This is a genomic window from Micromonospora sp. NPDC005220, from assembly GCF_040607895.1.
GTDB lineage: Bacteria > Actinomycetota > Actinomycetes > Mycobacteriales > Micromonosporaceae > Micromonospora.
Genome location: NZ_JBEXHP010000016.1, coordinates 1 through 87,226, shown reverse-complemented (window position 1 = coordinate 87,226; position 87,226 = coordinate 1). Strand labels below are relative to the sequence as shown.

Genomic DNA, 87,226 nt, shown 5'->3' with positions numbered 1-87,226 from the left:
CGCACGCATCCGCAGCGAACGCCAACACCGCTGGGGACAGCCGACCACGAAAGCCGCCTAACCAACCCCGCGAACGTTTGTGGTCACGGCACTAGTCAAGATCACCCGCTGGGGAACTGACTCCCCCGATCCGACTGCGACGGGCGATGGTAGAGCAGTTCATCGTCGAGACGGCCAACACCCCGCCCCGAGAAGCTAGGGCGAGCGCTCACCCGCTGAAGTATCCGCAAGCTCGCCGACCACCTGCGCGCCTTCACTCCACCCGACGGAAACGAGTCCACCGATCCTGATCGGGAGACAGAACTCGCCCGGATCCAGTACGTGAGCAGCTGCCTCCCGCAGCGGTTGTTCGCGTTCGACGAGTTCGGCCCCCTGGTGATCCACCCGCACGCCGGTACCGGTGAGCGCCCGCCGGGCACCCGCCCCGGCTACCCGCGAACTACCACAAGCTGCATGGAGTCCGGCAACCCCACGGCTGCTACTGCGTGGGCCACGACCATCTCTGAGGGGCCGAGCGGCGCTTTCCATTGCCTCCTCGGTCCGCGCTACTTGTACTGGCCCGGCACCCGACCAGCAATGGATCGGGCATTTCATCCACGCCCTCGATCCCGACAGACGGCCGTAGCGCGATCGCATCAGCTTCGATAGCCCCACCCAGGGCCCGCTGCTGTTTGGCAGGATGCCTCCGTTACCGGTACGTCAGTCCGATACACCTCATGACGTGAGGGGACGCTGTCATGCCTGAAGGGCTACACGGACCGAACGTCATCACGGCCGGGACGTCGCAGCTTCTCCTCGCCGTGGTCAGTGAAGGCGAGGCCGTTCACCTCGTACGCCGCAACAACCCGCCTAAGGCAGGCCGCGGCGCCCTGTCCGACGCACACTTCTACCAGGCGGACAGCGACCGGGAACTGATCAAGCGACGATACGACCTCGCCGCGCTTGAGGAACCGGTCTGGGCGCAGACGACGATGTGCGGTCGGGCCTGGTTGGTGATGGCCGGCGGTGATGGCGGACCCGTCAGCCGGTACCGGGAGCCGGCGTTTGCGCCAAGGTGTCGACGGTGTCTGGCGTTGATGGACCGTCTGTTCCCGGCTCCTGCGGTCGATGAGCGGGTGCCGGTCGTGGCGCAACTGGTCGTCGACCTGGTGCTGCGGCACGGGTACGCAGAGGTGCGGCGGGTGCCCGGCGATCAACTTTTCGCACTGCGCAAAGCCATTCGATTGCTGATCAAGCAGCAGATAGGCCAGCCGTGTCGGACCTTTGTACACAACGACCTGCTGATGGTGGTGTGCGAGTCGCTCGGTGACCGCGAGGCTGAAGAGCAGGCTGCCGCCGAAGCAGTCGAAGCGGCGCTGCTGGGGCGAGAACAACTGCCCGCAGCCCGGCCGGTACGGAACTGGGTTGTCTCGTGGAGCGCCTGGAAGCAAGGGTGACGCACTCGCTACGCACCTCCCCTCCCCCCTTGTGCCTGTGCCCGACTTGCCCGTGCTCCTCATCATGGGCACCGCAGGCGAAGGGATGTGACCGATATCGACGTTGAGGTCCTCAGCTCTTATGAGTCAGGCGAGCCGCCGTCTAGATGGGTACCGTCTCCGCAGGCGACGCACCGTCGATTTTGCTTGGTCGGCAGAGCAATTGGCTACTAGCGTCGCGGCCATGGTGGGCCTGGTGTTCGAAGAGCCGCGTATCGCTCGAGAGGGTGGAATCAGCCCGGCGGAACCGACGGTGAATTGGTTCTTGGAGTGCACCCGGCCGCAGGCCGCGCAGGGACGGCGCATCATCAACGAGATGTACTCGCGGTTCCCGGACCGGGATGGACGACTGCACGCCGAGCTGCGGGCGCCGGACGACACGCGGCTGTACAGCGCGCTCGACGAGCTGCTCGTGCACGATCTGCTGTCTCGCCGGTACCGGGTGAGCTACGAGGAGGGCTCTGGTACCCGTCCCGACTTTCGCCTCTACGCCGCCGACGGCTCGTACGTGGGGGCGGTGGAGGTTCTGACGCTGACGCTGCGCGAGGACTGGACCACGGAACAGCGCCGCCATGCCGTGCTGGTCGATGACCTAAACGCCCGGCTGACACTGACCACCCACTCAATCACTGTGGAGATCCGCCGGTGGGACCGCGCCCCCCGGATGCGCCCGCTCGTCGCCTGGATCGACAAGACGATCGCCCAGCTGCGCGATAATCCGGGCGCGTTGCCAGTCGAGGATGGTGTGCCCGGGACGATGTACCGCAGCGCAGCCGTCGACATCGACGTCCGTTTCCTTGCGTTGCCCGCCGGCTACCGCATCTGCGCCGACGACGACATCGTGGTCAATAGCGCGGCAATCGGTGGTCTTGTCGATTCCGCAGCGAGGCTGCGGCAGCGGCTCGAGGACAAGGCCGTGAAGTACGAGCTACGCGACAAGCCGTTCGCGGTCGTGGCTGGCATCCGTGACAGCATGTGCGACATCCGGGACGTTCACGAGGCCTTGACCGGCACGTCAGCAATCCAGATCTCGAGCGGAGCCATGATCCGTAAGGGTGACGGGTTCTTCGGCACCGGCCGTGACCGCACCGCCGGCAAGCACCAGCGGGTCTCGGCTGTCTTCTCGGTGCACGAGTGGTTCCCCGGTGGTCCCTACCGGCCGCGAATCACCCGGTTCGACAACCCCCTGGCGTCGTACGCCTTCCCCGCAGACGCGATGCCCTGCGGCGGCCACTGGGGCGTCACCGAGCAGACCCAGCAATGCGTACGGGCCGACTGGCTGACGCCGGCACAGGCCATGCTGCCCGCCTGAGTCCTCCACGGTCCTTGACGATCTCGCCATGGCGCGTCTGTCGCGACAGTGCGTCGATCTGCTTAGGGTGTGGCGCTGTCGACACCTGGTCCCTATCCGACGGAGGCATTTGGGATGACCGCCCCTGATCCCACTCACATGGTCAAATACTGCCGCGACGTGCTGCCCAGCATGCTGATCGAAGCATGCGACGTGGACGAGGATCTGGCCCACCGTATCGGCGACGACGTGTTGCAGCGGGCTGAGGCGCTGGCGGCTCTGCCGCAGCGTGAGCAGGACGTGTTGATCGCGCCGTTCGTCGAGGAGGTATTCGACCACGAGCCGCTGGCGTCACCGCTGGATCTGAGGGCCAAGGTCACCCTCGTGGTGCGAAACAGCCTGCTTGAGCAGGCACACCATGACGGCCCGCTTGGCAGCGGGATCATCCCGGCGACGGAGTACGCGGCCGGCCCGCTGTCGCATCTGCTGGCCGCGCGCCGCGGCCAGCCCGTCGCCGCTCAGGATCCGAACCCTTTCGCCGGGCTGGCGGGGCGCTATCCGCGTGCGTGGGCGTGTCTGGACGCGCTGACCGACACCTTCGCCGCAGGTGGCCGCGGTCCACTGCGCTCACCTTCGGCACCTACGCCCAGCCTGCCTTCGGGCCATGAGGTAGTCACGGCGCCACGGTCCGACGACGGCACGATGACCGTGTTCAGCGCGATCGACCCGCGCTTCGACCAGGGCCTGGTGGACCTGCTCGGGAAGGCCGCCGAAGGCGATTCCGTACTGTGCACGTCGGCGCTCAGCCGGTACTCGCGCAACAGCGAGAAACTGCACCGCATCCTCGAATTCCTTCTCGCGCACAGGGCCACAATCCTGACCACCAACTATTTGATCCGCCACACCGACGTCTGGGTCCGCCGCGGCGCGCTGGTCAAACCAGACAGCCGCAAGCCCTTCGCCGGCGTGCTCGACACCCAGGGACTGGCCGGTACTCACCGGAAGATAGCCGAGAGCGTCGCCGCGCAGCGGGGCCTGCGCTGACTCCATCAGGCGATTGCGCGTCGGCTTCAACACGTCATGATCAGCTTCGGATGCCGACGTTTCGGAGTTAGTCGAAGGGGTTGCAGCTAACCGCTAAGGCATGCAAGAGCGGTGGCAACGACCCGGCCCGGGAGCATCGTCGTCATGCCTCACTGACCTCGGCTTCGGCGGTGGCGGTCGACTTGGCGACGATAAGATCCGGATGTAACCCAGCCATGGCAAGCAGTTCGTGAGCGACCGATGCCGCGGCCAGGAGCCGTTGCGTCGATTGCTGCATCGCCGGGGACCACACGGGCTGCTGCTCACGGAGGGCCTTGCGCCTCTTGACTGCCGGGCAAGCCGCACCAGGAAGATGTAGGTCTCCGACGTGGCAGATCAAGGACACTTTTTATCGTCGGAGCTTCCGCAAGTTTGCATCCATCAGCCATGATGGACGTCGTGCCCAAACGACAGTTGACCGCCTGCGCGCTCCTTCTGATGATCGTTGTCTTACTAGTAATGATCTTTAGCGGGAGCCTCGACGGCGCGGCAGCGTGGGCAAACATCATCGCGTTACCGGTAGCGATCGCCGGTGTGATCTTAACGATTCGAAGCGCCAGCGGCTCGGCATCCTCGTCTAGCACTCAGGATCGCGACAGCTTGAGCGGCCCGGCGAAGTCGGGCAGAGCTAGCCCTGTGGTCAACCAGGTCGGGTTCAGTGGCGGGCGTCAGGCCAACGTCGCGGGCGACTACTTCGAGCGAGGCCATGATGACCGCGAGGGCAGGTGAGCGTGGTAGATCGGCAAACTGGCTTTGGTGGCGAACGTCAGGCCAACGTCAAGGGGTCCTACTACGAAGGGAACGTCGATAAGAGCACCCACACGCATCACCATCGCCACTACGCACCCAGGGCTAATGTCGACCTGAGGGAAGATGAGGCAACGGAGTCTGGCTCGGGAAGTGGCGCGGCAGCAGCCGCGGGTGGGGGTGGACTGGGCGTCGTCGTCGTCCTTGCTGTCTTGGGCTACTTCATCTTCGGCGGAAATGAGCCGTTCCCGGCGACGTCAGATCCCTGGCCGGCCGAGGTGAAGCAGGAGGCCGTCGTCGCGGCTGCAGGTGGCTGGCTCGACAAATGCGCGAAGTCACCGTATGCGACCCCGGCCAATTGCCCGCAATCCATCGTCGAGACCTCGGACGTCTCCAAGGTCCGTTGGGCCTTCTACGGCAACCCTCTGGAAGCTGCGGTCATTCACTACACCGAAGCGGAGAGCCTGTTCGACATGCTCGGGACTGTCATGGTGACGGCGGACTACACCGCTTCAAAGGATCTACGCCGGGTCGTGACGCCAGCGAAGTACTGGGCCAAGGTGAAGTGGGTCGATGGGAGGCTTGACGTCCAGGAAATCAAGGAGCACTCGGCCATAGGCGACCCCGATGTAGTGAAGCAGGATCCCAAGGTGCCTTGGGATCTGGTCGCCGCAAAACTGAGCGACGCGTTCACACGATGCGTGCGAGACGCCAAGTCGGCTATGCCGGCTGGATGCCCCGAATGGAGTCCGCCGTCGGGCGCCGAGAAGATCAAATGGTCTTCTGCGGGTGATCCACTCCTGACCGCTCGCGCTACCTTCGATCCGAAGTTCGCGATCTACCGCGTCAAGGGCACGTACGAGTTGGCCGTGCGCTACACCTGGCTTGGTACCACGAAGACCGACACTCGCAATCCCACCTACGAGGCTTGGATCGCTCCAACAGCGGCAGGGCCCGTGGTACTCCAGATCAAGGACACGACCACGGTCTAGGTCTCATCGTCATCTTTGCGCTTGAACGACGGCCCGGTCGATGCCCGGCCGAGTCGATGCTGTACAGGCGGGCTTGTCCGATCCCGCAGCACGATGCGACGCAGGTAGTCCTGCTCGACCAACCGACAGCCTCGGCCGTGCCGGCGCCGCAACTCAGAAGCGAAGCTGCTCTCACCCCAGCAAGAGTTACGCCAAACGCAGACGAGGATCGTGCGCGCGGCCGCTCGGGACGGAGTCGCGGCCCCGGCGCTCCCTCTCAGTCGGCGGGGCGTGCAGGGTCATGGGCGAAGTACCGCAGCCTGCGGGCGGACACCTTGGCATGAACCCATGCCCGCACTACGGACACCGCAACGCCACCCGCGGCCGCGTGCTGTGCACCGCTGGCCAGGTCAGGTCGCAGTCGATGTCGGGCAAGTTGGCATCGATGCGGTGAGCCTCGGGATGGATCGCCGCGAAGGCCCTCTCATCGCTGCCGTCGAACCTTGCCGCTTACAACCGGGCCGCTGTTGGTGGCCATGCGGATCTCGCCCACGCGGACCTCTCACCGATGATCATGGAAACGCGTGTACGTCGAGCATGGCGGAGCGGTGCGACAACACCACTGCTCGTACCTGTCCTCCAGCGGTCAGTTGAAGACCTGGTTGACCGTGATTCGGATGCGGTCAGGGTTGCTGTCGACGATAAGCCACCAGTGGTCGTCGTAGGGCACTTCTAGGACCACGGGAGTGAGGTCGTAGAAGCCGCCGAAGAACTCGTACTCGTCGCCGTCGACGTACACCTGGTACTCGTCGTCGTCCATGAGGCAGACCCTGGCGGTCGAGCCGCGCAGCCCGATCTCGAACAACGCGCCGGTGGCGCACTCACCAAGGTCCCAGTAAAGGTGATTCACACACCATGTGTAACGGATAGGGACGCCCCGTAGAAAGTCCTCCCAAGCGTGGCCTTGTCCACTCCGCAAACCACGGCCGCTCGGGCCCCGCTGACCGACGGAACCCGACGCACGGTGAGGCGGGCGATGACTGGGCGGTGTCAGTCGGGAGGAGAGACAAACCTTCTGAGCAGACCGTCCATCGACTAACCGCTCGGTGCCTCGACCAGGCTGGCCGCGAGTAGCAGCGGAGGGAACAGGGCTTGCTCGAAGCCGAACACCGACATCAGTGCCCCGGCGCCGCCGAGTCGCCGCGGTAATTCTCCTGTGGATGCAACCGGTCACGGTGATCCCTCGCGATCAACGGGGCTGTCCCAGCACCGCCGTCCGATACGGTCGATTCATTGATCAAAGAATTCGGTGACGTCAGACCCTTAAGCCTCCCGACCCAGGACGAGCAGCCTCTCAATCCCTGCAACAGCGGAGCTAAAGGCTGCCTGTCGCATCCCAGTCCGCATCCAACCGCTCGTTGGCCAACCGGCGCTCCTCCTCAATGACCTCTTGCCGCCGCTTCCAGTCCTCCACGACGTCATCGCTCGGCAGGAGCCGGACCGGCTCCCTATCACCGTTGCGGCGCCAGCGAGCCCTGCGGTTATCGGTAAACACGAACTCAAGGTCGAGGTGCCAGGGGTGACCAGGACAACCAGGGCCGATGTGCATCACGTGCCAAAGCTCTGGGGCATCAAGCCAGCCGTTGCGCTTCGACTTGCCGGGTCCGATCGTCCCGAAATGCAGGGGCAATCCCCGTTCTGGAAGAAAGACCATCACGGATGAGATTGGCTCGCCGCTGTGGTTGTCCACCTGAACGATCACCTGGTCATACTCGCGAGGCGGGGCGTTGGCAGGGCGTGGCAGATGGTCGTTGTCCCAGTGCACATTTGGCTCAGAGACGATGTCTGCGGTCACAAGCCGGGCAACCTGCCGCTGTGTCTCCTCCGCCTCCGCCCGAGCCCGATCACGGGCACGCAGAGCCGCCACCCCCGATACGACCACTGCGGCGACACCCGCCGCACCGGCAAGTATCGACCCGAATGAATCCTTGATGTCCCAAAATCCCATGCACCGAGGATGCGACCATCATGTTGATCTCCAGCAGTGCCCGGTGAAGAGCCAGCTCAGATGAGATTGGTGACGGGCGGAGCCGTCGGGTCATGTTCGGAAAATCTATCTCGGAACGCGGCGAGGTCGCCGTTGTCGACAACAGACTGCTGTCGCACGACAGGCCCTGACCGCCCGCGGCGAGCAAGCCGTCTCCGTCCGCGGGCACCATCCCGGGTAGATCATCCCTGGAACTCGAAGGTAGGCGGCGCGCCCCGGCGCGAGTTCGCGCAGACCGTCGGCCCATTCCCTCCATCACGAAGCGTCGGTCGGGTCCTCACCGTCTAGCGCTCCCACGTATACCCCCGTAAGTCACCTTGCCAAGGAAGCACCGATCGTCGCCTTGCACAGGTACGGCGGACAAGCCGAATGCGCGCCCTCGACGCGCCTATTAGTGATCGCCTTCGCCGGCCACGCGGGGGATCTGGGGTTGGTCGCTGTTGGCGGTGGGGAGAGTGGGTGCGTGGCGGGCCCGGTGTCGTCGGAGGGCGTTGCGCATGCTCGAGATGCAGGTCCCGCGGGCGGCATCGACCTGGTTTCGGGGGTAGCGGACCTGCAGGTTCATGTCGGCGTCGGTGGTGAGGACGGGCTGCTGCCATGCTTGCCGCATCTGCCCGCCGGCTTGGATCTTGGTGGCGCGGACGAGTGCGGCGTAGCTGGCGGCGACCTCGGGTGCCTCGATCTGCAGGAGGGCCTGGTGGTAGGCAAGCCGGGACTGGATCTTGCTGACCTCGTCGGTGAGGTCGTAGCGGGCTTCGGGAGTGTCACGGCGGCGGCGGATCCGGTACGGCATCTCGGCGTAGTCCTCGACCGCGTTGAGGGCCTCGGCGAACACCTTGGCCTGCCGCTCCCGGCGGGTCGCGCGCTGGTTCAGCGTGTAGGTGACCGAGGCGGAGACGACGCCGCCGAGGATCGCGATCACGGCGACGACGACGACCGCCGTCTGCGCGGCCGTCCAGCCGCTCTGCGCGGCTTGGGCGTCGACCATGTGCTGTCACCTCCCTGGGTTCGGGAAAGTCCGTGGGGTGCGTCTTCGAGCAGCCACACCCCGTCGTTCTGTCGCCAGTAGTTCTCGAGGAACAGGTGCTGGCGGGTCAGCTCGATGAGTTCGAGCAGCCCCTTGTCGTGGGTCCACCGCCGCTGCGGCGGGTCCAACGGCATCCACATGCACATTCATGTCAGCCGGCACCTGGCGTTCGGGGCGGGCGCGCACCAGTCCGGACGGAGCAGCGCACCCGGCCGCACATGCTCCCTCGCCGCACTCCGTGAGGTCATAGGCGTGTTCGCGCAGCAGGATCAGATCGCAGCAACGGTCGGGCTAGATCGGTTCCAGGCGGCAGGGCGGATGCCGAGGGCCATGAGGGTGCCGCCGTGCCAGCGGGATTTGTCGGTCAGGCGTCCGGGCCCGCCGTCGGTGACGCCGGCGGCGGCGATTTGGTAGCGGGCGTCCGGGTCCAGAGCGGTGAGCCGGAGCCACCGGGGAGCGCACTTGGCGTTTCCATGCTGGCTTGAACGATTATCACGACCTGGTCGTCGAGAAGATGTTGAATGGCGGAGCGCTCGGCGCCGAGCCAGCCTCCGCGCGAAGCTCATCCCGAGCAACGTCGGCCCACCGTCTCGGCCCGAGGCCGTCGAACAGTTCGGTGCTCAGCCGTAGCGCCTCCGCGGCTTGCCGCGGGCGTCGTTTCCGGCGGAGGCTCTGCCCGTACAGCGGTGCGGTCCTCTGGTGGTCGAACGGCCGGTGCACCAGATCCCGTGGCGGATAGCGCCTGCTCGTAGTGGCTGCCGTTGTTGCTCAGCAGTGTCGCGGTTCCAGTCGGCGCAACCTGCAGCGGATCGGGTTCAGGGGCGGCGGCGCTCGCAGTACCGGCGACGATCCGGTTCGCAACCGGGGGGTGGCGAACCGGAACGTCGGCCTGGTGCCCGTCCCGCTGTTGAATGGGGCGGCGTCCGCGATTTGATTTCAGCCGCGCGACCAACGCTGGTTGGCGCCGCCGGTGCAGGTCCAGATGGTAAGGAGGGTCCCGTTGGCGGTGCCGTGCGCCGTTGCGTCGAGGCACTTGCCGGAGGCGACGCTGACGACGGTGCCGTCGGCGTTGACGTTCCACTGCTGGTCGGTGCCGCCGGTGCAGTCGTCGATGGCGACCGCCGCCCCGTCGGCGGTGCTGGCGCCGCCCACGTCCAGGCACTTGCTGCCGTATACCTGCAGTTGCCGCGAACCGGTGGCGACCCACCGTTGGTTGGCGCCGCCGTTGCAGTCCCACAGTGCGACCCTGGTGCCGTTTACCTGGGTGGCGCCCGGCACATCGACGCAGCGGCCGGATTCCTGGCCCCTCAGGACAGCGACGGTCGCTGGCGGTGCGCCGTTGCCCAGCGCGGCGATGAGCGCGGCCGCGGAAGCGGCCTGCGTGCTGGGACTCCACAGGGCGAACGGCCCTACGAAGGAGTTGCCCTGCTGGCCGGCGCTGTTGGTGTTGTTGGCCAGGATGGAGTTGGCGGTCGTGGTGATGAACGCGTCGTACTCGGTGGTGTTGGTAGCCTTCGCCAGCGCCCGCAGGTAGCGGATGAAGACACCCTTGAAAGCCTGCCCGTCACCGGAGCAGTTCGGCTCGCACCCTTCGTAGAGCACGTTGTTGCGGTTGAAGCGGTTGACGCCGGCGGTGGCGATCGACTTGGCCGTGGTCAGCAGTGAGGTGTTGCCAGTGGCCCTGGACAACTCGATCAGACCCTGCAGGATGACGCCCTGGTTGTACGTGTAGAGAGAAGTACGGGGGCCGCAGCCGGGGAGGTTGAGTCCGTCGCGGACCAGGTTGTTGCTGATCAGGACGGAGTTGCGGAGCCAGTTCCATTCCTGATTGGCCCAGCCGAGGTACAACGTGTCACCGGGGATGCGGTTGTGCAGCCCTGCTGTCGCGGCGAGGAACAGCTCGTTGGCGATCGACGCCTTGTACTGGCGGTCCGTCTTCCAGTAGACGCCGCCACCGCACGTCGAGTCCCAGTAATCGTGCATGTACCTGACGGTGGTCTCGGCCATGTTGAGATAGCTCCGGTTGCCGGTGATGTCGTAGGCCTGGATCCAGACCAACGCCCACCAGCCGGTGTCGTCGACGAACTCGTTCGTGAAGTCCCTGTTCTTCGCGAACGCCTCGGAGATCGCGTAGTCGTACTGGGTATCGCCGGTCGCCTGGCGGTAGGTCATCACAGTGCTCAATGACACCGCGCTGGTCCACCAGTCGCTGCCAATCCGGCCGGTGGAGGGGTTGAAGGACTGCATCAGGACACCAACACTGTTTGAGGCCGGGATCGCCGCCGTCGCGCGGCCGGTGGCGCCGACACCGGCGCTGTCCGGCGTCGGGGTCGCCGCCGCCTCGGCGCGGCCGGCGACTCCGAGCAGTAGACCCACTGCGAGTGCTGCGGTTGTGAGGCCGGCCACTATTTTTCCCACGTCTGTCGTCCTTTCGGTTGCGCGACCAGCGCTGGTTGACGCCGCCGGTGCAGGTCCAGATGGCCAGGAGGGTTCCGTTGGCAGTGCCGTGCGCCGTTGCGTCGAGGCACTCGCCGGAGGCAACGCCGACGACGGTGTCGTCGGCGTTGACGTCCACTGCTGGTTGGTGCCTTCGGAACGGGCTGATGTGGTTGGCGAACCAAACGGAGAGGTCTGACATCAGTCATAGAAAATCAACCATGTAACGATGTCAACGTTGTCATGGCAGCAGATATAGCTGGTCACTGGATCAGTCACCGGACACGACCGGCGCGCCTCGCCAAGCATGGTCGGCATCAGCAGGTAAATGAACGTGTCGGTGCCATCGTCAATCCGCCGGAACAGCAGACCAGCAGCGCGGCGACCGAACTCGATCACTTCGTAGGTGACGAACGCGATCGGCCGGGGCAGAAAATCGGCCAGTAGCGGCAGCATCGGCTCGACGGTCTCCCGCCGCGCATCGGTCAAGTTCGGATACCGCTTTTGGGCCCCGGCAGCGGCGCCGTTTCCGGCGTCGCGGACATAGGCTATGCGAGAGCCAACGAAGGTCCAGGTAAGGTCGTCGGCTCCGTCACCCGGGCGCGACGAACCACCGACTGTTCGCCGCGCCCACTGGAAGTCGCACTGCTATGGTCTGGTCGCCGGGGTAACGGCTTGCATGATCACCGAGCCGATGATTTCGACCGTCCGGGTGTCGTCTCGGGGCATCGGCGCATCCCAACGGTTCCAGGTGAGGTTGAGGTCGGTACGCCGCGCGTTCCAGGCCGCGTCGGCATTGCGCCGCATCCAATCGTAGTATTCGCCCCACAGATTGTTTTCGCGCACGAACTCACCCATTCCTCGCGCGAACTCGGACTGCCAAGTTCCCTCGCGTTGATTACTCGTCATGATGCCGTTTGTCGTGCGGTCGCGAATGACCCAGTCGGTCGTCCGCTTGGCGTCATTGAAAATGCTTTGCCGCCTGTTGTTTCGATAGAGGGCCTGGGCGGCGCTGACAAAGGCGCCGGCCGAGTAAACGGTTTGCCCACCAGCAAGCCGGCCATCGGCCCATATCGTCTCGTGCACGGCTCCGGTGCTGCGATTGAACAGCGTCGCCCACACCCAATCAAAAATTGCCTGCGCTTTGTTCAGATACCCGCGGTCGTTGGTGGACTCGAAGATGAGGACGCCAAGAATGACCGCCGGACTGTTACTGAGAGCATTCTTGTCCCTCCTTCGAATGTCCCACCAGATGCCGCCGCCCAGGTTGGAATCCCACCCTCGGTCGTAGACCCGGTTGAAGGCGTACTGCGCCTGGTTCAGATAGGTTAGGTTGCCGGTGATCCGGTAGCCCCGGGCGAAGGCGAGTCCAGCCCAGAGCAGATCGTCGTTGTATTCGTTCCAGTTCCAGTCGTAGAGGCCGCCACCACCCCTGTTCTGCTGCAGGAACGTGTCGAGAAGGCGGCTGATCAGATCGCGGGTCGCCGGGCTCCCCGTTCTGTCGTACACGTCCTGGACAGCCTGGATGTCCAGTGCCTGACGCCAGAAATAGTCCTTTTCCCCGTTGTTCAGGGATGTTTTGTAATACCGCTGCGAACCGTTGCTGACGAGGAAAGCGTTGTTCATCGCCGCAAAAGCCGAGTCGAGGTTGACGGTCAGCACGGAGGCCGAATTCGGCTCCGGCGGCGCGGCGCTCGCCGTGCCGGCCGGCGTCAGCGTGGCGACCATGGTGACCGCCAGGGCCGCAGCCATTCCAGCGGACATGGAGGTGCGTCTGCTCATTGTGAAACCCTTCGGGTCGGACGGAGCCGCACATGCCGAGATCAGCGCCGAGCACTGTCCTCGAAAATCGTGCGGACGAAGGAGTCGCTGCCACCTTTCGGGGGGGCTGCAGGATATATGTGATTGATCGTCCGACGAGGATCGGCGGTTCACAATTCACCGCTACCTGCGCATGAACTATTACACCTCCGTTAAGTCGACATGTCAATCCCTTTACACATAGGCGTGAATTGATGTTGCAGCCCCGTCCGAGCGCGCGAAGTAGCGCAATCACAAAAATACAGAGATGGGCGGTGCCGCGAGCGCTCTGATGACCGCTCACGACACCGCCCACCAAGGCAGGCGCGCTATGCCGCTATAAACAAACCGTTCGCTACGAGATATTCGGTTGTGCGACCCGGACGTACGCTGGGGCATCCCACGCCTGCGTCCCGGGCAGTGCCATGACCACCGCGCCTGTGCCTCCTGCCGTGGTTACGCCGCGCAGTGCAGAACGGCGTCCGCCCAGTCGGCGTGATCGAGGGCGTTGCCGTCACTCGCATCGGTCACCCGCAGCTCGACCCGGTTCACCCCGGTCAACGGAACGTCCACCGCGACCGGGCCGTCGGTCCCGCTCACCCGCTGCCCGGCCCAGGCTCGGACGCCGTCCGCCCACACCTCGAAGACCACGCTGCCGCCATCGCCGACCTCGTCGTCGACGCCGGTCGCGGCGGTGAACGAGGTGCATCGACCGCCCAGGTGCACAACGACCGCCGAGTCGGCGTGCACACCCAGACCCCGGTCGTACGCCACTCCCCCGATCCGCAGGCCGGCGCCGTCCCCGGTGCCGTTCTCACCGTTGCTCGTGTTCTTCTCGACCGGACCCCACCCATTGCGGACGCGCACAAACTGGACGTCGGCAAGGGCGGTGTCACCGGCCGGCGGGGCCGGATTCGCCGCCACCATGCCCTCCGCAGTGCGGGCGTACACCCGGGCGTTGCCTGCCCCGGTCCCAGTGAGGCTCGCGTAAATCGGATACTCCCCGACAGCCGTGTTCGGACCACGGGTTACCCGCACCTCCCGGGTCGTAGACGCACCCGACGCCAAAGTGCCGACCTGTACCGGGCCGGCCGACCAGCCGGTGGGCAGCTCGACGGACGCGGTGAGATTGCGGATCGCCCCCGGGCAGGGATTGTGGATCGTCAGCTTGAGGGTGGTCGAGGTCTCCGGTTCCAGCGACGCCGCCGCCGGAAGGGTGGCGCGCGGCGCACAGGTCGCCGGTCCGTCCGGACGCCCGGCAACCGCCTCGGTCCGGGTCAATGGTCGCAGCAGCAGGGCGTAGGCATATTCCCGGTCGGCTGGGACCTGATACTGCGGCAGCACCGAATGGAACGTCTCGGCGACTCCGCTGACCGCGTGGTCGGCACGTAGCGTGAACTCGCCCGGAGTCCGCTTCAGGGCGAACGGGTACTGCGCCCGGTCAATGCCGGTGAACGGCGTGACGCCGACCGACAGATCACCCGCCACGAGAAGTCCGGACGAGCGGCCGTCAGAGAGCGTCGCCCACCGGACATCCTCGTGATTGCCGTACTCCTGAGGAGCGCTGTAGGCGACGTACTCCTTCTCGAAAGTCGAACGCCAGACGCCGACCGGGGAACCGTCGATCCGGTCCGGGTATGTCTCGCCCGGACCGCGACCGTTCCACACGAAAGTGCCGAGCTTCGACGGCAGCCGCATCTGCAGACCGATCCGGGGCAACATCGGCAGATCCCGCATCCTGCCGAACGGAGTCACCCGATGCGAGACCCGCACATCACCGTTCGCTGCGACCGCATACCGAAGTTCCTGATGGAACCCGGCGTCGGTCACGCCCGCGGCGGCCACGGTGCTCTGGATCGTGACGGTGGAGCCCGAGGTGCTCACCCCGGTGACCGTGCTGGCCAGGCGGTCAAGTCCGACCGACCGCCAGGCCCGGGCCTCGTCGACGTCGTTGCTGACCGGCGGCCGCCAGACGTCGAGCTCGGGCCCGCCGGTGAGCAGATCGGTCCCCCGAACCTTCATCGACGTCAGAGTCCCCGACCGCCGGTCGACGGTGTAGACGAAGTCGCGTCCGCTCAGCACGACGCCGTCGGCGGTCGTGCGCGTGGTCACGTCGCCGGTCGCCTCACGGGCGAACACTCCCGGAACCTGATCACCACCCAGCGGGAACTGCTCGACCGCCACCACGTGTCCGGCAGGCGCCCAGCCGGCGTCCTTCGCCAGAACTGCACGCGCAGTCAGGTGACGCTGGGCCTGCCGAGGATTGGCCGGCGGCGTGGGCAGATTGAGACGCGCGGTCGTCCCCGGCGCCACGACCACCGCGGCCGAGCCGGAGCGCAAGACCCTGTCACCCTCGACGTATTCCCAGCGCACCCGAACGTCTGCAGTGTCGGTGAAGGCACGCTCACTGGTCACTGCTAGCGCCCCGTCGGCGAGTGCGAACCGGATGGGAGCCTGCACGGCCCACAGCGCAGTCGCCTCCGGCTGCGGCTCGCGATCCGGGCGCACCATGCCGTCGTTGCCGGCTTCGCCCGCGCCGTACGACAGATAAGTTCCGCGGGTCCGGATGTTCTCGAAGTTCAGCGCAAGCACCGGGTCGTCCTGGACGGCAGGGTCGGCCAACTCGGTGGTGGTCAGGGCGCGGTGGTAAATCCGCACATCGTCAACCGCGCCGTGAGCCATCCGGGTATTGTTGGCGTTCTCCCGCATAGACTCGGCGTTGCGGCCAATGTTCACCGGCCACGCGGACCGCTGGATGGTCCCTGTCCACCGGGTCTCGCCCACGACCACGCCGTCGATGTGCAGACGCAGCACGTCACCGTCGAAAGTTCCGGACACCCGGTGCCACTTGTCGTACCAGTCGGCGGGAACTGGGGCCTGCACGGTGTGATAGGCGCCCTCGCCGTACACGAAGAACTCGAGTTGATCCTCGGTCTTCATCTTGATCGCGTACTGGGTGTTGCCCTTCGCGACGATGGTCAGGTCACCGGTCCAGGGACGGGCGGGTTTGACCCAGGCATCCAGCGTCAGGCCACGTGAAACCTCGTCCAACGTCGGATCCCGGTAGACCTCGACGAAGTCGTCCAAGCCGGAAAGCGCCAGCGCGTTACCGCCGTTCGGGCCCGGCACCGTGTCCGGCAACCCGTTGATCCACGCCTGGATGTCGTTGCCGGACCCGTCCGGAACAATGCGCAGTGGCTGCCGTAGCTGCTGGTCGACCCAGTCCCAAATGAAGCCGCCCTGCGCCGACGGATACTTGCGCATCACGTCCCAGAACTCCCGGAAGTTGCCGAGACTGTTGCCCTGGGCGTGGACGTACTCCCCCATCACGATCGGCTTCTGTGTGGTCTTCGCCTTGTCCTCCAGCGAAGCCGGTGACGGATAACGCGGCCCCCACACGTCGGCGAAGGGCGCGTCGCCGTCGGGACTGTTCGACTGGTGGTACAGCGGTCGGGTCGGCTCATTGCGGTCGGCCCACTCGGCCATCGCGAAATGTGCCGCGCCCAGCCCCGCCTCGTTGCCGGTGTCCCACATCAGCACACTGGGGTGGTTCTTGTCCCGTTGCACCATACCGATGAACCGGTCGAGGAATGCGTCCTTCCATTCCGGTAGGTCGGCCAGGCAGTTGGATGGGCAGTTGTCATGGTGGTGGGTCTCCACCTCGACCTCGTCGTCGATCCAGAGCCCGTGCTTGTCCGCGAGTTCGTACAGGTACGGGTCGCTGGGATAGTGCGCGGTCCGGATCGCGTTCACGTTGTGCTGCTTGAGGAGGTCGACGTCCTGCTCGAGCCGGGCCCGGGGAACGTGCCGGCCGCCGTCGGGGTCGGCATCGGCATGGTTCACGCCCCGCACCAGGATCCGCTTTCCGTTGACCAGGAGCTGCTTGTCGCGGACTTCGACGGTGCGGAACCCGACGGGCTGCCGCGTCACGTGGGTGACTCGTCCGGTGGGATCGAGTAACTCGACGACGAGTACGTAAAGATTGGGGGTTTCGTCCGTCCAGGGCAGCGGGTCGGCGACCGCGGCCTGCAGAGTGACCCTGCCCGGCTCGGTGCCGAGTTCGGCGGAGGCGGTCACTGTGGTTACCGGCCGGCCCTTGGGGTCGTACAACCGGCCGCGCACGGTGTAGGCGCCTGCCGGGCCGACACGAGCGGCCACGTCAACCACCGCCCGCAGCCCCGCACTCGCCGGGGTTGTCACGGTCACATCCCGCAGATACGTCTGCGGCGTCGAGTACAACCACGTGCTGCGGAAGATACCGGAGAACCGCCACTGGTCGTACACCTCCAGGTGACTTCCGGCGCTCCACCTGTGGACCTGCACGGCGATCGTGTTACGCCCCGGACGGGCCGCACCGCTCAAGTCAAACTCAGCCGGCGTGTATCCACCCTGGTCGTAGCCGACATACGTCCCGTTGACCCACACCAGGTAGGCGCTCGTCACCCCCTCGAAGCGAAGGAACGTGCGGCGGCCATCCCAACTCTCCGGCAGGTCGACCGTGCGCACGTAAGCGCCGGTCGGGTTGATGTCGCGCGGCACCGTCGGCGGTGCGTCCGGGACCATCTCGGTGACCAGGTTGCGAAACAGCGGATGGTCCAGACCATCCGACTGCCAGGTGTGCGGCACCGAGACTGTCTGCCAGTCCGACACATCGAAACCCTCGCGGTAGAACTCGCGGGGTACGTCCGCCGGACGGTCGGCCATCGACAGCCGCCAGGCACCGTCCAGAGATCGCATCCACGGCGAATCCTTGTTGCCGAGTCGCGCCGCCTCACCGTTGGCGTAGGGACGCAACTCGGCGTGCGGCGCTTCCTGATTCTCCTGCACCATCCGCGGATCGTCCAGGTAACGGTAGATATCGGAGGGTGCATCGGCCGCCGGACTCGCGGCGGCGACTCCACCGAGCGAGGCCAGCAGAACACCGACGACCGACAGGTTGACGAACCGGCGCACCGGCGGCACCTCCTACTCGAGCGACGCTTCGGACTTGTGTCAACGTTGTCACTTGTTCGAAAAGGTGTCAACGTTGTGCGTCAATGTCCGATGGTGACGGTCCTTGATGTTTCGTGGTCCAGGCAGTCCTGGGGGATCACGCACCGGCACTGCCGAGGATCCCGCCCGCCCGTTCTCCCGGGACCCGCTCAGACGACGCGGGGATATTGACTCCCTTGAACTTATGTGACAACGATGTCGCCATCGTCTTTCGCCGTTGACCCGGAGGTAACCCCGTGGCCTCGCTACTCCCCCGGCTGGCCGCCGCCGTGCTGCTGACAGCCGCCACCTTGGTCGTCGGTGTCAGCCCCGCCGACGCTGCCCCGGCGCCGGTCGACCTGGTGCGGCCATTCGTCGGCACCCAAAATTTTGGCAACACCTTCCCGGGTGCGAGCGCGCCGTTCGGGATGGTCCAGCTCAGTCCGGACACCGGCGGGCAGGGCGGGTACGACTATCAGCAGACGAGCATCTACGGCTTCAGCCAGACCCACCTATCCGGGGTCGGCTGCGGCGTTGCCGGCGAGTTGCCGATGATGCCGACGACGGGTGCCGTCGGCAGCGTCGACCCCCAGGTCTACGGCTCCGCGTACAGCCATGCCGACGAACAGGCGACACCGGGCTACTACCGGGTCGGCCTGGCGAAATACGGCGTGAACGCCGAACTGACCGCCACCGCGCGCACCGGCTGGCAGCGGTACACCTTTCCCGCGTCCGGTGCCGGGAACGTCCTGTTCAACACCGGCAAGGCCAACCAGAGCGTGTTGGATTCCGAAGTGCACATCGTCGGTGACCGCACGGTCGAGGGCCGGGTGCGCGCGGGCAACTTCTGCGCCGGCAAGGACGACCACACCGTCTACTTCTCGGCCAGCTTCGACCGGCCCTTCGCTTCCTTCGGCACCTGGCGCGGTTCGGCCCGCAGTGCAGGCGTCCGGGACGCGGCGGGCACCGGCGGGAACGGGGGCTGGGTCACCTTCGACCCGAGCGCCGACCGGGACGTCGTGGTGAAGGTGGCGCTCTCGTACACGGGACCGGATGGTGCGCGGAAGAATCTCACGGCTGAGACCGGCGGCTCGTACGACTTCGATGCCACCCGCGCCGCCCTGCGCGCAAGTTGGGCGCAGCAACTCGACGCCGTGCGGATCACCGGCGGCTCGGCCGACCGGCAGAGCGTTTTCTACACCGCGCTCTACCACTCGTTGCTGCACCCCAATCTCGCCGGGGACGTCGACGGGCGGTACATCGGCTTCGACGACAAGGTGCACACGGCGAGTGGCTACACGCCGTACCAGAATTTCTCGCTGTGGGACACCTACCGACCGCAGAACCAGTTGCTCGAGATGCTGACGCCGCAGGTCGCCCGCGACGTGGCGCTGTCGGTGCTGGCGATCGGGCGCGACGGCGGCTGGTTGCCGCGCTGGGCATTGGCCAACAGCGAGACCAACATCATGACCGGCGACCCGGTCACCCCGTTCCTGGTCGAAGCGTGGTCCAAGGGTCTGCTGGCCGGATACGAGCAGGAGGCGTACGCGCTGCTACGGTCCAACGCCCTGGGGAGGCCGCCGGCCGGCTCGCAGTACAACGGGCGCAGCGGCAACGGGTACTACAGCGACCGCGGCTTCATTCCGTCCGGACTGACGCTCGGCACGAACTGTGCGCACCAGGGCGGCGACAACGACTGCGCCCACCCTGCCTCGGCCACTCTCGAGTACGCCGCAGCGGACGCGTCGCTCGCCCTGATGGCCAGCGCGTTAGGCCGCGCCGACGACGCCCGGACGTTCACCGAACGCGGTCAGTGGTACCGCAACCTGTGGGACACCTCGATCAAACAGTTCCGGCCGCGGACCACCTCCGGGTCCTGGGTCACGCCGTACAACCCCGTCGACGCCGGCCACCAGTTCCACGAGGGCGGGGCCTACCAGTACCAGTGGCTGGTGCCGCAGGATCCGGCGGGGCTGCTGTCGCTGATGGGCGGCCGACAGCCGGGTGAGCAGCGACTCGACGACTTCTTCGCGTACCCGAAGCTGCTGGCCGATCCGGCCCGCACCGCCCGCACCGACTGGATCGCCAGCCCGTACGACTACTACAGCAAGGCAACCTACAACCCGAACAACGAGCCGGACCTGCTGGCCCCATACGTCTACCACTGGGTCGGCGCCCCAGCGAAGACCGCCACCGTGGTCCGCGCGGCGATGACCCTGTTCACCACGGGTCCAGACGGCATGACCGGCAACGACGACCTCGGCACGATGAGCGCCTGGTACGTCTTCTCCTCCCTTGGCCTCTACCCGACCATGAGCGGCGCGAACTTCCTGACCGTGAACAGCCCGCAGTTCCCCTCAGCCACCGTGCGCATCGGCGGATACGCCGACCGGCAGGGCGGCACCCTGACGATCACCGCGCCGGACGTCAGTGACACCCGCCGCTACGTGCAGTCCGTCCAGGTCAACGGGCGGGCGCACACCCCGAACTGGCTCACCTGGCAGACCATCGCGCGAGGCGGCACCATCGCGCATACCGTCGGCACGTCACCGTCGAGTTGGGGCACCGCCGTGGCCGACCAGCCGCCTTCGGTCAACACCGCGGCGTCGCAGACCTGCGCCGTGACCTCCGGCGCACAGTGCGGGATCGATCTCTCCGCCGTCCGGACCACGGACGGCACCGCCACCGTGGCGGCGACCGGAGAGGGCAACTTCGACGGCGGCGGCTGGAGCTATGACGCCGCGCTCCTTCCGCCGCCTGGCGCGGTGACCTGGGGCGGCGTGGTCTACAGCACGCCGCCGTCCGGGGGCACCGCCAAGAACTTCGTCCAGGCCGGCGGGCAAACCCTGCCGCTACCCACCGTCCGGCGCAGTACCCTGCGGTTCGTCGCCGCCGCCCACCATGGCCCGGTGACCGGCGCGGTAACCATCCGGTACACCGACGGCAGTACGGCCGCGGCCACGGTGACCGTCCCAGACTGGTGCGGTCCCGCCGGTGACAGCACGACGGTGCTCGCCATGCCGCACCGAATCAAGGCCGGTCAAGGCCTCGACGGGCCGCCGGTCAACCTGTTCGGCGTGGCCGTCGCGCTGAACCCGGGCAAGGAACTGCGTTCGGTGACCCTCCCCGACGACCCACGGATCCAGCTGTACGCCCTCACTCTTCAATGACACCTGGAGCCTCCATGCGATCACGAGAAAGCCCCGAGTGCCTCGACGAGGTTGGCCACGGCACCACTAACAGCACCGTACTCAACCTCTCAACCGGCAACGGCGGCACCGAGCAAAGATGGTCCCGTAGCTGACCGACCGTCGGGTTCAACCGAACCACCGGGTGAGGAACGCCGTGCACCTCCGTCGGCGTTTCTCACCCACCCGACCCGGCACCTGATCGACGCCGACTCGAGTCGCTCATCTCCGGGACGAGACGGGAGGGATCGGCTACCCGATGGAACCTCAAGCGGCTCGACCCGCCTCGGGCTCGCCCCGGCCACTGGCCTGGTAGTCGTCGGACAGAACCCAAGAAGTAGCCAATCCTTCGGCTTCGTCGTCCATTCTTTCCGACCAACCCGGACTAGCGCCCAAAGCGTCACCACGTGATCACTGTGCGCAGTGGACTGCACGGCAAGCGACAGCCGGGGCAGCCCTCATTGGTGGGTCGGATCCCGGCGAGCAAGCCACCGCTGTAGCGCAGTGTGACGGCGAAGTGACGGGCGACGTCCGCCTCGGACGTCGAATGCCAATGGTCACGCTCCCAGGCGCCTCGGCACGTCTTTGCTGGTCGGCAGCAGGATGCCGATCAGGTACGTTGATTTCATCAATGTTTCGATCATCGCCTCTCGATGTTCTGGCCGCCGTGGTCGCTGCGCCCAAAGCGACTAGAGATCAGACATTTCGCCCATCACCGAGGAGACTGCGAGATGCCAAGGCGACCCGACCAGGCCACCGCGACCATCGCACTGGTGATTGAGGATCCAGCGAATCCCTTCTGGTCGGCCATCACACGGGGCGTGGTGGAGATCGCCCGGCGGCATCAGCGCGTACTGATCGTCGGCAGTACCGGGCTGAGCTTCGAGCAGGAATGCGACCTCCTGCGCGACCTGGTACGCCGGCAGGTTGACGGACTACTGGTGACGCCGACCGCTGATGACCATGCCGAGCTGCACAGGGAGTTGGCTCACCGCGCACCGATGGTCTTCATCGACCGCGCCCCGGCCGGGATTCTGACGGACTCGGTGATTTTGGACAACGTCGGTGGCGCACACCAGGCGGTACGTCACCTGTTGTCGCGCGGACACCGCCGGATCGGCTACATCGGCGGCGACCCGGCCGTGGGGACCGGGGCCGGACGCCGAGCCGGCTACCGTCGGGCGCTGGAGGAGGCCGGCCTGCCCTACGACCCAGCTCTGGTCAGTCTGAACGTCCACGGAGTAGCGGGGGCCCGGGACGCAGCAGCCAGATTGCTGGCCGGACCGGCGTCCGCGACCGCGATCTTCGCCGACAACAACCAGATCTGCCTCGGCGTCCTACAGATCGTCGACCAGCACGAGCCCGGGATCGACGTGGCCGGCTTCGACGATGTGGAGCTTGCCGACCTGCTGCCGCGCCCGGTGGCAATGGTCACCTACGACGGCGTCGAGCTGGGCCGGCGAGCGGCCGAGCTGCTCTTCCGGCGAATCCGTGGCAGCACCGAGCCCGTCGCCCAGGTGCTGCTGCCGACGACGCTGCAAATGCGCGGAGGACGATAGGCGCCCTCCCGCGCTTCGACCGCCCCGCGCTTGCCGCGCAGGGCGCCGTGACTCCACCAGCCCGCGACGGACCGACCGCCAGGTGCGGCATCGGTGCGATAATCCCTGCCATGAACGACGATCGATCGCCCGCCAGGCCGAGCCTCATACAGGTTGCCGCGCTGTCGGGGGTTTCGGTAAAGACCGCGTCCAGGGCGTTGGGCGGTGAGCCTCGCGTGGCCGCCGGCACCCGCGCGCGGGTGCAGCAGGCCGCCGACCAGCTCGGCTACCGACTCAACGGCGTCGCCCGCGAATTGCGTCGCGGCGCCAACACCTCCACGCTGGTGGGTTTGCTCACCGGCGACCTGGCCAACCCGTTCTACTCCCGGTTGGCCAGCGGGCTGGAACGCGAACTGCGCATCCACAGCTTTCAGGTGATCACCGCCAGCACGGACGAGGACCCGGAGTGGGAAAGCCTGCTTGTCGACACCCTGCTCGAGCGGCGGGTCCGGGCACTCGTGATCGCCTCGGCCGCGGCCGAGCACGGTCACCTCGCCTCCGAACACCGCCACGGCATCCCGTTTATCTTCGTGGACCGTCCTCCGGTCAACCTGACCGCGGACGCGGTCCTGCTGGACAACCACGACGGCGCGCGGCAAGCCGGCGCGCACCTGGTAGCGGCCGGGCACCGGCGCATCGGCGTGGTCGGGGACCTGTCCCGGCTGAGCACCCACCGCGACCGCGTGGCAGGGTTCGCCGAGGCGATGACAACCGCAGGCATAACAAACTGGGCTGAGTATCTGGTCGAGAACGCGCACGACATCACGGCAGCAGAACGGGCGGTACGCGAGCTGCTCGGCCGGACCCCTGCCCCGACCGCCTTGTTCACCACGAACAACCGGATCACCAACGGCGCGCTCCGGGCACTACGCGGCCACCGGGCACCGCCGGCACTAATCGGCTTCGACGACCTGGATCTCGGCGAGCTGCTGGGGGTCAGCGTCATCGCGCACGACACGGAGCACATGGGACAGCGGGCCGCTCAGCTGCTGTTGGACCGGATCAACGGCGATGTCGGCCCGGCTCGGCGCGCGGTGATCCCGACCCGGCTGCTGGCACGCGGTTCGGGCGAGCGTGCGCCGGCCGACCAGTTGGGCTGAGCAGCCCCGGCCGGCGGGGTGTGCGTTCGAGTAATCCACCATGCATTGACACACGTCAGCCGGAGGACTATCACATCATTTCGACGTTGTTCGATGACAACGTTGTCGTGGGAGTTGCCATCGCGCCCCCAAGGAGGACCCCCACCATGCTCCGATCAGGCCCGTCCCGTCTGCTCAGCCTGCTGGTCACCGCCGTCACCGGCACGTCCCTGCTCGTCGCCGTCGCCTCGCCCGGCGCGGCCGCACCCCTCAACCTGACCGGCTACGTCAACCCGTTCGTCGGCACCGACGACAGCAACGCCCCCAACCCCGTCGGGGGCGGCGCCGGCGGCAGCACCGTCCCCGGCCCGGTGCAGCCCTTCGGCATGGTCCAGCTCAGCCCGGACACGCCCACCGCCTCACCCTCGGGATACCGGTTCAGCGACACACAGATCGAAGAGTTCAGCCTCACCCATTTCAACGGTGCCGGCTGCTCCAACAACGAGGACCTCGGCATCCTTCCGATCACCGGGGCTATCGGCGCCTCGCCGGGCACCTCGTGGACGTCCTACCGCGCCACCCAGAACAAGACTCAGGAGCAGGCCCGACCCGGCTTCTACCAGGCCGTGCTCAGCAACTACGGCAACACCAGGGTAGAGGCGTCGGCCACCAAACGTACGGCTGCCCTGCGGTTGACCTACCCGTCCACCAACACGGCGCGCGTACTGGTCAACACCAGCCGCAGTGCGACCGGCAGCCGGAACGGCTCGATCTCGATCAACGGCTCCACCGTGACCGGCAGCGTCACCGGTGGTGGCTTCTGCGGCAACAGCAGGACCTACCAGATCTTCTATCGGATGGAGTTCGACCGCGCGCCCACCGGTGTCGGCACCTGGCTCGGCGGCACCGTCAGCGCGGGCTCCGCCAGTGCCAGCGGCACCAACTCCGGCGGATATCTGACCTTCGACACCGCCAGCAACCCGGTGGTGCAGGTCAAGGTCGGCATCTCGTTCGTCAGCCAGGCGGGCGCCCAGGCCAATCTCGCCAGCGAGCAGTCCGGCTTCGGGTTCGACACCGTCCGTGCCAACGCCGACGCGCAGTGGAACGCGATCCTCAACCGGGTGCAGGCTACCGGTGGCACCGCCACCGACCTGCAGAAGTTCTACACCGCGCTCTACCGCGTCTTCATCAACCCCAACGTGTCCAACGACGTCAACGGGCAGTACCGCGGCTTCGACAATGCCATCCACACGGCCAGCCACCCCGTGTACCAGAACTACTCCGGGTGGGACATCTACCGGTCATGGTCGGCGCTGATCGCGTTCATCGCACCCGTGGAGGCCGCCGACATCGCCAAGTCGATGGTGCTCGACGGCCAGCAGGGCGGCCTGCTGCCCAAATGGTCACACAACACCAACGAGACCTTCGTGATGAACGGCGATCCCGGCCCGATCATCGTGGACAGCCTCTACCAGTTCGGCGCTCGTGACTTCGACACCGCGGCGGCGCTGGCCCTGATGGAGAAGAGCTCCAACGGCGGGACCACCCAGGGCAACCCGATCCGCGGTCGGCAGAGTGGGTACGTGCAGCGGCAGTACATCGACGGTGACCCGTCCGATTCGCTGGAGTACTCGGCGAGTGACTTCGCCGTCGCCCAGTTTGCCCGGGCCCTGGGCGACACCGCGAAGTACAACACCCACATGACGCGTGCGCAGTGGTGGCGCAACGTCTTCAACACCGAGTCCGGCTACGTCCACCGGCGCAACGCCGACGGCACCTGGCCATGGCCGCTCGACCCGGCCAGCCAGTCCGGCTACACCGAGGGCAACGCCTCGCAGTACACCTGGATGGTCCCGTACAACTTCGCCGGCCTCATCAACCTGATGGGCGGCCGGCAGACAGCCATCCAGCGGTTGGACCACCATTTCACGCAGACGAACGGCGGGCAGTCGCAGCCGTTCTTCTATATCGGCAACGAGCCGGAGCACGGCGTGCCGTGGGCCTACCACTTCGCGGCGGCGCCGGCCGGCACCAGTGCCGCGGTCCGCCGGGTGATGAACGAGTCGTTCACCACCGGCGCGGGCGGCCTGCCCGGCAACGACGACCTCGGCGCCACCTCCGCGTGGTACGTGTGGTCGGCGCTGGGCATGTATCCCCCCACCCCGGGGGCAGACACGCTCGCGCTGCACGGTCCGCTCTTCCCCTCGATCCTGGTGGATCGACCGACCGGCGACGTCCAGATCAACGGCACCAACGCCGGGCAGGGCAACCAGTACGTGCAGAGTGTGTCGGTCAACGGCACGTCGACGCAGCGCACCTGGCTGCGGTACGGCGACATCGCCGCAGGGGCCACCCTCTCGTACAGCATGGGCAACTCGCCGTCGTCGTGGGGCACGAACCCGGCCAACGTGCCGCCGTCATTCACCGACGGGTCCACCCCGCCGCCCGCCGCACCGGACCTGGGCGCCAACCTGGCCGCCGGCAAGCCGGCCACCGGATCGGCACCGTGCGGCCCGACGGAGGGCCCGGAGAAGGCGTTCGACGGCAAGCTCGGCGGCACCAGCAAGTGGTGCTCCCTCGCGGCCGGCACCAAGTTCCTCCAGGTGGACCTGGGGTCCAACCAGAACATCGGGTCCTTCGTGGTGAAACACGCGGGGCTCGGCGGCGAGAACACCGGATGGAACACCAGTGCGTTCACCATCCAGACCAGCACCGACGGCACCACCTGGACGACGCGGACCGCGGTGTCCGGCAACCGCTCCAGCCGCACGTACCACCCGATCTCGGCGGTGGCCGCCCGCTACGTTCGGCTCAACGCCACGACGCCGGCCAACGACGGGAACGGCGCGGCCCGAATCGACGAGTTCGAGGTGTACGGCGGTAGCGGCCCGACCAACCTGGCGCTCAACCGGCCGGCCACCGCCGACTCCCAGTGCTCCAGCACGGAGGGGCCTGAGAAGGCCGTCAACGGCAGCACCTCCGGCGGCGCCTCCGACAAATGGTGCTCGCTGGGCGGCACCAAGTTCCTCCGCATCGACCTGGGCGCCAGCCGCTCCATCCAGTCCGTCACGGTGCACCACGCGGGGGCGGGCGGCGAGGATAGCGCCTGGAACACCCGGGACTTCGATCTCCAGGTGTCTGCCGACGGCTCCGCCTGGACGACCGCGGCGCAGGTACGGGGCAACACGACCAACGTCAGCAACCACCCGCTGGCCGTCATCGGCAGGTATGTGCGACTGAACGTCCTCACCCCGACGCAGACCACCGATCAGGCGGCCCGTGTCTACGAGATCGAGGTCTACGGCAGCTGACGCATCCGGGCGGCCGTCCGAGTCGGACGGCCGCCCAACCTCCAGCTTTGCCCGCGGGAGCCTGAATGCCGTTGCGAACCGCACGGCGCGCAGCTCACCGCGTTGAGTAAACCTTGTCATTAGATTGACAGATCTCTATCGCGAGTTCAGAATCTGGCTCAGAGAGCGCTCTCTCCCCCGTCCCGATACCCCTCGCCACCGCCGATCCGCGGTCGACGCGTGGCTGGGGGCATGGAAGGAATCCCATGAAACGTGCACCAAAAATGCTGGGCGTCGCCGCCGCAGCAATCACCCTGCTCGGTCTCACACCGACCATCGGCCACGCCGACGCGCGGCCGGCTCCGCCAACCGCGCCAAGCGCGACGCCCGCCCTGGACATGGCACCAGGAATGGTTGCCGCCATGCGGCGGGATCTGCACCTCACCGACGCCCAGATCGCCAAGCGGGTGCGGACCGAGGCGGCAGCGCCGACGGTCGAGAGTGGGTTGCGCGAACGGCTCGGCTCGTCGTTCGCCGGCGCCTGGATCCCAGATGGCGGCGACCGCCTGACGGTCGCGGTCACCGACCCCTCGGCCATCGCCACGGTACGCGCCGCGGGCGCCGATGCCACGGTGGTCCCTCACGGCGAGCGGCAGCTCAACGCCACAATGAAGGCCCTCGACCGGCGTAGCGCCAAGGCCGGCAGGGATATCTACGGCTGGCGCGTCGACGTCATGAGCAACCGTGTCGTCGTGCTGGCGGAGCGCGGTGGCGCGCCGGCCGCCAGGGCATTCGCCAGAGACAGCGGCGTCGCTGTCGACGCCATCGCGGTCGTCGAGTCCCCCGAGGCGCCTCGGCCCCTGTACGACATTCGTGGCGGCGACCAGTACGTCATCAACGGCAACACGCTCTGCTCCGTCGGTTTCGCGGTCGTCGGCGGCTTCGTCAGCGCCGGGCACTGTGGTGGCACCGGCAGCCCAACGCTCGGCTACAACAACGTCTCGCAGGGCAGTTTCGCCGGCTCGTCCTTCCCCGGCAACGACTACGCGTGGATCCGTACCAACAGCTCGTGGACACCGCAGCCGTGGGTCAACAACTACTCCGGCGGCAACGTCACCGTGGCGGGTTCGCAGGACGCCGCGATCGGCAGTTCGGTATGTCGTTCGGGTCGTACCACCGGCTGGCGCTGCGGCACGATCCTGGGCCGCGACGAGACGATCAATTATGCACAGGGCGCTGTCTCCGGACTGAGCCGCAGCAACGCCTGCGCCGAAGGCGGCGACTCGGGCGGCTCGTGGATCTCGGGGAACCAGGCTCAGGGGGTCACCTCGGGCGGTACCGGCAACTGCAGCTCGGGCGGCACGATGTGGTTCCAGCCGGTCAACGAGATTCTCAACGCGTACGGGCTCAGCCTGGTCACCAGTGGCGGTGGCGGTGGCGGGAACACCCGGTTGATCAGTAACTGGAACAACAAGTGCATCGACGTACCCGGGCTCAACTTCTCCGACGGTGTGCCGTTGCAGACCTGGTCCTGCAACGGGACCGCCGCGCAGGCCTGGACGTTCACCGGCGGAACGCTGCGGGCCCAGAACAACAAGTGCATGGACGTCAACGGCGGTTCCACCGCCAACGGTGCGACGATCCAGCTCTGGTCCTGCAACGGAACCGGCGCCCAGCAGTTCGTTCTCTCGGCCGCCGGCGATCTGGTGAACCCGCAGGCCAACAAGTGCGTCGACATCGACGGCTGGAACGGCAACGACGGGGCGCGGTTGATCCTCTGGGACTGCGCCGGCACCGCCAACCAGAAATGGCACGTCGGCTGAGCCGACCGGCGGCACCGCCGTCGGTGGCCGGTCCTCACCCCGTGCCCTGACACCAGGATCCGCAGGGAGCCCGCTCGCGCTTGGTGACAACGTTGACATACGGCGCGGGCGGGCTCCCACCCACCACCACCCTGAAGGAGTAACACCTGATGTCCCCTGCGCAACACAGACCGAGACTCCGCCGTCTCAGCGTCCTGGCCGCATCCCTGCTGCTCGTGACGATGGCCTACGTCATCAGCGCGCCACCGGCGAGCGCCGCCACCACGACGGTCAACGTGAACGGAAGCATCGTCGGCCGGACGTTCGACGGGGTCGGTGCGATCAGCGGCGGAGGCGGCAACTCCCGGCTGCTGATCGACTATCCGGAACCCCAGCGCTCGCAGATCCTCGACTACCTGTTCAAGCCGAACTACGGCGCCGCAGTGCAGCTGCTGAAGCTGGAGATCGGCGGCGATGCCAACTCCACCGACGGCGCGGAGCCGAGTCACCAGCACGTACGCGGTGACATCAACTGCAACGTCGGCTACGAGTTCTGGCTCGGCGAGCAGGCGGTCGCGCGTAACCCCAACATCAAATTGGTCGCGCTGCCGTGGACGGCACCCGGCTGGATCGGAAACCACAATTTCTGGTCCCAAGACATGATCGACTACGACATCTCGTGGCTGAACTGCGCCCGGCAGCACGGACTCAGTATCAACTATCTCGGCGGCTGGAACGAGCGCGGCCACGACAGCGGCTGGTACAAGAACCTGCGCTCGTCGCTGAACGCGGCCGGGTACGGCTCGGTGCAGATCGTCGGGGACGACAGCGGCTGGGGTATGGCCGACGAGTTCGCGAACGACCCGACACTGCGCAACGCGGTGGGCGTGCTCGGTAACCACTACGTGTGCGGCTATCTGTCGCAGGCGGAGTCCTGCTCCACCACACAGAACGCACGAAGTTCGGGGAAACCCCTGTGGGCCAGCGAGTTCGGCTCACAGGATGACAACGACGGAGTCGTCCCGTACATCCGCACGGTCAACCGCGGCTACCTGGACGCGGAGATCACCGGCTACATGAACTGGCCGCTGATCGCCGCCATCACCCCCAACCTACCCTACGCGACAGTAGGTCTGATGGACGCCGGCTCGCCGTGGTCCGGGTCGTACCGGGTGGGCAAGAACCTGTGGGCCAACGCCCACTACGCCCAGTTCACGCAGCCCGGCTGGCGCTACCTGAACAGCTCGGCCAGCGGCTACCTCGGCGGCAACCGGGCCAACGGCAGTTACGTGAGCCTGAAGTCCCCGAACAACACCGACTACTCCACCATCTACGAGACCAGCGGCACGACCTCCACCCAAACGGTGAACGTGACCGTCTCCGGTGGACTGAGCACCGGAACCGTGCGCGTCTGGTCCACCGACATGGGCTCGTCGAACCCGGCGAGCCACTTCGCCAGGCAGGCCGACATCACCCCGTCGAACGGGTCCTACTCGCTCACCATGCAGCCCAACCGGATCTACACGCTCACCACAACCACCGGCCAGGGCAAGGGCACGGCTACCAGCCCTGCGACCAGGGCGCTGGCCCTGCCATACACGGACAACTTCGACAGCTACCCCAACCGGGGCATGGCGAAGTACTTCCAAACCATGCAGGGCGCCTACGAGGTACGCGACTGCGCGGCCGGTCGCTCCGGCCGGTGCCTGCAGCAGGTGGCGCCGGTCCAGCCGATCAACTGGCAGGACGACAGTGAGGCCTTCGGCCTCGTCGGCGACACGTCCTGGAGCAACTACACCGTCAGCACCGACGTCAACATGCAGCAGGCAGGTACCGTCACTTTGCTCGGGCGGGCCAACACCCAACTCCGCCCGCAGAACCGGCAGGCGGCCTACCAGCTGCGGATCAGCAACACCGGCAGCTGGTCCATCGCCAAGCACACCACCAGCAACACGACGACCACGTTGGCCTCGGGCACCCGTAGCGCGTTGGGCCTGAACACCTGGCACAACATCAAGCTCGGCTTCTCCGGCACCCAAATCACCGCCACCCTCGACGGCGCCACCCTCGGCACCGTCAACGACGCCTCGTACGGCGCCGGACAGGTCGGCATCGGCGTCGTGGGTTACCAGACCAACCAGTTCGACAACCTGACGGTCACCCCCAACGGCCCGGGCGACGGCAACGTTGGTGGTGTGCTGCGGGGTCAGGAGTCGGGGCGGTGCGTCGACGTTCCCGGCGCAAGCCAGACCAACGGCACCGTGGTCGCGCTCTGGGACTGCAACGGCGGCACCAACCAGTCCTGGACCGCCGCCGCGTCCCGGCAACTGACCGTCTACGGCAACAAGTGCCTCGACGTCAACGGCGCAGGCACCACCGACGGCACCGCCGTGCAGATCTACGACTGCAGCGGCGGCACCAACCAACAATGGAACGTCAACCCCGACGGCACCATCGTGGGCGTCGGCTCCGGCAAATGCCTGGACGCCACCGCCCACGGCACCGCCAACGGCACGCTGCTGCAGATCTGGACCTGCACCGGCGGCCCGAACCAGAGATGGTCACGAAGCTGACCAACCCCGAATAGCAGCCGAACCCCCAACCGCGGGCTGGTCCGCTACCCACCCACACGCGACACGTAGCGGACCAGCCCAGCCGAGCACCTGACGTCCAGCTCTTCAGGATCGGGCAACTGGCGCCTGACCTGACGACCGCTGGTCGACGATCATTCGTCGACCAGCGGTCGTCAGGTGAGGGGTCTCCGTCGACGTTACGACAGGGACACAGAAGACGAGGGTTGATTGACAGTCATGCCTCCACGTAGGAGGGTCGTCCGGCAGGTGCGACAACGATGTCATCAACTCAATACTGGAGGAATTATGAGCTTTACCCGACGGGCCGCGGTGGCCCTCGTTGGCGTCGCCGCCCTGCTGTCGACAGCAGCCTGCGGCGGTGACGACGGCGGCGGCGCCGATTCGAAGAACGTCGAGGTGTTCACCTGGTGGTCCGACGGCGGCGAGAAGGCCGGGCTGGACGGTCTGGTGAGCCGGTTCAACACCGACTGTGCGGGTCAGACGTTCCAGAACGGTGCCGTCGCCGGCGGTGCCGGCGCCAACGCGAAGTCGGTTCTCGCCTCGCGGCTGCAGCAGGGCGATCCGCCGGACACCTTCCAGGCGCACGCCGGTGCGGAACTGCTCGATTACATCGACGCTGGGCAGATCGAGGACATCAGTGCCAACTACGACACGTGGGGCCTCAAGGCGGCCTTCCCGCCCGGCCTGATCAGCAACCTCACCGTCGACGGCAAGATCTACTCGGTGCCAGCGAATATACACCGAGCCAACGTGGTGTGGTCCAACAAGAAGGTCCTCGCGGAAGCCGGCGTTACCACCGACCCCAAGACCCTGGTCGAGTTCTTCGCCGCTCTGGACAAGGTCAGAGCGGCTGGCGTCAAGGCGCCGCTCGCCGTTGGTAAGGACTGGACTCAGCTCATGCTCTTCGAGTCGGTTCTGATCAGTAATCTGGGCGCGGAAAAGTTCACCGGGCTGTGGAATGGCAGCACCGACTGGAACGGCGCCGACGTCACCACGTCAATCAACGACTTCAAGCGGCTGCTGACCTATACCAACTCCGACCGCGACGCCCTCGACTGGACCGACGCGGAAAAGCTCGTCATGGACGGCAAAGCTGCCTACCAGTTGATGGGTGACTGGGAGGCCGCCGACCTCGACGCCAAGGGATTCACCGACTACGGCTACCTCACCTTCCCCGGCAACGGCAGCACGTTCCAGTGGCTGGCCGACTCGTTCGTACTGCCCAAGGGCGCCAAGAACGCGGGCGGCACCGAGTGCTGGCTCAAGACGGTCGGCAGCGCTGAGGGACAGAAGGCTTTCAACACCAAGAAGGGGTCCATCCCGGCGCGTACGGACGCCGTGCCTGCTGACTACCCGAAGTACCAGCAGTCCGCCATGGCCGACTGGAAGTCGGCCACCCAAGTTCCGTCCTGCGCCCATGGCGCGGCCTGCTCCCAGGGTTGGCAGGGTGCGGCCAACTCCGCTCTCGGTGCGTTCTCCACGAAGCAGGACGTCGCCAGCCTCCAGAAGGCTCTGGCATCCGCCGCTGGTCAGTTCACCAAGAAGTAAGCCATCGCTCAAGGGCGGGACGACTGAGGTCGTCCCGCCCTTGAGCTCGCGCCGCGGAAGGATCTGATGCGTAAAATCCGGCAATGGGGACCAGGCCTGCTGCTGATCTCCCCTTCATTGATCCTGCTCGCCGTCTTCGTCTACGGGTTGATCGCCTGGACCATCAAGGTGTCGGTCTCCGACGAGCACAACGCCCGTGGGTCGAAGGGTTTCGTCGGGCTGCAGAATTACACGGACCTGTTCACCAATGACATCAACGGCCGGTTCATGCACTCACTGAAGAACCTGCTGATTTTCACCGCAGTGTTCATGGTCGGAACGATGCTGCTTGGTCTGCTGTGGGCGTTCCTGCTGGAGCGCGGCGTCCGCGGTGAGGGATTCTTCCGGACCGTCTATCTGTTCCCCATGGCGGTCTCGTTCATCGCCTCCGGGGTGGTGTGGCGCTGGCTGATGAACCCCGGCACCGGTGACAACGCAGGCGGCCTCAACCGTGTCTTCGGCGGGCTGCACCTGAGCTTCCTGGAGAACACCTGGTGGACCAACCCGGACTGGGGCATGGCGGCGATGGCCCTGCCGGCCATCTGGCAGCTCTCCGGGTATGTGATGGCGCTGTTCCTGGCCGGCTTCCGCGGCATTCCACAGGAGCTGCGGGAGGCCGCAGCAATGGACGGCGCAAGTACCTACCGGCTCTACCGCAATGTGATCTTCCCGCAACTCACCCCGGTAGCGCTGTCCGCGCTGATCATCGTCGGGCACATGTCGATGAAGATGTTCGACCTGATCATGAGCGTGTCCGGCGCGCAATGGCTCACCGAGGTGCCCGCCGTCTACGTCTGGCAAGCACTGCTGACCAGCGACTACGCCAAGAGCGCGGCGATCTCCGTGATCCTGCTGGTGCTCGTGGCGCTGGTCATTGTCCCGTACCTCATCTACACCAACCGGGTGGAGCGCCGAGCGTGACCACGACTCGTATTCCCGCATCACCGGCAACGATCGGCCGAGTCTCCCCACCGCCTGCGCGGCGGCGGCCCAACACGCGCGGCTCCATGGCGGGCCGTCTGATCAAGTATTCTCTGGCATTCTTCTTCCTGGCGGTCGTGCTGATGCCGGCCTACGTACTGATCGTTACGAGCTTCAAGTCCGGCTCGGAGATCGGTGTGACCGGCCAGTGGAATCTGCCGGAGCACTGGACGGTCGCGTCCTGGGGAAAGGCATGGACGGCGTTGCGACCGTCGTTCATCCGAACACTGGAGCTGGCCATTCCCGTCGCGGTGATCTCGTCAATCGTTGGAGCGGCCAACGGGTTCGTGCTCTCCCGCTGGCGATTCCCGGGCGCCGACGTCATCTTCACCTTCATCCTGTTCGGAATGTTCATTCCGTACCAGGCGGTCATGATCCCGCTGCGGGAGATCGTCACGACGATCGGCATCCAGCCGGGCATCCCGACCCTGATCTTCGTGCACTGCGTCTACGGCATCCCGATCTGCACGCTGATTTTTCGGAACTACTACGCCACCACGGTCCCGGAGGAGCTCATCGAGGCCGGGAGGGTGGACGGCGCCGACCTGCTGCGCACGTTCTGGTCGATCATCCTCCCGGTCTCGATCCCCGGCTTCGTGGTGACGGTCATCTGGCAGTTCACCTCGGCGTGGAACGACTACCTCTTCGCGATCTTCCTGTCCAACACCCGCAACGGCCCGATCACCATCGCGTTGAACGCGCTCGCCGGAGCCCAGTCACCGGACTACGCCGCCTCGATGGCCGGTGCCCTCATCACGTCGCTGCCCACCCTGCTGGTCTACGTCCTGCTCGGCCGATGGTTCATCAGTGGCCTGATGGCGGGCTCCGTCAAAAGCTGAAAACCAGCTCCCGAGGCGTTGGCACGGGACCCGAGACAGGCGGTGCGGACCAGTTCACTCAGAGGCTGTGCGATGACCTTGCGTCTCCGTACGAGATCTTGCCGTGCCTGTTGAACGGCTCGCCGCGCGCTGGGCCCAGCCGAACCAGCGGCGCGGGTCCGCCGTGGCCGAACTTTTGCTCGATGGAGCAGAAGTTGACTCCGTTTCCCCAAAACATCTAGACATCTGAATGAAACAATCATAGATTTGCCTCGCCAGGCAGCGGCGTGCCAGGCCAACTACCCCAAGGTGACATCGTTGTCAGCGGTTGCCCTGACACGTCGTTGGCGGATGCCGTGTCGGCGATCGTGCGTCGTTGTCCCGTGTCCACTGGAGGCAAAGTGTTCGCACCGTCCCGACGAGCGCGCCTACCCATGGCGGGTGCGCTCATCGCTGCACTCGCCAGTGCCAGCCTGTGGTTGCCCACTGCGGCCACGGCCGCACCCGCAGCTCCACCACCACAGGAGCCCGGCGTCACACTTCGGATCTTCGACCTGCAGACCTCGCTGAGCAGCCTCTGCACGCTGAAGCCGGCACAGACCCCGAACATCGACAAGCTCATGTCAACGGTCAACTGGACGACGGCAGCCGAGTTCGGACTTGAGGACAACTTCCTGGCCCAGGTCCTCGGCAACGTCAACATCCCCCAAGCCGGCAACTACACATTCCGCTTGACCAGCGACGACGGCTCACGTCTGCTGATCGACGACACGCTGGTGATCAACCACGACGGCCTGCACGGACCGACCCCGAAAGACGGCTCCATCAACCTCACCACCGGCTATCACTCGTTGCGCATCGAGCACTTCGAGGCGACCGCCGGACAGCAACTGACCCTGCAGTGGCAGACGCCGGGCTCGACGTCGTTCGTGAACGTGCCCAACTCGGTGCTGAGCACCGACGCCGGCGTCGTGCGGGTGACCGCTCCGGGCCGCAAGGAGTGCGAAGCCACCGGCGACTCGCCGGGCGACGGGCTGCCGTTGACCTCGGTGCACCCAAATTTCTCGCTGACCAATCTGCGACCCAACGGCTTCCAACCGAAGGTCACCGGGATGGACTGGCTGCCCGACGGCCGGCTGGTCGTCTCCACCTGGGGCGGCAATGACCAGTCGGGCTCCTCGCAGGCCGGTGAGGTCTACATCCTCTCCAACACGGGTGGTAGCACCTCACCCGGGAACGTGACGACCAAGCGGATCGGCAGCAACCTCAAGGAGCCGATGGGCCTCAAGGTCGTCGACGGCGTCGTCTACGTCACGGAGAAGGCACGGCTGACCAGACTGGCCGACACCAACGGCGACGAGGTCGCCGACCAGTACCAAACCGTCGCGACCTGGCCCTACGGCGGCGGCTTCCACGAGTTCGCCTTCGGCCTGCTCTACCAGGATGGGTTCTTCTACGCGAACCTGTCGGTGGGCATCGACTACGGAGGCAACACCACGAATCCGCAGACGGCCCCCAACCGTGGCACCACTATCAAGGTGAACAAGGACACCGGTGCGGTGTCGTACGTGGCGGGTGGACTGCGGACGCCGCACGGCATCGGTTGGGGGCCTGAGAACGGCATCTTCGTCACCGACAACCAGGGTGGTTGGCAGCCAGCGTCGAAGCTGGTGCACATCAAGCAGGGCCGATTCTTCAACCACTACCTCAACCCCGCGGGACCGTTCGACAACGCGCCGGTGACTCAGCCGGTGCTCTGGATGCCGCAGAACGAGATCGGCAACTCGCCGAGCACGCCGCTGCTGATGCCGAGCGGCACCTACGCCGGGCAGTTCGTAATCGGTGACGTCACCTACGGCGGCCTGCAGCGGGGCTTCGTCGAAAAGGTCAACGGTGAGTACCAGGGTGCGCTGTTCCGTCTCACCCAGGGCCTGGAGGCCGGTGTCTCGGAGGTCAACCGCGGACCGGACGGCGCCATCTACGTAGGCGGGCTCGGGGCCGGCGGTAACTGGGGCCAGTCCGGCAAGTTGAACTACGGGTTGCAGAAGCTGACCCCGAACGGCGGTAACGCCTTCGACATGCTGGCCATGCGGGCCCTGCCCAACGGATTCGAGATCGAGTATACCCAGCCGCTGTCCGCGGCGACCGCCACCGCTCTCGCGACCAAGTACCGGGTAAAGCAGTGGCGCTACGTTCCAACGGCGGCCTACGGCGGGCCGAAGATCGACGAGGAGACCTTGTCGGTGTCCTCGGCGAGTTTGTCGGCCGACGGCAAGAAGGTCACGCTCGCGATCAACGGCCTGAAGCCCGGCCGGGTGGTGCACATCCGCTCGCCGAAGCCGTTCGCGGCGAGCAACGGTCAGTCGCTCTGGAGCACCGAGGTCTGGTACACGCTGAACGCGATCCCCGGTCAGGCCGTCGCCACCAACCTCGCCCTCGGCAAGCCGGCAACCGCCGACAGCTCCTGCGCCACCGCGGAAGGCCCGGCCAAGGCGGTCAACGGCACCATCAACGCCGGCAACACCGACAAATGGTGTTCGCTCGGCATTAACAAGTGGCTGCAGGTGGACCTCGGCTCCCCGCAGAACATCAACAAATTGGTGGTCCAGCACGCCGGCGCTGGCGGTGAGGACGCCGCCTGGAACACCCGCGACTTCAACCTCCAGGTCAGCACCAACGGCACCTCCTGGACAACGGTCGCGACCGTCACCGGCAACACGGCCAACACCACCACGCACACCATCGCCGCCAGCCAGGCCCGCTACGTCCGGATCAACGTCACCAACGGTGGCACCTCCGGCAATGGCGCGGCCCGGATCTACGAGTTCGAGGTCTACGGGGGTTCCGCCCCACCGGCCGGCAACATCGCCCTGAACAAGCCGGCAACCGCGGACAGCTCCTGCTCGGCCGCCGAGGGCCCGGCCCAGGCGGTCAACGGCAGCGTCAGCGGGGGCAACACCGACAAGTGGTGTTCCCTGGGCGCCACCAAGTGGCTACAGGTCGACCTCGGCTCCAGCCAGAGTGTGAGCCGCTTCGTCGTCAAGCACGCCGGCGCCGGCGGCGAGGACGCCGCCTGGAACACCCGCGACTTCAACCTCCAGGTCAGCACCAACGGCACCTCCTGGACAACGGTCGCGAACGTCGCCGGCAACACCGCCAGCACCACCACCCACGACATCACCACCACGCAGGCCAGGTACGCCCGGATCAACGTCACGGCGGCCACGAGCACCACTGACACCGCCGCCCGAATCTACGAGTTCGAGGTGTACGGCGCAGCCGGCCGGTTGACCTTGTTCGACGGGTCCAACCTGAACAACTTCCAGCAGGCCAACGGCAGCCCGGCCACCTGGCCGCTCGCCGGAGGCGGAATGGAGGTTCTGGGCGGCGATATCAAGAGCAAGCAGGCATTCGGCGACTTCAAGCTGCACGTCGAGTTCTGGCTGCCGAACCTGCCGCCCGAGATCACCGGCCAGGCCCGCGCCAACAGCGGGATCTATTTGCAGGACCGCTACGAGCTGCAGGTCCTGGACTCCTTCGGAGACACCACCCCCGCCAACAACGAGGGCGGTGCCATCTACGAGAAACTGGCCCCGTCGGTGAACGCCGCCACCGCCCCGCAGACCTGGCAGACCTACGACGTCACTTTCCGCGCCGCCCGGTTCAACGCCTCCGGAGCCAAGACGGAGAACGCCCGAGTCACGGTCGTGTGGAACGGCGTCACCATCCACAACAACGCCCAGATCAACGGGTCCACCGGCAACGGCGCGGCGGAGGGCCCCTCCGCGGGACCGATCCGTCTGCAGGACCACGGTGACCCTGGCGCCAACATCGTCTACCGCAACATCTGGGTTGAACCGATCATCTGATCCATCGAGGGCGGGAGGAGCGGGGCGGCGCCCCTCCTCCCGCCCGCTAGTCCGCATGCGGCACGGGCAGAGCGAGCGTGGTCGCCGAGGTGTGGAGGCAGGCCGCGTGCGCCGCCAGGGCCGGTGCCGGCCCTACCCGCTCCTGGAGATCCTTGCGCTGATCCCCGAACGACAACAACGGCGTCTTGTGCAGTCCTGGTCAACGGCCAAACAGCTACGGTTCAAGACCGAGCCGAAGCATGCGGTGGTGCAGGCGCACCACCTCCTCCTGGTCGGTGAGCTGACGCAATGCGAGCCAGGCGGCCCCGACCGCCGCGTCCCTGGCGGTCGCGATCGGACCGGCAAGGGTGGCCAGGACCGCCGCTCGCACCGAGGTGGTCTCGGTCAGAAGGCTGCCGGCGAGCACGACGGGTCCGTCCGGCGGGCCCACCTTTCCGAGCGTGGCGACCAGGCGAGCGGCGGCCTCGGCGGTCAGACGCTCGGCGAGGGCGTCGCCGGCCATGGCGCCCGCACAGACCAGGGGTGCCAGCGCGGCGAATACCGCGGGCTGCTGGCGGCCGGCCCAGCGCACGAGCTCGTCGCAGCTGGTCACGCCGGCCTGCGCCGCGATCGTGGCAGCCAGCCCGGGGTCCACGGCGGGACCCGACCAGGCCCGGGCGATCGAGCGAACCGCCTGCAGGCCCAGCCACATGCCCGAGCCTTCGTCGCCCAGCAGCCAGCCGAGGCCGTCGGCGGTACGGCTGACGCGCCAGTCGTCGATTCGGGCGGCAACCGCGCCGGTGCCGGCGATGAGCACCGCTCCCGAGGGCGCCGACGTGCCTGCCGCGAAGGCCGTCACCGCGTCTCCGACCATGGTGACCGGGCAGGTCAGTCCGCATCGGGCCCATTCGACGGTGAAGGCCGTCGTGATCCCTGGGTCCGCCATGATGCCCGCGCCGGCGATGCCTGCGACGCCGCTGCGCACGGATGCAGGGTCGTGCTCCCCCAGGGCCTCGCGCACCGCCGCGCCGATCGAGCGAGCAGCCGCCGGCCCCGCGGCCGTCGGGTTGCCCGGACCGGCCGAGCCGCGCCCCACCACGGTGCCGTCCCGGGTCGCCACGACTGCCCGGGACGCCGTGCCGCCGGCGTCAACACCCAGTACCAGCATCATGACGCCGATCGAAGCATAGAAACTTTTTGTTGACTAGACGTCTGCGTGGTCGTAATTTTCATGTCCACAGCTATTCGATGAAAAGGACGATCACTAGTGACGGGTGAGAGTGGCGGGCTGCTGGTGCGGCTGCGCATGGAGGGGCCGACCATGCCGGAGGCCCTGGCGAAGATCGCCGAGGCCATCCTCGACGATCCGGAGACGGCGGCGCACGCCAGCATCGTCGACCTGGCCGAACGATCCGGGACCTCCACCGCGACGGTCACCCGCTTCAGCCGAGCGCTCGGCTTCAAGGGATACGCCAATCTGCGGGTGGCCGTCGCGACCGAGACCGGGCGGGCCGAGCAGGCACGCTGGGAAATCGATATCTCCGGGGACATCGCACCTGAGGATTCGATCGGCAGCGTCCTCGACCTGATCACCGCCGCCGACACCCGGGCCATCCAGGCGACCGCGTCCGGCCTGGACACCGCGGCGGTCGAACGGGTGGCGGCGGCGATCGCCTCCGCCGGCCGGGTGGAGATCTTCGGGCTGGGCAGCAGCGGCACCGCGGGCAGCGAGATGGCGTTCCGGCTCGAACGCATCCGCATCCCGGTGCGGTACCGCGCCGAGACGCACGCCGCCCTCACCAACGCCGCGCTGCTCGCGCCGGGTGACGTCGCGATCAGCCTGTCGCACTCCGGTCGGACCCGGGAGGCGATCGAGATGCTCGCCGAGGCCGCCGATCATGGTGCGCTGACCGTGGCGGTCACCTCGTTCGCCCGTTCACCGCTGGCCGAGGTCGCCGACGTCGTCCTCACCACCTCGGTGCACGAGACCACGTTCCGGCTCGCGGCCCTCTCCGCGCTGCACTCGCAGCTGCTGATCCTCGACCTCATCTACGTCGCGGTCGCGCAACGCACCTACGAACGCACCGCCGAAGCGCTCGAACTCACCGTGCGGGCCGTCGACGCACACCGGATGCCGGACACCAATGCGAACCGCAAGCGAGCACGGAGGGAAAAGCCGCTGTGACGATCACAAGCGCGGACTATGTCGAGGTCATCAGCAAGGCCATCGAACGCGTCGGCACCACCCAGGACGACCGGGTGGCGAAAGCCGCCGATCTGCTGACGGCGACACTGCAGGCCGGCGGGGTGATCCAGGCGTTCGGCTGCGGACACTCCGAGGCTCTCGCCATGGAGATCGCCGGTCGGGCCGGCGGCCTCGTGCCGACCAACAAGATCGCTCTACGCGACATCGTGCTATACGGCGGCGAGCCGACGAGCGTGCTCAGCGACCCACAACTCGAGCGCACCCCCGGTGTCGCGCACCGCCTCTACGCGCTCGCCCCGATCAAGCCCGACGACGCGTTCGTCATCGCCTCCAACTCCGGCGTCAACGGCGCCGTGGTGGAGATGGCACACCTGGTGAAACAGCGCGGGCACGCGCTGGTCGCGATCACGTCGGTGAAGCACTCCGCCCGTGTCGAATCGCGGCACGACAGCGGGCTCAAACTCGCCGACCTCGCCGACGTCGTGCTCGACAACGGAGCCCCGTACGGCGACGCGTCCCTCGACTACGGCGACGGCGCGGTCGGCGCCGTCTCGTCGATCACCGCGGCTCTGCTCGCCCAGCAGATCGTCACCGAGGTGGTGGCGCGGCTGCTGGCGCTCAAGGTCACCCCGCCGGTCTACCTGTCCGACAACGTGCCGGGCGGGCGTGAGCACAACAAACACATCGAAGAGCGGTACGCCGGTCGCATCCGGCGTACCGCATAGGGAAAAGGCCCAGCTGATGAACCGTTCACCCCTGTCAGGACCGTACCCCAATAGACGAACCGTGTTACGCGCGGCGGTGACCGCCGGTGTCGCGCTACCCCTGCTGAGTGCTTGCGTGACCGGGGGCGACGACGACTCGGATCCGGCAGCCGGCAACACCGGCACCAAGAGCGCCGACAACCCCCTGGGCGTCAAGGCGGACGCACCCCTCGAGGTCGTGATCTTCAAGGGCGGGTACGGCGACGATTACGGCAAGCGCGCCGGAACGCTCTACACCCAAAAGTACGCGGGCGCCAAGATCGACCATCAGGGCATCCAGAAGATCGGCGAGGCACTGCAACCCCGGTTCGTCGCGAACACCCCGCCGGACGTCGTGGACAACACCGGCGCGAACCGCCTCGACATCGCCACGCTGGTCTCCGCCAAGCAGGTCAGCGATCTGCGTCAACTGCTCGACGCTCCCGCCTACGACGACCCGGGCAAGACGGTGCGCGACACGCTGCTGCCCGGTGTGGTCGACGACGGCACGTTCGACACGGTGCCGCGGACGCTCAACTTCACCTACACCGTCTGGGGTCTCTGGTACTCGAAACCACTCTTCGCCGCGAAGGGCTGGACGTACCCGAAAACCTGGGACGACATGCTCGCGCTCTGCGCGACCATCAAGGCCGCCGGCGTCGCGCCCTGGACGTACCAGGGAAAGTACCCGGAGTACATCAACGATCCACTGCTCGGCATGGCCGCCAAGATCGGCGGACCGACGCTGATCAAGGCAGTGGACAACCTCGAGCCGAACGCGTGGAAGGCGCCAGCTCTGATAAGCGCGGCCGAGGCGTTCGCGGAACTGGCCGGCAAGGGCTACATCATGTCCGGCTCCGAGGCGCTGTCCCACACCGAGGCGCAGGCGGCCTGGTCGCAGGGCAAGGCCGCGATCATCCCGTGCGGCTCGTGGCTGGAGAGCGAGCAGAAGGGCGTAACCCCGGCGAACTTCGACATGGTGATGGGCCCGGTGCCGTCGCGAACCTCGTCGGACGCCCTGAAGCACACCGCGCTGCAGGCGGCCAGCAGCGAATCGTTCCTGGTCCCGGCAAAGGCGAAGAATCCCGCCGGCGGTATGGAGTACCTACGGATCCTGTTCTCCAAGCAGTCGGCGAAAGCCTTTGCCGAGACCGCCGGCACGTTGCCCGCCGTGGCCGGAGCCACCGACGGTCTCACACTGAGCAGCGGCCTCGGCTCGGTCCGCGACGCGGTCCAGGCGGCCGGGACCGAGACCTTCACCTACCGGTTCCGCACCTGGTACGCCCCGCTGGCCAAGGCCATCGACGACGCCACCGGCGAGTTGGTGAACAGGCGTGTCACCGCGGCGCAGTGGTCGGCTCGTATCCAGAAGGCAGCCGACGCGCTGGCAAAGGATTCCACGGTGAAGAAGTACACCCGCTGATGAAAAAGGGTCAGTGGCGGTTCCTGGCTTGCGCACTGGTGCCCGCGCTGGTGCTGCACGCGGTCTTCGTGCTCTCGCCGTACGCGCAGGCCTTCTATTTGTCGCTGACCGACTGGACCGGCGTTGCCGGTGAGGCGCACTTCGTCGGGGCGGGCAACTACGCCCGCCTCGGCGGCGACACCCTGTTCCTGGACGCGCTGCGAAACAACGCGGTTATGCTGGCCGTGGTGCCATCGGTGACCATCGGCATCGGGCTGTTCCTGGCGAGTGTGATGCACCTCGGCGGCCGCGGTGGACGACGAGGGATCGCGGGCTCAGGTGCGTACCAGATCATCTACTTCTTCCCGCAGTTGTTGTCCCTCGTGGTCATCGCGGTGCTGTGGGGCTTCGTCTACAACCCGAACACCGGCCTGCTGAACGGGACACTGCGTTCGGTCGGTCTGGACGGATTGACACGCAGTTGGCTCGCTTCGCCGTCACTGGCGCTGATCGCGGTGATGGCGGTGCTGGTCTGGTCGTCGGTGGGGTTCTACGTGGTGCTGTTCAGCGCGGCGATCGACGGCATTCCGCGAGAGCTGTTCGAGGCGGCGCTGCTCGACGGTGCGGGCGGCTGGGCGACCTTCCGCACCGTGACGTTGCCGCTGGTTCGGGAGAGTGTGCAGGTCGCGTTCGTGTATCTCGGCATCGTGGCACTGGATGCCTTCGCCGTCGTCCAGGTGATGACAGTTGGTCCCGGTGGGCCGGACGGCGCGACCGAGGTGATCGGGCTGTCGCTCTACCGCAACGCCTTCGAGTACGGGAAGTTCGGCTACGCCTCGGCCATGGGTGTCTCCCTGTTCTTCGCCACGCTGACTCTGGCCGTGCTCGCACTGCGGTCGGGCCGCAAGGAAAGGTTGGAATTGGCGTGACAGTGACGCGTGAGCGAGCAGCCGTCTCCACCCGGCCGGCCCCTGATGTTCCTGATCGACGGTCCTACGCGACATTTCCGGTGCACCTCGCCATGCTGGCCTGGGCCGTCGTCACCGCGCTTCCGCTGCTCTGGGCGGTAATCAGTTCCTTCAAGACCGACAACGAGATCCTGAACGATCCGTGGTCGCTTCCGGCCTCGCCGCAGTTCGACAACTGGTCGCGAGCGTGGACCCAGGCCAGTATCGGCCGCTACTTCCTCAACAGTGTCATCGTCGTGGGCTGCGCGCTACTGCTCACCATGCTGCTGGGCTCCCTGGTTGCCTATGCCCTGGCACGCTACGAGTTCCGCGGCAACCGGCTCATCTACTACACCTTCGTCGCGGCGATGTTCTTCCCGGTGTTCCTGGCGCTCGTGCCACTGTTCTTCGTCGTTCAACGGTTGGGGCTGCTGGGCACGTACCCCGGTCTGATCCTGGTGTACGCGGCCTATGCCGTGCCCTTCACGGTTTTCTTCCTGCACGCGTTCTTCCGCACGCTTCCCGGAGAGGTGGCGGAGGCGGCATTCATCGACGGCTGTTCGCACAGCGGGGTCTTCTTCCGCGTGATGCTCCCCATGGCCCGTCCGGGCCTGGTGGCCGTCGGCATCTTCAATTTCCTCGGGCTCTGGAACCAGTACCTGCTGCCACTGGTTCTCAACCCCGACCCGGACCGGTACGTCCTGGCGCAGGGTCTGGCCGCCCTGTCGGTCAGCCAGGGGTATCGCAGCGACTGGAGCGGTCTGTTCGCCGGCTTGACCATCGCCATGCTGCCGGTGCTCATCGCCTACGTCGCGTTCCAACGGCACATCCGCGCCGGAATGACCGCCGGCTCGGTCAAGTAGGTCCCTCTCCATCCCTCACCATCGGAGGACCCCGCTCATGCACATCGACAAACGTAGATCTATTGGGTTTGCGGGAGCAGTCGCGCTGCTCGGCACACTCGCGGTCTTCGCCAGCGCCCCGAACGCCTCTGCCGCCGAATGCGGCTACCTGTTCGACGACTTCTCCTACGCCTCGTCGAGCGACAGTTCCCTGACCGCGCACGGCTGGACCCCGCGCAGCTACTCCGGCGGCCCGGGCGTACCCGGGGCGACCTGGTCGGCGAACAGCATCACCTTCCCCACCGCCAACGGTCAGAAGGTCATGCAGCTCACCGCCTCAACCGACGGCACCGGCGCCGGCACCAACCACGCGGAGCTCTACAGCACCCAGAAGCGTTACCTCGAGGGCACGTACGCCAGTCGGGTGCGCTTCACCGACACGCCGGTCAGCGGGAACGACGGCGACCACATCAACCAGACCTTCTTCACGATCAGCCCACTCAACGGCGACCTCGACCCCACGTATAGCGAACTGGACATCTCCGAGTACCTGCCCAACGGCGGGTGGGGTGAGACCGGCCCGATCAACTACCAGACCACCTGGTACACGTACCGCAACGAACCCTGGTTCGCGGACAACCAGCACTCCGAGCAGCGCAGCAGCCTCAACGGCTGGCACGACCTGGTGGCGACGGTGGCCAACGGCCATGTCACCTACTACATCGACGGCGTCCAGGTGGGCGACCACTCGGGCAAGTTCTACCCCCGGCAGACCATGACGATCAACTGGAACCTCTGGTTCATCGACACGGCGACCCACACCGGCGGGCTGAGCACCTACATCCAGCAGGTCGACTGGGTGTTGTTCGCGAAGAACCAGGCGCTCACCCCCGCGCAGGTGACGTCGAAGACGGCGGCGTACCGCTCGGCGGGCAGCACGTTCGCGGACACGGTCGCCACCTCGGGCACCTGCTCCAACCCGACGAACCCACCGACCACTCCACCCACCACTCCGCCGACGACACCGCCCACCACACCGCCGTCGGCCGGCGACTGTTCCACCGCACCGGAGTGGGCCTTCGGCACCACCTACACCGGCGGCCAGACCGTGAAGCACGAGAAGAGCAGGTACGGCGACCCGAGCGGCCCGCCGTCGGGCGACGGCAAGCACCTGTGGCGGGCACGGCACTGGACGCAGGGATCCGAGCCAGGCTGGACCCAGCAGTGGGAGGACCTCGGCCGTTGCTGAGGGGCATCTGACGACGTAGCCAGACAACAGGTACGGGCGGCCGCTCGCGAGTCACGGCGAGCGGCCGCCCGGCCGGCGGGCCGCGACCCACGGACGTGGTGACGGTCGTAGATCGCTGGGGACGGGCGCCTCGGTACGTGCTCTTCCGGGCGCCCGCCCCGGCGGGTTGGTCAGCCCCGTCGCCATTTCTGGTTGGCGCCGCCGTTGCAGGTCCACAGCTGCAGGACGGCGTCGTTGTTCGGGTTCCAGTCCTTGATGTCGACGCACTTGTTGGCCTGTGGATTGACCAGGTCACCGGCGCCGTTGAGGACGAACTGTTGGGCGGGGTTGCCGGAGCAGGTGGCGATCTGGATGGCGGCGCCGTCGGCGGTGGAGCCCCAGGCGACGTCCATGCACTTGTTGTTTTGAGTGCGTAGGGTGCCGCCGGTGAACTCCCAGCGCTGGTTGGTGTCGCCGGTGCAGTTCCAGACGATCAGGCCTTGGCCGTCGTTGAAATTGCGGTTCGGTACGTCGATGCACTTGTTGTGCCAGTTGCTGATGAGGGTGTTGCCGACCGTCGGGGGTGGGTTGGTTGGGGGTGGGTTGCCGCCGGTGAACGGTGAGAGGATGATCGCCGCCGAGCGGGGGTCACCGTGGTGCACCAGCGACTCGAAGCCGCCGACGTCGTCGTAGGCGAAGCCGTACGCCTTGCCGTCGGCCATGTTGGCGTGGACGATCCGCGAGTAGTGGTTGGGTGCGCTGTTGCGGTAGAACTGGTTCGCGTCCAGCACCGGTTCCTGCGACGAGGTGCCCAGGGTGCCTCGGTTCAGCGCGGTGCACAGCGTGCGTTTGATCTCCGGCTCGATGAACGGCGGTGTGTTCGGTGCGTTGAACACGCCGTCGCAGCCCCAGACGTTGGCGGTGCTGGGCTTGGCGACCGTGGCGACCTGGGCGCCTGCCGCGTCGGTGAAGACCATGGTGTTGCCGTTGGTTCGGCCGAAGAACCGTCGGTTCGGCTCGTTGACCCGGGGCACGACGGTGAGCGTTCGGCCTGTGTAGGCGTTCCACGCTGAGGTGATGTACCCGTCGAGGTAGTTCGGGCTCATCAGGCCGGCGTCCATCGCCTTGCCGGGCGCGAGGACCCGCAGGACGGTTCCGTCGGAGCGGGTGTACACGGAGCGGGCGAAGTCCGGGTTGGCCCGGATCTGGTTGATCACGTTCTCCCGGCCGTTGGCGACCGGGTCACCGCTGCGGATCGTTTGTCCGTCGGCACCGGTGACGCTCACCGCGTGCGGGACGGCGAACATGTCCACCTGGGAACTGTTGAGCCACAGGCCTGAGTCGTTGTAGGTGAACTCCGACCAGTCGAACAGAATGTCCCGGTTCGGGTCACCGCCGGCCCACGGCGCGGGTTGGACAAGGCCATCGGGGCTGAGGCGGAAGTCCAGCTTCCGGCCGAAGGAGAAGTACATCCGGGCCGAGATGAACCGCGGGAAGCGTACGGTGACGCTGCTTCCGCCGCCAGGGCCGGGGATCGCCACGTCCGGGGCCGGAGTCGGCGGCAGACCACCGGCCGGCCAGGCCGAGAACTGTCCGGCAGCGTTGACGTAGCCGAGTCGGCCACCGGGGCGGATGTCCTGTCCAAGGATGTAGAGGAACACCGCCTCGCCGCGGCCAGAGTTGTTGGTAACGGTAACGGGCAGTAGGTCGGGCCCGACCGCATGGGCCGGCTGCGGCATGGCGGTGAGCATCGAAACAGCGGTGACAAGGACCGCCGCGGTAGTGACGAGAGCCACCCTGAGGCGGTCTAGCATCGACAAGCTCTTCTTCACCGAAACCTCCTGACATCGGCTTGGCCATCCTGACGGATCAATCAGGACGAGGTCGAGAGAGCGCTCTCACAGCGTGATAGCCGTCGATGGCAAAGTCAACGACAATCGTTAACCTTGTTTCCTGATGTTGCGGCCACGCTGAGGATCACCTCAGACGCGCACCGACGTCCGCCAGGTGCAGCTGATCGCGGACATGGGCGCCAGCCAGCCGCTTGCGGCGGTCGAGCACCACCTGGTCGTCCGTGGCCAGGGACGGGAGCCTCGACCCCCTACCTCGGTCGCGGCGACTGAGGTCGAGCGGGAAACATTGCCGTAGCACCCTTGACACATAGGTCAAGAGCGATCCATGCTGATCGCGGTACGCAATGACAACGTTGACACAAACGAAGCAACGGCTCCTCGCAGGAGTTCCGGGGAGCTGAACGCGCCTGCGGCCGACGTCGGAGTTCGTGACGGCCCCGGCAAACGTCACTCAGGATCCGGCGGGACCGCTGCGTCGCGCTGCCTCCGGCCGCAACGAGGACATGCACTTCTAGCTGCGACAGCTCTGACGGAGTCGGCCGCTCCCAGCAATCGATTTCACCATCCCCGCAATCGGCGGCGGGGTAGTCCATTGACGACCGATCTGGAGGGTTACATGTTCATGTCGACCAATCGCAAGCGGCCACGCTCACGCGCGGTCGCTCTTCTGGCCGTGGCTGGCGTGGTGGCTGCTTTGACATCGTTGCCGGCAGGACCGGCTTTGGCGGCGGTGTCCACCGTCGTCGGGGTCGGTTCCGGCCGTTGCCTGGACGTGGTCGGGAACAGTGACGCGCTCGGCGCCACCGTCAACATCTACGACTGCAACGGCCAGGCCAACCAGGCATGGAACTTCACCCTGGCCGGTGAGTTCCGGATCTTCAACGACACCCGCTGCCTGGACGTCAAGGGTCAGGACACCACCGCCCCTGCCACGCTCCAGATCTACACCTGCAACGGCGGCCCCAACCAGAAATGGCGAATCAACGCCGACGGCACGATCGTCGGCACCCAATCGAACCTGTGCCTAGACGTCACCGGCGGCGGCACGGCCAACGGCACCCTGGTCGACCTGTGGACCTGCAACGGGCAGAGCAACCAGCGCTGGACGACGTCCGCCGGCAGCTCCGACACCCAGCCGCCGACGGTGCCCGGCAACGCGCGTGTCAGCAACCTGCTCTGTGACTCGGTGACCTTCGCCTGGAACGCCTCGACCGACAACGTGGGCGTCGCGTTCTACGACATCTACCACGACGGCCAGCAGATGAAGACGGTCAGCGGCAGCACGCTGTCGACCAGCCTCACCGTCGTGCCAGGCGCCACCTGGGGCCTGTACGTGAACGCCCGGGACGCCGCCGGCAACGTCTCACAGGCCAGCACCACCGTGTCGATCACCCCGCCGCAATGCCAGGTCGACACGACGCCGCCGACCACGCCGCAGCAGCTCGCCGGCTCGGCGTCGGGCACCACCGTCTCGCTGACCTGGACAGCATCGACGGACAACATCGGCGTCCGTAGCTACGACATCTTCCGTAACGGCTCCAAGGTGGGCACGGTCAGCGGGACCGGCGCCGTGCCGCCCGCCACCAGCTTCATCGACAGCGGGCTGTCGGCGAGCACCAGCTACCAGTACTACATCCGCGCGCAGGACGGTCAGGCGAACGTGTCGCCGGCCAGCAACACCGTGACGGTGACCACCGGTGCGTCCTGCGGCAGTTCGGTCTGCACAGTGCGGCAGGTCGCGACCGACAACGACATCCCGTGGGGCCTGGTCACGCTCCCGGACGGAACCATCCTCTACGGCCGCCGCGACGCGAAAGACATCATCCGCCTCAACCCCACCACCGGCGCGAAGGCCACCGTCGGCACGGTGCCGAACGTGCAGAGCACCGACGGTGAGGGCGGCCTGCTCGGCCTGGCGATCTCGCCCAACTACGCCAGCGACCAGTGGCTGTACATCATGCACACCTCAGCTACCGACAACCGGATCGTACGGATCAAGGTTCAGAACAACGTCCTCAACACCAGCACCGAGCAGGTGCTGGTCAGCGGGATCCTGCGCAACAAGTTCCACGACGGCGGCCGGCTGCGGTTCGGTCCGGACGGCAAGCTCTACGCCAGCACCGGCGACGCGCAGAACGGCGACAACGCGCAGAACATCAACAACCTCGCCGGCAAGATCCTCCGGCTGAACGCCGACGGCAGCGTGCCCTCGGACAACCCCTTCGGCAACTACGTGTGGAGCTACGGCCACCGCAACCCGCAGGGCCTGGCCTTCGACTCACAGGGACGGCTCTGGGAGCAGGAGTTCGGCAACGGGATCATGGACGAGACGAACCTCATCACCAGGGGTGGCAACTACGGCTGGCCGGCCTGTGAAGGCACCTCCGGTAGCTGTGGCACCTCCGGCTTCATCGCGCCCAAACGGACCTACCCCACCTCGGACGGCTCCTGCTCCGGCATCGCCATCGTTCGGGACGTGCTCTACGTCGCCTGCCTGCGGGGAACCCGCATGTACCGCGCGGTGATCAGCGGCGGCAACCTGACAAACGTGCAGACGTATTTCAACGGCACCTACGGCCGGCTGCGCACCGTGGAGCCGGCGCCGGACGGCGGTCTGTGGCTGACCACCTCCAACAACGGCGACAAGGACAGCACCCCCAACAACAGCAACGAGAAGATCTTCCACGTCACCCTGGGCAGCTAACGGCCAGCCGCGACGGCTACGAACCTTCCTTCGTAGCCGTCGCGGCCACAAGCACATCCAGCAACAGGCAGCAATCACAAGGACGGGAGGCGCGCACATGAGGATCAAACGTCGCGATCTGCTGGCGATGGGAGCCGCCAGCGCCGGAGCAGCGGGACTGTCAGCTGTCGGTCTGGGAACTGCCGTGCCGGCACACGCGGCACTCGCAGGTCCGGTGACCGAGACGATGGTCCTGACCGGCACCGATGCTGACAACACAGTCAACTGGGACTTTCAAGTAACGAGTGGACGCCGCAGCGGGGTGTGGAGCACGATCCCCACTCCCTCGAACTGGGAGTTTCACGGCTTCGGCAGTTATAACTACGGCCACAACCTCGTCCCCAACGAGCGGGGCAACTACCGCCACGCCTTCACCCCGCCGAGTTCATGGGCCGGCCGACGGATCTACCTGGTCTTCGAGGCCGCGATGACGGACGCCGAGGTGTGGGTCAACGGAACCTCGGCCGGGCCGCGGCACCGAGGTGGCTTCTACGAATTTCGCTACGACGTGACCGCCCTGGTGCGCTTGGGACAGCCCAACCTTCTCGAGGCGACCGTCAGCAAGGAATCGTCTGACAACTCGGTCAACGATGCCGAACGCCGGGGCGACTACTGGAACTTCGGCGGGATCTTCCGGCCGGTTTCGCTACGCGCCTTCCCCGCCGTACACATCGATCGCGTCGCGGTGAACGCGCAGGCCAGCGGCGCCTTCGCCGTCGACGTGATGTTGGCTGGGGTCAGCGCCGCCGGGCGGGTGACCGGGCAGCTAAGGCGCCTGGACGGCACCGCAGTCGGTGGGGCCTTCTCGGTGGCGATCCCCTCCAGCGCGACCAAGGCGACGTTGACCACGACCGTTCCGTCGCCGCAGCAGTGGAGCGCCGAAACCCCGAACCTGTACCAGGTGGAGATTTCGGTCACGACCAGCTCCGGAGCGCTGCTACACAGCACCGTCACCAGATTCGGATTCCGCACGATCGAGGTCCGCCCTGGCGACGGCATCTACGTCAACGGCACGAAGATCGTGCTCAAGGGGGCCAACCGGCACACCTTCTGGCCGACCCTGGGCCGCGCCTCCAGCCCGCGGATGGCACGGCAGGACATCGCGCTGATGAAAGACATGAATATGAACGCCGTCCGGATGTCCCACTATCCGCCGGACGCGTACTTCCTGGATCTGTGCGACGAGCTGGGGCTCTACGTCATCGACGAGTTGGCCGGCTGGCAGAAGCGCTACGACGAGGGTGTCGGCGCGCCCTTGGTCGCGGCGATGGTCAGCCGTGACGTCAACCACCCGTCCGTCCTGTTCTGGGCCAACGGCAACGAGGGCGGCTGGAATACCGGCCTCGACGATGACTACGCGCAGTACGACATCCAGAAGCGCAAGGTCCTGCACCCGTGGAGCACATTCAGCAACATCGACACCAGCCACTATCAGACGTACAGCAGCACGGTCAGTAAAGCGGCAGGGGGCACGGTGTTCATGCCCACCGAGTTCCTGCACGGGCTCTACGACGGCGGCGCAGGCGCAGGGCTCAACGACTACTGGAAGATCATGGGTGGCGGGCAGCGTGCCGCCGGCGGTTTCATCTGGGCGCTGGTCGACGAGACCGTCGTCCGCGACGACCGGGGTGGCGCCCTCGACACCGCCGGCAATCTGGCCCCCGACGGCATCGTCGGCCCGTTCCGGGAGAAGGAGGGCAGCTTTTTCACGATCCGCGACATCTGGTCGCCGATCCAGCTCAGCAGCCCTTCCTACTACGCCACGACCTTTCCCGCCTCATTCGACAAGACAGTGAAGGTTGTCAACCAGTACAACTTCACCAACCTCAACCAGTGTCGTTTCGACTGGCAGCTGGTGCGCTTCGCAGCGCCCGGGGCCGGCACGGGACACACGGCTACCGCGCAGGGCACTCTCATCGGCCCCGCCATCGCCCCCGGCGCCGTCGGTGGGTTGCCACTCGACCTGCCCGCCAACTGGCTGGACTCCGACGCGCTGGCGCTGACCGCGACGGATCCGAGCGGACGCGTCGTCACCAGCTGGATGTGGCGGATCAAGAAGGCCACGGACTTCACCAGGCGGCTGGTGGTCCCGATCCCTGGCAGCGTCACCGCCACCGAGACCTCGACGAGCATCACGATGACGGCCGGCACGACCAAGGTCACCATCGGCAAGTCGAACGGCCGGCTGACCGGCGTGACGCGTGCCGGGGCGACGGTGTCATTGTCCAACGGCCCGGCGCCGGCCGACGGCACGGCGACCTTCACCGGCCTCAGCCACTTCCGCGACGGCACCGGATGGGTGGTGCAGGCCACCTACACCGGCGATCTGACCTCGGCGCGGTGGCGGCTGGATTCCAACGGCTGGTTGCAGCTGGAATACACCTACCGTCGCACCGGCAACCACGACTATTTCGGGGTGGGCTTCGACTACCCCGAGGCGAACGTGCGCGGCCTGACCTGGCTCGGAGACGGACCTCACCGGGTCTACAAGAACCGTCTGCGGGGTGTGTCGACAGATGTCTGGACGAAGCAATACAACAACACGGCCACCGGCGCCAGCGGCTTTCAGTACCCGGAGTTCAAGGGTTACCACGCCCGCACCTACTGGGCGGCGCTGAGCACCACCGAGGGCACGATCACGATGGTAGCCGCCGAGGAAAACCTTTTCCTACGCTTGTTCACTCCCGCCGTCGGCGTTGACCCGAAGAACACCACGGCACCCTACCCCTCCAAGAGTTTGTCATTCCTCGATGGCATCCCGCCGATCGGGAACAAGTTCCACAGTGTCGGCGCGCTCGGACCCGAGAGCCAGCCGAACGTCGGCGCGGGCGACTACCACCGCAGCATCTACTTCCGCTTCGGTACCTGAAACACATTCCATCGTCATTGACGAATGTCCACAAAGTCGACGTCTAACGCTGCCTTAACGACCGTGTAGAAGCATGTCAAGAGGTCGCCTCGCCGACCTCTTGACATGCTCGAATTGTCAGAGGAGTGCCATGCCGGTCACCATCCACGACGTTGCCCGGCGAGCGGCGGTGTCGACCTCCACGGTGTCGCGCGCGTTGAGCGCATCGCACCTGGTGCGCCCGGATACTCGTGAACGGGTACTGGCTGCCGCCAAGGAACTCAGCTACCAACCGAATCCGGCCGCCCGGAGCCTCATCACGGGGCGCACCGGAAACCTGGGCATTGTCGTGTCCGACCTGAGTAACCCTTTCTACACAGGCGTGCTACGGGGAGTTCAGGCCAGAGCCCGGCGGAGCGGCTATGCGGTCTTCTTCGTCGACGCAGAGGAGGACTCGGCTTCCGAGCAGGCCCTGGTTCGAACCATGGCCCGTCAGGTGGACGGCGTGATCATGTGCGCCCCGATCGCGTCGGATCCGCAGTTGTACGCGCTGGCCGAAGTAACGTCACTGGTGCTGCTCAACCGTCGGCTAGGTGACATCCCCGCGGTCCTGATGGCCAGTGCGAACGGCATCCGCCAGGTGCTGGACCACCTGGGCGCGCTTGGTCACCGGCGCTGCGCATACCTCAACGGGCCGAGCAAGTCGTGGTCAAACCGGGAGCGTCGGCGGGGCATGCGCTCCGCCGCCGCGCGAAACAACATCGACGTTATCCAGTTCGGTCCGTTCGAGCCGACTTTCGACGGTGGCATACAGGCCGCTGACCTCGCGGTGGCCGGTGGCGTCACGGCCATCATGGCCTACAACGATCTCATGGCCTTGGGCGTTCTGTCCCGGCTGGCTCACCGAGGCGTCCGGGTGCCCGAGGACATGAGCGTCGTGGGTTTCGACGACCTGCTCTTCGCGGCGGTGTGCTCTCCACCGCTGACCACGGTGGCGATGCCCATGGAGGCCGGTGGCCGAGCGGCCGTCGACCTCCTACTGGCAGGAATCGACGGCGCCGAAGACGCCGACGACGTCCATCGCGAACTCAGCACCAACCTGATCGTGCGGGCGACGACCACGGTCCCTCCGATCCGCTAACGCCTGACGACCTCCCGTCTGCACCACGGTGACGCGCCCGCGCCGCCGCTGATCCCGCAAAGGGGCTACCCATGAGTACCTTCACCAGATTCAAATCCGGCTTCCCTTATGGCAGGTCGTGTCCACGACCGTCCGTCGGAGCCGGCCGGCGGCTCGGCCTGGGGCTGGTAGCCGTCGTCACACTTACCGCGCTCGCGACGGCCTGTGGCGCACCAACCGCCGATACGACCGCGCCCACCTCCGCAGATGCCGTTCCCGACAAACCGTCCCGCCCGGTGACGCTCAACATTCTTGACGTCGCCGGCAACCTGCAGCTGACCCAGGGCATGCTGGACAACTTCGTCAAGGAACACGCCGACATCGTCAGCAGGATCACCACGTCGACCGGTAAGGCGCCGGACATGGCGGGGAAACTCAAGGCCCAGCAGGACGCGGGCCGACTCGACATCGACCTGGTGCTCACCGGCACCGACGGGCTGTCGGCCGGCATCTCCCAGAACCTGTTCACGAGGATGACGCCGGACTTCGATTCGCGGCTGTCCAACATGAAGAACTACACCGACCCGGCCATGAAGATGCAGGAGCTGGCCCAGGGGTACGGCGTGGAGTTGGTGCAGTATCCGTCGGGCCCGCTTCTCGCGTACAACCCGGCCAAGGTGCCCAACCCGCCGACGACAGCTGAGGAGCTGCTCGCCTGGGCCAAGGCGAATCCCGGCCGATTCCAGTACGCGGTGCCGAAGAACTCCGGCCCCGGCCGCACGCTCCTGATGGGCCTGCCGTACATCCTGGGTGACGTCGACCCGAAGAGCCCGACCACCGGTTGGGACAAGACCTGGGCGTACCTCAAAGAGCTGGGCCAGTACACCGGGCCGTACGAGGCGGGAACGACGAACACCATGACCAACCTCGGCAAGGGCACCGTCGACATGGTCGCCAGCACCACGGGCTGGGACATCAACCCTCGGGTGCTCGGTACCGTGCCGAACACCACGAAGATCACCACCCTGAAGGGCTTCCACTGGGTCACCGATGCCCAGTACGCGGTGGTCCCCAAGGGTGTCAACAGCGACAAGCTTTCGGCGATCCTGAGCCTTCTGCAGGACATGCTGACCCCCCAGCAGCAGGCGATCGCGTTCGACAAGGGCTACTTCTACCCGGGCCCGGCCGTCAAGGGCGTCACCCTGGACATGGCCCCCCAGGCCAGCCAGGACGCCATCGCCAGATTCGGCCGCCCTGAGTACGACGCCCTCATCGCCAACAATCCGCAGGAGTCGTCGCTGCCCGCGGAGCAGCAGGTGATCGCGTTCTCCAAGTGGGACCTGGAGATCGGCGCGGCCAAGAAGTGAGGCCGTGGCGCTTGGGTGAGGTATCTGATGACTGAGCAACGGTTCGACCAGTTGCGGCTGCAACAGGTCAGCCGGCGGTTCGGCGAGAAGACCGTGCTGGACACGCTGAACCTGACCATCACCGGCGGCGAGTTCGTGGCGCTGCTCGGCCCGTCCGGCTGCGGGAAGTCGACGGCGTTGAACTGCCTGGCCGGGCTGCTTCCGTTGACCCAGGGCAGTATCTGGTTGGACGACCAGCGGGTCGACACACTTCCGCCGGAGCGCCGTGGATTCGGCATGGTCTTCCAGAACTACGCCTTGTTTCCGCACCTGACAGTCCGGGGCAACGTCGGGTTCGGGCTGCAGATGCGCCGCGTCGGTCGCGTGGAGAGCCACCGCCGGGTTGACGAGGCGCTGCGGTTGGTGCAGTTGACCGACTACGCCGATCGACTGCCCGGCCAGCTCTCCGGCGGCCAGCAGCAACGGGTGGCCATCGCCCGGGCCATCGTGATCGAGCCGCGGCTCGTGCTGATGGACGAGCCGCTGTCTAACCTGGATGCCGCGCTGCGGTTGGACATGCGGACCGAGATCCGGCGACTGCACCAGTCGCTGGGCCTTACCACCGTGTACGTGACGCACGACCAGGAGGAGGCCCTGTCGCTGGCCGACCGCCTGGTCGTACTCCGCGAGGGCGTGGTTCAGCAGGTGGGCACGCCCCAGCAGCTCTACGGATCGCCGGCCAACGCCTACGTGGCCGGGTTCATGGGCTACCGCAACCTGCTGTCGATGACGGTGACCGCTGGCGTCGGCGCCTCCGTCACCGCCAGCGGTCACGGCGTCGAACTGACCGGGCTCGCGGTGGGTGATCTCAGCCCGGGTCCGGCCATTGTCGCGATCCGGCCGGACGACATCCTGGTCGGGGAACCGCCTGCCGGACCCAGTGGGAACCGGATCGAGGTCAGCGTCGAGGTCACCGAGTACCACGGCCGTCAGATCTCCGTCCAAGCCCGGCTGCCGCACGGCCAGGCGCTACAACTGCGCACCGACGTCCCCGTCGAACGCGGCGAGGTTGTGCCGGTCTGGATTCCTACCGAGCAGGTCCTGGTCTTTCCCGGCTCCCAGGCCGCTGGCAGTGAGCAGGCCGACCGAACGGAGGTCGGGGTGTGACGACCCCCGCCTCTGCCACCGACGACCGCCCCCGGGTGGCTCTGTCTCACCGGCTGGCCGAACGCGGCGTCGACCGGTCGTTGCTGCTGCTGTTGCCCGGCGCGCTGTTTCTGATCGCGTTCTTCATCTATCCGTTCCTCTACGGCCTGAACCTGTCGCTACACCCCCTGCCCAAGCACGGCACCGGTGTTCTGGCCAACTACGTCAACTTCTTCACCGACCCGTACCAGCGCGCCACGATCTGGATCACCCTCAAGATCGGGCTGCCTGCTGCTTTGATCAACGTACTGGCGTCGGTGCCCATCGCGTATCGACTACGCGGCAAGGTGCGCGGCAAAAGGCTGCTCACCACCGCCCTGGTCATCCCGATCACGCTTGGAACCGTCCTGACCGCGGCCGGGATGATTGAATATTTCAGCGGAACGGGATGGCTCAACCGCGTCCTCATGGTCGCAGGTCTGACCGACGTCGATCACCCGGTCCCGCTGCTGCACAACTACTGGGGCGTCATGCTCTCCCTGGTCGTGAGCGGTTTCCCGTTCGCGTTCCTGCTGACCCTGTCCTACCTGTCGGGGATCGACCCGAGCCTCGAAGCGGCCGCCGCGACCCTTGGCGCAGGCCGGTGGCAGCGCTTCCGGTCAATCAGCTTCCCGCTGCTGGTACCGGGCCTGGCCATGACGTTCTGCCTCAACTTCGTGCTCGCGTTCTCGGTGTTCCCGTCAGCCGTGCTGCTCGGCGACCCTCAAGACACCACCCACGTTATGTCAATCGCCGCCTACGACGCCGCATACCAGGAATACGACTATTCCAAGGCATCTGCCATCGCCATGATCATGGCAGTCGTCATGCTGGTGGTCATCTCCACCGTGCTGCTTGGCCGCGGACGGCTTTATCGCGGATCCTCGGGAGGTAAGGGATGACGGATCTGTCGCCGGCCCCACCGCGACGCCGGCTGACCGGCAGGCCGGCCTCCTGGCTCGTCTGGGGCGTGATCGCTTTCTTCTTCGTGAACCTGGCCGGGATCGTCGGCTCCGTCGTGGTCAAATCGGTCTCCACCCAGTGGTTCGACACCTGGTTGCCCACGGGATTGACCACGCAGTACTGGGTCGAGTCGTGGCACGACTTCGATCTCGCCAACGTGCTGCTGGTAACCCTCAAGGCGTCCCTGGCCGTAGTCGTGATCGCAGCCGCGATCGGAGTGCCAGCGGCCTTCGTGCTTGCCCGTCGGCACTTTCCCTTCAAGCGCCTCGTCATGCTCGTCTTCCTGCTGCCGGTGATCGTCCCCCCGATCGCCTACGGCATCCCCCTGGCCACCGTCCTCTACAAATACGACCTCGCCAACTCCCTCACCGGCGTCATCCTGGCAAACCTCGTGCCCTCGATTCCGTTCGTCGTGCTCACCATGACGCCTTTCATTGAACAAATCGACCCCAAAATCGAATCGGCCGCCCGGATGTGCGGCGCCGGGACCTGGAGCGTCTTCCGACGCATTCTGCTGCCGCTGCTCGTCCCCGGTGTCCTCGCCGCCTCGGTCCTGGTCCTGGTACGAACCGTCGGCATGTTCGAACTGACCTACCTGACCGCCGGCGTCGACAGCCAAACGCTCGTCGTCGTCCTCTACAACTCGTACTACGGTGCCGGAATCCGAGCGCCGCAGGCCAGCCACGCGATGGCTGTCATCTACATGCTCACCATGCTGACCCTCCTCGTCATCGCGCTGCGATTCGTCAACCCCAGCCAGTTGGTCACCCGGGTCGCGGACGAACGTGGCCGCTGACACCTGGTCCGATCCACCCACCGCTCGACCTCATCCCCTGACAATTCCGGAGGAGCCCTGGTGTTCGCACCGGCGTCGGACACACTGTTGTTCCCGACAGAGCCCACGGTCCGACAGCTCGCACGCGAGCTGTATGAACACGTTCGCGACCTGCCGCTGATAAGCCCACACGGCCACGTCGATCCTGGCTTGCTGGCCGAGGACCAGCCGTTCCCGGACCCGGCCCGGCTGCTCATCGTGCCCGACCACTACCTCACCCGGATGCTGCTGAGCCAGGGCATCACGCCAGACCGTCTGGGGGTGCCCAGAGTCGACGGCGGTCCATCCGAGACGGACGGACGCGCGATCTGGCGGCTCTTCGCTGATCACTGGCACCTGTTCCGCGGGACACCAACGAGGCTGTGGTTCGAGCAGACCCTCACCGAGGTGTTCGGCGTCGACACCCCGTTCGGTCCGTCAACCGCCGACGCGGTGTACGACACCCTGGCGGAGCGGCTGGGACGGACCGAGTTCCGGCCCCGGTCATTGTTCGCACAGTTCAACATCGAGGTGCTGGCGACGACCGAATCACCTCTGGACGACCTGGCCGCGCACGCGAAGCTGGCCGCCGACGGGTGGGGTGGGCCCGGAGGCCGGGTGATCACGACGTTCCGGCCGGACGATGTCGTCGACCAGGATCGGCCGGACTGGTCGGACCGGGTCGTCCGACTCGGCAGGGTGACCGGCGAGGACACCACCACCTATTCCGGATTCATTCGGGCACTCGAGCGCCGTCGTGCCGACTTTCGCGCGGCCGGCGCGACCAGCACCGATCACGGCCACCCCTCCGCCCTCACCCTCGACCTCACACCTGCGCAGGCCTCGTCGCTGTACGAGCGAGGACTGCGCGGTAAGGCCACGCCGGCGGATGCGGAGCGATTCCGGGCTCACATGCTGGTCGAGTTCGCCAGGATGTCGGTCGAGGACGGGCTTGTCATGCAGCTGCACCCGGGTGCTGTCCGCAATCACAATGCCTGGCTGCACGACCGGCATGGTCGGGACGTCGGCGGTGATGTGCCGCGGACGACCTCCTACGTGGATGCGTTGTCCCCGATGTTGAACCGCTTCGGCAACGACCCACGGCTGCGGTTGGTGGTCTTCACCCTTGACGAGTCGACCTTCAGTCGCGAACTCGCACCGCTGGCCGGTGGCTACCCCGCGGTCTACCTCGGCGCTCCCTGGTGGTTTCTCGACAGCCCGGAAGGACTGCGCCGCTTCCGGGAGGCCGTGACCGAGACCGCCGGCTTCTACAACACGGCCGGCTTCGTCGACGACACCCGCGCGTTCTGCTCAATCCCGGTGCGTCACGACGTGGCCCGGAGGGTCGACGCCGCGTTCCTCGCCGCTCTGGTCGCCCAGCGGCGACTGCGGCTGGACGAGGCCGCGGACACGATCGCCGACCTCGCCTACCACCTGCCCAAACGAGTATTCCGGCTGGAGAGTTGATGACTATCACGATCGTCGGCCTTGACGTGCACGACGTCCGCTTCCCGACCGCCGCCGCCGGTGACGGCTCGGACGCCATCAATCGTGGTGACTACTCCGCCACCTACGTGGAGCTGCGCACCGACGGTCCCCATGTCGGGGCCGGGTTGACCTTCACCAATGGGCGCGGCAATGAGATCACCTGCGCCGCCGTGGGGGCGCTGTCGCACCACGTCGTGGGTCGGACGGTCGAGGACATCTTTGCCGCGCCGGTCACATTCTGGCGGTCGCTGACCGCCGACGCCCAGCTCCGTTGGCTCGGACCGGAGAAGGGCGTCATCCACATGGCGACCGGTGCACTCGTGAATGCCGTTTGGGATCTGCGCGCCCGGCTGGCCGGCGTCCCCCTGTGGCGGTTGCTGGCCGAGATGCCGGCCGCCGAGCTGGTGGCCTGCGTCGACTTCCGCCACATCAGCGACGCGATCACCCCAGACGAGGCGATCGAACTGCTGACGAAGGCCGAGCCCGGTTACGCCGAGCGGCTCGCGCTGCTCGAACGCGAGGGATTCCCCGCATACACGACCTCTGTGGGTTGGCTCGGGTATCCCGACGACAAGGTGCGGGCCCTGACCCGAGCGGCGGTCGACGAGGGCTGGCGGGCGGTGAAGATGAAGGTCGGCGGGAACATCACCGACGACGTCCGACGGGCCGGCATCATCCGGTCCGAGATCGGCCCGGACGCGCTGCTGATGATGGACGCCAACCAGGTGTGGGACGTCGACGAGGCGATCGCCAACATGACCCGCCTCGCCGTCGCCGATCCCTACTGGATCGAGGAACCGACGCACGCCGACGACATACTCGGTCACGCCCGCATCGCCCGGGCTGTCGAGCAACTTCCCGGTGGCAGGTGCCACGTGGCGACCGGGGAGGTGGCCGCCAACCGGGTCATCTTCAAGCAACTGCTTCAGGCTCGCGCGATCAGCATCTGCCAGGTCGATTCGTGCCGCATCGGTGGTGTCAACGAGGTTCTCTCCGTACTCCTCATGGCGGCCAAGTTCGGCGTGCCCGTGTGCCCACACGCGGGCGGAGTCGGCCTCTGTGAATATGTGCAGCACCTGTCGATCTTCGACTTCCTTCGCGTCGGCACGTCGCTGGACGGTCGGATGATCGAGTATGTGGACCACCTTCACGAGCACTTCGTCGATCCTGTCGAGATCCGCGACGGTCGCTACCTCCTGCCCCGCTCACCGGGCTACAGCGTCGCGATGAAGCCTGAGTCGGTCACCGAGTTCACGTTTCCCAATGGGCCGGCATGGCGGTGAAAGCGTCGCCGACGCTGCTGAGCCGCACGACCTTGTCGGTCCTGCCCTCAGCCGCCCGTCCCTTGATCACCCCTGGTGACAATGCGATCGGGCAGCTCCATATCGGAGTCGGTGCGTTTCATCGAGCCCATCAGGCGGTTTTCACCGAGGAGGCGATGGCAGCGGCCGGCGGCGACTGGGGCATCGTCGGGGTAGCTCCCCGATCAGCGGACCTGGTCGGGCAGCTGCGAGCCCAAGACCACCTCTACAGCGTCACGAGCCGATCTGGCGACTCGTCGCGGACCAGGGTCGTCGGAGCGCTCACCGGCACTCGCCACCTGCCCACCGAGGCCGACGACGTGCTCCGGCTCTTCGCCGACCCGGCGATCAAGGTAGTCACTCTCACGGTTAGCGAGAAGGCGTACCGTCTCGACCCCGCCACGGGGAGGCTACGCATGGACGAGGAGATCCGGGCCGACCTGGCCGGACAACGAGCGCCGGTCACCATCCCCGGCCTGCTCGTACGGGGGCTGCGAGCCAGAGCCGCCGCCGGTGCACCGCCCATCGCGATCGTCTGCTGCGACAATCTGCCGGGCAACGGCTCCCGGCTCCGCGGGCTGGTCGAGTTCGCCACCGACGGCGGCTTCGGTGACTGGGTCTCCTACCCCAGCACGATGGTGGACCGCATCGTTCCGGCCAGCACACCATCCACGCTGCAGCGAGCCGCGACCACACTCGGGGTCCGCGACCTCGCGGCCGTCGACACCGAAACCTATCGGCAGTGGGTGCTGACCGACGACTTCCCCGGTGGTCGCCCCACCTGGGAAGCCGCCGGCGCGATCCTGACCACCGACGTCACACCCTGGGAGCAACTCAAGCTGCGGATACTCAACGGGGTCCACTCGACGGCGGCCTATCTCGGAGCTCTGGCTGGCTGCGACACCATCGCCGAGACCCTTGCGCTGCCGGGAATGGCGAATCTGCTGCAGCGTCTCATCACCGAGGACATCACCCCCACTCTTAACCCGCCCGCCGGCGTGCGGGTGAGCACCTATGGGGCAACGGTGCTGTCGCGGTTCGCCAACCCCGCCATCGAACACCGGACCATGCAGGTGGCCATGGACGGATCGCAGAAGCTTCCCCAACGTCTTGTCGGAACAGTTCGCGACCGGCGTCGCCAGGGCGACCTTCCCGCGTATGCGGCCCTGGCCATCGCTGCCTGGATGAGGTTCACGATGGGCGTCGCCGACGACGGTCAGCCTCTACCGCTGCAGGATCCCCTGGCCGACGTCATCCGGGCCGCACTTCCGCATTCGATCGACCCGTCCCGGCCCCTGACCGGCTCGGCGGGCGGCGCAGTGCGCGCCCTCCTGCGCCTCGACGCGATCTTCCCCACCGAACTGGCCGAGGACGCCGAACTCGTCGCCACCATCACCGGGTGGCTGGACGCGCTGAGCACAAACGGCGCCGCTGCCACGGTCAAGGCTTGCACGTGGTGAACAACGCCCACAGGGACAAACACAGCCACGATCTCAAGCGCAATGGCCGCCGAACACCGGCAGACCGGGACGCTCTCCGGCCGGATCACCGGCTTCGATGCCGCCCGGCACCTTCCGGACCGGTTGCTGCCCCAGGCCGACGTCTCAACCCGGCTGACGACGGGACAGCTGTCCATCTGGCATGGCATGGCATGCGCGGGCCGGGCATAGCGCTCGGCGGCGAGCAGCCCGGTGGGCTCGCCGCCATCGGCTACGCCCGCCGGGCAATCCGGCGGGACACTCCCTTGGTGATCTCCGGCAGTGTTGGCTCGGCACTCGGCCCGTGGCGCGTAGATCTCAATCAGCCGCACCAGATTGTTTGACGGCGGGTACCCACCCCGGCCCGGCCAGATCTCCCAGTACGAGAAAGACTTCAAGGTCTTGGGCTCATTCGCAGCCTGCGCCTGGTTCCACCCCCGCATCCGACCGAAGCGCCACGCGAGGATTGAACCGGAACCTAGCCTGGAAGATTTCGGCCGCGTCAACCCACGTCTCGCCCGCCCACCGCAACTCGGCAGCCGAACACGCCTGCTGCCGACGCAGGCCTTCCAACCGCTCCTCGACCATGCCACCACACTTTGAGCAGCCTGTATCGACGCCTATCGGCTGAACGGTACGCATCCGCCCCTGATCCGGGAACATCCCGCGAAACGAAAAATTGACGCCCCGGAACTTCCGAATGACACCGGGTAGCGGGGTCGCCGTACGTCTAGATGATCGTGTATGAGTTACACCGTGCCGCCGTGCTGGTGAGCACCCCACAGTTTGTCAGCAGCAGCGGATGGACCAGCGGCCAGCCGCTGCCGGACGTGACCACGCCTCCGCCTGGCTGGGCCCACCGCACTGTTTGGACAAGGAGAGTGGACGGTGACGAGTGCGGTACTGGATCGGGACAACCCACGGTCGGCCGACGCGTAGCGCGTGGGCGGGTACACCGCCCAATAAGGCAGGAGTGCGCCAATGCCTCTGCCGCTATCCACCTATCGGCCTTCGGCGGGGTGTAGCTCATGCAAAAGCGCTCAGCAGGTCAGATTCTTTGATTGTGAGGACGGGCTATGGTCGTGAAAATCGAGACCGACAGGCGCGACGCGGACGCGGCGGACGACGCAGAGCGAATTCTGCTGATTCACCGGGCCGCACCGGATCGGCTCCGCGCCGCGTGTCTGGAGTGCACGTGCACCCATCCACGGTTTTTGTGCAGGCATGACCGGTGGGCGCTCAAGGTAACCGTAGATGCCGCCGAGAGTCGCCTACCATGAAGGCGCTTTACGCACCCGTGGCCGTACACAGCCCGCCGCGTGAACAGATTTACGGGGCGCTGCTGACCGATCCGGAACGGGACTGGCGGGTGAGCCAGTTGACCGAGCAGGTGCCGGACGTGTCGGTAAAGGACGTCCGGACCATCCTCTACCTGCTGCTTGGCGAACGGCTGGTCGAGGCGGTAGCTCACCAACGGAACCTGACCCTACGGCTGACCGACGCAGGTCGCGCGACCGTCGAGCAGATCACGGCCCGGTGGCAACGCTCGCCCAAGACCGGTGAGGGTGCGGAATGAGCAGGGTGCGCGCGACGGTTTCGGCACAGGCGTTGGCCGGGGCGGAGACAGCGCGTCGCGTGATCGACCAGCATCTGCGCTCGGACATCGGCGGCCGGTGCCTGGCATGCGGGGAGATCGAGCCATGCCGCCAGCGCGAAACCGCTCACGCGGTGCTGTTCGGCCACGCGCGGCAGCTTCCCCGCCGCCACCCACTGAACCTGATCGGAACGCGTGGCGACTTCGGCGCCTCGACGTTCGACGCCTTCGGCAGGCCGCAGTGACCCCGGAAGGTGACTACGCCGAGGAGTTGCAGCGTGTGGGCCAACGGCGGGCGAACATGAGCGGCGACGTCGGTGTGACCGATGGGTCACGGGCTGATGACAACGTTAGCTCTCGTAGTGTGACAACGTTGACATTTAGCTCCGCATCGAGTTCCCTGAATGCCAGTGTTCCCTCGCCCTCCGTGAGGGATAATTCGATCTTGGAGCTGCCGTGAAGATGCGATGGTGGTGCTTCCCCGTCGTCAGCAGCCTCGCTCTGCTCGGGTTGGTGGCCGCACCCAACCCCCACGCGGATGCCGCGGTGACGGATCCAGCCTCGCTGGTCAACCCCCTGTTGGGGACCTCGAACGGGGGCAACACCTTTCCCGGCGCGGTCATGCCGTTCGGCATGGTGCAGTGGAGCCCGGACACTCCATCCCGTCCGCCGGGTGGGAACTACGCCTACAGCGACACGTCAATCACCGGTTTCAGCCTCAACCACATTTCTGGGCCGGGTTGCAACGCCACGGCCGACGTGCCGATCCTGCCGACGGTCGGCGCAGTCAATGGCGCGGCGACCTCGAGCTTCTCGCACAGCGCCGAGTCGGCGAGCGCTGGCGCGTACTCGGTGACCCTGGGCAATGGCGTCAAGACCGAACTGACCGCGACCACCCGCTCCGGGATGGCCCGGTTCACTTTCCCCTCCACGGGTCAGGCCAACCTCTTGTTCAAACTGGGCTCGGCCGGCACCCGAACCGACGCGATGAGCTTCACCCGCGTCAGCAGCACCGAGGTCCGTGGTTGGATCACGTCGGGGCATTTCTGCGCGTCCAGTCCGACCTACACGCTGCATTTCAACATGATCTTCGACCGGCCCATGAGCTCGAACGGCTCGTTCAGTGGCGGCAACTCGGTGACGTTCGACGCCAGCAGCAACCGTGTCGTGCTGGCCAAGATCGGCGTCTCGTTCGTGTCGGACTCCAACGCGTCGGCCAATCGGATTGCCGAGAACCCCAACTGGGACTTCGAGGGCACCCGCCAGGCCGCCCACAACGCCTGGAACGGCATGCTCGGGAGGATCAAGATTGCCGGGGGCACCACTGACCAGCAGAAGATTTTTTACACCGCCCTGTACCACGCGTTGCTGCACCCCAACGTGTACAGCGACGTCAACGGTCAGTACACCGGCTTCGACCGCCAGGTGCACACTGTGGGTGGTGCGCAGAAGGCGCAGTATGCGACCTTCTCCGGATGGGACATCTATCGCAGCCAGGCCCAACTGCACGCCCTCGTCGACCGACAGTCAGCGAGCGACGCGGCGCAGTCCCTGGTCAACGACTACGCGCAGAGCGGCTTACTGCCAAAATGGTCACTGAACAACGCGGACACCGACGTAATGAACGGCGACCCGGCGCCCATCATCATTTCTGACTACCACGCGTTCGGTGCCACCAATTTCGACGTCAACGCGGCGAAGAACGCGATGGTGTCGCAGGCCAGCGCTCAAAACATTGTCCGCAAGGGCAACCGCTACATCGACACGATCGGCTATCTGCCGACGGACGGCACGTACGAGGGCGGCTTCTATGGCCCCACCGCGACGACATTGGAGTACGCCACCTCCGACTTTGCCGTCGGTGCGATGGCCGGCCGGCTGGGAGACACGTCGAACCGCGACCGGTTCATCAACCGGGCCCAGTCCTGGCGCAACGTGTTCAACCCCGCCACCGGCTTCATGCAGGGAAAGCAGCTGAACGGCCAGTGGCGGCCCAACTTCGACCCGAAGAAGAGCACGGACATGGTCGAGGGGACGTCCTGGCAGTACACCGGCATGGTGCCGTTCAACCTGCGCGGCCTCGCCGACGCCAAGGGCGGCAACGGCAGCATGATCACTTACCTTGACAACGTGCTGTCCAGCCTGCATGGCCAGAGTAACGACTCCGACAAGGCCGACATGGGCAACGAACCATCGATGAACCTGCCCTGGGCGTACGACTATGTCGGTCAGCCCTGGAAGACGCAGGCGAAGGTCCGCCAGGTGCAGAACGAGCTGTGGAACACCTCGCCGGCGAACTGGGGCGTCGGCAACGATGACCTCGGCACCATGAGCGCCTGGTACGTGTGGTCCGCGATGGGGGTCTACCCGAACACCCCTGGAACCTCGGACCTTGCCCTGGGTAGTCCACTGTTTACCGAGGTGTCGATATCGCTGGGCGGCGGTGGCAAAATCCAGATCACCGCACCTCAGGCGGCCACCAACGCGCCGTATGTGCAGAGCGCCTCACTGAACGGGGCGAACTGGAACAACGCTTTCCTTCCGCAGTCCTTCGCGATTGGCGGCGGCACCCTGGCGTTCACCCTGGGAACGTCCCCGAATACCTCGTGGGCGACCGGTGCCTCCGCAGCCCCACCGTCGTACCCGGGAACGGGCAGCACTACTGTCACCGGGCCGCTGCGGGGCCAGGAGTCCGGGCGCTGCGTTGACGTCCCGGGCGCATCGCAGAACAACAGCACGGTCGTCGCGCTCTGGGACTGCACCGGTGGTAGCAACCAGACCTGGACGTCAAGCTCCACGACCAAGGCGATGACCGTCTACGGCAACAAGTGCCTGGACGTCCGGACCTCGGGCACCGCGGATGGCACCCCGGTCCAGATCTACGACTGCAACGGCAGCAGCGCACAGCAGTGGAACGTCAACGCCGACGGCAGCGTTGTCAACATCGGGTCGGGCAAGTGTCTCGATGCGACCGGACACGGCACCGCCAACGGCACATTGCTGGCAATCTGGACTTGCACCGGCGGCACCAACCAGAAGTGGGTGCGAGCGTAGCCGTCGGGCTCTGCCGACACTCCGTGCCCGCCTAGGACGCTGCGCCGTCGCGCGGGCCCGAAGCGGTCGGACGCAGCCCTCATTGCACGCATTCCACATAGCAGGACAGGCGTGAACATGAGGGTATCGACACTCGCCGCGACGACCGCCGTCGCCATCGCCTCGGGCGGCCTGACTGCCGCGCAGAGTTCCGCCGCAGCGGGCCACGACGCTCCGCAAGCCTGCCCAGGGCTGCAGCACCGGCGACGGTCAACACCAACGCGGCGTTCGCCGCGTCGAATAAGGACTACTTCGGGCGCGAGGCTCTGGATATCCAAGCCGCCGAGGACGTATACGGCTGACACCCCGCCACAGCAACGCCGAATGACGGGCCCGCGTGACGGGTCGAGTCAGGACAGCCCGGGCCAGGCCGCCAGGTAGCCGGAGCCTCCGGCGGGTAGGCCGCCAGGCTGCACGCTCCGGGTCCGCCAGAACCGACCCTTGTCCACCCGGGCCGCGGCGGCCGCGATCCCGGAGCCCGCGGCCAGCCCGCGTACCGCACCGGCACCGCCGTCGGTGAAGACCGTCCAGGTGGTACGCCGCTTGAGGTCTGCCGAGAGCACCAGCACCCAGGCGTCCCCGCCGGCGTACGGGGCGAGCCGATCGCCACCGAGGGTGGCCCGGCTCCGGCCGGCGATCTGGTACGCCGAGACGCCCCCCGCGTACACCCGGCCGGACTCGTCGGCGGTGATCGCATACGGCTTGATGGTGTTGCCCTGGTCGCCCTTGGTGTCGATCCGGGCCAGCAGCATCTGCCCGGCAAGTTGCCGGCCGGTGGCCGGGTCAAACCGGGCCAGGTAGGTGAGGTGCGCGTTCGACGTGTTGGACGCCTCGGTGAATGAGTCGATCACCACGTTCGGTGCCGGTCGGGACGGGTCGGTGGCGGATCGATTGAAGATGGTGGTCCCGCCTGCGGTCTCCCCGGCCAGGTAAAGACGGCCGTCGCGGCCCAGCGCGATCCGGTCGGCCCGGCTGTCCGCGCAGAGATCGCCGAGCCGGTCAGCCGCGTGGTCGTACGCCCGCCAGCGCAGCTTGCCCCGCTGGTCGTAGGCGTGCACGTAGGCGATCTGCACCGGCACACAGCGGCCCGCATTGACCTGCCTGGATCCGCTCACGAAGACCAGTCCGGCGCGGTCGTCGACTGCCACGTCGCTCACCGTCCGGTCAGCCGGGCGGATGCTGGTGAGGGTGGCACCCTTCAGGTCGTACACCTTGACGGTGCCGCCGAAGACGGCTGCGACGGTGCCCGCGCTTCCGACCGCGACCCGGGTCGCTGCACCGCCGCGCTGCCAGCGGGCGGCCGTGGCGCGCGCGTCGAGCAGGAACACGCCCCGATTGGTGGCGACCGCGATTTCGCCGCCGCCGCGGCGTACCTCCAGGTCCTCCACCACACCGGCGAGCCGGGTCGTGCCGATCAGCTTGCGGCCGGTGGAGTCCAGCCGGAGCACCGCACCGGCGCCGCCCTTGCCCAGCGTCGTGGCGGTGCCGCCGGAGAGACCGGTGAACCGGCCGCCGACCACGATCTCACAGCCGGCGGAGATGTCGACCGCGTTGGCTGTGTCCGCTCCGTCTCGCCCGAGGTAGGTGGCTGCCGTCGGGTCCAGTGCGGTGGCCGAGCGCGGGGCCGGGCCGGGGTTGGGACAATTCACGGTGGTCGCGGTGGGCGTACCGGCGGCGGACGGAGGGGCGGCTGACGGAGGGGCGGCGGCCGTCGGTGTCGCCGACGCGGCGTCGGACCAGCTCGGACCCTCGGCCGATGTCCCGCCGCCACAACCGGCGAGGGCGACGGTGAGCAGCGCCGCGGTCAGCGACAGCAGCCGACAGTTCGAGAACTGGTGCACGGGCCTGCCCCTCTTCGAAGATGCCGCAGCGGATGGTACGCGCCGTCCCGGCTGGGCATCGGCGTCCCCCGCCGGGCCTGCCTGCACTAGTCGACGGCGTTTACCCTGGCCGGGCCAGGGACTCGGAGTGGTCGTCGTCCGTGCCCACGCGGCCATCGGCGTACGGCCGGAGGGCCAGTGCTGCTTGTCGCGGAGCTCGCGCAACCGAGGTCGGCCGGCCGCGAGGACACCGGACGATGCTCCTGACTCTAGATGCGGGTGGCGGGCAGGACCCCGGGACCGGGCGGGCGGTGGGTGGCGGCGGTCATCCGAGGATCTCCCGGAGGTAGCGCAGGCCGTCCGTGGCGAGGCGGTCCTGTGAGGGGGCCAGAGGACGCCAGATCGCCGCGGCGGTCGCGATGGTCTCGTTCTCTGCCGTGAACGACTCGATGCAGATCGAGCCCTGGTAGCCGGTGTTCGCAAGGACGGTGAAGAAGCGGGGCCAGTCGAAGTGGTCCCCACCGGGAGCACCCCGGTTGGTGCCGCTGACCTGGACGTGTTTGATGTGCGGGCCGGCGAGTGCGAGGGCCGCGTAGGGATCGGCCTCCTCGATGTTCATGTGGTATGTGTCGATCATGATGCCGACGTTCGGCGGGAGACCGTCGATCAGCTCGATCGTCTGCTCGATCGTGTTGACGACGCTCGTCTCGTAGCGGTTCAACGCCTCGACACCGATGCTCACGCCGCACTCACCCGCCCGCTCGGCCACCGGTGCCAGGGCCCGCCGGAACTCCGCGTAGCAGGCCGCGCGGGCTGCCGGCGACATCCGCCAGGTGCGGCCGACCGAGGCGTACGCGGGGCCGCCGACGCATCCAGCGCCGACGGCCGCCGCGCTCGCCACGCAGCCCATCAGGTACGCCACCGTCGACTCGACCACGGCCGGTGCGGCATTCACCAGGTCCCGCCCCGGCGGGGTGACCGCGCAGACGCCGGCGGCGACGAGGCCGTGCTCCGCCAGCAGGTCCCGGGTGCGCGCCGGGTCCCAGTCAGCGGGCTGCTCGATCGGCAGTTCGACAGCGTCGAAGCCGAACGCGGCGATCCGCGGGATCAGCTCGGCCAGGGCCTTGTCGTCGACCGGCGAGGCCCACACCCAGGGGTTGACGCCGATGGCGTACATCAGGCCCTACTTCCAGCGCTGCGGGTAGCCGGGCAGGTCGGTGCAGCCGCACATCGCGTAGTGCAGCGGCGGCATGTTCGCGTCGAGGTACCGATCCAGGTTGTCCTGGGTGACGGTCGGCTGCGGCAGCTTCCAGGGGCTGGACACCTGCTCACCGTCGAGGATCCGCAGCGCCGCGATGATCGGCGTACGCCACTGGTAGGTCGGGTAGGTCGGCGCGATGGCGGTGAGCTGCTTGTCCTTCCAGATCTTCAGGAAGTCCAGCTGGTCCTCGCCGTTCATCGGCGGAACGGGCTTGCCCGCGTCCTGGAACGCCTCGACCGCCGCGACGGCCACCGCTCCGGCGTCCATCCAGACACCGTCGATCGTGCCGTAGCGCTGGATGTAGTCGTCGACGATCTTCTTGGTCTTGGCCGGGTCGCCGTCGGTGAACTCGACGCCGACGACGTCGACCTTCGCCTTGTCGAACGCCACCTTCGCCGCCGACCAGCGGGTCTCCAGCACGTCGACACCGGGCAGGATCCGCAGGGCGAGGACCTTCCCGCCGGGCTTCATCTTCTGGCTGACGAACTCGGCGCCGACGTGGCCGAACCCGTAACCGCCGATGGGGTTGATGAACGTCACCGGGCACTTCGTGTTGACACCACGGTCGAAGACGACGACCGGCAGCCCGGCCGCGCAGGCCGCCTCCACGGCCGGGGTGAGCGTGGCTGTGGTGTTCGGCGAGACGATGAGCGCATCGCAGTCCTTGCCGAGCAGGTCGTTGATGTCCGCGATCTGCTTCTGGTCCTTGCCCTCGGCGTCGACGTGCACGAACTCCTTGATACGGCTCTTCTGCGCCTCGACCTCGGCCTGCATGGTCTTGAACCCGACCTGCCGCCACGGGTTGTTCAGCGCGGCGTTGGAGAAGCAGATCTTGTGCGGACCGCTCTTCTTGAACTTGGCGGTGTCCACCAGCTTCGGGTTGAGCACCTGCTCCCAGGGCTTGTCGGCGGGGCCGGTCGGCGCGGCGTCGAGCAACGCGAGCTCGGCGTCGTAGTCGGCCTGGACGAAGAACTTCGACTGCTCACCGGTGCCAGAACCGGCGGCGGCAGAGGCACTGCCGGAGGGACCGGCAGCCGGCTCGTCCGTGGCACAGCCGGCGAGCACCAGCAAGGCGGTGACAGCGGCCGCAGCAGCGACGTGCGGGGTTCGTCTCATGCGATCTCCTAAGGAGTAAGGGTGTATCAGCGGCGGCGCAGTGCTCCGACTGCGACCGCGAGGAGGATGATCAGGCCCTGAACTGTCGATCTGAGGGCGCCGGAGACGCCGTAGAAATTCATCAGGGCGAACAGGGTTTCGAGGGTGAGTGCGCCGAGCATGGCGCCGACGACGGAGCCGCGACCGCCGCCGAGCACGACGCCGCCGAGCACGACGGCGGTGATCGCGCCGAACTCGAGGCCGACGCCGGCCTGGAACGAGACGCCGCTGTAACCACCGAGCAGGATCGCCGCGACGGTAGCGAGGACGCCGCTCAGCACGAACGCGATCGTCTTCGTGCGCCAGACCCGGATGCCAGTGAGCTCCGAGGTTCGCATGTTGTCGCCGACGGCGACCAGGGTGCGGCCGAAGTCGGCGCGGGTGATGGCGACGGCGACAGCGGCGACGCCGAGCAGGATCGGCAGCGCGTAGGGCACCCGGCCGAGCAGCGGCACGTCCTCGAACGCCCGCCGGCCAAAGCGCCGGAACTCCTCCGACAGCCCGCCCTTCGGGGCGCCGTCGGACCACAGGTAGACGGCGCCGACCAGGATGAGGTACATGCCGAGGGTGGTGATGAACGACGGCACCTTCAGCAGCGTGGTGACGAGGCCGTTGACGAGCCCGACCACGACGCCGAAGGCAAGCACGACGAGCACGACGGGCCAGGTGCGGTCCGGGTCGCTGTCGATGAGCCGGGCCGCGACGACGACCTGCGCGGTGACCAGCGAGCCGACCGAGAGGTCGAACTCGCCGGAGACGATGACGAAGTACTGTCCGGCGGCGAGCAGGATGAGCGGCGCGGACCGCCCGATGAACGACAGCAGTGACGCCGGCTGGAAGAAGTCCGGCTGCTGGAACGCCACGAGGACCAGCAGGATCGCAAGGATGCCGATAATCGGCGTAATGCCGCCAGCCTTCAACGGGTTGAACTGCCGGCGCGTCGGCCGCTCCAGTGCCTCAGTGGTCACGCTGCCGCCCTCCGGGTCGCGCGGCGACGCTGCAGCCGCCGGGCGTAGATAGCCACCGCCGCGATGATGATCACACCGCGGATGACCTGCTTGAAGAACGCGTCGACCTCGAGCTGGTTGAAGATGCTGTCGATGCTCGCCAGCAGCAGCACACCGCCGACGGTGCCGAGCACGCCGCCGCGGCCACCGGCGAGGGCGGTGCCACCGAGTACAACGGCGGCGATGGACTCGAGGTCGTAGAGGCCCTCGACGCCGACCCGTGGTGCGCCGGAGCCGAGCCGACTGGCGAGGTAGATGCCGGCGAGGCCGGAGCACAGCGCGCACAGCACATGGGCGAGGATCAGGACCCGGCTGTTGCGGACACCGGAGAGCCGGGCCACTTCGGGGTCGCCGCCGACGGCGATGAGGTGGTGGCCCCACCGGGTGCCGCGTACCGCGAACCAGGCCGCGGCGGCCACCGCCAGCAGCAGCAGGAACGCGACCGGAACCGGCCCGATGCGCTGGTAGCCGAGGCTTTGCACGAACGCGGGCGCGGTCTTGCCGGCCGGGCCGTCGTAGCCGTTGTCGAGGTAGCCCTTGAGCAGTAGCCCGACGCCGACGGTGGCGATGAAGGCGTTGATCTGCAGCTTCGCCACCAGCAGCCCGTTGAGCAGCCCGATCGCGGCGGCGACCAACAGGACCAGCCCCAGGGCCGGCAGGATGTTGCCGTCGCTGCCCGCCATCGTCTCGGCCGCGACGAGCGTGCTGAGGCTGATGACGTACCCGACGGAGAGGTCGAGTGAGCCGGCCAGAATGACGAGGGTCTGACCGACGGCCACCAGACCGAGGCCGGTAGCCACGTGCAGCAGGCTCACCATTGTGGACTGGTTGAACAGCGAGCCGCCGTCGATCGCGACGATGACCCAGCCGATCACCAGCGTGAGCGCCAGGGCGATGTAAACGCCGCGGGCGGGTCCGGCGGCGGACGCCTCGAGCCGCACCGCGGTGGTGCGGGCCGGTACTGGCGGGGCCACGGTCATGCGGACACCTCTTTGACGAGAGCACCGTTCGGTGCGGCGTGCAGTGCGCCGGTCGCGAGCCCGACGACCTCTTCCTCGCTCGCGCCGGCGGGCAGCTCCCCGGCGATCGCGCCGTCGCGCATGACCACGATCCGGTCGCTCATGCCGAGCAGCTCGGGCAGTTCGGAAGAGATCATCAGTACGGCGGCGCCCTCACGGGCCAGTTTGCGAACGAGGTCGTGGATGGCGGATTTGGCGCCGACGTCGATACCGCGGGTCGGCTCGTCGAAGAGCATGATCTTCGGGCCGAGCGCGAGCCAACGGGCCAGCACGACCTTCTGCTGGTTGCCGCCGGACAGGAAGCGGATCGCCTGGTCCTCTCCGGCGGCGTGCACCTCGACCGCGGTGAGCAGCTCGCGGACCTTGACCGCCCGGGCGCTGCGCCCGCTCCACGAGGGGAACACGGCCCGGCCGGCGAGTAGGGCGTTGTCGAGGACCGACTGGCCGGCGACGATGCCTTCGCCCTTGCGGTCCTCGGTGACGTAGGCGATGCCGGCCCGGATGGCCGCGCGGGGTGAGCGCAGTCGGACCGGCCGGTCGTCGAGCGTGACGTCGCCGGTCGTGAACGGCGACACCCCGAAGATCGCACGGGCCAGCGCCGAGCGCCCGGAGCCCTGCAGCCCGCCGATGCCGAGCACCTCGCCGGCGCGCAACTGGAGGTTGACGTCCCGCAGCTTGCGGTTACCTGCGTCGCGAAGGTTGAGCCGCACCGGGCCCCGGTCCTCGGGTGCGGCCCGGTCCGGGTAGTAGCTGGACAGTTCCCGACCGACCATGTGCCGCACGAGCTGCTCGCCGGTGGTGTCGGCGGTGGTGAGGGTGGTGACCCGTCGGCCGTCCTTGAGCACCGTGATCCGACCGGACAGGTCGAAGACTTCGGTGAGCCGGTGCGAGACGTAGAGCAGGCCGATCCCGCGCTCCTGGAGCCGGCGTACGAGGGCGTAGAGCAGCTCGACCTCGTGGTCGGCGAGCGCGGCGGTGGGCTCGTCCATGATGAGCAGCCGCGCGTCCAGAGCGAGGGCCTTGACGATCTCGACGACCTGCTGCTGGGCGACGCCGAGACGGCCGACCTTCACACCGGGGTCGAAGGACGTCTCACCGGCGGCGGCGAGGAGCTCGGCGGTGCGGGTGTGCATCTCCCGGCGGTCCACCATGCCTCGGCGGGACGGTTCGTGGCCGAGGAAGACGTTCTCCGCGACGGTCCGCTCCGGCAGCAGGTTGAACTCCTGGTGGATGATGCCGATCCCGGCCTGTTGCGCGTCGCGTGGGCTGCGGAAGGTCGTGGTGGCACCGTCGAGTCCGATGGTGCCGCCGTCAGGCATGTACACCCCAGAAATGATTTTCATGAGGGTCGATTTGCCTGCGCCGTTCTCGCCGACGACGGCATGGACCTCGCCGGGCAGCACGTCCAGGTCGACATCGTCGAGAACCTGGACACCGAGAAAGGACTTGCCGATCTTGCGAAGTTGGAGCAGTGGTTCGGGCATGGCAACCCCTAACTGACCGTGACCATCGAAGGCGGCAGAGATCTCGGTCGAGCATCGGTGGAGCACGTAGCGAGGAGGCTTTCGCCGAGATGACGCAGACTTTCGTTAAATTCAGCGAAAGCTCGGCGTTCAGCAGAGTAAATGTTTCGATGATCGGTCGCAATGGTGTGTAGCGACCGAAACAAAGTCGTTGCTCAACCTCCGCCGATCGCCGGTATTCGACCAGCCAAACGGATGAGGCGAGATGAGCGCCAGATTCCCGTGATCACCTCGGAAAGTGCCGTTGAGCTGCCGATACGCCGAAAATATTGACTTCTGAAGATGGGTCGAGCACCCTGGGCATCTCAGACCACGGCTCGGGTAACTCCTGCAGGTGACTGTCCGTCACGGCGGACGGCAGTCGACCCGGCCGGCACCTCACGCACCGCATCAGCCCTGCACAGGCGCAGGGCGGCTTCCGTGCGCCCCGTGGTCGGACCCCCGTTGTCCCGCCGAGAGGAAGCGGCATGCGAAAAAGCGCGTTAATCATGGGCACGATCGTCGGGATAATCCTGGCGATGGCGCTCGTCAAGCCCGCGTCAGCGGCCCCGGCGTTCCGGGCCTTACTGTTCACCAAGACCGTCGGTTATCGACACGACTCGATTCCTGCCGGCATCTCGATGTTCCAGCAGCAGGCCGCGGCCAACAACTTCGAGGTGGTGCAGACCGAGGACAGTGCCGTCTTCACCCCGGCCAACCTCGCCACCTTCGACGTCCTCATCATGCTGCAGACCTCGGGCATGGTGTTCTCCACCACCGCCCAGCGTCAGGCCGTCGAAGGCTATCTGGCCAGCGGCAAGGGCATCGTGGCAATCCACAACGCCACGGACATGGGCATCGACACGGAGTACCCGTGGTGGGACCAGACGGTCAACGCGGGCGCTCACATGCCGGAGCACTCTCCCGGCGTCCTGCCCGGCACGGCGATCGTCGCGGACAAGAGCCACCCGTCGACCACCGGGCTGCCCGACCGCTGGAACCGCAGCGAGGAGTGGTACAACTTCGACCGCAACCCGCGCGGCGACGTCCATGTGCTCGTCACCGCCGACGAGCGGACGTACAACCCGGGCGGCAGGGCCATGGGTGCCGACCATCCGATCTCGTGGTGCCGCAACACCGGCGGCGGCCGGGTCTGGACCACCGCCATGGGCCACGCCATTGCCTCCTACAGCGAGGCCGACTTCCGCAACCACGTCCTCGGCGGCGTGCGCTGGGCCGCCGGCAACGTGGCCGGGGACTGCGGCGGCACTGTCTGGGGCAACTTTGAGAAGCGCAGCCTGGATGACAACACCGCCGACCCGATGGCCCTGGCGGTCGCCCCCGACGGGCGCGTCATCTACGTCCAGCGCGCCGGCCAGGTGAAGATCTTCAAGCCCAGCACCAACAGCACCGTCACCGCCGGCACCCTGAGCGTCTACACCGGCGGCGAGGACGGCCTCACCGGGCTGGCCTTGGACCCCAACTTCGCCAGCAACGGCTACGTGTACCTGTACCACTCGCCGGCGTCCAGCACCACGGACGTCAACCGGGTGTCGCGCTACACGCTGACCGGTGACACACTGAACCTGTCCAGCGGCGCCACCATCATCGACATCCCCGCCACCCGGGACCGCACATCCCCGGAGCCGGGCCACACCGGCGGCTACATCGCCTTCGGCCCGGACGGCAACCTCTTCATCGGCACCGGCGACGACGTCGCCCCGAACCTCGACAGCAACTGGCAGGGCTACGCCCCGCTGGACTGGCGGGCCGGCAAGTCCCACCTCGACGCGGCACGCACCGCGGGCAACACCAACGACCTGCGCGGCAAGCTGCTGCGGATCCGCCCCGGCGCCAGCGGCGGCTACACCATCCCCGCCGGCAACCTCTACCCGCAAGGCACCGCCCAGACGCGGGCCGAGGTCTACGCGATGGGCTTCCGCAACCCGTTCCGGTTCTCAATCGACCCTGCGAACGGCTGGGTCTACCTGGCCGACTACGGGCCGGACCGCGGCCTGCCGACCACCAACCGCGGGCCCGAGGGCCTCGTCGAGCTCAACGTCGTCAAGGCCGCCGGCAACTACGGATGGCCCTTCTGCCACGGCGACAACCAGCCCTACGCGCCGTTCAACCCGGACACCGGTGTGGTCGGCTCCAAGTTCAACTGCTCGGCACCGGTCAACAACTCGCCCAACAACACCGGCCTGGTGAACCTGAAGCCAGTTGTCGCCCCCAACATCTGGTACGGCTACGGCGCGTCGCCCAACTTCCCCGAGCTGGGCTCCGGCGGGTCCGCACCGATGGGCGGGCCCGTCTACCGGTACAACGCCGCCAGCACCTCGGCGACGAAGTTCCCGCAGTACTACGACGGCGTGCACTTCTTCTACGAATGGTCGCGCAGCTACGTCAAGGAGGTCCACCTCGACGGCAACAGCGCCGTGACCCGGACCAACACCTTCCTGCCGGGCGGCAACTTCAACAAACCGATGGACATGGAGTTCGGCCCCGACGGATCCCTGTACCTGCTCGAGTGGGGCTCCAGCTTCGGCGGCGGCAACAACGACTCCGGCCTCTACCGCATCGACTACGTCCAAGGTGGACGGTCCCCGATCGCCAAGGCGTCGGCGAACGTGACGAACGGCCTCGCGCCGCTGAACGTACAGTTCTCCAGCGCCGGGACGATCGACCCCGACCCGGGCAACACGATCAGCTACCTGTGGACGTTCGGTGACGGCACCACGTCGACGTCGCCCAACCCGGCCAAGACGTACACCACCAACGGCAACTACACCGCCCAGCTGAGGGTAACCGACAACACCGGCAAGACCGGCTTCGCCAACGTGCAGATCACGGTCGGCAACACGGCGCCGGTCGTCACGGTGAGCACCCCGGTCAACGGCGGCATGCTCAACTTTGGCGACCAGGTCTCCTACACGGTGACCGTCACCGACCCGGGCGGTGCGGCGATCGACTGCTCGAAGGTGTACGTCAACCCAGCCCTCGGCCACGACGACCACCTGCACGAGACCACCGAGTACCCGGGCTGCTCCGGGACCATCTCCACCGACCTGCTCGGCGGGCACCCCGATGGCGCCAACTTGTTCTACGCGCTCATCGCAAAGTACACCGACAACGGCGGCGCGGGCGGCGCGGCCCCGCTGACCGGCTACGGGCAGGCGATCCTGCAGCCCAAGCACAAGCAGGCGGAGTACTTCACCGCACAGTCCGGCATCCGGATCATCGACCAGGCCGCCGCGGAGAGCACCAAGCGCATCGGGGACATCTCCAACAACGACTGGATCTCGTTCAACCCGATGAGCCTGCAGGGCATCACCAACGTCAGTTACCGGGTGTCGTCGCCGACCGGCGGAGGCTCGATCGAGCTGCGCGCCGACTCGCCGACCGGCACCCTGCTTGCCACCACCACCGTGCCGAACACCGGCGGCTGGGACACCTACCAGTCGACGGCACCAGTCAACACAGCGGCCCTGTCCGGCACGCACACCCTGTACATGGTGTTCAAGAACGGCGCCGACAACGGCTTCGACGTCGACTCGTTCACCTTCGGAGGGGGTGGCGTCGGCACACCGGGCGGACCCATCGGTAAGACATGGACGCTGACCGCCCAGCACAGCGGCAAGAACATTGACGTCAACGGCGTCTCCACCGCCGACAACGCCCAGATCATCCAGTGGGCGCCCACCGGCGGCAACAACCAGAAATGGCAGGCAGTCAACGCCGGAAGCAACACCTTTACCCTGCAGGCCGTCCACAGTGGCAAGTGCGTTGACGTGACCGGCGCGTCCACCGCCGACGGTGCCTTCCTACAGCAGCTCACCTGCGACAGCAGCAGCAACGCCCAGAAGTTCACTGTTGTCCCGACGGGCACCCCGAACGTCTACGCGATCCGCAACGTCGGAAGCGGAAAGTGCATCGACGTCAACGGTGCGGGTACCGCTGACGGGGCCCGCCTGCTGCAGTGGACCTGCCACAGCGGCACCAACCAGCAGTGGCGGTTCACCCTGGCGTAGCCGCAACAGCAGGACCCCCGTCCCCGCGCGGCATCCGGTCGCGCGGGGACGGGCCGCGCGAGACAACCTGTACCCGATGCGCTCACCCATTCGAAGCGCCGCCGCGTCGAGAGTCTCGTCCAACACCTCGCCGGACAGCGGTAGCAGTCGATGCTTTCGTTGGATGGATCGGCACGATAAAGTGCCAGGAAAGCGCTTTCTCTGACTTGCTGACGAGTCTGTCGGCTCTTTGTCCCGGTGGTGGTGGCGATGGTTGATGCACGACGGACGACTCGAATGCCAAAGCGTTTCCTGGCCATCTCCACCACGGTCCTGATCCTGCCCGGCCGCCCCGCCGGCCGCCGCCGACCCCGCGGCGACGGCCGCCGCCAGTTCCGCCCCCCGCACCGAATTGGCGGCCAGCGGCGCCTGGTGCTGGTTCGCCGACCCCCGCGGCGTCTACTACCACGGCGACCATCGGCGGACGTACCTCGGCCTCATCACTGCCAACGGCGAGATCCGCGTGACGATGTACGACCACGAGACCGAGCGCCGTACGACCTCAGTGGTGACGACCGGCTTCCAGATCGACGACCACAACAACCCGGCCATCGTCATCCGCCCCGACCGTCGCGTTGTCGTCTTCTGGTCCGCCCACGGCGGTTCGGCGATGTACTACCGGCGATCGGCCCGGCCCGAGGACGTCACCGGGTGGGAGCCGATCAAGCAGGTGCTGACCAACACCGCTGGTGGCTACGGATACACCTACCCCAACCCGGTGCAACTGTCCGGGGAGAACAACCGGTTGTACCTGTTCTGGCGCGGCGGAGACTTCAACCCGGCCTACTCCACCACAAACGGCGGGGACCAGTGGACCACGGCCACTCGCTTGATCTCCGCACCCGGGCAACGGCCGTACGTGAAGGTAACCTCCAACGGCACCGACACCATCCACTTCGCCTTCACCGAGGCGCACCCGCGCAACCTCAGGACCAGCATCTACTACATGTACTACCGGGCGGGCACCCTCTACCGGGCCGACGGCAGCCGCATCGGGCCGATGGGCACCGCCGTGACGGCGGCGCAGGCGAGCAAGGTGTACGACGCTGCGGCACAGGGTGCGAAGGCATGGGTCCATGACATCGCCGTCGACTCCTCCGGGCGTCCGGTCATCACGTACGCCACATTCCCCACCGATGCCGACCACCGCTACCACTACGCACGCTGGACCGGCAACGGTTGGTTCGACCGCGAACTGACCGCAGCCGGCAGCACCATCAGCGGCGATCCCGCCGAGCCGAACTACTCCGGCGGCATCACGCTCGACCACGACGATCCGTCGGTGGTGCTCCTGTCCCGGCAGGTCAACGGGATGTTCGAGATCGAACGGTGGACCACCCCGGACCTCGGCACCACCTGGAGCACCGAGGCGATCACCTCCGGCTCGACCGAACCGAACATGCGCCCCTTCTCGCCATGGGGCCTGCCGCATGGCAGCGCCCTCGACGTGGTCTGGATGGCCGGCGACTACCCCAGCTACACCCGCTTCCGCACCCGGCTCCTACGCACGGGAACCGCATTGAGCGGCAACGCCGCACCCACCGCGTCGTTCACCGCCACCAGCAGCGGTCAACCGCGTTCCGTCGGCTTTGATGCCCGAGCATCCGCCGACGCCGGCGGCGCCGTCGCCTCCTGGTCGTGGACCTTCGGTGACGGCACCACCGGCACCGGCGCAACGCCCAGCCACCGCTACGCCCAGCCCGGCCGCTACTTCGTCACGCTACGCGTCACCGACGTCCACCTCACGGCGTCCGCCGAGGATGTCCTCGTCCGCGAGGTCGTCGTGCCCGCGATCCCCTGAGGGTCCGCCGGGTCTGTGGATCTAACGGTGTTCCCGGCCAGACCCCGAAATCGGCCTGCACACCCCGGCATCAGTCCCGAACGCACCGCCGGACAGATTCGTGAACAACGGCAACGAACCCTCGACACTGCCTGGACCGCGCAGCCGCATCGGGTTCGGGCGCCGCCGCCCACAACCGCCCCGCCGCCCAGACCGGGCATGGATTCAACAAATTCGACAACAGCAACCCCCAAACAGGCCCCCATTTCGGCCATGACCAGCCAACCAGCAGCACACCTCCTGCTGTCCGTGCCGCCACTGCACGCTGGCGGGCGTTGACGTCGTCGGTGACAGCCCGCTCGGCGTCTGTCGGCCACGGCGGCGACCAGACGGTGTCGGCGCTGCCAGGTGGTGTGTGCTGGCGCTGGCGGCAGCGGATGATGTCCCAGCCCTGCCAGCGGTGCCGGGCCGGTTGCAGCGCCTCGTGCCAACGCACCGTTGTGTGCGGGTCGGCCTTGCGGGAGTAGGCGTGGTGCCACGACTCGGCCAGCGCCGTCAACTCCCCCACCAGGGCGGGGTGCGCCGGCCAGCACGACCCGAGGTCTTGGGCGAGGCCGTAGCGGTCGACGAGCCACTGCGTCCAGGCGATCAGCCAGACCCTGGGTTCTCGTGCTGCGTCGCGGTCGAGGTCACGCCAGCAGTGACCTGCCGGTGCCGATGGCGAGGCCGGGCGACAAGTGCCGGCGTCCGAAAGTGAAGGGCACGATGACCTCCGGAAAGAAAACGTTTCTCTGGACGTGCGTACAGGTCACGAGCTCTGTGCTGAACATCGACGGAGCAGCTCCCTCGCGTCGACCGTGGCCTTCGCGGAACGTGCTGCGGTAACGTGCCGCTGGCGGGTGGCTTCCGACCTGGTCTACCGCGTGGCCCAGAGCTGGGCTCCGGTGCCGTTGCATTCCCAGAGCTGGACCAGCGTCCCGTTCGCGGTGCCGTTCGCATTGACGTCGATGCACTTGCCGGAGGCGGTGTTGACGATCGTTCCGGCGGCGGTGAAGGTGAACTTCTGTGCCGCGGTGCCGTTGCAGGTCCAGCTCTGCACCTTGGTGCCGTTGGCGGTGCCGCCGCCGTTGACGTCGAGGCAGCGGTCTCCGAAAACCTTCAACTCGCCGGCAGTGGTGCGGGTCCAGCTCTGGTTGGCCTGGCCGTGGCAGTCCCAGATCAGCGCCTGGCCGCCGTCGGCGGTGCCGGCCCCGGACACATCGAGGCAGCGGGTGGACTGAGGGTTCGAGAGCAGCGCAGCCGATCCGGTCGGTGGGGTGGTGATCGTGTCGAGGCTGCCCGGCACGGACTGCAGCGCGGACCACCACCGTGCCGCCATCTTGTCGTAGCCGCCCGCGTTCGGGTGCAGGCCGTCGGCCAGGTCGGCGGTAGTGAGGGCGGAGTGCATGTCGACCAGGTGGGTCCTCGGGCCCTTTTGCGCGACGATGCCGGGCAGGGCGGCATTGAATGTCTGGGTTTTGGCCTCGTTGCCCGCGTTGGCGGTGGGGATGATCTGCGCGACGAAGAGTTCCACGTTGGGTTCGATCGCCCGGATGTGGTCGATCAGCGTGGACAGCCGGGCCGGGGCGTTGGCCACGTCGTAATTCTGGCCAATGTCGTTGGTGCCGATGTGCAGCAGGATCGTGCGTGGGTTGGCCGTTCGCAGCCAGCCGGTAATGCTCCGGTCGATGTCGTCGATGCGCCAGCCCGAGTGACCCTCGTGGTCGTGGTCACCCAGGTTCGACGGCCCGTTGTAAGCGCTGCCGACGAAATCGGTGAGCCGGCCGGCGTTCGCCAGCCGCTGCCACAGTCCGATCCGGTAGCCACCGGGGGTGTTGAGCCCGTCGGTGATGGAGTCGCCGAGCGGCATAATCCGTACGCCGCCGTTCGACTCGGCCTGCGCCGGCGTGCCGCCCGTGACCACCACCGAGGCGGCCAGGGCGATCCCGAGGGCCGCCGATGCCAGGCGCTTGAGGTTCCGTCGCATAGCTGGTCCTTTCGTGTTTTGTTGGGGATGTCGACCGAGGGAAGGAGAGGAACGCCGACCGGGGGCGCCCTCCCACGTCGGATATGCGTCCACTTCTGGTTGGTTGCGCCGTCGCAGGTAGAGGTCTGGTGCGGTGGCGGTGCCGTGCGCGACGGCGTCGAGGCACGTGCCAGATTCCACGCCGAAGACCGTGCGGTACCCATTGAGTCGACCTGCCGCCGGCCGAACGGCCTGTCCGACGACACGCGAGGGCGCTCGCGTACGAGTGTTGGCGCGAGTGAGGCTCCGGACTCACTCCGGGATCGGAGCGTCACTTCGCGGATTTGTTGTTGTCGTTGACGGCTATTGGAGGACCCAGCGCTGTTGCGGTTCGCCGTTCCAGCCGTACTGGATCAGCGGCGCGCCGTTGGTGACCGACGAGGCGCCGTCCAGTGCTTTCCCGCTGGCCTGGTTCCAGATCTTGTAAGTGCCGTCCGGCTGCTGGTCGACCCACCAGCGCTGGTTGGAGTCGCGGCTGGGTTGCCACTGAACCATTGCCAGGTTGTCTGCGGCCGAGCCGCCAGGACTGTCCATGGCCTGCCAGGTCGACAGGTTGACGATGTTCCACGAGGTGTCCGAGTTCTGGGTGAACAGCCACTTCTGGTTCTGACCGGAGTTCGAACCCCACTGCAGGACGCTTTTGCCGTTGCCGAAGGTGCCGGCGCTGTCAATGGCGAGGCCGGTTTTCTGGTTGGTGATGACATGGATGCCACCGATGTTGTTCGGTCGACTGGCGGGGGTGAACTGCATCCACGCCATCGCGCTGACGAACTTGTTCGCGGTCATCGTGTTGTCGGTGGGGGTGGGCCGGTCCCATGCGTTCCCGGTGATACCGAGGTCGGTGCGCCGGTTGGCTTGGATGGCGTCGGCGTTCCGCACCATCCACGAGTAGTACTCGTCCCACTGGCGGTTGTCTCGCACGAAGTGTCCGGCACCGCGAGCCACTTCGTCTGCCCAGGTGTTGAGGTAACCCGCCCCATTGCTGAAGACGCCGTTGACCATCAGGTTGTTGCGGGCGTAGTCGATCGCCCGCTTCGCATCGTTGTAGATGTTGACGTTGCCGGTGATCTCCCAGAGCAGATTGGCGTAGTCCGCGAAAGTCCCCTGGTTGTAGGCTGCCGTATCCTTGTTCAGGGTGCCGTCCATCTCGATCCTGGCGTAGACCGCGCCGGTGCTGGGGTTGTAGAGGTGGCTCCACACCCAGTCGTAGATCTGCTGGCACTTGTTCAGGTAGCCCACGTCGTGAGTGCTCTGGTAAATCATGCACGCGACCTTGCCGAGGCTGTCGTTCGCCAGGGGATCCTTGTTCGGGACCTTCGGAGGGTTGTACCGGGCCGTGTACTCCGGGTTTTCCTCCCAGATGCCACCGCCGTTGTACTTGGTGTCCCATCCGCGGCCGAACGCATAGTCGAAGCCGTACTTCGCCTGCGTGAGGAAGGTGGGGTTGCCCGTCATCTGGTAGCCGCGGATGAGCGCCAACGTGAACCAGCCGATGTCGTCATTCCAGCCATCCCAGCTCCACGGCGGAGGCGTGTTCTTCAGCCAGGTGTTCAACAGGTCGTTGACCAGAGCCTTCTTTGCGGGGTCGCCGGTCCGCTCGTAGGCGTCTTCGGCCCCGAGGATGTCAAGTGAAGCTGACCACGTTCCGTCCGGTTGTCCGTCATTCAGCGCCCTCTTGTAGAAGACATCGCTGCCGGAGCGCACCAGAAAGGCGCTGTTGAACGCGGTGTACATGGCCTCTGCGTCGCGTGCCCCAACCGCTGAGGCATTCTGTGGCACGGCGACGACACCTCCGACCACCAGGGCCAGCAGCGCTGAGCACGCGGTGACAACGGTGCCTCGGCGCTTCCATCCGAACTTGGGCAACACAGTCATCGAGATGTCTCCGATCGATCAGGGGATGGCCGCTGGAGGGTCAGCCGCGGTGCCATTTCTGGTTGGCGCCGCCGTTGCAGTCCCAGAGGGCGAGGGTGGCACCGTTGGCGTTGTGGTAGCCGGTGATGTCGACACATTTGTTGGCTTGGGGGTTGACCAGGTCGCCGGCTGCGGAGAGAACGAATTGCTGGTTGGCGCCGCCGTTGCAGTTCCAGATTTCGATGGGTGCCCCGTTGGCGGTGCTGTTGCCCGTGACGTCGAGGCATTTGTTGTCTTGGGTGCGGACGGTGCCGGCGGGAAAGTCCCAGTTCTGGTTGGCGCCGTTGTTGCAGTCCCACACGTCGACCGGTTGGCCGTCGGCATAGTTGTAGCCGGGGACATCGAGGCACTTGTTGTTGAAGTCGCTGATCAGCCGGCTGACAGAGGTAGCGCCGGAGGTGGTCAGGGACAGACCGTACGTGCTGAGGATTTCGTTGACCGGCTGGAACCAGGTGGTGCCGCCGGTGGTGCAGTTGCCGGTGACGCCTGAGGTCACGCCCTGTGCCTGGTCTCCGGAGATCACCGAGCCGCCGGAGTCGCCGGGTTCCGCGCACGCGCTCATCCGGCTGAGGCCCTGGACCGCGCCGGCCGAGTAGTTCACCGTTTCGTCGCGGCCCTGCAGGGTGCCGCAGCGCCATCCGGTCGTTCGCCCGGAGCGGCAGATCGAGCTGCCGACCGCCGCGTCCCGCGACCCGGCGACGAGTGCGTTGCCACCGGAGGCGTCCTTCACCCAGGGACGTGATGTCCAGTCGCCGTTGGTCCGGATCCAGGAGTAGTCGTTGCCCGGGAACGACGATCCGGCGAAGGTGCCCTGGGCGATGTTGTTGTAGCCCAAAGTTGCGCTGCCGACGCCGCCACAGTGTCCGGCGCTGACGAAGCCGCCCCGGACCGGGAACCCGATTGAACACAGGGTGTTGCCGTTGATGACGTACTGGTCGCCACCGCGGGTGTCGTAGACCGGTTGGGGTGCCGCCGCCGACGCGACGATCCGTACCGTGCCAGCGCTGATGCCGCTGGCCTTGATGAACGCCTCGGCCACCGCCTTTCCAGCCGGGTCGGCGGATATCACGACGGTGTTCGTGGCGACATCGACGTACCAGCTGTGAATGTCGCGTGTGGCCCTCGTGCGGTGCTTGTCGAGTGCGACTTTGGTGGTTTCGAGTTGAGCGGCGCTACGGGCGACGATCTTGACATCGGCTCCCTCGCCGCGAACAACGGCCGCGGCGGCCGCTGTTGTCACAGCGACCGTGAGGCGTGGGGAGCCGGCGGGGATCCACGCCCCGGCGAAGCTCGTGCCGAGTTTCGCCCGCAGCCGTCTATCGACGGTTGGTGCGGAGGCCTCGGTGCGCAGCCGCCCGGCGATCTGGGCGTCGCTGAGTTTCAGGTCGCGCCGCATCGCCGTCTTCATACCAGGTTCGGGGCCGTGACCAGGGGCGATAGTAGCTGCGGCGGCAGGGGTCGGGCGGTCTCCGGCGAAGCTGAGCAACGGCGTCAGCCCGACGGCGGTCGCCGCGACCGCGGCGACACCCAACACTTTGAACGTACGTGACATCCGAAATCCTTCTCGGCTGCCGACGCCGCGCCCGCCCCCGGGACGGGAGGCGCGGGCAGGCACGGGCAGGCAAACCTGGGAGAGGCGGTGAGGGGGAGAGCGCTCTCAGCATCGAAGTTTGCAGATAGGTTTCTTAACTGTCAAGCCCAAAATAACTAATACTCCAACGTCACTTGGCTTTGGCGTTGGGCGTGGCGTGGGCATGGAGACGGCCACCGCGTCGATCATCGATGGTTTGTGAGGACAACCGAAGA

General features: G+C 66.9%; 54 protein-coding genes and 2 pseudogenes. 36 read left to right on the top strand and 20 right to left on the bottom strand.

All coding sequences use genetic code 11. The features are described 5' to 3' along the window. Positions 1-737 precede the first annotated feature (737 nt). From ABZU52_RS10380 to ABZU52_RS10360, 5 genes are all read left to right on the top strand, one after another. Positions 738-1,436 (top strand): hypothetical protein, encoded by a 699-nt coding sequence (locus ABZU52_RS10380; protein WP_354970756.1) that lies wholly within the window; start codon positions 738-740, stop codon positions 1,434-1,436. A 223-nt stretch (positions 1,437-1,659) separates the two neighbouring features. Further along, entirely contained in the window at positions 1,660-2,787 is a 1,128-nt protein-coding gene (locus ABZU52_RS10375) for a hypothetical protein (protein ID WP_354970755.1), read from the top strand. 114 nt (positions 2,788-2,901) lie between these two features. Next, the gene (locus ABZU52_RS10370) at positions 2,902-3,810 is read left to right on the top strand and encodes a hypothetical protein (RefSeq protein WP_354970754.1); all 909 of its coding nucleotides are present in this window, start codon (positions 2,902-2,904) and stop codon (positions 3,808-3,810) included. A 426-nt stretch (positions 3,811-4,236) separates the two neighbouring features. After that, entirely contained in the window at positions 4,237-4,578 is a 342-nt protein-coding gene (locus ABZU52_RS10365) for a hypothetical protein (protein ID WP_328848577.1), read from the top strand. Continuing rightward, positions 4,575-5,588 (top strand): hypothetical protein, encoded by a 1,014-nt coding sequence (locus tag ABZU52_RS10360; RefSeq protein WP_354970753.1) that lies wholly within the window; start codon positions 4,575-4,577, stop codon positions 5,586-5,588. The genes ABZU52_RS10365 and ABZU52_RS10360 overlap by 4 nt, the downstream gene beginning before the upstream one ends. Before the next feature lie 77 nt (positions 5,589-5,665). On the opposite strand, the pseudogene ABZU52_RS10355 reads toward ABZU52_RS10360, so the two are convergent. The 9 genes and pseudogenes from ABZU52_RS10355 to ABZU52_RS10315 form a co-directional block, all read right to left on the bottom strand. After that, positions 5,666-5,797 (bottom strand): annotated as a pseudogene (locus ABZU52_RS10355) (kinase); the annotation flags it as partial. Between the two features lie 416 nt (positions 5,798-6,213). Next, positions 6,214-6,477, bottom strand: a complete 264-nt coding sequence (locus ABZU52_RS10350) for a DUF1883 domain-containing protein (protein WP_354970752.1) — start codon at positions 6,475-6,477, stop codon at positions 6,214-6,216. A 465-nt stretch (positions 6,478-6,942) separates the two neighbouring features. Beyond that, entirely contained in the window at positions 6,943-7,575 is a 633-nt protein-coding gene (locus ABZU52_RS10345; protein ID WP_354970751.1) for a hypothetical protein, read from the bottom strand. A gap of 430 nt (positions 7,576-8,005) precedes the next feature. Next, a complete protein-coding gene (locus tag ABZU52_RS10340; protein WP_354970750.1) occupies positions 8,006-8,602 on the bottom strand; it encodes a hypothetical protein in 597 nt (198 codons plus the stop codon). A gap of 975 nt (positions 8,603-9,577) precedes the next feature. Beyond that, positions 9,578-11,017: a glycoside hydrolase family 76 protein gene (locus tag ABZU52_RS10335; RefSeq protein WP_354970749.1), complete on the bottom strand. Its 1,440-nt coding sequence runs from the start codon at positions 11,015-11,017 to the stop codon at positions 9,578-9,580. Between the two features lie 112 nt (positions 11,018-11,129). Continuing rightward, positions 11,130-11,279 (bottom strand): annotated as a pseudogene (locus tag ABZU52_RS10330) (hypothetical protein); the annotation flags it as partial. Beyond that, entirely contained in the window at positions 11,279-11,566 is a 288-nt protein-coding gene (locus tag ABZU52_RS10325; RefSeq protein WP_354970748.1) for a hypothetical protein, read from the bottom strand. The gene ABZU52_RS10325 and the pseudogene ABZU52_RS10330, both read right to left, overlap by 1 nt. Before the next feature lie 159 nt (positions 11,567-11,725). Beyond that, positions 11,726-12,859 carry a glycoside hydrolase family 76 protein gene (locus ABZU52_RS10320; protein WP_354970747.1) on the bottom strand — a complete coding sequence of 378 codons (1,134 nt, stop codon included), beginning with the start codon at positions 12,857-12,859 and terminating at the stop codon, positions 11,726-11,728. Between the two features lie 474 nt (positions 12,860-13,333). Then, positions 13,334-17,830, bottom strand: a complete 4,497-nt coding sequence (locus tag ABZU52_RS10315; RefSeq protein ID WP_354970746.1) for a glycoside hydrolase family 2 TIM barrel-domain containing protein — start codon at positions 17,828-17,830, stop codon at positions 13,334-13,336. Positions 17,831-18,105: 275 nt separating this feature from the next. On the opposite strand from ABZU52_RS10315, the gene ABZU52_RS10310 reads away from it, so the two are divergent. The 10 genes from ABZU52_RS10310 to ABZU52_RS10265 all read left to right on the top strand — a co-directional run bounded on the left by ABZU52_RS10310 (position 18,106) and on the right by ABZU52_RS10265 (position 38,654). Further along, positions 18,106-21,018 carry a GH92 family glycosyl hydrolase gene (locus tag ABZU52_RS10310; RefSeq protein ID WP_354970745.1) on the top strand — a complete coding sequence of 971 codons (2,913 nt, stop codon included), beginning with the start codon at positions 18,106-18,108 and terminating at the stop codon, positions 21,016-21,018. A gap of 749 nt (positions 21,019-21,767) precedes the next feature. Then, complete coding sequence (locus ABZU52_RS10305; RefSeq protein ID WP_354970744.1) at positions 21,768-22,595, top strand: substrate-binding domain-containing protein; 828 nt, start codon at positions 21,768-21,770, stop codon at positions 22,593-22,595. 110 nt (positions 22,596-22,705) lie between these two features. Next, entirely contained in the window at positions 22,706-23,734 is a 1,029-nt protein-coding gene (locus ABZU52_RS10300) for a LacI family DNA-binding transcriptional regulator (protein ID WP_354970743.1), read from the top strand. Positions 23,735-23,880: 146 nt separating this feature from the next. Further along, the gene (locus ABZU52_RS10295; protein ID WP_354970742.1) at positions 23,881-27,024 is read left to right on the top strand and encodes a GH92 family glycosyl hydrolase; all 3,144 of its coding nucleotides are present in this window, start codon (positions 23,881-23,883) and stop codon (positions 27,022-27,024) included. 245 nt (positions 27,025-27,269) lie between these two features. After that, positions 27,270-28,826: a ricin-type beta-trefoil lectin domain protein gene (locus ABZU52_RS10290; protein WP_354970741.1), complete on the top strand. Its 1,557-nt coding sequence runs from the start codon at positions 27,270-27,272 to the stop codon at positions 28,824-28,826. A gap of 149 nt (positions 28,827-28,975) precedes the next feature. Next, entirely contained in the window at positions 28,976-31,378 is a 2,403-nt protein-coding gene (locus tag ABZU52_RS10285; protein WP_354970740.1) for a ricin-type beta-trefoil lectin domain protein, read from the top strand. Positions 31,379-31,684: 306 nt separating this feature from the next. Next, the gene (locus ABZU52_RS10280) at positions 31,685-32,947 is read left to right on the top strand and encodes an ABC transporter substrate-binding protein (protein WP_354970739.1); all 1,263 of its coding nucleotides are present in this window, start codon (positions 31,685-31,687) and stop codon (positions 32,945-32,947) included. 63 nt (positions 32,948-33,010) lie between these two features. After that, a complete protein-coding gene (locus tag ABZU52_RS10275; protein WP_354970760.1) occupies positions 33,011-33,907 on the top strand; it encodes a sugar ABC transporter permease in 897 nt (298 codons plus the stop codon). Between the two features lie 86 nt (positions 33,908-33,993). Continuing rightward, positions 33,994-34,806, top strand: coding sequence for a carbohydrate ABC transporter permease (locus ABZU52_RS10270; protein WP_354970738.1), 813 nt, complete (start codon positions 33,994-33,996; stop codon positions 34,804-34,806). 413 nt (positions 34,807-35,219) lie between these two features. Continuing rightward, the gene (locus ABZU52_RS10265) at positions 35,220-38,654 is read left to right on the top strand and encodes a discoidin domain-containing protein (RefSeq protein ID WP_354970737.1); all 3,435 of its coding nucleotides are present in this window, start codon (positions 35,220-35,222) and stop codon (positions 38,652-38,654) included. 214 nt (positions 38,655-38,868) lie between these two features. Here ABZU52_RS10265 and ABZU52_RS10260 read toward each other — a convergent pair whose 3' ends face one another. Then, a complete protein-coding gene (locus ABZU52_RS10260; RefSeq protein ID WP_354970736.1) occupies positions 38,869-39,804 on the bottom strand; it encodes a BadF/BadG/BcrA/BcrD ATPase family protein in 936 nt (311 codons plus the stop codon). A gap of 96 nt (positions 39,805-39,900) precedes the next feature. Here ABZU52_RS10260 and ABZU52_RS10255 point away from each other — a divergent pair, with 96 nt between their 5' ends. From ABZU52_RS10255 to ABZU52_RS10230, 6 genes are all read left to right on the top strand, one after another. After that, a complete protein-coding gene (locus ABZU52_RS10255) occupies positions 39,901-40,818 on the top strand; it encodes a MurR/RpiR family transcriptional regulator (RefSeq protein ID WP_354970735.1) in 918 nt (305 codons plus the stop codon). After that, positions 40,815-41,564: an SIS domain-containing protein gene (locus ABZU52_RS10250; protein ID WP_354970734.1), complete on the top strand. Its 750-nt coding sequence runs from the start codon at positions 40,815-40,817 to the stop codon at positions 41,562-41,564. The genes ABZU52_RS10255 and ABZU52_RS10250 overlap by 4 nt, the downstream gene beginning before the upstream one ends. A 76-nt stretch (positions 41,565-41,640) precedes the next feature. Then, positions 41,641-43,005 carry an N-acetylglucosamine/diacetylchitobiose ABC transporter substrate-binding protein gene (gene ngcE / locus ABZU52_RS10245; protein WP_354970733.1) on the top strand — a complete coding sequence of 455 codons (1,365 nt, stop codon included), beginning with the start codon at positions 41,641-41,643 and terminating at the stop codon, positions 43,003-43,005. After that, positions 43,005-43,913 (top strand): sugar ABC transporter permease, encoded by a 909-nt coding sequence (locus tag ABZU52_RS10240; protein ID WP_354970732.1) that lies wholly within the window; start codon positions 43,005-43,007, stop codon positions 43,911-43,913. Before ngcE ends, ABZU52_RS10240 begins: the two co-directional genes overlap by 1 nt. Next, a complete protein-coding gene (locus ABZU52_RS10235) occupies positions 43,910-44,794 on the top strand; it encodes a carbohydrate ABC transporter permease (protein WP_354970731.1) in 885 nt (294 codons plus the stop codon). The genes ABZU52_RS10240 and ABZU52_RS10235 overlap by 4 nt, the downstream gene beginning before the upstream one ends. A 37-nt stretch (positions 44,795-44,831) precedes the next feature. After that, entirely contained in the window at positions 44,832-46,022 is a 1,191-nt protein-coding gene (locus ABZU52_RS10230; protein WP_354970730.1) for a glycoside hydrolase family 16 protein, read from the top strand. Positions 46,023-46,192: 170 nt separating this feature from the next. On the opposite strand, the gene ABZU52_RS10225 is transcribed toward ABZU52_RS10230, so the two are convergent. Continuing rightward, positions 46,193-47,752, bottom strand: a complete 1,560-nt coding sequence (locus tag ABZU52_RS10225; RefSeq protein ID WP_354970759.1) for a beta-1,3-glucanase family protein — start codon at positions 47,750-47,752, stop codon at positions 46,193-46,195. A gap of 832 nt (positions 47,753-48,584) precedes the next feature. Between ABZU52_RS10225 and ABZU52_RS10220 the strand changes: the two genes are divergently transcribed. The 13 genes from ABZU52_RS10220 to ABZU52_RS10160 all read left to right on the top strand — a co-directional run bounded on the left by ABZU52_RS10220 (position 48,585) and on the right by ABZU52_RS10160 (position 67,788). Further along, positions 48,585-50,558 carry a PQQ-dependent sugar dehydrogenase gene (locus tag ABZU52_RS10220; protein WP_354970758.1) on the top strand — a complete coding sequence of 658 codons (1,974 nt, stop codon included), beginning with the start codon at positions 48,585-48,587 and terminating at the stop codon, positions 50,556-50,558. Between the two features lie 214 nt (positions 50,559-50,772). Next, positions 50,773-53,466, top strand: a complete 2,694-nt coding sequence (locus ABZU52_RS10215) for a glycoside hydrolase family 2 TIM barrel-domain containing protein (protein WP_354970729.1) — start codon at positions 50,773-50,775, stop codon at positions 53,464-53,466. Between the two features lie 130 nt (positions 53,467-53,596). Continuing rightward, positions 53,597-54,586, top strand: coding sequence for a LacI family DNA-binding transcriptional regulator (locus ABZU52_RS10210; protein WP_354970728.1), 990 nt, complete (start codon positions 53,597-53,599; stop codon positions 54,584-54,586). Positions 54,587-54,861: 275 nt separating this feature from the next. After that, on the top strand, positions 54,862-55,932 hold the full coding sequence (locus ABZU52_RS10205) for an extracellular solute-binding protein (RefSeq protein ID WP_354970727.1): 1,071 nt from the start codon (positions 54,862-54,864) through the stop codon (positions 55,930-55,932). A gap of 27 nt (positions 55,933-55,959) precedes the next feature. Further along, entirely contained in the window at positions 55,960-57,078 is a 1,119-nt protein-coding gene (locus ABZU52_RS10200; protein WP_354970726.1) for an ABC transporter ATP-binding protein, read from the top strand. Beyond that, positions 57,075-57,998 (top strand): sugar ABC transporter permease, encoded by a 924-nt coding sequence (locus ABZU52_RS10195; RefSeq protein ID WP_354970725.1) that lies wholly within the window; start codon positions 57,075-57,077, stop codon positions 57,996-57,998. Before ABZU52_RS10200 ends, ABZU52_RS10195 begins: the two co-directional genes overlap by 4 nt. Positions 57,999-58,066: 68 nt before the next feature. Then, complete coding sequence (locus ABZU52_RS10190) at positions 58,067-58,855, top strand: ABC transporter permease subunit (protein WP_354970724.1); 789 nt, start codon at positions 58,067-58,069, stop codon at positions 58,853-58,855. 60 nt (positions 58,856-58,915) lie between these two features. Then, on the top strand, positions 58,916-60,340 hold the full coding sequence (uxaC, locus tag ABZU52_RS10185) for a glucuronate isomerase (protein WP_354970723.1): 1,425 nt from the start codon (positions 58,916-58,918) through the stop codon (positions 60,338-60,340). Then, positions 60,340-61,644 carry an enolase C-terminal domain-like protein gene (locus tag ABZU52_RS10180; protein WP_354970722.1) on the top strand — a complete coding sequence of 435 codons (1,305 nt, stop codon included), beginning with the start codon at positions 60,340-60,342 and terminating at the stop codon, positions 61,642-61,644. Before uxaC ends, ABZU52_RS10180 begins: the two co-directional genes overlap by 1 nt. Continuing rightward, a complete protein-coding gene (locus ABZU52_RS10175) occupies positions 61,635-63,122 on the top strand; it encodes a mannitol dehydrogenase family protein (protein ID WP_354970721.1) in 1,488 nt (495 codons plus the stop codon). Before ABZU52_RS10180 ends, ABZU52_RS10175 begins: the two co-directional genes overlap by 10 nt. Before the next feature lie 1,294 nt (positions 63,123-64,416). Further along, on the top strand, positions 64,417-64,716 hold the full coding sequence (locus ABZU52_RS10170; RefSeq protein ID WP_354970720.1) for a hypothetical protein: 300 nt from the start codon (positions 64,417-64,419) through the stop codon (positions 64,714-64,716). Beyond that, a complete protein-coding gene (locus ABZU52_RS10165; RefSeq protein WP_354970719.1) occupies positions 64,713-64,979 on the top strand; it encodes a hypothetical protein in 267 nt (88 codons plus the stop codon). Before ABZU52_RS10170 ends, ABZU52_RS10165 begins: the two co-directional genes overlap by 4 nt. A 217-nt stretch (positions 64,980-65,196) precedes the next feature. Further along, entirely contained in the window at positions 65,197-67,788 is a 2,592-nt protein-coding gene (locus ABZU52_RS10160) for a lectin (RefSeq protein ID WP_354970757.1), read from the top strand. A 389-nt stretch (positions 67,789-68,177) separates the two neighbouring features. Here the strand turns inward: ABZU52_RS10160 and ABZU52_RS10155 are convergent, their stop codons facing one another. From ABZU52_RS10155 to ABZU52_RS10130, 6 genes are all read right to left on the bottom strand, one after another. After that, complete coding sequence (locus tag ABZU52_RS10155; RefSeq protein WP_354970718.1) at positions 68,178-69,668, bottom strand: hypothetical protein; 1,491 nt, start codon at positions 69,666-69,668, stop codon at positions 68,178-68,180. A 304-nt stretch (positions 69,669-69,972) separates the two neighbouring features. Next, complete coding sequence (locus ABZU52_RS10150) at positions 69,973-70,824, bottom strand: sugar phosphate isomerase/epimerase family protein (protein WP_354970717.1); 852 nt, start codon at positions 70,822-70,824, stop codon at positions 69,973-69,975. Positions 70,825-70,830: 6 nt separating this feature from the next. Beyond that, positions 70,831-72,024 carry a substrate-binding domain-containing protein gene (locus tag ABZU52_RS10145; RefSeq protein ID WP_354970716.1) on the bottom strand — a complete coding sequence of 398 codons (1,194 nt, stop codon included), beginning with the start codon at positions 72,022-72,024 and terminating at the stop codon, positions 70,831-70,833. 26 nt (positions 72,025-72,050) lie between these two features. Further along, positions 72,051-73,031 carry an ABC transporter permease gene (locus ABZU52_RS10140; RefSeq protein WP_354970715.1) on the bottom strand — a complete coding sequence of 327 codons (981 nt, stop codon included), beginning with the start codon at positions 73,029-73,031 and terminating at the stop codon, positions 72,051-72,053. Continuing rightward, a complete protein-coding gene (locus ABZU52_RS10135; protein ID WP_354970714.1) occupies positions 73,028-74,050 on the bottom strand; it encodes an ABC transporter permease in 1,023 nt (340 codons plus the stop codon). Before ABZU52_RS10135 ends, ABZU52_RS10140 begins: the two co-directional genes overlap by 4 nt. Beyond that, positions 74,047-75,573: a sugar ABC transporter ATP-binding protein gene (locus ABZU52_RS10130; protein ID WP_354970713.1), complete on the bottom strand. Its 1,527-nt coding sequence runs from the start codon at positions 75,571-75,573 to the stop codon at positions 74,047-74,049. Before ABZU52_RS10130 ends, ABZU52_RS10135 begins: the two co-directional genes overlap by 4 nt. A gap of 506 nt (positions 75,574-76,079) precedes the next feature. Between ABZU52_RS10130 and ABZU52_RS10125 the strand changes: the two genes are divergently transcribed. Together ABZU52_RS10125 and ABZU52_RS10120 are read left to right on the top strand one after the other, a co-directional pair. Then, positions 76,080-79,622, top strand: a complete 3,543-nt coding sequence (locus ABZU52_RS10125) for a ThuA domain-containing protein (protein ID WP_354970712.1) — start codon at positions 76,080-76,082, stop codon at positions 79,620-79,622. Positions 79,623-80,013: 391 nt separating this feature from the next. After that, positions 80,014-81,462, top strand: a complete 1,449-nt coding sequence (locus tag ABZU52_RS10120; RefSeq protein WP_354970711.1) for a BNR-4 repeat-containing protein — start codon at positions 80,014-80,016, stop codon at positions 81,460-81,462. 895 nt (positions 81,463-82,357) lie between these two features. On the opposite strand, the gene ABZU52_RS10115 is transcribed toward ABZU52_RS10120, so the two are convergent. The 3 genes from ABZU52_RS10115 to ABZU52_RS10105 all read right to left on the bottom strand — a co-directional run bounded on the left by ABZU52_RS10115 (position 82,358) and on the right by ABZU52_RS10105 (position 86,972). After that, positions 82,358-83,467: an RICIN domain-containing protein gene (locus tag ABZU52_RS10115; protein WP_354970710.1), complete on the bottom strand. Its 1,110-nt coding sequence runs from the start codon at positions 83,465-83,467 to the stop codon at positions 82,358-82,360. Between the two features lie 342 nt (positions 83,468-83,809). Next, the gene (locus tag ABZU52_RS10110) at positions 83,810-85,381 is read right to left on the bottom strand and encodes an RICIN domain-containing protein (protein WP_354970709.1); all 1,572 of its coding nucleotides are present in this window, start codon (positions 85,379-85,381) and stop codon (positions 83,810-83,812) included. A 40-nt stretch (positions 85,382-85,421) separates the two neighbouring features. Then, positions 85,422-86,972 carry an RICIN domain-containing protein gene (locus ABZU52_RS10105; RefSeq protein WP_354970708.1) on the bottom strand — a complete coding sequence of 517 codons (1,551 nt, stop codon included), beginning with the start codon at positions 86,970-86,972 and terminating at the stop codon, positions 85,422-85,424. Between the last annotated feature and the right edge of the window lie 254 nt (positions 86,973-87,226).

Bases quoted from the DNA above. Each gene is read 5' to 3' on its own strand.
- ABZU52_RS10380 (WP_354970756.1), top strand. From the start codon at position 738: ATGCCTGAAGGGCTACACGGACCGAACGTCATCACGGCCGGGACGTCG.
- ABZU52_RS10375 (WP_354970755.1), top strand. From the start codon at position 1,660: ATGGTGGGCCTGGTGTTCGAAGAGCCGCGTATCGCTCGAGAGGGTGGA.
- ABZU52_RS10370 (WP_354970754.1), top strand. From the start codon at position 2,902: ATGACCGCCCCTGATCCCACTCACATGGTCAAATACTGCCGCGACGTG.
- ABZU52_RS10365 (WP_328848577.1), top strand. From the start codon at position 4,237: ATGATGGACGTCGTGCCCAAACGACAGTTGACCGCCTGCGCGCTCCTT.
- ABZU52_RS10345 (WP_354970751.1), bottom strand. From the start codon at position 7,575: ATGGGATTTTGGGACATCAAGGATTCATTCGGGTCGATACTTGCCGGT.
- ABZU52_RS10340 (WP_354970750.1), bottom strand. From the start codon at position 8,602: ATGGTCGACGCCCAAGCCGCGCAGAGCGGCTGGACGGCCGCGCAGACG.
- ABZU52_RS10320 (WP_354970747.1), bottom strand. From the start codon at position 12,859: ATGAGCAGACGCACCTCCATGTCCGCTGGAATGGCTGCGGCCCTGGCG.
- ABZU52_RS10305 (WP_354970744.1), top strand. From the start codon at position 21,768: ATGCCAAGGCGACCCGACCAGGCCACCGCGACCATCGCACTGGTGATT.
- ABZU52_RS10300 (WP_354970743.1), top strand. From the start codon at position 22,706: ATGAACGACGATCGATCGCCCGCCAGGCCGAGCCTCATACAGGTTGCC.
- ABZU52_RS10295 (WP_354970742.1), top strand. From the start codon at position 23,881: ATGCTCCGATCAGGCCCGTCCCGTCTGCTCAGCCTGCTGGTCACCGCC.
- ABZU52_RS10290 (WP_354970741.1), top strand. From the start codon at position 27,270: ATGAAACGTGCACCAAAAATGCTGGGCGTCGCCGCCGCAGCAATCACC.
- ABZU52_RS10285 (WP_354970740.1), top strand. From the start codon at position 28,976: ATGTCCCCTGCGCAACACAGACCGAGACTCCGCCGTCTCAGCGTCCTG.
- ABZU52_RS10280 (WP_354970739.1), top strand. From the start codon at position 31,685: ATGAGCTTTACCCGACGGGCCGCGGTGGCCCTCGTTGGCGTCGCCGCC.
- ABZU52_RS10270 (WP_354970738.1), top strand. From the start codon at position 33,994: ATGGCGGGCCGTCTGATCAAGTATTCTCTGGCATTCTTCTTCCTGGCG.
- ABZU52_RS10265 (WP_354970737.1), top strand. From the start codon at position 35,220: ATGGCGGGTGCGCTCATCGCTGCACTCGCCAGTGCCAGCCTGTGGTTG.
- ABZU52_RS10260 (WP_354970736.1), bottom strand. From the start codon at position 39,804: ATGATGCTGGTACTGGGTGTTGACGCCGGCGGCACGGCGTCCCGGGCA.
- ABZU52_RS10240 (WP_354970732.1), top strand. From the start codon at position 43,005: ATGAAAAAGGGTCAGTGGCGGTTCCTGGCTTGCGCACTGGTGCCCGCG.
- ABZU52_RS10230 (WP_354970730.1), top strand. From the start codon at position 44,832: ATGCACATCGACAAACGTAGATCTATTGGGTTTGCGGGAGCAGTCGCG.
- ABZU52_RS10225 (WP_354970759.1), bottom strand. From the start codon at position 47,752: ATGCTCACCGCCATGCCGCAGCCGGCCCATGCGGTCGGGCCCGACCTA.
- ABZU52_RS10210 (WP_354970728.1), top strand. From the start codon at position 53,597: ATGCCGGTCACCATCCACGACGTTGCCCGGCGAGCGGCGGTGTCGACC.
- ABZU52_RS10200 (WP_354970726.1), top strand. From the start codon at position 55,960: ATGACTGAGCAACGGTTCGACCAGTTGCGGCTGCAACAGGTCAGCCGG.
- ABZU52_RS10180 (WP_354970722.1), top strand. From the start codon at position 60,340: ATGACTATCACGATCGTCGGCCTTGACGTGCACGACGTCCGCTTCCCG.
- ABZU52_RS10175 (WP_354970721.1), top strand. From the start codon at position 61,635: ATGGCGGTGAAAGCGTCGCCGACGCTGCTGAGCCGCACGACCTTGTCG.
- ABZU52_RS10170 (WP_354970720.1), top strand. From the start codon at position 64,417: ATGAAGGCGCTTTACGCACCCGTGGCCGTACACAGCCCGCCGCGTGAA.
- ABZU52_RS10165 (WP_354970719.1), top strand. From the start codon at position 64,713: ATGAGCAGGGTGCGCGCGACGGTTTCGGCACAGGCGTTGGCCGGGGCG.
- ABZU52_RS10160 (WP_354970757.1), top strand. From the start codon at position 65,197: ATGCGATGGTGGTGCTTCCCCGTCGTCAGCAGCCTCGCTCTGCTCGGG.
- ABZU52_RS10150 (WP_354970717.1), bottom strand. From the start codon at position 70,824: ATGTACGCCATCGGCGTCAACCCCTGGGTGTGGGCCTCGCCGGTCGAC.
- ABZU52_RS10145 (WP_354970716.1), bottom strand. From the start codon at position 72,024: ATGAGACGAACCCCGCACGTCGCTGCTGCGGCCGCTGTCACCGCCTTG.
- ABZU52_RS10135 (WP_354970714.1), bottom strand. From the start codon at position 74,050: ATGACCGTGGCCCCGCCAGTACCGGCCCGCACCACCGCGGTGCGGCTC.
- ABZU52_RS10130 (WP_354970713.1), bottom strand. From the start codon at position 75,573: ATGCCCGAACCACTGCTCCAACTTCGCAAGATCGGCAAGTCCTTTCTC.
- ABZU52_RS10125 (WP_354970712.1), top strand. From the start codon at position 76,080: ATGCGAAAAAGCGCGTTAATCATGGGCACGATCGTCGGGATAATCCTG.
- ABZU52_RS10115 (WP_354970710.1), bottom strand. From the start codon at position 83,467: ATGCGACGGAACCTCAAGCGCCTGGCATCGGCGGCCCTCGGGATCGCC.
- ABZU52_RS10110 (WP_354970709.1), bottom strand. From the start codon at position 85,381: ATGACTGTGTTGCCCAAGTTCGGATGGAAGCGCCGAGGCACCGTTGTC.
- ABZU52_RS10105 (WP_354970708.1), bottom strand. From the start codon at position 86,972: ATGTCACGTACGTTCAAAGTGTTGGGTGTCGCCGCGGTCGCGGCGACC.